Origin of the sequence: Eleftheria terrae, from assembly GCF_030419005.1 — a bacterium.
Taxonomy (GTDB): domain Bacteria; phylum Pseudomonadota; class Gammaproteobacteria; order Burkholderiales; family Burkholderiaceae_C; genus Caldimonas; species Caldimonas terrae.
Genome location: NZ_CP106951.1, coordinates 4,404,738 through 4,517,102, shown reverse-complemented (window position 1 = coordinate 4,517,102; position 112,365 = coordinate 4,404,738). Strand labels below are relative to the sequence as shown.

Annotated in this window: 100 protein-coding genes and 1 other RNA gene (2 of these 101 running past the window's edge); 36 read left to right on the top strand and 65 right to left on the bottom strand. The window is 69.7% G+C overall.

What is annotated here, in order from left to right; genetic code table 11:
• Together N7L95_RS20205 and N7L95_RS20200 are read right to left on the bottom strand one after the other, a co-directional pair.
• Positions 1-415: the beginning of a PepSY-associated TM helix domain-containing protein gene (locus tag N7L95_RS20205; RefSeq protein WP_301257044.1), read on the bottom strand. 677 nt of this gene lie to the left of the window's left edge; the window shows 415 of its 1,092 coding nt (coding positions 1-415); its start codon is at positions 413-415; the stop codon falls past the left edge of the window.
• A gap of 2 nt (positions 416-417) precedes the next feature.
• The gene (locus N7L95_RS20200; RefSeq protein WP_301257043.1) at positions 418-2,547 is read right to left on the bottom strand and encodes a TonB-dependent siderophore receptor; all 2,130 of its coding nucleotides are present in this window, start codon (positions 2,545-2,547) and stop codon (positions 418-420) included.
• Positions 2,548-2,693: 146 nt separating this feature from the next.
• Between N7L95_RS20200 and N7L95_RS20195 the strand changes: the two genes are divergently transcribed.
• The gene (locus tag N7L95_RS20195) at positions 2,694-3,782 is read left to right on the top strand and encodes a patatin-like phospholipase family protein (RefSeq protein WP_301257042.1); all 1,089 of its coding nucleotides are present in this window, start codon (positions 2,694-2,696) and stop codon (positions 3,780-3,782) included.
• Positions 3,783-3,787: 5 nt separating this feature from the next.
• Positions 3,788-5,500, top strand: coding sequence for a RecQ family ATP-dependent DNA helicase (locus N7L95_RS20190; RefSeq protein ID WP_301257041.1), 1,713 nt, complete (start codon positions 3,788-3,790; stop codon positions 5,498-5,500).
• Here N7L95_RS20190 and N7L95_RS20185 read toward each other — a convergent pair.
• The 11 genes from N7L95_RS20185 to N7L95_RS20135 form a co-directional block, all read right to left on the bottom strand.
• Positions 5,470-6,270, bottom strand: a complete 801-nt coding sequence (locus tag N7L95_RS20185; RefSeq protein WP_301257040.1) for an SIR2 family protein — start codon at positions 6,268-6,270, stop codon at positions 5,470-5,472. The genes N7L95_RS20190 and N7L95_RS20185 overlap by 31 nt on opposite strands.
• A gap of 95 nt (positions 6,271-6,365) precedes the next feature.
• On the bottom strand, positions 6,366-9,059 hold the full coding sequence (gene cphA, locus N7L95_RS20180; RefSeq protein WP_301257039.1) for a cyanophycin synthetase: 2,694 nt from the start codon (positions 9,057-9,059) through the stop codon (positions 6,366-6,368).
• Complete coding sequence (locus N7L95_RS20175; protein ID WP_301257038.1) at positions 9,056-10,006, bottom strand: cyanophycinase; 951 nt, start codon at positions 10,004-10,006, stop codon at positions 9,056-9,058. Before N7L95_RS20175 ends, cphA begins: the two co-directional genes overlap by 4 nt.
• 91 nt (positions 10,007-10,097) lie before the next feature.
• On the bottom strand, positions 10,098-11,018 hold the full coding sequence (locus N7L95_RS20170) for an isoaspartyl peptidase/L-asparaginase (protein ID WP_301257037.1): 921 nt from the start codon (positions 11,016-11,018) through the stop codon (positions 10,098-10,100).
• 231 nt (positions 11,019-11,249) lie between these two features.
• On the bottom strand, positions 11,250-11,747 hold the full coding sequence (locus tag N7L95_RS20165; protein ID WP_301257036.1) for a DUF421 domain-containing protein: 498 nt from the start codon (positions 11,745-11,747) through the stop codon (positions 11,250-11,252).
• A gap of 24 nt (positions 11,748-11,771) precedes the next feature.
• Positions 11,772-12,308: a hypothetical protein gene (locus tag N7L95_RS20160; protein WP_301257035.1), complete on the bottom strand. Its 537-nt coding sequence runs from the start codon at positions 12,306-12,308 to the stop codon at positions 11,772-11,774.
• Positions 12,305-14,320, bottom strand: a complete 2,016-nt coding sequence (locus N7L95_RS20155; protein ID WP_301257034.1) for a hypothetical protein — start codon at positions 14,318-14,320, stop codon at positions 12,305-12,307. Before N7L95_RS20155 ends, N7L95_RS20160 begins: the two co-directional genes overlap by 4 nt.
• Before the next feature lie 111 nt (positions 14,321-14,431).
• On the bottom strand, positions 14,432-16,327 hold the full coding sequence (locus tag N7L95_RS20150; RefSeq protein WP_301257033.1) for a sensor histidine kinase, YfiR-like protein-associated: 1,896 nt from the start codon (positions 16,325-16,327) through the stop codon (positions 14,432-14,434).
• 17 nt (positions 16,328-16,344) lie between these two features.
• A complete protein-coding gene (locus N7L95_RS20145; protein WP_301257032.1) occupies positions 16,345-16,938 on the bottom strand; it encodes a TOL_0243 family YfiR-like periplasmic protein in 594 nt (197 codons plus the stop codon).
• Positions 16,938-18,884: a TOL_0244 family TonB-dependent receptor gene (locus tag N7L95_RS20140; RefSeq protein WP_301257031.1), complete on the bottom strand. Its 1,947-nt coding sequence runs from the start codon at positions 18,882-18,884 to the stop codon at positions 16,938-16,940. Before N7L95_RS20140 ends, N7L95_RS20145 begins: the two co-directional genes overlap by 1 nt.
• A gap of 139 nt (positions 18,885-19,023) precedes the next feature.
• Entirely contained in the window at positions 19,024-19,554 is a 531-nt protein-coding gene (locus N7L95_RS20135) for a hypothetical protein (protein ID WP_301257030.1), read from the bottom strand.
• Between the two features lie 118 nt (positions 19,555-19,672).
• Here N7L95_RS20135 and N7L95_RS20130 point away from each other — a divergent pair, with 118 nt between their 5' ends.
• Together N7L95_RS20130 and N7L95_RS20125 are read left to right on the top strand one after the other, a co-directional pair.
• Complete coding sequence (locus tag N7L95_RS20130) at positions 19,673-20,962, top strand: SDR family oxidoreductase (RefSeq protein WP_301257029.1); 1,290 nt, start codon at positions 19,673-19,675, stop codon at positions 20,960-20,962.
• Positions 20,962-21,426: a DUF2269 family protein gene (locus N7L95_RS20125; protein WP_301257028.1), complete on the top strand. Its 465-nt coding sequence runs from the start codon at positions 20,962-20,964 to the stop codon at positions 21,424-21,426. The genes N7L95_RS20130 and N7L95_RS20125 overlap by 1 nt, the downstream gene beginning before the upstream one ends.
• A 126-nt stretch (positions 21,427-21,552) precedes the next feature.
• Here the strand turns inward: N7L95_RS20125 and N7L95_RS20120 are convergent, their stop codons facing one another.
• The 5 genes from N7L95_RS20120 to pyrC form a co-directional block, all read right to left on the bottom strand.
• Positions 21,553-24,042, bottom strand: a complete 2,490-nt coding sequence (locus tag N7L95_RS20120) for a sensor histidine kinase (protein WP_301257027.1) — start codon at positions 24,040-24,042, stop codon at positions 21,553-21,555.
• A 156-nt stretch (positions 24,043-24,198) separates the two neighbouring features.
• Positions 24,199-25,434 carry a multidrug effflux MFS transporter gene (locus tag N7L95_RS20115; protein WP_301257026.1) on the bottom strand — a complete coding sequence of 412 codons (1,236 nt, stop codon included), beginning with the start codon at positions 25,432-25,434 and terminating at the stop codon, positions 24,199-24,201.
• Positions 25,435-25,487: 53 nt separating this feature from the next.
• Positions 25,488-25,804, bottom strand: an RNA gene (rnpB, locus tag N7L95_RS20110) — RNase P RNA component class A.
• A gap of 13 nt (positions 25,805-25,817) precedes the next feature.
• Positions 25,818-26,585: a DUF3025 domain-containing protein gene (locus N7L95_RS20105; protein ID WP_301257025.1), complete on the bottom strand. Its 768-nt coding sequence runs from the start codon at positions 26,583-26,585 to the stop codon at positions 25,818-25,820.
• Between the two features lie 94 nt (positions 26,586-26,679).
• The gene (gene pyrC / locus N7L95_RS20100) at positions 26,680-27,711 is read right to left on the bottom strand and encodes a dihydroorotase (protein WP_301257024.1); all 1,032 of its coding nucleotides are present in this window, start codon (positions 27,709-27,711) and stop codon (positions 26,680-26,682) included.
• A 134-nt stretch (positions 27,712-27,845) separates the two neighbouring features.
• On the opposite strand from pyrC, the gene N7L95_RS20095 reads away from it, so the two are divergent.
• Complete coding sequence (locus N7L95_RS20095) at positions 27,846-28,289, top strand: VOC family protein (RefSeq protein WP_301257023.1); 444 nt, start codon at positions 27,846-27,848, stop codon at positions 28,287-28,289.
• 28 nt (positions 28,290-28,317) lie between these two features.
• On the opposite strand, the gene N7L95_RS20090 is transcribed toward N7L95_RS20095, so the two are convergent.
• The 4 genes from N7L95_RS20090 to N7L95_RS20075 all read right to left on the bottom strand — a co-directional run bounded on the left by N7L95_RS20090 (position 28,318) and on the right by N7L95_RS20075 (position 35,930).
• Entirely contained in the window at positions 28,318-31,497 is a 3,180-nt protein-coding gene (locus tag N7L95_RS20090; protein WP_301257022.1) for an error-prone DNA polymerase, read from the bottom strand.
• 112 nt (positions 31,498-31,609) lie between these two features.
• Positions 31,610-32,995: a Y-family DNA polymerase gene (locus tag N7L95_RS20085; RefSeq protein WP_301257021.1), complete on the bottom strand. Its 1,386-nt coding sequence runs from the start codon at positions 32,993-32,995 to the stop codon at positions 31,610-31,612.
• Entirely contained in the window at positions 32,946-33,842 is an 897-nt protein-coding gene (imuA, locus tag N7L95_RS20080; protein WP_301257020.1) for a translesion DNA synthesis-associated protein ImuA, read from the bottom strand. Before imuA ends, N7L95_RS20085 begins: the two co-directional genes overlap by 50 nt.
• A gap of 138 nt (positions 33,843-33,980) precedes the next feature.
• The gene (locus N7L95_RS20075) at positions 33,981-35,930 is read right to left on the bottom strand and encodes a M61 family metallopeptidase (protein WP_301257019.1); all 1,950 of its coding nucleotides are present in this window, start codon (positions 35,928-35,930) and stop codon (positions 33,981-33,983) included.
• 533 nt (positions 35,931-36,463) lie between these two features.
• On the opposite strand from N7L95_RS20075, the gene N7L95_RS20070 reads away from it, so the two are divergent.
• The 4 genes from N7L95_RS20070 (at position 36,464) to N7L95_RS20055 (ending at position 40,108) form a co-directional block, all read left to right on the top strand.
• Complete coding sequence (locus N7L95_RS20070; RefSeq protein WP_301257018.1) at positions 36,464-36,859, top strand: VOC family protein; 396 nt, start codon at positions 36,464-36,466, stop codon at positions 36,857-36,859.
• Positions 36,860-36,932: 73 nt separating this feature from the next.
• On the top strand, positions 36,933-37,691 hold the full coding sequence (locus N7L95_RS20065) for a helix-turn-helix transcriptional regulator (protein WP_301257017.1): 759 nt from the start codon (positions 36,933-36,935) through the stop codon (positions 37,689-37,691).
• 509 nt (positions 37,692-38,200) lie between these two features.
• Positions 38,201-39,142 (top strand): RNA polymerase sigma factor RpoH, encoded by a 942-nt coding sequence (gene rpoH / locus N7L95_RS20060; RefSeq protein ID WP_435870032.1) that lies wholly within the window; start codon positions 38,201-38,203, stop codon positions 39,140-39,142.
• Positions 39,143-39,301: 159 nt separating this feature from the next.
• Positions 39,302-40,108 carry a PEP-CTERM sorting domain-containing protein gene (locus N7L95_RS20055; protein ID WP_301257016.1) on the top strand — a complete coding sequence of 269 codons (807 nt, stop codon included), beginning with the start codon at positions 39,302-39,304 and terminating at the stop codon, positions 40,106-40,108.
• A 35-nt stretch (positions 40,109-40,143) separates the two neighbouring features.
• Here N7L95_RS20055 and N7L95_RS20050 read toward each other — a convergent pair whose 3' ends face one another.
• From N7L95_RS20050 to N7L95_RS20030, 5 genes are read right to left on the bottom strand one after another with little or no spacing between them, the layout of a single operon-like run.
• Positions 40,144-40,734, bottom strand: a complete 591-nt coding sequence (locus N7L95_RS20050) for an SCO family protein (protein ID WP_301257015.1) — start codon at positions 40,732-40,734, stop codon at positions 40,144-40,146.
• Positions 40,734-41,636: a heme o synthase gene (gene cyoE, locus N7L95_RS20045; protein WP_301260195.1), complete on the bottom strand. Its 903-nt coding sequence runs from the start codon at positions 41,634-41,636 to the stop codon at positions 40,734-40,736. The genes N7L95_RS20050 and cyoE overlap by 1 nt, the downstream gene beginning before the upstream one ends.
• A 25-nt stretch (positions 41,637-41,661) precedes the next feature.
• The gene (locus N7L95_RS20040; RefSeq protein ID WP_301257014.1) at positions 41,662-42,828 is read right to left on the bottom strand and encodes a COX15/CtaA family protein; all 1,167 of its coding nucleotides are present in this window, start codon (positions 42,826-42,828) and stop codon (positions 41,662-41,664) included.
• A gap of 2 nt (positions 42,829-42,830) precedes the next feature.
• Positions 42,831-43,547, bottom strand: coding sequence for an SCO family protein (locus N7L95_RS20035; protein ID WP_301257013.1), 717 nt, complete (start codon positions 43,545-43,547; stop codon positions 42,831-42,833).
• Complete coding sequence (locus N7L95_RS20030; protein ID WP_301257012.1) at positions 43,501-44,253, bottom strand: SURF1 family protein; 753 nt, start codon at positions 44,251-44,253, stop codon at positions 43,501-43,503. The genes N7L95_RS20035 and N7L95_RS20030 overlap by 47 nt, the downstream gene beginning before the upstream one ends.
• 39 nt (positions 44,254-44,292) lie before the next feature.
• Here N7L95_RS20030 and N7L95_RS20025 point away from each other — a divergent pair, with 39 nt between their 5' ends.
• The gene (locus N7L95_RS20025) at positions 44,293-44,514 is read left to right on the top strand and encodes a twin transmembrane helix small protein (protein ID WP_301257011.1); all 222 of its coding nucleotides are present in this window, start codon (positions 44,293-44,295) and stop codon (positions 44,512-44,514) included.
• A 97-nt stretch (positions 44,515-44,611) separates the two neighbouring features.
• Here the strand turns inward: N7L95_RS20025 and N7L95_RS20020 are convergent, their stop codons facing one another.
• The 8 genes from N7L95_RS20020 to N7L95_RS19985 all read right to left on the bottom strand — a co-directional run bounded on the left by N7L95_RS20020 (position 44,612) and on the right by N7L95_RS19985 (position 51,212).
• Positions 44,612-45,496: a cytochrome c oxidase subunit 3 gene (locus N7L95_RS20020; protein ID WP_301257010.1), complete on the bottom strand. Its 885-nt coding sequence runs from the start codon at positions 45,494-45,496 to the stop codon at positions 44,612-44,614.
• Positions 45,497-45,566: 70 nt separating this feature from the next.
• Complete coding sequence (locus N7L95_RS20015; RefSeq protein ID WP_301257009.1) at positions 45,567-45,815, bottom strand: DUF2970 domain-containing protein; 249 nt, start codon at positions 45,813-45,815, stop codon at positions 45,567-45,569.
• Positions 45,812-46,435, bottom strand: coding sequence for a cytochrome c oxidase assembly protein (locus N7L95_RS20010; protein ID WP_301257008.1), 624 nt, complete (start codon positions 46,433-46,435; stop codon positions 45,812-45,814). Before N7L95_RS20010 ends, N7L95_RS20015 begins: the two co-directional genes overlap by 4 nt.
• A 22-nt stretch (positions 46,436-46,457) precedes the next feature.
• A complete protein-coding gene (locus N7L95_RS20005; protein WP_301257007.1) occupies positions 46,458-46,571 on the bottom strand; it encodes a cytochrome oxidase small assembly protein in 114 nt (37 codons plus the stop codon).
• 22 nt (positions 46,572-46,593) lie between these two features.
• Positions 46,594-48,225 (bottom strand): cytochrome c oxidase subunit I, encoded by a 1,632-nt coding sequence (gene ctaD, locus N7L95_RS20000; RefSeq protein ID WP_301257006.1) that lies wholly within the window; start codon positions 48,223-48,225, stop codon positions 46,594-46,596.
• Between the two features lie 30 nt (positions 48,226-48,255).
• Positions 48,256-49,428, bottom strand: coding sequence for a cytochrome c oxidase subunit II (gene coxB, locus N7L95_RS19995; protein ID WP_301257005.1), 1,173 nt, complete (start codon positions 49,426-49,428; stop codon positions 48,256-48,258).
• Between the two features lie 5 nt (positions 49,429-49,433).
• Complete coding sequence (locus N7L95_RS19990) at positions 49,434-50,009, bottom strand: DUF2244 domain-containing protein (RefSeq protein WP_301257004.1); 576 nt, start codon at positions 50,007-50,009, stop codon at positions 49,434-49,436.
• A 288-nt stretch (positions 50,010-50,297) separates the two neighbouring features.
• A complete protein-coding gene (locus tag N7L95_RS19985; protein WP_301257003.1) occupies positions 50,298-51,212 on the bottom strand; it encodes a methyltransferase domain-containing protein in 915 nt (304 codons plus the stop codon).
• A 76-nt stretch (positions 51,213-51,288) separates the two neighbouring features.
• On the opposite strand from N7L95_RS19985, the gene N7L95_RS19980 reads away from it, so the two are divergent.
• Positions 51,289-51,939: a ComF family protein gene (locus N7L95_RS19980; protein ID WP_301257002.1), complete on the top strand. Its 651-nt coding sequence runs from the start codon at positions 51,289-51,291 to the stop codon at positions 51,937-51,939.
• A gap of 42 nt (positions 51,940-51,981) precedes the next feature.
• Positions 51,982-52,452, top strand: a complete 471-nt coding sequence (trmL, locus tag N7L95_RS19975; protein WP_301257001.1) for a tRNA (uridine(34)/cytosine(34)/5-carboxymethylaminomethyluridine(34)-2'-O)-methyltransferase TrmL — start codon at positions 51,982-51,984, stop codon at positions 52,450-52,452.
• Positions 52,453-52,512: 60 nt separating this feature from the next.
• Here trmL and N7L95_RS19970 read toward each other — a convergent pair whose 3' ends face one another.
• The 5 genes from N7L95_RS19970 to N7L95_RS19950 all read right to left on the bottom strand — a co-directional run bounded on the left by N7L95_RS19970 (position 52,513) and on the right by N7L95_RS19950 (position 55,875).
• Positions 52,513-53,439, bottom strand: coding sequence for a Bug family tripartite tricarboxylate transporter substrate binding protein (locus N7L95_RS19970; protein ID WP_301257000.1), 927 nt, complete (start codon positions 53,437-53,439; stop codon positions 52,513-52,515).
• A gap of 87 nt (positions 53,440-53,526) precedes the next feature.
• Positions 53,527-54,507 carry an NAD(P)H-dependent glycerol-3-phosphate dehydrogenase gene (locus N7L95_RS19965; protein WP_301256999.1) on the bottom strand — a complete coding sequence of 327 codons (981 nt, stop codon included), beginning with the start codon at positions 54,505-54,507 and terminating at the stop codon, positions 53,527-53,529.
• 16 nt (positions 54,508-54,523) lie between these two features.
• Entirely contained in the window at positions 54,524-55,012 is a 489-nt protein-coding gene (gene secB, locus N7L95_RS19960; RefSeq protein WP_301256998.1) for a protein-export chaperone SecB, read from the bottom strand.
• A 136-nt stretch (positions 55,013-55,148) separates the two neighbouring features.
• Positions 55,149-55,415 carry a glutaredoxin 3 gene (gene grxC, locus N7L95_RS19955; RefSeq protein ID WP_301256997.1) on the bottom strand — a complete coding sequence of 89 codons (267 nt, stop codon included), beginning with the start codon at positions 55,413-55,415 and terminating at the stop codon, positions 55,149-55,151.
• Between the two features lie 43 nt (positions 55,416-55,458).
• The gene (locus N7L95_RS19950; protein WP_301256996.1) at positions 55,459-55,875 is read right to left on the bottom strand and encodes a rhodanese-like domain-containing protein; all 417 of its coding nucleotides are present in this window, start codon (positions 55,873-55,875) and stop codon (positions 55,459-55,461) included.
• A 125-nt stretch (positions 55,876-56,000) separates the two neighbouring features.
• Here N7L95_RS19950 and gpmA point away from each other — a divergent pair, with 125 nt between their 5' ends.
• Positions 56,001-56,744 carry a 2,3-diphosphoglycerate-dependent phosphoglycerate mutase gene (gpmA, locus tag N7L95_RS19945; protein WP_301256995.1) on the top strand — a complete coding sequence of 248 codons (744 nt, stop codon included), beginning with the start codon at positions 56,001-56,003 and terminating at the stop codon, positions 56,742-56,744.
• A gap of 57 nt (positions 56,745-56,801) precedes the next feature.
• Here the strand turns inward: gpmA and N7L95_RS19940 are convergent, their stop codons facing one another.
• From N7L95_RS19940 to N7L95_RS19915, 6 genes are read right to left on the bottom strand one after another with little or no spacing between them, the layout of a single operon-like run.
• Positions 56,802-57,548, bottom strand: a complete 747-nt coding sequence (locus N7L95_RS19940; protein ID WP_301256994.1) for a lysophospholipid acyltransferase family protein — start codon at positions 57,546-57,548, stop codon at positions 56,802-56,804.
• A gap of 14 nt (positions 57,549-57,562) precedes the next feature.
• Positions 57,563-58,870, bottom strand: coding sequence for a dihydroorotase (locus N7L95_RS19935; RefSeq protein ID WP_301256993.1), 1,308 nt, complete (start codon positions 58,868-58,870; stop codon positions 57,563-57,565).
• An 8-nt stretch (positions 58,871-58,878) separates the two neighbouring features.
• On the bottom strand, positions 58,879-59,841 hold the full coding sequence (locus tag N7L95_RS19930) for an aspartate carbamoyltransferase catalytic subunit (RefSeq protein ID WP_301256992.1): 963 nt from the start codon (positions 59,839-59,841) through the stop codon (positions 58,879-58,881).
• Positions 59,842-59,874: 33 nt separating this feature from the next.
• Positions 59,875-60,381, bottom strand: a complete 507-nt coding sequence (gene pyrR, locus N7L95_RS19925; protein WP_301256991.1) for a bifunctional pyr operon transcriptional regulator/uracil phosphoribosyltransferase PyrR — start codon at positions 60,379-60,381, stop codon at positions 59,875-59,877.
• Entirely contained in the window at positions 60,378-60,794 is a 417-nt protein-coding gene (gene ruvX / locus N7L95_RS19920; RefSeq protein WP_301256990.1) for a Holliday junction resolvase RuvX, read from the bottom strand. The genes pyrR and ruvX overlap by 4 nt, the downstream gene beginning before the upstream one ends.
• Entirely contained in the window at positions 60,791-61,372 is a 582-nt protein-coding gene (locus N7L95_RS19915; RefSeq protein ID WP_301256989.1) for a YqgE/AlgH family protein, read from the bottom strand. The genes ruvX and N7L95_RS19915 overlap by 4 nt, the downstream gene beginning before the upstream one ends.
• A 114-nt stretch (positions 61,373-61,486) precedes the next feature.
• On the opposite strand from N7L95_RS19915, the gene N7L95_RS19910 reads away from it, so the two are divergent.
• Positions 61,487-62,974, top strand: coding sequence for a cryptochrome/photolyase family protein (locus N7L95_RS19910; protein WP_301256988.1), 1,488 nt, complete (start codon positions 61,487-61,489; stop codon positions 62,972-62,974).
• A gap of 54 nt (positions 62,975-63,028) precedes the next feature.
• Here N7L95_RS19910 and N7L95_RS19905 read toward each other — a convergent pair whose 3' ends face one another.
• The 7 genes from N7L95_RS19905 to N7L95_RS19875 form a co-directional block, all read right to left on the bottom strand.
• Complete coding sequence (locus tag N7L95_RS19905; RefSeq protein WP_301256987.1) at positions 63,029-64,057, bottom strand: GGDEF domain-containing protein; 1,029 nt, start codon at positions 64,055-64,057, stop codon at positions 63,029-63,031.
• A gap of 70 nt (positions 64,058-64,127) precedes the next feature.
• Positions 64,128-70,664, bottom strand: a complete 6,537-nt coding sequence (locus tag N7L95_RS19900) for a FimL-related protein (RefSeq protein ID WP_301256986.1) — start codon at positions 70,662-70,664, stop codon at positions 64,128-64,130.
• A gap of 103 nt (positions 70,665-70,767) precedes the next feature.
• On the bottom strand, positions 70,768-73,089 hold the full coding sequence (locus tag N7L95_RS19895; protein WP_301256985.1) for a methyl-accepting chemotaxis protein: 2,322 nt from the start codon (positions 73,087-73,089) through the stop codon (positions 70,768-70,770).
• 27 nt (positions 73,090-73,116) lie between these two features.
• Positions 73,117-73,656 (bottom strand): chemotaxis protein CheW, encoded by a 540-nt coding sequence (locus N7L95_RS19890; protein ID WP_301256984.1) that lies wholly within the window; start codon positions 73,654-73,656, stop codon positions 73,117-73,119.
• Positions 73,657-73,716: 60 nt separating this feature from the next.
• Positions 73,717-74,082: a response regulator transcription factor gene (locus tag N7L95_RS19885; protein ID WP_301256983.1), complete on the bottom strand. Its 366-nt coding sequence runs from the start codon at positions 74,080-74,082 to the stop codon at positions 73,717-73,719.
• A gap of 92 nt (positions 74,083-74,174) precedes the next feature.
• Complete coding sequence (locus N7L95_RS19880; protein ID WP_301256982.1) at positions 74,175-74,576, bottom strand: response regulator; 402 nt, start codon at positions 74,574-74,576, stop codon at positions 74,175-74,177.
• Between the two features lie 42 nt (positions 74,577-74,618).
• Positions 74,619-74,771 carry a rubredoxin gene (locus N7L95_RS19875; protein WP_301260194.1) on the bottom strand — a complete coding sequence of 51 codons (153 nt, stop codon included), beginning with the start codon at positions 74,769-74,771 and terminating at the stop codon, positions 74,619-74,621.
• 156 nt (positions 74,772-74,927) lie between these two features.
• Between N7L95_RS19875 and thiD the strand changes: the two genes are divergently transcribed.
• Both thiD and hemL read left to right on the top strand, forming a co-directional pair.
• A complete protein-coding gene (gene thiD, locus N7L95_RS19870) occupies positions 74,928-75,848 on the top strand; it encodes a bifunctional hydroxymethylpyrimidine kinase/phosphomethylpyrimidine kinase (RefSeq protein WP_301256981.1) in 921 nt (306 codons plus the stop codon).
• Positions 75,838-77,127, top strand: a complete 1,290-nt coding sequence (hemL, locus tag N7L95_RS19865; protein WP_301256980.1) for a glutamate-1-semialdehyde 2,1-aminomutase — start codon at positions 75,838-75,840, stop codon at positions 77,125-77,127. The genes thiD and hemL overlap by 11 nt, the downstream gene beginning before the upstream one ends.
• Before the next feature lie 80 nt (positions 77,128-77,207).
• Here hemL and N7L95_RS19860 read toward each other — a convergent pair whose 3' ends face one another.
• The gene (locus tag N7L95_RS19860) at positions 77,208-78,632 is read right to left on the bottom strand and encodes a GH1 family beta-glucosidase (RefSeq protein WP_301256979.1); all 1,425 of its coding nucleotides are present in this window, start codon (positions 78,630-78,632) and stop codon (positions 77,208-77,210) included.
• An 84-nt stretch (positions 78,633-78,716) separates the two neighbouring features.
• On the opposite strand from N7L95_RS19860, the gene N7L95_RS19855 reads away from it, so the two are divergent.
• Positions 78,717-79,037 carry a hypothetical protein gene (locus N7L95_RS19855; RefSeq protein ID WP_301256978.1) on the top strand — a complete coding sequence of 107 codons (321 nt, stop codon included), beginning with the start codon at positions 78,717-78,719 and terminating at the stop codon, positions 79,035-79,037.
• 182 nt (positions 79,038-79,219) lie between these two features.
• A complete protein-coding gene (mpl, locus tag N7L95_RS19850) occupies positions 79,220-80,572 on the top strand; it encodes a UDP-N-acetylmuramate:L-alanyl-gamma-D-glutamyl-meso-diaminopimelate ligase (RefSeq protein WP_301256977.1) in 1,353 nt (450 codons plus the stop codon).
• Between the two features lie 129 nt (positions 80,573-80,701).
• On the opposite strand, the gene N7L95_RS19845 is transcribed toward mpl, so the two are convergent.
• Positions 80,702-83,365 carry a zinc-dependent metalloprotease gene (locus tag N7L95_RS19845; RefSeq protein ID WP_301256976.1) on the bottom strand — a complete coding sequence of 888 codons (2,664 nt, stop codon included), beginning with the start codon at positions 83,363-83,365 and terminating at the stop codon, positions 80,702-80,704.
• A gap of 212 nt (positions 83,366-83,577) precedes the next feature.
• Between N7L95_RS19845 and N7L95_RS19840 the strand changes: the two genes are divergently transcribed.
• From N7L95_RS19840 to N7L95_RS19780, 13 genes are all read left to right on the top strand, one after another.
• Positions 83,578-84,189 carry a YqiA/YcfP family alpha/beta fold hydrolase gene (locus tag N7L95_RS19840; RefSeq protein WP_301256975.1) on the top strand — a complete coding sequence of 204 codons (612 nt, stop codon included), beginning with the start codon at positions 83,578-83,580 and terminating at the stop codon, positions 84,187-84,189.
• Positions 84,190-84,234: 45 nt separating this feature from the next.
• Entirely contained in the window at positions 84,235-86,289 is a 2,055-nt protein-coding gene (locus N7L95_RS19835) for a ribonuclease catalytic domain-containing protein (RefSeq protein WP_301256974.1), read from the top strand.
• 6 nt (positions 86,290-86,295) lie between these two features.
• On the top strand, positions 86,296-87,150 hold the full coding sequence (locus N7L95_RS19830; protein WP_301256973.1) for an energy transducer TonB: 855 nt from the start codon (positions 86,296-86,298) through the stop codon (positions 87,148-87,150).
• A 14-nt stretch (positions 87,151-87,164) separates the two neighbouring features.
• Positions 87,165-87,995 carry a shikimate dehydrogenase gene (gene aroE, locus N7L95_RS19825; protein ID WP_301260193.1) on the top strand — a complete coding sequence of 277 codons (831 nt, stop codon included), beginning with the start codon at positions 87,165-87,167 and terminating at the stop codon, positions 87,993-87,995.
• A 13-nt stretch (positions 87,996-88,008) separates the two neighbouring features.
• On the top strand, positions 88,009-88,782 hold the full coding sequence (locus N7L95_RS19820; protein WP_301256972.1) for a transglycosylase domain-containing protein: 774 nt from the start codon (positions 88,009-88,011) through the stop codon (positions 88,780-88,782).
• Positions 88,783-88,889: 107 nt separating this feature from the next.
• Positions 88,890-89,495, top strand: a complete 606-nt coding sequence (locus N7L95_RS19815; RefSeq protein WP_301256971.1) for a hypothetical protein — start codon at positions 88,890-88,892, stop codon at positions 89,493-89,495.
• Positions 89,492-90,010 (top strand): TlpA family protein disulfide reductase, encoded by a 519-nt coding sequence (locus tag N7L95_RS19810; RefSeq protein ID WP_301256970.1) that lies wholly within the window; start codon positions 89,492-89,494, stop codon positions 90,008-90,010. Before N7L95_RS19815 ends, N7L95_RS19810 begins: the two co-directional genes overlap by 4 nt.
• Before the next feature lie 123 nt (positions 90,011-90,133).
• Complete coding sequence (gene aroQ / locus N7L95_RS19805) at positions 90,134-90,571, top strand: type II 3-dehydroquinate dehydratase (RefSeq protein WP_301256969.1); 438 nt, start codon at positions 90,134-90,136, stop codon at positions 90,569-90,571.
• Positions 90,572-90,672: 101 nt separating this feature from the next.
• Entirely contained in the window at positions 90,673-91,143 is a 471-nt protein-coding gene (accB, locus tag N7L95_RS19800; protein ID WP_301256968.1) for an acetyl-CoA carboxylase biotin carboxyl carrier protein, read from the top strand.
• A gap of 142 nt (positions 91,144-91,285) precedes the next feature.
• Complete coding sequence (accC, locus tag N7L95_RS19795) at positions 91,286-92,635, top strand: acetyl-CoA carboxylase biotin carboxylase subunit (RefSeq protein WP_301256967.1); 1,350 nt, start codon at positions 91,286-91,288, stop codon at positions 92,633-92,635.
• 16 nt (positions 92,636-92,651) lie between these two features.
• Positions 92,652-93,557 (top strand): 50S ribosomal protein L11 methyltransferase, encoded by a 906-nt coding sequence (gene prmA / locus N7L95_RS19790; RefSeq protein ID WP_301256966.1) that lies wholly within the window; start codon positions 92,652-92,654, stop codon positions 93,555-93,557.
• 45 nt (positions 93,558-93,602) lie between these two features.
• Positions 93,603-94,748: a zinc-ribbon and DUF3426 domain-containing protein gene (locus tag N7L95_RS19785; protein ID WP_301256965.1), complete on the top strand. Its 1,146-nt coding sequence runs from the start codon at positions 93,603-93,605 to the stop codon at positions 94,746-94,748.
• 51 nt (positions 94,749-94,799) lie between these two features.
• On the top strand, positions 94,800-95,711 hold the full coding sequence (locus N7L95_RS19780; RefSeq protein WP_301256964.1) for a carbohydrate kinase family protein: 912 nt from the start codon (positions 94,800-94,802) through the stop codon (positions 95,709-95,711).
• 232 nt (positions 95,712-95,943) lie between these two features.
• Here N7L95_RS19780 and N7L95_RS19775 read toward each other — a convergent pair whose 3' ends face one another.
• The 9 genes from N7L95_RS19775 to N7L95_RS19735 form a co-directional block, all read right to left on the bottom strand.
• On the bottom strand, positions 95,944-96,273 hold the full coding sequence (locus N7L95_RS19775; protein ID WP_301256963.1) for a DUF167 domain-containing protein: 330 nt from the start codon (positions 96,271-96,273) through the stop codon (positions 95,944-95,946).
• Positions 96,274-96,333: 60 nt separating this feature from the next.
• Complete coding sequence (locus tag N7L95_RS19770; protein ID WP_301256962.1) at positions 96,334-96,855, bottom strand: histone H1-like DNA-binding protein; 522 nt, start codon at positions 96,853-96,855, stop codon at positions 96,334-96,336.
• Between the two features lie 207 nt (positions 96,856-97,062).
• Entirely contained in the window at positions 97,063-98,280 is a 1,218-nt protein-coding gene (locus N7L95_RS19765; protein WP_301256961.1) for a ribonucleotide-diphosphate reductase subunit beta, read from the bottom strand.
• A 221-nt stretch (positions 98,281-98,501) separates the two neighbouring features.
• Positions 98,502-101,420 carry a ribonucleoside-diphosphate reductase subunit alpha gene (locus N7L95_RS19760; protein WP_301256960.1) on the bottom strand — a complete coding sequence of 973 codons (2,919 nt, stop codon included), beginning with the start codon at positions 101,418-101,420 and terminating at the stop codon, positions 98,502-98,504.
• Positions 101,421-101,867: 447 nt separating this feature from the next.
• A complete protein-coding gene (gene ampD, locus N7L95_RS19755; RefSeq protein WP_301256959.1) occupies positions 101,868-102,500 on the bottom strand; it encodes a 1,6-anhydro-N-acetylmuramyl-L-alanine amidase AmpD in 633 nt (210 codons plus the stop codon).
• Positions 102,501-102,532: 32 nt separating this feature from the next.
• On the bottom strand, positions 102,533-104,101 hold the full coding sequence (locus N7L95_RS19750) for a sigma-54-dependent transcriptional regulator (RefSeq protein WP_301256958.1): 1,569 nt from the start codon (positions 104,099-104,101) through the stop codon (positions 102,533-102,535).
• Positions 104,098-106,050: a sensor histidine kinase gene (locus N7L95_RS19745; protein WP_301256957.1), complete on the bottom strand. Its 1,953-nt coding sequence runs from the start codon at positions 106,048-106,050 to the stop codon at positions 104,098-104,100. Before N7L95_RS19745 ends, N7L95_RS19750 begins: the two co-directional genes overlap by 4 nt.
• Positions 106,034-106,267: a PP0621 family protein gene (locus tag N7L95_RS19740; protein WP_301256956.1), complete on the bottom strand. Its 234-nt coding sequence runs from the start codon at positions 106,265-106,267 to the stop codon at positions 106,034-106,036. Before N7L95_RS19740 ends, N7L95_RS19745 begins: the two co-directional genes overlap by 17 nt.
• A gap of 15 nt (positions 106,268-106,282) precedes the next feature.
• Entirely contained in the window at positions 106,283-107,071 is a 789-nt protein-coding gene (locus tag N7L95_RS19735) for a cytochrome C assembly family protein (RefSeq protein WP_301256955.1), read from the bottom strand.
• A 97-nt stretch (positions 107,072-107,168) separates the two neighbouring features.
• Between N7L95_RS19735 and ffh the strand changes: the two genes are divergently transcribed.
• Positions 107,169-108,533: a signal recognition particle protein gene (ffh, locus tag N7L95_RS19730; RefSeq protein WP_301256954.1), complete on the top strand. Its 1,365-nt coding sequence runs from the start codon at positions 107,169-107,171 to the stop codon at positions 108,531-108,533.
• 75 nt (positions 108,534-108,608) lie between these two features.
• Positions 108,609-109,340: a DUF2726 domain-containing protein gene (locus tag N7L95_RS19725; RefSeq protein WP_301256953.1), complete on the top strand. Its 732-nt coding sequence runs from the start codon at positions 108,609-108,611 to the stop codon at positions 109,338-109,340.
• Positions 109,341-109,518: 178 nt separating this feature from the next.
• On the opposite strand, the gene ftsY is transcribed toward N7L95_RS19725, so the two are convergent.
• Positions 109,519-110,931, bottom strand: coding sequence for a signal recognition particle-docking protein FtsY (gene ftsY / locus N7L95_RS19720; RefSeq protein ID WP_301256952.1), 1,413 nt, complete (start codon positions 110,929-110,931; stop codon positions 109,519-109,521).
• Positions 110,932-111,049: 118 nt separating this feature from the next.
• Here ftsY and rsmD point away from each other — a divergent pair, with 118 nt between their 5' ends.
• The 3 genes in view from rsmD to N7L95_RS19705 are tightly spaced (at most 55 nt apart) and all read left to right on the top strand, a layout consistent with a single transcriptional unit that may run on beyond the window.
• Complete coding sequence (rsmD, locus tag N7L95_RS19715) at positions 111,050-111,640, top strand: 16S rRNA (guanine(966)-N(2))-methyltransferase RsmD (protein ID WP_301256951.1); 591 nt, start codon at positions 111,050-111,052, stop codon at positions 111,638-111,640.
• A 55-nt stretch (positions 111,641-111,695) separates the two neighbouring features.
• Positions 111,696-112,199: a pantetheine-phosphate adenylyltransferase gene (gene coaD / locus N7L95_RS19710; protein WP_301256950.1), complete on the top strand. Its 504-nt coding sequence runs from the start codon at positions 111,696-111,698 to the stop codon at positions 112,197-112,199.
• A 15-nt stretch (positions 112,200-112,214) separates the two neighbouring features.
• A protein-coding gene (locus N7L95_RS19705; protein ID WP_301256949.1) for a YfhL family 4Fe-4S dicluster ferredoxin crosses the window boundary here: on the top strand, positions 112,215-112,365 show its beginning. It continues 152 nt past the right edge of the window; the window shows 151 of its 303 coding nt (coding positions 1-151); it begins with the start codon at positions 112,215-112,217; its stop codon lies off the right edge, out of view.

The window sequence follows — 112,365 nt, the reverse complement described above, 5'->3', positions numbered from 1 at the left end:
CGGTGTCTTCCAGCAGCAAGGTGGCATGCAGCTCGAACAGGAAGTTGAAGACGCCCTCGTGCTCGCCACGGCGGCCCAGCTCGGCGCCGGTCGACGGGTCCAGGTGCAGGGTGCCGCTCCACGGCCCGCGCACATACACCAGCAATGCCTCGCCGGGAAGCCGGGGCGGGCGCAGGGTGTAGCCGGTGCCGGCCGGGAACTCGGCCGACAGCCGCTGGCGCACCGTGTCCAGGGAGACCGCGCCATGGCTGCCCGCCGGGGCCCGGTACAGCGCCTCATGCACGACCTCGTCGGCCGGCCGGGCCACCACCAGGGCGGCACCGGTCAGGCCGGCCAGCAGCAGCAACAGGCCCAGGCTCAGCCCGATCCAGCGGTGCGCCAGCAGCCAGAGCCGGCGGGCCGTGGGGCGGGCCATGCTCAGAAGTCGAAGCTGGCCGCCAGGCGCAGCGTGCGCGGCAGCCCCACGCCCATCAACCCGTTGCCGCCGGTGCTCCAGTAGGCGCGGTCGGCGGCATTGTCGAGGTTGGCCTGCAGGGTCACCGGCACCTGGTTCCAGCGGGTCTTGTAGCGGCTGCCGAAGGACAGGGTGGTGTAGCTGCCGAGCTGGTCGGAATTGCGGTTGTTCAGCGCGCGCTTGCCGACATGGAAGATCCCGCCATTGACCGCCAGCCCCGGCACGCCAGGCAGCTTGTATTCACCGAACAGGCTGAAGGTGTGCTTGGGCGTATTCTCGGGCGTCTTGCCCGTCTCGCCGACCACGCGGGACCGCTCGATCTCGGCACGCATCAGCTGGGCGGAAGCGATCATCGACCAGTTCGCGTTCAACTCGCCGCTGGCCGAGAGTTCCAGCCCGCGGTAGCGGGTGCGGCCTGTCAGCACCTGCTCGTTGGCGGGGGTCAAGGTGGTGCCCTGGCGCTCGATGTCGAAGAGCGCGGCCTGCAGCAACAGCTCGCGTGCCAGGCGCGCCTTCAGGCCGATCTCCTTCTGCCGGCTGACCGCGGGCTCCAGGTACTGGCCATAGTTGGCATGCCGCGCCTGCGGCTGCGCGGTCTCCTCCAGGCCCTTGAGGTAGCTGGCATAGAACGACAGGTTCTCGCTCGCCTTGTACAGCAGCGAGTAGTTGGGCGTGGTCTGCCGGGTGTCATAGCGATTCGGCGTGCGGGCGGCGCCGGCGCGCAGCAGCGAGTCGTAGCGGTAGTCGGTGTAGCGCAGGCCGGCCAGCAGCTGCCAGCGTTCGTTGAGGATCAGCCGGTCGGCCACATAGGCGCCCAGGTCGGTGATCCGGGTGTCGATGCGGCCCGTCTGTGCCGGCAACGGCAGCGACGACAGGGAAGCCGGCGCATAGCCGTTCTGGTTGCGCACGACCGAGGGCCCATAGGCCGGCAGACCGTCATCCCGGTGGTTGCGCGTCACGCCGACCGTCAGCTCGTGGGTGAGGCCGCTGGTGGCAAAGCGCCCGCCCAGCTCCACCCGCTGGTTGCTGTTGCGAAACACCTGGTCCTCGGCGAAATACTGGGTCAGCGTGCCGGCGCCGGTGGCCGGGTCGAGCAGCTTGAATTCCGACAGGCGGCGGTCCCGCTCGGTGCGGGCGCGGCCGGCCTCCAGCGTCAGCAGCCAGGCGTCATTGAGCGCAATGTCGGCATGCAGCAGCACATTGGTGGCGGCGGCGTCGTAGCGTTGCCATTCGCCACCGGCGTTGGTGGTGTTGCCCGGCAGGCGGGGCACCCGTCCGGTGGCGGTCCAGGCCGGCGGCTCGCTGACGTTCTTGCGGTAGTGCTCGACGTCCAGCTTGAGGTTGACGGTGGGGCTGACCTTCCAGTCCCAGGCGGCCGAGGCCAGCGAGCGTTCACCCTCGACACGCTGCACGCCGGTCTCGACCCGGCCCGCCGCCGCGTTGACCCGCAGCCCCATCGACTGCTCGGGCCCGAAGCGCCGGCCGATGTCGGCATGCACATCCACGCCGCCGTGGTTGTTGACCGAGGTGTTGAGCCGCGTCACCGGCGTCGCGGTGGCCCGCTTGGTGACGTAGTTCACCAGGCCCGACGGCGGCAGGAAGCCGTAGTACAGCGAGGACGCGCCCTTGAGCACCTCGACCCGCTCCTTGTTCTCGAGCGGCACATCGACCAGGTTGATGATGGGCAGCGAACCGTTGAGCCGATGGTTGCCACGGTTCTCGACCAGGATGCCGCGGATGGAAATGTTGTCGTAGACCGAGCCGTTGAGCTGCGAGCGGGTCACGCCGGCGGTGTTGCGCAGCGCCTCGTACAGGCTGCGAGCACCTTGCGCGTCGAGCACTTCCCGGGTGACGGCGTTGTTGGTCAGCGGGACGTCGAGCGGGTCCTGGTCCCGGAACGTGCCGACCTGCACCGTGCGCGAGGTGTAGCTCGGGCCACGCCGACCCGAGACGGTCACTTCCTCCAGCGTCTTCTCGGCCGGCGGCTGCTGGGCCTGTGCCAGGCCGGGCAGGCCGAGCGCGGCAGCACAACAAGCCAGGGCAACCAGCGACGGGGCGGGCAGGCGGGGGAGGAAGGCAGCAGGGGTGCGCATGCAGGAACCGATTTATGCAATTGAGAATCGTTTGCATTTTATGTGAACTGGCAGGCCTCGCCCGGCAAGGATCGCGGCTTGCTAGAGCCCCCTGGACGGCCCGCTTTCGGGGCCGCGGGACGGCCAGGGGCCGGGGAGAAGCACGAATGAAGGTACTGCTGCTGTTCCAGGGCGGTGGGTCTCTGGGCGCATTCGGTTGTGGCGCCTGGCTCGCGCTGTCCGAGCGCATGCGCGAGGCCGGCGCCGAACTGGTGGGGGTCGCAGGGGCCTCGATCGGGGCCATCAACTCGGCCCTCATCGCGCGGCACCATGGCACGCCGGACTGGGGTGCCGGCCTGCTGGAAGCGTTCTGGCGCGAGCGGCTGGCCACGCCCTCCTTCCCGTTCCTCGGGCCGGCCGATGTCTGGCCGCTGTCGGCCGCCGTGCCGGGCGGCAGCGTGCGCAGCTGGAACGGCGTGCTGACCGGGCTGTTGCTCGGCAACCGCGCCCTCTATCGCTCGATTCCGGCCCACTGGACGCCCTATGCCGCGCTGCACCGGGCCCGCATGCCGCTGCTCGACCGCAGCCGCATGCTGCAGACCCTGCAGGAGGCGTTTGGCCGCTACGGCGGCCCGGGGCACGACGGCCCCTGGCTGGCGGTGCCGGCGGTGGACCTGGAGGCCGGCGAACTGCGCCTGTTCGGCAGCGACCGCGAGTCGATCGAGCCACTGCACCTGGCAGCCAGCTCGGCGGTGCCGCTGCTGTTCGAGCCGGTCGAGATCGATGGCCGCCTCTACTGGGACGGCGACATGATTCGCCACTCCATGGTGCCACTCGCGCTCGAACAGCTGAAGGCCTCGGGCCGGCTGGACGACGATGCCGACCTGCTCATCATCAGCATCGAGCAGATGCCGCGGCGCAGCGCCGTCCCCCCGGTGGCCGGCCTGGAACTGGCTACCCGCATGCTGGAGCTGATGCAGCAGGACAAGTTCGCAGGGCCGAACCAGGACCCGGCGACACGGCCGCGGCTGCTGCAGATCCACCGCGAAGCGCTGCCTCACGACACCATCTCCAGCCATTACGACTACTCGCCGGAGCGCATCGACGAGCTGATCCACCAAGGCCGGCGCATGGCGGAACAAGCGTGGCAGGCAGGGCCGGCGACCCGGCCGGCCGACCCGGCGCAGCCACCGGCCGCCCGCGGCCGCGCGCCCGAGCGCAAGGCCGCGGCACGCGCCCCTGCCCCGCGGATGTGAAGACCATGCCATCCCAGCCCCTACCCGTGCCGCCGGCCCCCAAGGCCTGGCGCCGTGACGCCGAGTCGCTGCTGAAGAACACCTTTCGCCTGCCGCGCTTGCGCGAGGCGCAAGTGGCCGTGATCGACCGGGTGATGAAACAGCGCTCCACCCTGGCGGTGATGCCGACCGGCGCCGGCAAGTCCCTGTGCTACCAGTTGCCGGCGCTGCTGCTGCGCGGACGCACGGTGGTGGTCTCGCCGCTCATCGCGCTGATGAAGGACCAGTGCGACAAGCTGCGCAGCCGCCGGGTGCCGGCGGTCCAGCTGCACAGCGCCCTCAACGCCGCGCAGACCGCCGAGGCCGAAGCGGCCGTGGCCGACGGCTCGGCGCGCCTGGTGTTCACCACGCCGGAGCGGCTGGCCGACGCCGCCTTCGTCGAGTTGCTGCACCGCCAGCCGGTCTCCCTGCTGGTGATTGACGAGGCGCACTGCGTCTCGCAATGGGGTCACGACTTCCGCCCGGCCTTCCTCGAAATCGGCCAGGCCTGGCAGACGCTGGGCCGGCCGCCGGTCCTGGCGCTGACGGCCACCGCCACCCCGGCGGTGGCGGACGACATCGTCGCCCAGTTGCAGGTGCCGGGCATGGAGGTGCTCAATGCCGGGGCCTACCGGCCCAACCTGTATTTCAGCGTGGAGCAACTCACCAACGACGACGCCAAGCACCAGCGCCTGGTCGCCTTGGTGGCCGCGGCCGAGGGCTCGGGCATTGTCTATACCGCCACGGTGAAGGCGGTGGAGGCGGTGCACGAGGCGCTGCAGGCGGCCGGCGTGTCGGCCGCCCGCTACCACGGCCGCCTGGGCGCCCGCGAAAGGCACGAGCAGCAGGATGCCTTCATGCGCCGCGAGGCGCGGGTGATGGTAGCCACCAACGCCTTCGGCCTCGGCATCGACAAGCGCGACACCCGCTTCGTGGTGCACTACCAGATGCCCGGTGGCCTGGATGCCTATTACCAGGAAGCCGGCCGTGCCGGTCGCGACGGGCAGCCGGCCAGCTGCGTGCTGCTCTACTACCACCGTGACAAGGCGGTGCAGCAGTTCCTGATGGCCGGCCGCTATCCGGGCCTGGAGGAAGTGCAGTCCATCTGGCAGGCCCTGTCGGCCGCGCCGCCGGCCCGCACCCTGGCCGAGCTGCAGCAGCGCAGCGAGCTGCCACGCAACAAGCTGCAGGTGGCCCTCAAGATGCTGCGCGATGCCGGCGCGGTGAGCCAGAACCGCAAGCGCGAACTACAGCTGCGACCCGACCGGCTGGATGCCCGCAGCATCGACGAGCTGGTGGGCAACTATCGCGAGAAGGCCGAGCGTGACCGCGAGATGCTGGAGCGCATGGTGTTCTACGCCCGCACCGGCTACTGCCGCTGGAAGGTGCTGCTGGAACATTTCGAGGAAGAACTGCCCTTTGAAGCGGCCTGCGGCCATTGCGACAACTGCCTGCGGGCACAGCGCCAGGCCGAGCAGGCAGCGGCCGAGCCGGAGCCGGCCGAGGAGCAAGCAGCGCCGGCCGAAGCGGGCGAGTCGCCGCGTGCGGCCTTCCGCGCCGGTGACGCGGTGCGGGTGCCGCGCTACGGCGAGGGCGAGGTGGTGGCGGCGGATGCCGAGAGCGTCAGCATCGTCTTCCCCGACGGCCGCACGCGCAGCTTCGTCGCGGCCTACGTCGAGCCAGTGCCGGCCCCGGCCTGAGCGGAGCGGTCCGGCCGCGGCGGCACCACCGACTCGAGGAACTCCACCAGTCCCTGAGACGGATCCTCGTGCTCGCTGCTTACCATTTCGATGCCCCACTGCGCCAGCACGGCCGCCTGCACCGGGTTCGGCTGGGCCGAGAAGATATAGGAACGCGGCTGCGGCAGCCCCGGCACCGCGGCCTTCCACAACTGGGCCAGCTTGTAGAAGAGGTATCGGATGTTGATGTCCGCCAGGCTGTAGCCGATGAACAGCACCGAGCGCCCGAGCACATCGGCACGCAGCTTGATGTCCAGTGGCGACTCGAATTCCAGCCGGCGGAAGTAGCTGGTCTCGTCCAGCACGATGGAGTCGTCGTTCTCGAAATCGCCGTGGAACTTGACGATCTGCGTCGCGCCCGGGCGGATGCGCGCCAGGTCCGCCACGTTGACGATCTTCACGTAGTCGCGGCCCCAATGCTCGAAGGCATTCTCCAGCCAGCGGTCGTAGTTGGTCGTGTAGATGAGCTCGAAGCCGCCTTGCACGATGAGCTCGTGCACCCGTGACTGATGGACCTGGATGTGCTGGCCATGCCATTGCCGGTCCATCCAGCTGCGCAGGGGGCCGATGTTGCCGTGCTGCAGCCGGAAGTACTCGGCCAGGGCAAGGTAGCTGCCGTAGCTGCGGAAGGCCTCCGGCTCGTGGCCGAGCTCGCGCGCCATGTGGTCGATGAGCTCGCTCCACGGCGGCAGGCCGAGCGACAGCGACACGCCGGCGCCGACGAACAGCACCGCCCGCCCCTGCCGGCACGCCTCGCGCAAGGCCTCGCGGGCACCGCTTCCCGGGCCGCTCCCGGGGCCCCTCGCCAGACCGTCGCCCACCTCGCTCACATCACCATCGCCTCTCGCGAGCGCGGGCCCTCGGGCAGCCGCATGGGGCCATCGGGCAGGCGGTGCCAGTCCGGCAGCGCCACTTCTTCCACCGAGCGACCTTCGGCGGCGGCCTGCAGGTCGCCGAGCTCGACCGCGCAGCCATAGACCAGCACATCGCCCGGGCGACAGGCGCACAAGGCCTGCTGCAGCGCCTGCCGCACCGGCAGCACGGCCGTCATCGGCCGCCCGGGCGCCGCCGAGCGCGCGCCGCGCAGGATCACCGCGGCGGTGGCGCCGGGTGGGCGGCCGCGGTCTTCGTCGAGCTCGAACACCCACATCTCATCCAGGCCGCGGGCGCAGATGGCCCCCACCTCCTCCAGCTCGGCGTCGCGCCGGTCGCCCGGGGCGGACACCACGCCAATGCAGCGGCGCGGGCGGAATTGCCGCACGGTCTGCAGCAGCGCCTGGAAGGCCGCTGGATTGTGCGCATAGTCCACCACCACCCGCACCCCCTGCACGTCAAACACATTCATGCGCAGCGGATTGGTCTCGGCCGAGCAGCGGAAGGTGGCCAGCGCGCGAGCGATCTCGGAGGGGTGCAGCCGCAATGCCACCAGCGCCGCCGCCGCCGCCAGGGCGTTGGCCACGTTGAACGGCGCCTGCCCACCGAAGGTGAAGGGCAGGCTGGCCACCTCGGCCACCGGATGGCCCCAGCCGCGGCCCTGCAGCCAGATCACGCCCTGCCGCAGCACCACCGCACGGCCACCGCCACGCAGGTGGCGAGCGAGCACCAGCGAGTGAGGGTCCATCGAGAAGTACAGCAGCTCGGTGCCGGGCCGCAGCGCTTCGGCCATCGCTACGCAATGCGGGTCCTCGGCATTCAGCACGACCGCGCCGGTCGCCGCCTCGGCCACCACGCTCTTCACGTTGGCCAGGTCCTCCAGTGTGTCTATCCCGTCCTGCCCCAGGTGGTCGGCCGCGATATTGAGCACCACCGCCACCTCGCAGCGGTCGAAACCGAGCCCGCGGCGCAGGATGCCGCCACGGGCCGTCTCCAGCACCGCAACCTCCACATCGGGGTCGCTCAGCACCGCCTGCGCCGACCAGTACCCGGAGCAGTCGCCCGCCATGAGGGGCTGGCCGTCGATGAACACGCCTTCGGTGGTGGCGCAGCCGGTGCGCCGGCCGGTGCTGCGCAGCACATGCTCGATGGCCAGTACCGTGGTGGTCTTGCCGTTGGTCCCGGTCACCGCGACCACCGGGATGCGTCCGTCCTCCTGCGGGCCGAACAGAGAATCGACGATCGCCCGCCCCGCCCGGCGTGGCGCGCCGGCGCAAGGCCATTCGTGCATGCGGATGCCGGGCGCCGCGTTCACCTCGATCAGCGCGCCGCCCTGCGCCGCCAGGGGCTGGCCGATGTCGGCACACACCACGTCGATGCCGGCCACGTCCAGGCCGATGCGGCGGGCCGCCCGCACGCACAGCGCGGCGGTGTCCGGGTGCAGCTGGTCGGTAACGTCCTCGGCGATTCCGCCGGTGGACAGGTTGGCATTGCTGCGCAGGACCACCGCCCGCCCGGCCTCCGGCACGCTGTCCAGCGCCAGGCCCTGGGTGGCCAGCATGTCGTCGGCGCAGCCGTCGAGCGGCACCTGGGTCAGCGTGCTGCTGTGCCCCTCGCCACGGCGCGGGTCGGCATTCAGCTCGGCCACCAGCTGGCGCACCGTGCGCGTGCCGTCGCCGACCACGCTGGGCGGCAGGCGGCGTGCCGCGGCCACCACTTGCCGGCCGACCACCAGCACCCGGTGGTCGAAACCCGACACGGTGCGCTCGACGATGACTTCACTGTCATGCACGCGGGCACGCTCATACGCGGCCCGCAGCTGCTCGGGCGTGTCCACCCGGGTCGACACGCCCTTGCCCTGGTTGCCTCCCAGGGGCTTGAGGGTCACCGTGCCGCCGATCGCCTCGGCCGCCGCCCGGGCTTCCTCGAGGCTGTGCACCAGGCGCCCGTCGGGCACCGGAATGCCGGCAAGCGCCAGCAGCCGCTTGGTCTGCTCCTTGTCGCCCGCGATGTCGACGGCGATCTGCCGCGTCTCGCTGGTCAGGGTGGCATCGATGCGACGCTGGCGCGCCCCCCAGCCAAGCTGGTAGAGCGCTCCGTCCTCGCCGATGGGCAGCACCGGAATGCCGCGCTGCTCGGCCGCCTCGAGGACCGCCCGCGTGCTGGGGCCGGCCGCGTCCCGGTCATGCAGTGCCTTCAGTTCGCGCACCGCCGCGGCGCTGTCCCAGGGCGTGCCGGCCACCGCCGCCTCGACCAGGGCCACCGCCAGGTCCAGCGCACGCGAGGCCACCGACTCCACCCGCCAGGCGCACACCACGCGGTAGTGGCGCGGCCGCCCCGGGATCATGCGGGTGCGGCCGAAGCGCACCTCGGGGCCCGCCAGCGACTGCAACTCCAGCTGCACATGCTCGGTCACATGGCCCAGCCAGGTGCCTTCGCGCAGGCGCTCGACGAAGCCGCCGGGATGTCCCAGCGAGCAATGGTGCTCTTGCAGGCTGGGCAGGGCCTGAAGCAGGCGGTCGACAAAGCCCGGCAAGGTGTTGGAATCGACCTGGTCGAGCTCTTCGAGGTCCAGCACCGCCTCCAGGCAGGGCTTGCGGGCATGCACATTCGGGCCGCGCAGAACTTTGCATTCGATGATCTTCATGAGACTGTCTCGTTGCTGGAGAGGATGTCCACGATCTCGTGCAGCGTGGGCGTCAGTTCGCGGCAGACCTGCGCGTCGCTGCAGGCGCCTTCGCGATGGACATAGCTCGCGCCTGCGGGCAGCAGGTGCAGCCGGACATTGATGAGCTCGATCAACTCGCGGTCGCCGATCTCGAGGAAGTTGGAGGACATCTGGCGGCCGTCCACCAGCGTCACCGCACCGTCGCCGACCACCTCGAAGCCGGAGCCACGCTCCACCACCAGGGCGGTGTCCTCGTCGATGCCGATGCCCAGCAGCGTGGGGTTCTGCGCCACCACCGCCATCAGGCGGCCCAGGCGGCGCCGCTCGGAGAAATGCTGGTCGACCACCGCGTGCTGCAGGAAGCCCAGGCCCGCGGCAAAGCTGACCACGCCCTTCTCGGGGTGGATGTCGCCCTGCCCCTCGGCAATCATGTGGGCCGACATGGCCGAGGCACCGGCACTGGTGCCGGCGATGCAGGTGCCGTGCTCGGTGAAGGCGCGGTGCATCGCGGTGTAGGCGGCGGTGCCGCCGATCAGTGCCAGCAGGCGGCGCTGGTCGCCGCCGGTCATGAACACGCCGTCGGCCTGCAGGATGTCGTCCACCACCGAGGCATGGTTGGCGTCCTCGCGCGAGTGGATGGCGAGTGCCTTGCGGTGCGCCACGCCAAGCTCGCCGAACGCGCGGTCGTAGACCGCCCAGACCTCGTCGTGGTAGTTGCTCGCGGCGGTCAGCACGACGATGCGCGGGTGGCTGCTGCAGGTCAGCTCGACGAAACGGCGCAGCACCACCTTGTCATGCACCCGGTCCTCGTTGCCACCGATGATGACGAGGTGGCCGGTCGAGGACGCGGTGCGGCAGGCAGCGCCCGGCTCGGCATGGGCATGAGCATGGGCCGGGTGTTGAGCGTGAACGGGATGGTCCGACATGGCTCGGGCAAGTCAGGGGGGATGAAGATGGGGAAGGACGGCGCAGCGGCAGGCAGTCAGGCAGGCAGGCGTCAGGACGACGCGGCGGACCTCAGTCGATCTGGTGCACCGCCATGTCGCGGTTGCTGCAGCTGCCCGCGGCGTCGCGCGTGACGCCGATCAGGCCGACGCTGACGCTGTGGTCGAAGCAGGCAATGCCGCGCTTGAGCGCTTGTTGCAGCGGCATGCCATGGGCCACCCAGTCGTAGACGGTGCGGGCCAGCATCTGGCGCACGATGTACTCGCCCACGCCGGTGGCTGCGATGGCGCCGTGCTCGCCGGCATAGAAGCCGCAGCCCACCACCGGCGTGTCGCCCACCCGCCCGAGCAGCGTGGGCGCCGAGCCGCCGGTGGAGGTCGCCACCGCGAACTGCCCGTCCGCCCCGCGCACCACGGCACCCACGGTGCCGCTGCCGTGCGCCTTCATCGCGTCGTCCCAGGAGGTGGGGAAATTCCAGAAGCGCCGGTAGATGTCGGCGTTGGCCGCGCCTTCGCGGTCGTCGGGCTCGGCGCTGTCCGGATCGGCAAAGGCCTGCACGAGCTTGGCGTGGTATTCGCGCGCGCCCTCGCTGGGGGCCAGCAATTCCTCGAATCCCAGCACCTGGGCGAAGCGGGTCGCGCCCTCGCCGGCCAGCAGCCAGTGCGGCGTCTGCGCCACCGCCTGTGCCACCAGGACCGGGTTCTTGATGCTGCGCAGGCAGGCCACCGCGCCCAGCACCCCGCGGCTGTCCATCACCGCCGCATCGAGCTCCAGCGTGCGCCCGTCGAGGCGCAGGATGGAGCCGGTGCCCGCGTTGTAGCGGCCGTCGTCTTCCAGCGCCGTGACGGCCGCCACCGCGGCCTCCAGCGCCGAGCCACCGCTGGCGATGCGTTGCTGCGCCAGCTCGGCTGCATGCTGGCAGCCGTCGGACCACACCCGGGGGCTGCCCGAGCCACCGTGCGTGACGATGGCCGCTTCGCTGTTCACTTGCATTGCAAGGTCTCCACTGTTCTTGAAACAGGCCCTGGAGGTGCGGCAAGCTGCATGCCCGGCACCGGTCCCAGCCGGCCGGTGCCCCACCTCGCCGTCGGCCGTCGGCCGTCGGCCGTCGGCCATCGGCTGTCGGCTGTCGGCTGTCGGCTGTCGGCCGCCCGCGGTGGCGGTGGCGGTGGCGGTGGCGGAGGCGGAGGCGGAGGCGCCAGGATGCGCGGTCAGGATGCGCGGTCAGCCGATCAGGCTCTGTTGCTTGTCGTTCGGCACCAGGCCGGTCTTGGTGCGGGCCGCGTCGGTCGGCACGATGGCGATGCTGCCGTCGGTCTCGAGGATGGCCCACCGCACCTGCTCCAGCCGGTCGAGGCCGGACTTGTGCATTTCGCTGAACACCTCGTCCGGCGACACCCGGCTGATGTTGAGCGCCTGCTCGCGCAGGCGGCCGTGTGCCACCAGCACGGCCGGCTCGCCATTGACCGCCACCTCGAACCGCCGGAAGCGGTGCATCAGCACGGAGGTGATCAGCACCAGCGCCAGCAAGGTGGAGGCGCCGATCAGCGCATTGGTGAGCGAGTGGTCGTCGCCGGTGAGGGCCTGCGAGACGATTTCCGGAATCATCAGCAGCGTGACCAGCTCCAGCGGCGACAGCTGGCCGAACTCGCGCTTGCCGAGCAGGCGCAGGCCCACCAGCACGAAGAGGTAGATCAAGGCGACACGAACGACGGTTTCCATGGGCAGGTCCTCGTGCTGCGGTGCTCAGGGCAGCACCGTGGTGGAGAAGTCGACGGCCAGCGCCTCGGCACCGGCGGAAGCGGTCACCCGGCCAGGGTGGCGTCCCCATTCATCGGCTTCCAGGTGCACCACCAGCTTGCGGGTCTCGCCGGCCGCCAGGTCGCGCAGGTCGAGCTCGAAGTACTCGTCTGTCACCCGCTGCGGCAACGGCGTGAACTCGGCACGCGAGAAATGGGCGAAGTACGGCTCCGCAATGCGCAGCCGGGCCTGGGGCAGCGTCTGGCTGCCGGTGTTCTTGAGGGCCGCCTCCAGGGTCAGTGAGGTCTTGTGCCGCAGCCGCTCGGGATACTGCACGCTGAGCTCCAGGCCGGCGCCGGCGGCGCGGGCCTGGCCTTCGCCCGGGCCCAGCAGGCCGAGCACCGAGCACACCGGCAAGGCCAGCAGCAGCACCAGGCCCACCAGCTGCAGCCGGGCCATGCGGATGCGGCGCTGCAACCCGGGCGGAGCAGGTGGCTCGGCGGGTTCGGTGACGAGGGGCGGGGCAGTCGGTGGCGCGCTCATGGTGTGGCTCCTGTTTGTTGGGATGGTGGGTTCTCAAGGGCGGAACACGTGGCGCCGGAAGCGGGCGTGGCGGGCGCCTGCAGCGCCAGGAGGTAGTCGATGAGCTGGCGCTGCGCGTCGGGCCCCCAGCCGCTGCCGGCATCGACCCAGAACTCGTGGCCGCGGCCGGTCACATGCGCTGCCTGCAGCCGGGGATCGGCCTCGTTGGCCGCCACCACGCGGGCCCGCTGCTGCCGGTCCAGCAGGGCCCTCAGGCTGGCGGCGGCATCCGGGGCGACGCCGCCCCAGCGGGTGGCTGCCACCCCCAGCGCAGTGGCGTCGCCCGGTGGCCCCACCGCCACGCCGCCGTCGTGCAGGTAGGGGGCGCTCCAGGCCAGGCCCACCAGGCTCGGCGTCTTGTAGCCGCCGCCCGATGCGCCCCAGGCCAGGGCCAGTTGCGGCGGCGAGAGATGGAGCAAGGGCACGTCGAAGCGCCCGGCATCGGGCGGCAGGGGCACCGGTGTGTCAAAGCGCCACAGCACCGAGTTGCCGAGCAGCGGCCGGGCCGCATTGAAGGCGGCCGCCCGCGACGGCTCGGTGCCCAGGCGGCGGGCGGCGATGACCTGGTTGTGGGTCAGCCAGTCGCCGCCGTGGCAGGAGGCGCAGCCGGCCCGCTCGAAGACCTGCCGGCCGGCGACCAGCCGGGCTGCCACGGGGGCCGGGCCGGGCGGCGGCGGCCGCAGGCTGTTCTGCCATGCGGCCATGGCATGGTTCTGCTGGTTGAACAGGAAACCGGGGCTGCTCGCCACCAGGCCGTCCGGCGCCGCCGACGTGACGGCCGGGAAACCGGGCAGCGGCACCAGTTCGTTGACACCCGGCACGCCGGGGGTGGGGTCGAGCAACTCGAACCAGGCGGTGGCGCTGCGGCCGGCGGCTGGGTCGAAACGCCAGTCCTCGGCCGCGGCGTTCTGCAGCAGCGTCGCCAGGAAGATGTCGGCGTCGAGCCCGAACAGCGGCCCACTCACTTCGGCCTGGGCCAGCGCATCGGAATTCTGCGCATGCACGTTGTTCGACAGCGCCGCCAGCCCCTTGAAGGCGCCGCCCGCCGCGAAGCCGCTCCAGCCGTACGGATGGTCGCCCTCGGTGTAGCTGTCGGGCAGGTCGGTCGGGTTGGACACCAGGTCGGTGGTGGCATCGAAGCTGCCCGGCGGCCAGCTCAGGAAGACGGCGTCCACCGCCTCCTCCAGCGCGGCCGCATCGGGCAGCGGCTGGGGCCGCCCGTCGCGCCCGGCCAGCTGCTGTGTGGAAGCGCGCAGGGCCTCCTCCAGGGCCGCCCGGCTGGCATGCGGAAAGTAGGCGGCCGAATTCGGCGCCAGCGCCAGCAGGAGGCCGGCCGCCAGGTCACCGTTAGGCGCGCCCTGCACCACCTTGCCGCTGGCCGGGTCGACGGTGGCATGGCAGGCGGCGCAACTCAAGCCCACCTTGATGCTGCCGCGGCTCAGCTTGAGCGTGACGCCCAGTGGCATCCAGGCACCGCGCGGCACGTCGAGGCCGGTGTCGATCCATTCACCTTCACGGAACAGGCGGCCGCCGACCGTCGCATCGCGCACCGTCCGCACCCTCAGGTTGGTGCTGGCGCTGCCGCGCAGCGCCAGCATCGCCTTCATGTATTGCCACAAGGGCACCGGGCCGGCCAGCAGCCCGAGCACGTCGGTGAAGAAGACCTCGTTGCCAAAGGTCTCGCGATAGAAGCTCTTGCGACCCAGCGCCAGCAAGCCGCTGTCGATGCGCACCGCGCCGTGCGCCGGGCCCAGCCGGTCCGGCGGGCAGCGGGCCGCCTCGGCGGCTGGCAGCGAGCGCCCCAGCAGGTCGTAGGCCGGCACGGCTTCCTGGCGCTCGGGATTCACGACCTCGCTGCGGTCGGGCACCAGGGCGTATTCCGGCTGCAGGCCATGAAAGCTCGCCAGGTAGAGCCCGCCCAGCACCGCCGCGGTGACCAGCAGCAGGCCGCGGCTCAGCAGTCGGCGGCGCATCGGCTGGCCTGCCGGTTGCACCGGCTCGTGAAAGCAGGGACAGGAAAGCGGGGCCTCATGTCCCTGCCTTGGCAAGAAGCGTGCGCCAGCAGCGCCTGATCGGAGAGCCGGCTACTGGGCCTGCGGCAGCACCCGGGACGGTGGCACCAGCCGGGCGGCGGCCGCCTGCAGCACCGGCAGCACCTGGTTCAGCTCGATCGGCTTGACCAGGTGGTGGTCGAAGCCGGCGCGGCGCGCCTGCTCGCGGTCGCTGTCCTGGCCCCAGCCGGTGACGGCCACCATCACCATGCGGGCCGTGCGCGGCTCGCGCCGCAGGCGCTCGGCCAGGGCATAGCCGTTGAGGCCCGGCATGCCGATGTCGAAGAAGCCGATGTCAGGCGGCTCGGCAAGCGCCGCCTCCAGTGCGGCGCGGCCGTCATGCGCGACCCGCACCTGATGGCCCATCGGCTCCAGCATGCTGGCCAGGCTGCTGACGAAGTCGACGTTGTCGTCGGCCAGCAGGATGCGCAACGGCAGCAGGGCGGCCGCCGGCGGCAGCTCCTCGGGCAGCACCGCGGCGGGCGCCGCTGCACTGAGCGGCAAGCGCACGACGAACTCCGAGCCCTGCCCGACGCCCGCGCTGTGCACCTCCAGCGTGCCGCCGTGCAACTCCACCAGCTGGCGCGCCAGCGTGAGGCCCACCCCGAGGCCGGCCCGGCCACGCTCGAGCGACTTGTCCACCTGCATGAACATCTCGAAGATCGCCGCCTGCATCTCGGGCGCAATGCCGATGCCGTTGTCGCGCACCCGCACCGTGACGCCCGCCTCGCCAAGCTCCGCGCCGACCTCGATATGGCCGCCTGGGTCGGTGTACTTGACCGCGTTGTTCAGCAGGTTCGAGAACACCTGCGCCAGCCGGGTGGCGTCGCCGTCGACCCAGGCCGGCGCCTCGGGCAGGTGGGCTTCGAGCCGGTGCCCGCGCGCGCGCAGCGCCGGCTCGGCAATCTCGAGTGCGCTGCGCAGCACGCCCAGCACGTCGAGCGGCTCGCGCTTGAGGGCCAGCTTGCCGGTGGTGATGCGCGAGACCTCCAGCAGGTCGTCGATCAGCCGCACCATCTGCCGCAGCTGGCGCTCCATGATGCCCAGCACCCGGGTGCGCGCCTCTGCATCGGCCCGCGGCAGCTTCAGGATCTCGATGCCGTTGCTCAGCGGCGCCAGCGGGTTGCGCAGCTCGTGCGCCAGCGTGGCGAGGAATTCGTCCTTGCGGCGGTCGGCGGCGCGCAGCGCCTCTTCGGCTTTCTGGCGTTCCTCCATCTCGATGGACAGGTCGCGGTTGATGCGCTCCAGCGCCTCGGTGCGGCGGCCCACCTCGATCAGCATGTTGTTGAAGGCATCCACCAGGATGCCGACCTCGTCCTCGCTCTGCTTGGGCACCCGCAGCGAGTAGTTGCGCCGCTCCATCACCTCGCGGGCGACCTGGGCCACCGCGAGGATGGGCATGGTGACCGCATGCTGCAGCCGGTTGAAGATCAGCGCCGCGGCCAGCAGGCTGGCGACGGTGACGGCGGCCAGGATGGCCAGGTAGTCGAACAGCCGGGTGGTGACGTCGTAGCGGGCGCGCAGGTAGACGGTGCCCAGCAGCTCGCCGTTCTGCTCGATGCGCTGGAAGATCTCCATCTCGTCGCCGTTGATGCGGTGGCCCTCCGGGCCCGGCGCGGCCGGGAAGCTGGGCGGGATGTCGTCCACCGAGGCATAGGTGGCGAACAGGTCGCCGTCCGGGGCATAAACGGCCGCCGCGGTGATCTGCGGCCGGTGCCGCAACAGCGACAGGTTCTCGCTGGCCGCGCGCATGTCGTCGAAGGCCAGCGCGGCGGCGCTGGAGCGCGAGATGAGGTCGGCCTGGGTCGAGAGATCCTCGATCCAGGCGGCGCGGAAGCTGCGCAGCTCGTAGATCAGCAAGGCCGTCGCACTGAGCAACAAGGCCGCGAAGGTGGTGGCCATCACCACCAGCAGCATTTTCTGCCGCAAGGAAGCCTGCCCCGCCATCAGCGCACCCCGACCACCCGCTCGGCCACGCCGAGCATGCGCGAACTCAACTTCAGGCCGGAACGCTCGGCCGCCGGCAGCGAGACCTCGAAGCGCACCCGCCCGCCGACCAGCAGGAAGTTGATGGTGCCCACCGCGCCCAGTGCCTGGGGTGCGTCACTGACCACCAGCACCGGCCGCTCGCGCCAGCGTGCCAGCCACGGCTCCTGGGTGGGGCCAGGCAGGCGGCCCAGGAACAGCAGGTGCACGCCGTCGAGGCTGTCGCCCTCGGCGATGCGGCGGGCCTGCAAGGGCCGGCCCTGCGCCATGCGGCCGGTGATGAGGTCACGCAACTCGGTCAGTACCTCGTCGGAGCCGCAGACACCGATCACGATCGCCTGGTCGGACGTGCCGAAGGCCGCCGGTGGCCATTCCACGTAGCTGAGGAACTTGTACAGGTAGGCCGCCTTCACGCTGGCCGCCAGCGGCACATCGGCCGCACGGCCCTGCCGCGCGGGGCCGGTGCTCATCACCAGCGCTGCGAGCAGCAGCATGAGGCCGCGGCGCGAGCGAACGGCAACGGCCCGCAGGGACAGGCGCGACAGAGGTGCCATCACAGCTGCCACCGCAGTTGCAACGACGCCGTGCGTCCGAGCTCGGCCGCGGGCCGGCGCATCTGGCGCCATTCGGCATGGCCGCGGTCCAGCAGGTTGCGCAGCGACAGGCTCAGCTCCAGCTCGCGGCGGGGCCGCCAGGCCAGGTGCGAGTCGAGCGCGGTATAGGCCTCGAGGCGCGGCTGTGGCAGCGCGCCGGTGTGTCGCAACGCCAGGTCCCAGCTGAGGGCACGGCGCACTTCCAGCGAGGAACGCAGCGACCACCAGTGGCGCGGGTCGTTGCCCAGCGCCGCCAGGCCACCGGCATCCAGCCGTCCGGGCCGCACGCGCAGGTGCTGGCGCAGCAGCACGCCGCCGGCACTCAGCTTCCAGTGGCGTGCGGCCTGCCAGCTGCCCCAGGCCTCCAGGCCGCGCGTGCGGCCCTCGATGTTGTTGTCCATGACGGCGCCGCCCGCTTGCGGGCTGATGCTGCGCAGGCGCCGATGCTCATGGTGGAAGGCAGTGACCGAGTAGGACCAGGCCGCCGTGGGCTGGGCGCGCCGGCCGATTTCATAGACGTCCGACACCTCCGCCTCGAAGTCCGGCCCGCCGGCATACCGGTAGGGCGGCTCGGCCGGCACCCGGTAGTCGCGGTCGATGCGTGACGGCGCCCGTACTGCCCGCGAGATGCCGGCCCACCACAAGGCCTGCTCGCTGTCCCGCCAGGCCAGCCGGGCGCTGGGCAGGAACTCGGTGCCGGTATAGGGGTTGCGCTCGAGGCTGGCGCCCAGCGTCAGCTCGGTGGCCGGCCCCAGCGCGATCTGGTCTTCGGCGAACAGCCGGCTCCAGTTCATCGTGCGCTGGGCCGGCAGGAAGGCAAAGGCGCGCGGGTTGCGAACGTCGTCGCGCGTATGGCGGTGCCCGAAGCCCACCGTCGCATGGTGGGCCCGCGCCGGGCTGAACGTGTACTGCAGCACGGCATCGGCGTTGTCGAGCGTCTCGTCGAAGGTGTCGGTTTCGTCCTGGTAGGCCACCGGCTGCTCGCGCCGGTTCCGTTCCAGGTAGAGCCGCGCCATCAACGACGTGTCGCGGTCCAGGTTTTCACGCCAGCGGCCCAGCAGGTGAGCGCCGGAGACGTGGCGCAGGCCGGGCTGCTGGTCCAGCGTGCCGCGGTACACCTCGCCCTGCAGCGTGAGCTGCCGGCCCTCGCCATGCCAGCCGGCGCGCACACCCGCCTGCACGCGGTGGGCGCCGTCGCCGGAGGAACGGCCGTCGGTGCGGCGGGTGCTGGAGCGGTCGGAGCTCTTGGCGTAGAGCCGCCAGGCGCCGTCCCCGCTGCCGCGGCCGCCATGCCGCACGGCCAGGCCCCGCTCGCGGTTGCCGGCATGCGCGGCGACCAGGCTGCCCTGCGTCTCCTGCGGCCTGCGGGTGAGGATGTGGATCAAGCCGTTGACGGCGTTGGACCCCCACATCGCCGTGCTCGGGCCGGTGATCACCTCGATGCGGTCGATGTCCTCCAGCATCAGGTCCTGGGCGTCCCAGAACACGCCCGAAAACAGCGGCGTGTAGATGGTGCGGCCGTCGATCAACACCAGCATGCGGTTGGCCAGCAGGTTGTTGAAGCCACGGGCGCTGATGGCGTACTGGCTCATGTCGGCCCGCGCCACATTGAGGGCCGGTGCCAGGCGCAAGGCCTCGGGCAGGCTGGTGGCGCCGGAGCGGCGGATGTCGTCGGCACTGATGACGAATACCGAGGCCGCCACATCGGCCAGCGGCTCCTCGCGTCGCGACACCGAGGTGACGACCACCTCGCTCAACTGCTCGAGCGACAGCTCGGCCAAGTCGACGCCCCTCGCCACCGCCGCGCCGGCCGACCACAGGGCCAGCCCGACCCACAGCCACGCGGGCAGACGCCGACTCGGGCGACGGCCCAGGGCGTCGGGCAGCAAATCGGACGGTGGCAGCATCGCGTTTCCCGGCATCTCGCATACGGGCGCCTGCTCGCCCTCAACCATGCAAAGCCGCGAGTCTAGAGCGCCCCGGAGAAAACTGCGGGGTCCAGACCCCTGGCAGCCTTCTCAGGCTCCAACTTACCCGCGGTCTGCATCAAACGCTGACGGTATTGCCGGTTTTGTTTCCACTTGACACCAATTTGCATCGTCCGGCCGCCTGCCGCTCCAGCAGGTAGTGGCCTGCCACCAGGCCCAGTGCAAAGGCGCCATAGACGCAGAACACCGCTGGCGGCGACAGCCGCCGCTCGAAGCCGGGGGCGAGCCGGGGCGCCACCAGCTTGAGGTCGACGGCGGCAGCCAGTGTGGTGACCACGGCCGCATCGCGCAGCACCAGCCGGGCTGGCGCATCGCGCCGCTGGCGGCAGGGGGAGTAGCGCTCGTGCAGGCCGCCCCACAGCAGCGAGGCCAGGTGGTGAATGGCGAACCCGGTGGCGGTGTAGCGCGCGCTGGCGCCGTCCTGGCGCAGCGCGCGCTCACCCCACACCCAGTGGCTCGGTGCATTGACCGGCCCGAGCGGGCGGCCGTTTTCCCGCTCGCCCAGCAGCAGCAGCACCAGCGTGGACGTCAGGCTGGCGAGGCTGCCGCTGACAGCGGCCCGGGCGGTGACATGGCGCCAGGACTTCATTGGCCTTCCTCCTGCGGACTCGGTATTCGACACGCCATCGCCCCGAGGGGAACGACGTTTGCTTGAGCCGATGCACGGCAAGCGCCGTACCACATCCTGCCTCACATCGGAACACCGGATGATTGTTCTGCTGACCGGCGCGAGCGGCTTCCTGGGCCGCCGCCTTGGCCTTGCCTTGCTGAAGGCCGGGCACCATGTCATCTGCGCGATGCGGCAGCCGCCCTCGGCGCCCGAGCCCGGCCTGCCGATGCGCTATGTCCAGGCGGATTTCGAGCGCGACCTGGAGGTGGCCGACTGGATGCCCCGGCTCGCCGGGGTGGACGCGGTGGTCAATGCGGCCGGCATCCTGCGCGAGCAGGACGGCCAGAGCTTCGCCAACATCCATGTGCGCGGCCCATGCGCGCTGTTTGCCGCCTGCGCGGCAGCCGGCGTCTCCCGCGTGTTGCAGGTCTCGGCCCTGGGTGCCGACGAGCAGGCCCGCACCGGCTACCACCTCAGCAAGAAGGCGGCCGACGATTACCTCTGCAGCCTGCCGCTGGCGTCGGTGGCGGTGGTGCAGCCCTCGCTGATCTACGGACCCGGTGGCGGCAGCGCCCGCCTCTTCACCACCCTGGCCAGCCTGCCGCTCATCGCCCTGCCCGGCGGCGGCCGGCAGCAGGTGCAGCCGGTGCATGTGGACGATGTGGTGCAGGCCGTTGTCGCCCTGCTGGAGCAGGACGAGGTGCGCGGCCGCGTGCCGCTGGTGGGCCCGCGCCCGGTCTCGCTGCGCGACTACCTGGCGGCGCTGCGCCAGGGGCTGCGCCTGGGCCGTGCCCGCTTCCTGCCGGTGCCACAGGCGCTGGTCGGGCTGGCGGCCCGCCTCGGAAGCCGGTTGCCGAACAGCCTGCTGGACCGCGACAGCTGGTCGATGCTGCAGCGCGGCAACACCGCCGACCCGCTGCCGACCCAGCGCCTGCTCGGCCGCGCCCCCCGCGGCCCCGAGGACTTCATCGAGCCGGCCGAGCGGCCCGTGCTGCGGCAGACCGCCCGCCTGACCTGGCTGCTGCCCCTGTTGCGCCTCAGCGTGGCACTGGTTTGGATCGTCACCGGCATCGTCTCGCTGGGCCTCTACCCGGTGCAGGACAGCCTGGCCTTGCTGGCCCGCTCCGGCGTGCCGGCCGCCCTGGCGCCCACCCTGCTGTACGGCGCAGCCCTGCTCGACCTGGCCCTGGGCGTGGCGACGCTGCTGATGAAGCGCCGCCGCCGGCTGTGGCTGGTCCAGGCGGCACTGATGCTGTTCTACACCGCGATCATCACGTTGCGGCTGCCGGAATTCTGGCTGCATCCCTACGGGCCGATCCTGAAGAACCTGCCGCTGCTGGGCGTGTTGTGGCTGCTGTACGAACTCGAGGACGAGGAGGCGGGCTGATGGAGTACCTGGTCACCAAATGGCTGCACATCCTGTCGTCGACCTTCCTGTTCGGCACCGGCGTCGGCTCGGCCTTCTACCTGCTCTTCGCCAGCCTGGGCCGCGACACCCGGGCGGTGGCCGTGGTCAGTGCACTGGTGGTGCGGGCCGACTGGCTCTTCACCGCCACCACGGTGGTGGTACAGCCGCTCACCGGCTTCTACATGATGCACCTGGCCGGCCTGCCGTTCAGCACCGGCTGGATCCGCTGGTCGCTGGCGCTCTACGTGGTGGCGATCGCCTGCTGGCTGCCGGTGGTGGGGCTGCAGATCGCGATGCGCCGCATCGCGGCTGGCGCCGCGATGCGCGGTGAGCACCTGCCGGCGCGCTACTACCGCCTGCTCAAGGTGTGGGTGGTGCTCGGTTTTCCCGCGCTGTTCGCCTTCCTGGGGATCTTCTGGCTCATGGTGGCCAAGCCGGCCTGAGCCGGTCGTGACCGCCAGCCTGCGCCCCGGCGCGCCGGGCGCCGACCGCCCCGCTGTTTCGCGGCGGCGCTGGGACCAGCCAGGACGCGCCGCCTCGGCGCCGCCCCCCTACGGGCGCTCGCCGCTTCAGTGGCTCACCGGCGGGGTGTGGCCGCCATGGCCGGGGGCAGCGCGCAGCACTGCGGTGAAGGTGCTGCCCTGCTCCGGCACGCTGCTCACCTCGATGCGCCCGCCCATCATCTCGATCAGCTTCTTCGACAGCGACAGGCCGATGCCGGTGCCTTCGATGTCACTGTGCTCGCGGCCCAGCCGGCTGAAGGGCTTGAACAGGTCGTCGAGCTGCTCGGGGCTCATGCCGAAACCGGTGTCGCGCACCTCGATCGCCAGGTCCTCGCCGTCGTACTGGCTCACGCCCACCTCCACGCGGCCCTGCGGCCGGTTGTACTTGATGGCGTTGCTCAGCAGGTTGACCAGCACCTGGCGCAGCCGCCCCTCGTCGGCGATGACCAGCGGCGCCGCCTCCGGCGAGGGCGCGTCCACCTGCAGGGTGATGCCGGCCGTCTGCGCCTGCGGCGCCACCAGCTGCAGGCTGTGCTGCAGCGAGGCGCCGAGGTTCACCGCCCGCATCTGCAACTGCGTCTGGCCGGCCTCGATGCGGCTGAGGTCGAGCAGGTCGTTGATCATGGCCAGCAGGTGGTGGCCGGCCTGCAGGATGTAGCCGGCGTACTTGTGCTGGTTGGACTTGGGGTCGTTCTGTGGCGCGGTGGCGAGCAAGAGCTGGGAGAAGCCGATCACCGCGTTGAGCGGCGTGCGCAGCTCGTGGCTCAGGTGGGAGAGGAAGAGCGACTTGGCCCGGCTTGCTTCCTCGGCCGCAGCGCGCGCCCGGCGCTCGGCTTCGAGTGCGTGCACTTCGCTCATGTCGCGCAGCACCACGGTGAGCAACCGGACGCCGTCCGCCTCCACCCGCGACACCGACGCCTCGAGCGGAAACTCCTCGCCGTTGGCACGCTGGCCCACCAGCTCGGCCGGCGCCCCGGCCTCGCGCGCGGCTCGCCCGGCCTGCTCGAACAGCTCGATGGCGGCCTCCGGCGCGGCACGCAACCGCTCGGGCAGCAGCATGTCGAGCGTGCGGCTGAGCATGCGCTCCGCGGGCACCTGGAACATGCGCTCCGCGGCCGCGTTGAACAGCACGATGCGGTGGCTGGCGTCCAGCGAGATGATGGCGGCCGTGGCCGAATCGACGATGGACGCCAGCTGCTGGCGGCTGGCCTGCAGGGCCAGCGCGGTCGACTTGGCATCGTGGATGTCGGCGCCGGTGCCCACATAGCCGGCGAAGCGGCCCGCCCCCTCGAAGCGCGGCATGCCGGTGGCCACGATCCACCGATACTGGCCGTCGCTGCGCCGCAGCCGGTATTCCAGCTTGTAGGCCCGCCGGGCCTGCAGCGCCTGCCGGAAGGTCCGCGACACCCGTTCACGGTCGCCGGGGTGCACGCTGTCCTGCCAGCCGGCACCGAGCTCCTGCTCCAGCCGCCGCCCGGTGAACTTGAGCCAGCTGCGGTTGACGTAGTTGCAGCCCCCTTCGGCATCGGACACCCAGATCAGCGCTGGCGCTGCCTCGGCCATGAAGCGAAAGCGCTCCTCGCTCTCGCGCACCCGCTCCATCGCCTCGGCCAGCTGGGCGGTGCGCTCGAACACCCGTTGCTCCAGGGTGGCGTGGCTGGCCTTGAGGGCCGCTTCCAGGCCGGCGATCCAGCGCGCGCTGAGCAGCGCCACGCCGAGGAACAGCAGGGTCGAGGCGAGCACTGTCCAGACCAGGCCGGCCTCGCCGTCGTACCAGCCGGCGCGCTGGCCCATCAGCCGGAACCAACCGGTGGCGGCCGGGTACAGCAGCACGAGCGGAAGCATGGCCCTCAGGAAGCGACCCGCCGCACCGCCGCGGGCCCATCCCTGCCAGAGCCCTTCCAGCGGGGAATGCAGGGCGACTGCTGCCGTGCCCAGCATCAGGATGACGGTGGCCGAGGGCAGCGGCAAGCTGCCGAAGGCCGAGCCCAGCCGGCCCTGCCACTCGGCGTCGTACAGGAGACCGATGGAGGCGATGTAGCCCACCAGCACCGCCAGCAGTGCCGCCGACACCCCGCCCTGCCGCCAGACCGGGTGGCGCTGCACCGCTGCAGGGCCAGGGCTGGCCACGCTGGCGGCCAGCAGCAGCAGGCAGGTGGCGCTCAGCAGGGTCATGTCGGTGAAGCGCAGCAGCCCCAGCCAGCTCCCGGTCTCCACCGGCGCCACCGCGTAGTGCAGCAGGCTGCCCAGCCCGGGCAGTGCCGCGATGCCGGCCAGCCATGCCGCAGCGCGCAGCGGGACCGTGCCGGCGGCCTGCAGGAACAGCGCGATCGACAACAGGCCGAAGCCGATGGCACCGGCCGGCTTCATGCTCCAGAGCCCGGCGCGGCGGCCCGCCAGCCAGCCGCCGTCGATGCACCAGCCGATCAACACCGCCATGCACAGCGCCGCCGAGGCAGCACTGGCCGCACGCGCGTAGGCGCGCCAGCGTGCCGGGCGTGCGTCGGCAGGCGCCACAGGCGAGGCAGGGGCCACACTGGAGAGGGATGGGCTCATGGCAAGCGCAAGGCAAGTCTCGGCAGGCCACCGACCACTCCATCTTGGCCCACTTCACACGGCCGGTCTATGCCCGGCTTCGAACCTGGTCCATTTTGCGGGCTGCAGGGCATCTCGGCCAGGCCGGCGAGCCGCCCGGCTCCAACATTTTCACGTTCAGTGGCTGGCAGCCACCGCGGCAACGGCCGCCGGCCAGCGGCGGTTCAGCACCAGCCAGGCCACCAGGCCGACCGTCATCATCAGCATCGAACCGAGCGCGAGCGCCACGGTGGAATGCATCACCAGCGGCGCCACCACGCCGGCCACCACACCATTGGCCAGCGAGCCGATCACCGCTTGCAGCGAAGAAGCCAGGCCGCGCCGCTCGGGGAAGAGGTCCAGCACCATCAGCGTCACCACCGGCACCATCAGGGCCCAGCCAAAGCTGAACACCGCGATGGGCAGCAGCGCCCAGGACACGTGTGCCGGGAACGCCAGGTTGGCTGCCACGTTGACGACCGACATCGCCGCCATGATGACGAAGCCGTGGCGGATCTGCCGGCGCGGCTCGATCTTGCCGGCCAGCCGCCCGCTCAGCCAGGCGCCGGCCATGATGCCGCCGATGTTGAGCACGAAGAACCAGAAGAAGCTGGTCGGCGCCAGCCGCAAGTGCTCGCCCAGGAAGGCCGGGGCCGACAGCACATAAAGGAACAGGCCGTTGAACGGCACCCCGCTGGCCAGCGCCAGCAGCAGGAAGCGCGGATTGGCACCCAGCTGCCAGTAGCCGCGCAGCAGGTTGCGCGCGTTGAAGGGCTGGCGGTGCGTGCTGTGCAGTGTCTCGGGCAGCACGCGGAAGTTCGCCAGCCACAGCAGCACGCCCACGCCGGTCAGGAACCAGAAGATGCTGTGCCAGTCGGCATGCACGAACAGGAAGCCGCCAATGATGGGCGCGACGGCCGGCGCGATGCCGAAGTAGATCGTCACCTGCGCCATCACCCGCTGCGCTTCGGCCGGCGGGAACATGTCGCGGATCACCGCCCGCGAGACCACGATGCCGGCCCCCGCCGACAACCCCTGCAGGGCGCGGAAGAACACCAGCGCACCGATGCTGCCGGCCAGTGCGCAGCCCGCCGACGCCAGCGTGAACACCGCCACACCGGTCAGCACCACCGGGCGCCGGCCAAAGCTGTCGGCCAGCGCGCCGTGGAAGAGGTTCATGAAGGCGAAGCCGAACAGGTAGGCCGACAGCGTCTGCTGCATCTGCACCGGCGTCGCGTCGAGCGATTGCGCGATGCCGGCGAAGGCCGGCAGGTAGGTGTCGATCGAGAACGGCCCCAGCATGCCCAGCGCGGCCAGCAGCACCGCGAGCGCCCAGCGGGGGGCCAGCCAGATCTTGTGTGCGTCGGGGTTCATGCCGTCTCGCCTTGTTATTGTCGTGCACGGTGGTGCCCGGCACAGCGCAATAAGAGTGAAGCAAGCCGATAGGCCGGATTCTGTGCACCGGGTCGCCCCGGCGTGACCGCCATTCCTCTGGGCCGCCCCTCGCGGGAACGGCTCGATGCCACCTACCCGCACACTCCCCGGGCCGGATCGACGTGTGCCTATTTGGTGTTGCTGCGCGTAGAGATTGCCCGTTTCACCCGGACTCAACCGGCTCGTCTCTGTTGCTCTGATCCTCGCCTCACGGCGGACAGGTGTTACCTGCTACGCTGCCCTGCGCAGTCCGGACCTTCCTCCAGTGCACCCTTTCGGGTCTCGCACCAGCGGCGGTCTGGCTTGCTTCACATGGCAATTATCTAGCCTGGCGAGGAAAGCTGCTCGCGGGCCGGGCGAAAGACCTGCGCATCGTCATAGAAGCCGGCGGCCTGGTTGCCGGCCCACCAGCCCGGCACGCCCAGCACCGGCAGTGGCAGGAAGGGCTTGGCGGCGAACAGCTCGGCTTCCATGCCGACCCAGGCGCGCCCGATGTCGGCCACCACATGCACATGGGCGGTGATGGGCTTGCGCGGCTGCAGCAGCTTCTCCAGCAGCGCATGGCCGATCAGCCGCAGCTGCACCTCTCGCCAGGCCGGCCGCAGGTCGATGAAGAGGCGCTGCCATTGCCGGCGCCTGAGCGCGTCGAGCAGCTCGGGCGGGCCGCTCATCAGCGCGCCGTTCTCGTCGAACACCGTCAGCCCGTCGCGCACCGCGCCGCGGGTGGCACCGCCACCACCCGCGCGGGCCAGCTGCTCGGCCTGCAGCTCGTGCAGCCGGCGCTTGAGCTGCGGCTCGGTACACCACACCAGGCCGTTGAAGAAGTCGTGCAGGTTGTCGCGCGTCGGCACGCAGGCCGTGGCGGCGATATGGGTCTCGTAAGCCACGCCGGGCGGCAGCGCCGCCTGGGGCACGAAGCGCAGCGGGCCGGCCTGCAGTCGAGGCCGCCCGTTGGCGTCGATCTCGTCGTCCAAGGCTTGTGCGACGCTCGCACCGGCCTGCAGCCGCTCCACCAGCCGCAGGCCGTGCGCACGACAGCGGGCGAGCCAGGGGGGCGACCAGTCAATGCGGTCGAAGGGCGCGGCGGGCATGCTGCTGCGTCAGCGCCAGGGCGGGCTGGCGCTGACGCCCTGGCGGACGGCCCACGAGCGCGCAGCCGGCCTCATGCCGCCGCCATGCCGGGCCTCAGGCCAGGCGCCAGGCCAGCGCTTCGCCACCACGCAGCGGCTTGAGCTGGGCATCGCCGAACGGCATGGTTTCCGGCGGGGTCCAGCTTTCCTTGCGCAGCGTCACCTGCCCGGTGTTGCGGGGCAGGCCGTAGAAATCCGCACCATGGAAGCTGGCGAAGCCTTCCAGCCGGTCGAGTGCGCCGGCTGCCTCGAAGGCTTCGGCATACAGCTCCAGCGCCGCATGTGCGGTGTAGCAGCCGGCGCAGCCGCTGGCATGCTCTTTCAGGTGGGCCGGGTGCGGCGCGCTGTCGGTGCCCAGGAAGAACTTCGCGCTGCCGGAGGTGGCCGCCTGCACCAGCGCCAGGCGGTGTTCCTCGCGCTTGAGCACCGGCAGGCAGTAGTAGTGCGGGCGCACCCCCCCGGTGAAGATGGCGTTGCGGTTGTAGAGCAGGTGGTGGGCGGTGATGGTGGCGCCCAGTCGTGCGTCGGCCTCGTTCACGTACTGCGCCGCGTCGCGCGTGGTGATGTGCTCGAAGACGATCTTCAGCTCGGGAAAGTCGCGCCGCAGCGGAATCAGCTTGGTGTCGATGAAGGCCTTCTCGCGATCGAAGATGTCGATCTCGCTGTCGGTCACCTCGCCATGCACCAGCAGCGGCAGGCCCAGGCGCTGCATGGCCTCCAGCGTGGGATAGGTCTTGCGCAGGTCGGTCACGCCGGCATCGCTGTTGGTCGTGGCCCCGGCCGGATAGAGCTTGACAGCCACCACGCCGGCATCGCGCGCGCGCGTGATCTCGTCGGGCGGCAGCCTGTCGGTCAGGTACAGCGTCATCAGTGGCTCGAAGGACAGGCCGGCCGGCACCGCCGCGCGGATGCGGTCGCGGTAGGCCACCGCCTGCGCCGCGGTGGTGACCGGCGGCCGCAGATTGGGCATGATGATGGCGCGACCGAACTGGCGCGCCGTGTCCGGCACGACCGCCAGCATGGCGGCGCCGTCGCGCACATGCAGGTGCCAGTCGTCGGGACGGGTGAGGGTCAGCGTGGAGGTCATGACCGGCATTGTCCCACTCCGCCGGGGCGGGCCATCACTCTGCAACACATCGGCTGCCGCGCCGCGGACTGAACTTCTATGCTCGGTCCTTCGCTGTCGCGGCAGCGAAGCGCATCAACCTTGGGAAACTGCATATGAACGAGATCGCGAAGAACACCCGTGCCACCATCATCCCCTGCCTGCGCTATCGCAATGCGCCGGCCGCGATCGACTGGCTCTGCGAGGCGTTCGGCTTCGAGCGGCGGCTGGTGGTGCCCAATGACAACGGCGGCGTGCTGCATGCACAACTGGTCTTCGGCAACGGCATGATCATGCTGGCCTCGGCCGACAACGAGTCGGAGTACGGCGACCTGGTCAACCTGCCCGATCAGGTCGGCGGCGTCGAGACCCAGAGCCCTTACCTGGTGGTGGCCGATCCCGATGCGGTCTTCGCGCGGGTCAAGGCTGCCGGCGCACAGATCGTGGTGGAGATCAAGGACGAGGAGTACGGCGGCCGTGGCTTCACCTGCCGCGACATCGAAGGCCGGCTCTGGAGCATCGGCAGCTACGACCCCTGGGTCGAGACCACCCCCCGGTGAGCCCGCGGCCGGCCGCGCCAGCGGCCCTTCAGTGGAAGTCGCGGCTGTCGGTGCCCAGGCGGCCCAGCAGCGGCGTCAGGTCTTCCAGCCGGCGGGCGATCAGGTGGGCCACGCCCTGGCGGTGCTGCCACACACCGCGCACCGCCAGCAGCCGTGCATGCAGCAAGGCCTCGCGATACTGCTCCCGCACCTTGGGCCAGACGATGACGTTGACCGAGCCGGTCTCGTCTTCCAGCGAAACGAAGATGGTGCCGTTGGCCGTGCCCGGTTGCTGCCGCATCGTCACGATGCCGCAGGCGCCGGCGGCGCGCCCGTCCGGCCCTGCCTGCAGGGCCTCGGCCGTCGACAGGCCACGCGCCGCCAGCCGCGGCCGCAGCAAGGCCAGCGGATGGCGGCGCAGGCTCAGCTTCAGCGCCGCGTAGTCGAACACGATCTCCTCGCCTTCCGGCGCCTCGAAGAGGCTCAGCGGCGCCTCCTGCACCGGCGCGTCCTGCAGGAGGCCCGGCGCAGCCTGCCAGGCCGCCGCCTCCCAGACCTGCTGGCGGCGGTGCCCGGCCAGGCTGCGCAAGGCGTCCGCGCCAGCCAGCCGCTTGAGGTCGTGCGGCTCCAGCCCGGCGCGGCGGGCCAGGTCCTGCACGCTCTCGAAGGGCCGCACGGCCCGCGCTTGAAGGATGCGGGCGATGGCCGGGCCCGACAACCCGGCGATGCGCTCCAGCCCCAGGCGCACCGCCGGCTGCACCGGCGCGCCCACCTGCAGGTCTTCGAAGCTGCTGCCAGCTCCGCTGTACTGCACGTCGGGCGGGCGCACGTCCACCCCATGGCGGCGTGCGTCCTGCACCAGCTGGCTGGGTGAGTAGAAGCCCATCGGCTGTGAGTCGAGCAGCGCGGCCAGGAAGGCGGCCGGCTCATGGCACTTGATCCAGCTGCTGTCGTAGGCCAGCAGCGCGAAGGAAGCCGCATGGCTCTCGGGGAAGCCATATTCGCCGAAGCCCTTGATCTGCTCGAACAGCTGCTCGGCGAACTCGGCCCGGTAGCCGCGCTCGGTCATGCCCTTGAGGATCTTGTCGCGAAAGGGCAGCACGTCGCCATGGCGCTTCCAGGCCGCCATCGCGCGACGCAGCCGGTCGGCCTCACCCGGCGTGAAGCCCGCGCAAAGGATGCACAGCTGCATCACCTGCTCCTGGAAGATCGGCACCCCCAGCGTGCGGCCCAGCGCTTCTTCGAGCTGCGGTGTCTCCAGCTTCGGCCGCGGTTCGCCGGCCCGGCGGCGCGCCTCGTCCTTCTCGCGGCGCTTGAGATACGGGTGCACCATGCCGCCCTGGATGGGGCCGGGCCGCACGATCGCCACCTCCACCACCAGGTCGTAGAAGGTGCGTGGCCGCAGCCGCGGCAGCATGCTCTGCTGGGCCCGGCTCTCGATCTGGAAGACGCCGATGGTGTCGGCGCGGCAGATCATGTCGTAGGTCGGCTCGTCGCGGTCGGGGATGTCCTCCAGCCGGAACGGATGGCCGCGCCGCTGCGCGATGAACTCCATCGCCCGGCGCAGCACGCTCAGCATGCCCAGCGCCAGAACGTCCACCTTCATCAGGCCGAGCGCGTCCAGGTCGTCCTTGTCCCACTCGATCACCGAGCGGTCTTTCATCGCGGCGTTCTCGATCGGCACGATGCGGCTGAGCTTGCCGCGTGCGATCACGAAGCCGCCGGTGTGCTGGCTCAGGTGGCGAGGGAAGCCGCGCAGCTGCTGCGTCAGCTCGATCCACTGCAGGACCCGGCGGTCCTGCACGTCCAGCCCGTGGCCGGCCAGGCGCTCGGACATCACCGCCAGGCTGTCCCACCAGTGGTGGTCCTTGGCCAGCAGGTCGATGGCTGCCTCGTCGAAGCCGAGTGCCTTGCCAACATCCCGAATCGCGCTGCGCGAGCGGTAGCTGATGACGGTGGCGGTCAGCGCCGTGCGCTCGCGGCCGTACTTGGCATAGAGGTACTGGATCACTTCCTCGCGCCGCTGGTGCTCGAAGTCCACATCGATGTCGGGCGGCTCGTCGCGCTCCCTGCTGATGAAGCGCTCGAACAGCAGGTCGGCACGGGCCGGGTCGATCTCGGTGATGCGCAGGCAGAAGCAGACCGCCGAGTTGGCCGCCGAGCCGCGGCCCTGGCACACGATGTTCAGCGAGCGCGCGTGCCTGACGATGTCGTAGACGGTCAGGAAGTACTTCTCGTAGCCCTTCTCGGCAATGAGGGCCAGCTCCTTCTCAATCAGCGCCCTCACCTTCTCCGGCACACCGTTCGGGAAGCGCTCCAGCGCGCCCTGCTCGGTCACCTGGCGCAGGTAGGAGGCCGGGGTCTCGCCTGCCGGCACCACTTCCTCGGGATATTCGTAGCGCAGCTCCTGCAGGCTGAAGCTGCAACGTGCGGCCACCTCCAGCGTGGCCTGCAGCAGCTCCGGCGGATAGACCTGCGCCAGCCGCAAGCGCGATCGCAGGTGCTGCTCGGCATTGGGCTGCAGCGCCGTGCCGCACTCGGCCACCGGCCGCCCCAGGCGGATGGCGGTGAGCACGTCCTGCAGCGGCTTGCGCGAGCGCAGGTGCATGTGCACGTCGCCGGCCGCCACCAGCGGCGCCCCGCTCAGGCGGCTGGCCTCGCGCAGCTTGTGCAGCCAGGCCACGTCGTCGGCTTGTTGCAGCAGCTCCACCGCCAGCCAGCCGCGGCCGGCGAAGTGCCGCTGCAGCCACGAAGCCTGGGCCAGCACGGTCTCCAGCCCGGCACTGCGGTCAGGCACCAGCAGCACCACGCAGTCGGCCAGCGCCTCGGCCGACACCTGCCCGAGCTCCAGCCGGTACTGGCCCTTGGGGCTGGCACGCCGCAAGCCGGTGATGAACTCGCTGAGGTTGCCATAGCCGTCCCGCCGGCACGCCAGCACCACCAGCCGCAGCGGCGTCTCGGCCTGCACCAGGAATTCGCTGCCGATCAGCAGCCGCAGCGCAGGTGGCTCGCCGCCCTGCTCGGCGGCCTGCTGCTGCAGGTCCTTCAAGCCCTGCCAGGCGCGCACCACACCGGCCAGCGAACATTCGTCGGTCAAGGCCAGCGCGCTGTAGCCCAGCGCAGCGGCCCGCTCCACCAGCTCGGCGGGATGCGAGGCACCGCGCTGGAAACTGAAGTTGCTCAGGCAATGCAGCTCCGCATAGGACGGCAGCAGGGTCGCAGCGTTCATGGCGCCCCCCTGCTCGTGCATCGGGCAAGCCCTGCCCGGCGCCGGGCGCCAGGCGCTCGCCCGACCAGCCGCCGCCAGCGGTGCCGCCCTGACTGGAAGCCGGGCCAGCGCATCAGCCGAACACCCCGTGCAGGTACCAGCCGCTGCCGCTGCGACTGTCCATCGGCGTGCCGGACACCAGCTCCCGGTAGATCCACAGCAGCCCCGAGCGCGGGCTGAAGGCAATGAAGTAGTCGCGTGCCACCGACGGCAGGCCGTCGGTGTCCCACCAGCCGACCTCGATGCGGTGCGGCCCGGCCAGCAGCTGCAGCGGCAGGCCGGCATGCTGGGGCCGCTCGTGCCGCACCGCCAGTGGCAGCGGCGCGGCAAGCAGCCAGGCCGGCTGCGGCAGTGTGGGCGCGGCCGCAGCCGGCAGGGCCTGCCACTCGGTGGCCGGCACCCAGCGCTGCATGGCCTCTGGCCGGTGGTCCGAGCGCAGCTGCGGGCGCAGCACCTCGCCGGCCCCGAGCCGCGCCGACAGCCGCTCCATCAACTGCGCCAGCGACTCGCCGTCGCGGGGAGCCCCCGGGCCGGCCTGCAAGGGCAGCGCCTGGTTGCCGCAGACCAGTGGCTCCACCCGGTCGGCGCGCAGGCCCAGCTCGCCGACCGGCCCGGCCAGGGCCACCCGTCCCAGCCACTCGCCCAGCAGGCGGCAGAGGTGATCGGGGTCCCGCGTCAGTTCCGCGGTGCGCAGCGGCAGCTCGCCGGCATCGTCCACCCCCGGGCGGTGAAAGTCGTGGCGCCAGCGCAGCACGAACTGCCGCACGCCCGCCTGCCGGGCGGCCAGCCAGCCGCACAGCTGCAGCAGCAGGCGGCGTGCACCGAACATCAGCGCGCTGGCCTCCTCGACCCGGCCGGGCAGCTCCAGCCGGGCGTCGAACACCTCCGGCAGGGCCAGCCACGGGTGGCTTTCCGGCCGCTCGCCATAGGCCTGGTCGAGCGCCTCCAGCAAGCCGGCGCCGCAGCGCCGCGCCAGCCCCGGTCGCGGCAATGCACGCAGGTCGCCGAGGCGGCGGCAGCCCAGCCGGGCCAGCAAGGGTTCCTGTGCCGCGGCGGCGCTCAGGGCTGTCAGCGGCAAGGCGTCCAGCCGCGCACCCCAGCGGCGCGGCGCGTGTGCCGCTACGGCCGACGCTGCGGCGCCGCCGCCCCTTGCCGCACGAACGAAGGCGAGTGCCGCCAGCGCCGTCGGGCCACGGGCGACGGCGGTGCACCCCAGCTCGGCGGCCTCGCGGGTGATGCGCTCCCGCAGCGCCCGCGCGCCACCGAACAGCCGCAGGCTGGCCTGCACCTCCAGCAGCACCGCTTCGTCGAGCAGGCACACCCGCGGCGTGAACTGCAGCGCCCACCAGCCAATGGCTTGCTGCTGCGCAGCATCGCGGGCGCCCGGCGGGCTCCAGGCGCCACCAGCCTCAGGCGGGGACGGCGACGCGGGGCAGGCCAGTGCCAGCCAGTACAGCATCGGCAGGCTCCTGAGATCCGGGCAGCTCGGCAAGATCGGGCACCGCAGCCGGTGCCTGGCGCGCCAGCATCACCGCGCGCCACTTCACGGCGACCAGCGGCGCCACGCCGGGTGGCTGGGCGGTGAGCGCAAGCGGCTGTTGCCGCGGCGGCCCACGCCGCTTGAGCAGCGTCACCTGCAGCCCGCCGAGCTCCGCGGGCGCCAGCAGCAACCGCAGCGGCGCCGCCGACGCCGCATGGCGGGCCGCCTCCGGGCGGAACATGAACAAGGGCACGCCAGCCGCCTGTGCATGGGCGTGCAAGCGGCGCAGCGCCTCCGGCCGTGCCTGCGGCAACCAGCCCAGCACCGCGCCACTGTCGCGGCAGTGCAGCGCCTGCTCTATTGCCCACAGCGCCTGCGCGCCGGCCAGCCGAGGCAGCCACAACAACTGCCGCAGTTCCAGGCCGCTCGACAACAGGCCCGGCAACTGCGGCTGCAGCGCCGGCGCACCGGGCGCCAGGGCCGGTGCGCCAACCAGCACCAGGCTGCGGCCGCCGTCGCACAGGCGCGGCAGGCAGGGGCCCAGCAGCCGCCATTCGCAGGCGGCGCCGGCGGGCTGCAGGATGTCGATCAGCGAACGGCAGGGCCAGCCACCGCCCGGCAACTCGGCGTCGAGCGCCGCATGGCCGCTGGGCAGCACCGGCTCGCTGCTGTTGGCCAGCTGGTCGGCCCGCCACATGGCGGCCCCCAGCCGGCCCTGCAACTCGTCGACCGACAGCCGGCCGCCCGGCGCCGCCATGTCGGGCGGCGAGACCGGGCGGGCCGGTGAGGAAGGCGGCAGGTCCTGCCGCGTGCCAGGCGCATGCATCGGGGTGGGCAGAAAGAGGTGGCGGGAAGATACTGTATATATGAACAGTATACGGCCCGCAACCGGGCTGCGCGAGCAACCCTTTGGCAGGTCCCGCCCATTTGCTGCCGGCGCCCCGCCCAGGCAGCCAGCCGGGCCTCAGCGCGGCGCCTGGATGGCGCTGAGCCGGTCCGGCGTGCCGGCAATGCGCTCCAGCTTCGGGTAGCGCAGGCCGCCGCGGTAGTCGAGCTTGGCGATGCGGAAGCGGTCGCCCTCCTGCAGCAGCAGCTCGATCGGCGGTGCCCCCTCGGCACGCGCGGCCGTGATCGCCTGCTGCAGCACTTCGGGCTTGTAGGCGCGCAGGTTGACGCCCAACAGCTTCATGCCCGGCGCCAGCCCGGCCCGGAAGGCCGGGCTGTCCCAGGCGACCTCGGCCAGGCTGCCGTCCTCGTTGATCAGCAGGCCGACCGAGTACAGCAGGTGAGTGCTCTTGCGCTGCGCCTCGGCCGCCTTGAAGAACTCGCTCGGCTTGTCGTCATAGACCAGCTTCCAGCCGGCTCGAACCAGGCCGTCCAGCGGAGCGCGCGGCTCATGGCTGTCGAGCCGTTCACGCAGGAAGGCGGCCCAGTCGTGCGGCTGCACCTCGTTGAGCGTGCGCACCACGTCCTCGAAGGTGTAGGTCAGCGGCTCGACGCGGCCATCCTCCACGCCGAAGAAGCGGCGCGCGAAGTCGTCCAGCGAGCGCTTGCCCTGCGACCGTTCACGGATCAGGGTGTCCACGTCGAGCCAGATCAGGGTGGCTTCGTCGTAGTAGTCGCGCATGCGCTGCCAGTCCGGCCAGTCCTTGGGGCGGCGGGCGGTGAAGATGTTGTCGTCGTTGGTGTCCTGCAGGTTGCGCCAGAGGCGGCCGGTGCGGTGGTCGTAGGTGGCGGCCACCTGGGCCAGTGCGTCGCGGCCCTGCTCCGGGGTGGCCAGGCCGCTGCGCACGGTGAGCATGCGGCCCCAGTACTGCGTCTGGCCTTCGTAGACCCACAGCAGGGAGTTGCGCATCGGCACGTTGTAGGTGGGCGTCCAGAGATCCGCGGGCCGCCGGAACTTGCCGTTCCACGAATGCACGTACTCGTGCGGCAACAAGTCGCGCGACTCGATGCTCTTCGCCCAGTCCTTGAAGTAGCCCGGCTTCACCGCGTTCTCGCTCGACTGGTGGTGCTCCAGCCCGATGCGGCCGAAGCTGTCGCTCAGCGCCAGCAGGAAATCGTAGTGCGCGAAGTGGCGCGAGCCGAACAGCCGGTCGCTTTGCACCACCAGGTTGCGGTGGGCCTGCCATTGCGCCTCGGTGGCCTGCAGTTGCTCGGCCTCGTCGGCAACGACGTTGAGCACCACCGGCCGCGACTGGCCGGGCCCGTCCAGCGTCACCCGCTTCATGTGGCGCCCGGCGAACACCGGCGAATCCACCAGCGTTTCCAGGTTCACCTTGCCGTAGCGCACCCAGCCCTGTGCATCGGGCTGCGGCGGCTGGCCGTCGCCGCCGCGCAGCGCCGCCGCCTGCTGCCAGCCGGCCGGCAGCCGCAGGCTGGGCTGCACCTCGATGCGGCGGGTGTAGTGGCCGGCCGGGTACAGCACCACCGTCTGCCATTGCACGCCGAGGATGGCCTGGCTGACCGACACCCGGCCGCTGCGCTCGCTCAGCGGCGACAAATGCTGGAACTCCAGCGTCAGCGGGCTGCCGCCGGCCGGCACGACGAGATGGAAGGCAAACGAGTCGACCGGGTCGCGCGTCCAGGGCACCGTGCGCCCCTGGGCATCGGTGATCTTCAGCCCGGCCAGGTAATTCACGTCACCGGCCGGCCCGTGGTTGCCCGGCAGCCAGCGCGGGTACAGCAGGGTCAGCGCGCCCGCGGCGGCCGGCAGCGTCTGGCGCACCTGCAGCACGCGGTGCTGCAGGTCACTGGCATCCACCTGCAACTCGATCAGTCCAGGGTAAGGCACATCGCGCGGCTCGCCGATGGCCGGGACCGCGGCAGCGGGGGCCGCGCCTTCGGCAGCCAGCACCGGCCACGCCGACAGGCCGGCCACGCACATTGCGACGACAAGAGACAGTAGCTTCATGGCGGAAAGGCTCGAAATGAAGGAAGCGAGAAGATAGAGATGTTTCGCCACTGTGTGGAACCGTTCACGTCTGCAAATGTGTATAGCAGGTCGACACCGGCGAGTGCGCGAAACCAGCCGGCTGAGGCCGCCGCCAGGGCAAGCCGGAGGAGCCCTGCGTCCGATGTCCACCGCGGGTCTGAACCGCCCCGTTGTTCGCGCCGCAGCGCTCGGCACGGATCCCGCCGACCCCGTGGCAGCGGCTGCTCGCTGCCTGCGGCGCATGCCCTCACCGCATCCGGCGCCTTGCGCCTTCCATCCGCCCAAAGGCCGGCGCCCGCACCGGCGCGTCGGCCTGCCCCCAAGCTGCCGTGCCCGGCGCGTTTGCCCGCCTGGCAAGGGCTTGCCGAAGGCCGGGACGCCCACCCGGAAGGTAAGGTGAACCGCCAAACGATGAGCGATCGAGCACCAAACTTGATGGAAAACGGGCCGCTTCGCTTCCATTTCGGCGCCTACACTGCCCCGACTGCCAGCTTCGCAAGCAAGGAGACCGAATGCTCAATCACGTCATGGTGGGAAGCAATGACCTCGAACGATCGAAGCGGTTCTACGACGCTGTCCTGGGTGTTCTCGGCGCTGGCGAGCCCGTCCGGAACACGGCGGCGTCGGGCCATGTTCGGCTCTTCTACCGCCACAACGGCAGCACGCTGGGCGTGACCCAACCGATCGATGACGAGCCGGCGACCGCCGCAAACGGGAGCACCCTCGCGTTCAGGTGTGACTCGCCTGGGCAGGTGCACGCCTTCCACGATGCGGCAGTGGCACACGGCGGCACCTCCATAGAGGCCCCTCCGGGCGTGCGCGAGGACCCGCACGGCGCCTACTACCTCGCCTACGTCCGTGACCCGGATGGCCACAAGCTCTGTGCCATCCATCGGCTGCCGTCATAGCGCTCGTTCGACGATGGCCAGCGGAGTGAGGTGCCTTGCTGTCCGCCCGGGCGTCGGGCTGACGGCGAACGTCGTGCAGCGTACGACCCTCCGGTTCAGCCGGGTGGTGGTCGACAGCCCCGCGCTCATCGTCTTGCTGCACGGGACGAAGTCGCTCGAATCGGCGGGCCAGCGATGGACCCTTCACGGCGGTGACGCCATTGCCGTCGCAGGAGGGCAATCCTTCGACGTGTCGAACCGGCTGTCTGCTGCAGGCCTCTACGAAGCCCGCTGGCTTGTCTGGGACACCGCCATCATCGAAGGCTTCGAGCCGCCAGGCCCGGCCGGCCGGCCACTGTCGGGAGCCCGGGTCCTCCAGCAGGTCGGGACCGGGTTCGTCGCTGCCGTCGACCATGCCGTGGCCGGCGTGACCGACGTTTCCAGCTTTCCAGAGGAAGTGGCACGCCACCGGCTGGCCGAACTGCTGGTGTGGCTGTCTGTCGCCGGCGTTCGGTTCGCCACCCCGCACACCACCACAGCGTCACAGTTGCGCCGGCTGTTCGCCGCATCGCCTTCTGCGGCGTGGACGATGCCGGCGGTCGCCGCTCGACTGGCGATGAGCGAGGCCACGCTGCGAAGAAGGCTGGGGGTGGAAGGAACCGGCTTCGCAGACCTGCTTGCCGACGTCCGCATGTCCTGCGCGATGACGCTGCTTCAATCGACCGACCACCCGGTGGCCCACATCGCCTCGGCGGTGGGGTACGAATCGGCCTCCCGATTCGCCATCCGGTTCCGCCAGCGGTTCGGATTCGCCCCGACCGCGATCCGGGGCCACCGCCGAGCCGGCCCGTGAAACGGCCCAACCCGCGCCGGACGGCCCGGCTCGTGCGAGGGCCAGCGCCTGCCGGTGAACGAGCAGTGGCATCGCAGCTGCCTGGCCGCTGCGGCTGGCGCAGCGAGTCGCCCTGAACTTCCCGCTGCGAACGGGTTGCCGCGGAGCGCCTCCGCCGAGCCCGGGCAGCCGGGGCGCCTGGCCCAACACAGTACGGCCCTCGGAGAATCGCACGGCCCGGTTCGGCCCGGCCTTGCACCAGCCACGGGGGACCGGTCGACAGGAACGGGCGGCGCTGAGCCCGCATTCATGAGGCGCCAGCCGCCCCGGACCGGTTTGCAACTACCCACTTCATCCGGACGATGACGGGAATGCCCGCGAGCAGGCAACCCTGAGCGCAGGAGGGGCCTGCCAGCAGGGAACTTCGATAGTTTTTTCAGATCAATGTGAGAGATGCAATTCCAAACACCCTCTTTAGCACTTCATCTCATCGAGTGCTAATATTTGAAGGAACTAAAGGAGGTGCTGGCATGTCTACGCTTGCCATGAACGTCTCATCTGCCAACGCACTCGCTGTCCGTGACCCTTGGAGTCTGGTGCCCTCCCTCGGCAACCTGGACGCCTACATCTCGGCGGTCAACCGGCTGCCGATGCTGACGCAGGAAGAAGAGAAGACCTACGCCCGCCAGTTCCGCGAGCACAACGACCTGCACGCCGCCGGGAAGCTGGTGCTGTCGCACCTGCGCCTGGTGGTCTCGGTATCGCGGCAGTACCTCGGCTACGGCCTGCCGCACGGCGACCTGATCCAGGAAGGCAACGTGGGCCTGATGAAGGCCGTCAAGCGCTACGACCCTGAACAGGGCGTGCGGCTGGTCAGCTATGCCCTGCACTGGATCAAGGCCGAGATCCACGAATACATCCTGAAGAACTGGCGCATGGTCAAGGTCGCGACGACCAAGGCGCAGCGCAAGCTGTTCTTCAACCTGCGCTCGATGAAGCAGAGCCTGAAGGAGGAGGCGGCTGACGCCGAAGTCCACCGCAGCACGCTCACCGACCGCGAGATCGACACCGTGGCCCGCGAGCTGAACGTCAAGCGCGAGGAAGTCACGGAGATGGAAACCCGCCTGTCCGGCGGCGACGTGGCCCTCGAGCCGACGGTGGACGACGGTGAAGAGAGCTATGCACCGATCGCCTACCTCGCCGACGAGAGCAGCGAGCCGACCCGGGTGATGGAATCGCAGCGCCGCGATGTGCTGGCCACCGACGGCATCGCCAACGCGCTGGGCGCACTGGACGACCGCAGCCGCCGCATCGTCGAGGAACGCTGGCTGAAGGTCAACGACGACGGCTCCGGCGGCATGACGCTGCATGAGCTCGCGTCCGAATACGGCGTCAGCGCCGAGCGCATTCGCCAGATCGAGGTCGCGGCGATGAAGAAGATGCGCAAGTCACTGGGCGAATTCGCCTCCTGAGGCCTGGCGCCAAGTGCTGCAAAGCCGCCGCGAGGCGGCTTTTTTCATCCCGGTCGTTGCTCGCGCTGGCGATCATTTCACCTTGTTTCGCAGCCGCCCTCGGTGTGCCGGCCACAGCACGGCTACCCTTCGGTCCACCCAGCACCGCAGGGAATTTCGATGAATGTCACCTCTTGGGCCCGGCCGCCCGTGCCGCTGGCTGCTTTCCTTGTCGCCTTCGCTTGCTGCGCGGGCGCGGCCAGCGCGCGGGCCGCGACCTTCGAGACGCTGAGCCAGGCACGCTCGGCCAGCATCTACGGTCGTGTCGCCGCGGTCCACCTCGAGAGCGGAGCGACCCGCCACGACGAAGACCGCCAGTCGGCCGCCACCTCCGAGGCCGATGTCGGTCCCGCCCGCCTCAACGCCGGGCTGGCCCTGGAGCTGCCCGACGGCTGGGCCTACGCACAAGGCCGCGCCGAGCAGTTCTCCAGCCTCGGGCCCGACAGCATCCGCTTCAGCGGCCTTGCCGATGCGAATGTGAGCAGCGGCAGCGCCGACGTCCAGGCCGAAGGCAGTGCCGGCGCATCGGTCGATTTCACGCAGCGTTTCGAGCTCGATGCCGCGCAGGATGTCCGGCTGACGATGAACAGCGCCGTGCTGCGCGACCGCAGCGAGGACTTCCAGTTCCTGCTTGCCACCGATGACGGCCGGGTGATCTGGGCCGACACCCTGGTGGTCGGCGACGACGGTGTGGTGCGCCGCTCGTTCTCGCAGCTGCTCAACCTGCAGGCCGGGCGCTACACGCTGAGCGCCTCGCTGCGGGCCGGTGCCTTCCTGTCGGGCGACCTTGCCCAGGCGGGCCGCACGCAGGCCGAATTCACGCTGGCCCCGGTCCCCGAACCGGGCACCTGGGCGCTGGCTGGACTGGGCCTGGTGGCCCTGGTGTGGCGCATGCGGCCGGCACGCCGCAACGACGACCGGCTCTGAGCCTCACCGGGCGGCGCCAGCGGCCCGGGAACGCCTCACGACTGCGCCAGCAACTGCTTCATGTCGGCCGCCAGTGCAGCCGCACCCGCGGCATGGCGCGAGAACAGGCGCAGCTTGCCTTCGGTGTCGAAGACATAGACACCGGCGGTATGGTCCATCGTGTAGGTGTCGGGCGTCTTGCCCGGGACCTTGGCGTAGAACACCTTGAACTCGCGGGCCACCGCGGCGGTCTGCTCTGCCGAGCCGCGCAGCGCGACGAAGCTCGGGTCGAAGCCCTGCATGTAGGCCTTGAGGACCGGAGCCGTGTCGCGCTCCGGGTCGACCGTGATGAACACCGCCTGCAGCTTGTCCCCCTCGGCGCCGAGCAGGCGCTTCGTTTCCGCCAGCTCGGCCAGCGCCGTCGGGCAGACGTCGGGACACTGCGTGAAGCCGAAGAAGACCGCGACAAGCTTGCCCTTGAAGTCGGCCAGCGTGCGGGGCTGGCCGTTGTGGTCGGTCAGGCTGAAACCATGGCCGTAGTCGGCGCCGGTGAGGTCCACGCTGTTGAAGGCGGCTCGCTGCTGGCAACCGACCATGCCGGCCAGCGCCACCGTCGCCACGGACAGGATGAGGGATCGACGTTGCATCAGAGCCAGGGCCTCAGGTAGTGGTCAACCAGCAGCGCGGCAAACAGCAGCGCCAGGTGCAGGATCGAGAAGCGGAAGGTGCGGCGCGCCAGCTGGTCCGAGTAGTTGCGCCACAGCCGCCAGCCATAGGCGATGAACCAGCCGCCCAGCACCATGGCCGACGCCAGGTAGATCCAGCCGCTCATGCCGTAGACGAAGGGCAGCAGCGTGGCCGCGAACAGCACGAAGGTGTAGAGCAGCACGTTCAGCCGCGTGAATTCCGAGCCGTGGGTGACCGGCAGCATCGGCAGGCCCGACTTGCGGTAGTCCTCCGCCCGGTACAGTGCCAGGGCCCAGAAATGCGGCGGCGTCCACAAGAAGATGATGAGGAAGAGCATCAGCGCCTCGGGCCCGACCTCACCGCGCAGCGCGGCCCAGCCCAGCACCGGCGGCATCGCGCCCGAGGCGCCGCCGATCACGATGTTCTGTGGCGTCAGCGGCTTCAGCACCACCGTGTAGATGACGGCATAGCCGACAAAGGTGGCAAAGGTCAGCCACATCGTCAGCGGGTTCACCAGCAGGTACAGCAGCAACATGCCGGCGCCACACAGCACGCCGGAAAACAGCAGCGTCTGGCTGTTCGTCAGCTCGCCCTTGGCGGTGGGCCGCCAGGCGGTGCGCTGCATCTTGGCATCGATGTGCTGCTCCACCAGGCAGTTGAAGGCCGCCGCCGCCCCGGCCACCAGCCAGATGCCGACCGTGGCCGCCAGCGCCGGTTGCCAGTCGGGCAGGCCCGGCACGGCCAGGAACATGCCGATGACGGCGCAAAAGACGATGAGTTGCACCACCCGCGGCTTGGTCAGCGCATAGAACTGCGCGACGCGCGAGGGCGGCGAGTGGGTGCTGGCGATCGTTCCGGGCATGGCGATGGGGGTGGAGGCAGGCATTCTAGGGGTGGTGCGAAGAGGCCAGTCCGGCGACGGACGGGCGGCTCCGGGCGGCCGGCACGCCGGCCACCGCGATATGGGCGCGCGCCAACATCACGGTCAGCACCGCGATGAGCACCGCTGCGCCGCCGGTGTGCAGCACCGCGGCCAGCAGCGGCCAGCCGAGCACGATGTTGCTGATGCCGGTGGCGGCCTGCCACACGCCGCAGCCAAGCAGGGCCAGCGCATAGCGGCGCGCCTGCGGCTCGCTGCGGCTGGCGGCCCACAGCCGCCACGCCAGCAGCGCCAGCGCTGCAAACACCAGGTAGGCACTCAACCGGTGGGTGTAGTGGATGGCAGTGAGGGCGGCAAACGGCAGGAAGCCGCCGTCGCGGCCGGCACCCAGCTCACGGGCGATGGCAAAGCCATGCTCGAAGTCCATCTCCGGCCACCAGCCGCCGTGGCAGGTGGGGAAGTCGGTGCAGGCGAGCACGGCGTAGTTGGTGCTGACCCAGCCGCCCAGCGCCACCTGCAACCAGGCCAGCGCAAAGACGGCCCAGACACCGGCCCGCAAGCCGCTGCCCAGGCGCAGGCCGCGGCCGCGATAGAACTGGGCTTGCGCCGCCAGCAGCGCGAGCAGGACCAACCCGCCCAGCAGGTGGGCCGTGACAATGGCCGGATACAGCTTCCAGGTCACGGTCAATGCGCCGAACGCACCCTGCACGCAGACCCAGGCGAGCGTCGCGGTGGCCCACCAGGGCGACAGCGGCGCCCGCCGGCTGGCCAGCCAGCTCGACAGTGCCAGCACCGTGATGAGCACGCCAACGCCGGTGGCCAGGTAGCGGTGGATCATCTCGATCCAGGCCTTTCGGTGTGTCACCGGGCCGGTCGGCATGTCGGCCTGCGCGTCGCTGATCTGCCGGTGCGCGCCCACCGGGCTCGCTTCGCCGTAGCAGCCGGGCCAGTCGGGGCAGCCCAGGCCCGAGTCGGTCAGGCGGGTGAAGGCACCGAAGAGGATCAGGTCGAAGGTCAGGAACAGGGTCAGTAGCGTCAGCGCACTCAGGCGCTGCCCCGGCTGGCCACCGCGATGGCGCAGCCATACCCAGGCCAGCGGCCCCAGCGCGACGACGATGCCCAGCAGCGCCACGCGCAGCACCGGCGTGAGGTCATAGAGCGCCTGGCTGTCCATGCTCAACTCCCCCGGCCGGCCCGGTCCCAGTGCTGGGAAGCGCGCAGCAGCTTGCCGAGGTCGCGCTTGATCTTCTCGGGATCGGCGTCGGCCGGAAAGCGCATCATCCAGTTGCCGAGCGGATCGACGACATAAAGGTGGTCTTCCAGCGCATGGCCGGGCGCCGGTACCAGCCAGCGGGCCAGTTCGTCGCGCGGCACCCGCAGCACGTGGGCGCTGGCGACCTGCACGGCCTTCAGCACTTCCGGCCGCACCGGCGCCTGGTCGACCACGAACCACACCTTGTCGAGCCGGTCGCGGTCGCGGCCCAGCGTCTCGCGCAGCTGGCGCTGCAGGTAGAGGCGCCGCTCGCAGCCGGCGTCGCAGGCAGCCGGCGCTGCTGCCACCAGCAGCCACTGCTGCTTCAGTCCGGCGGCGTCGACCGCCTGGCCTTCGAGGTCGTGCAGCGTCAGGGCCGGCAGGGGCCGCTGGGGATCGATCAGCTCGCCGTAGTTGGTCCGGCCCTGCGGCCGGATCACGTAATAGGTGAAGTAGGAGGCGATCACCGGCGATGCGCAGACCAGCAGCACCAGCAGCATCTTCAGGCGGCCCAGGCGGGTGCGCCGGCCGCCCTCGACATCGAGCGCCGGCAGGCTGTGCACCGTGAAGCTCAGCGGCTCGGCCGCGCCGCGATCACCCGGCACGGCGGCGTCGCGGGCGGAGGAGTTGGAACCAGACATAGAGACCTGTCATCAGCGCACTCAAGGCCAGCCACTGGAAGGCATAGCCATAGTGCTTGTGAACGTCCACCGCGGGTTGCGGCCAGTCGCGCGACAGGCCGTCTGCGGCGCTGTCGCCGGCGGCAGGCGCCACCTGCACCAGCGAGACCGGCCACAGCGGCGTGCCGATCTCCTGCGCGAACGCGGAAACATCGAGATTTTGCCGGATGCGGCCGCCGCCGGCTGGCGCGAACTCATAGAGCTTGCTTGGCGGCGGTGCGATACGCCCGTCGATGCGCACCTCGCCAGCCGGCGTCGGCACCGCCGGCAGCCGCGTGCGGTCCCGCACGTCACGCGGCACCCAGCCGCGCTGCACCAGGACGGCATCGCGGCGACCGGCCATCTGCAGCGGCGTGAGGACATAGAAGCCGGGCTGGCCGTGCATCTGCCGGTTGTCGAGGAACACGGTGTGCTCGGCCAGCCAGCGGCCGCGCAGCGTCGCGGCCCGCCAATGCAGCGTGCTGTCGCCGGCAGCCGGTGTGCGCAGCTCGGCCAGCTCCAGCGGTGGCAGGCGGCCCTGCGCCTCCAGCGCCGCCTGCAGCGCCTCTTTCTGCGCGGCCCGGCCGAGCTGCCAACGCGCCAGGGACAGGGTCACGGCGACGCCGGCCAGCGTCGCCAGCAAGACCACCACCCGCCGCCAGGCCGGCCTCGTCGCCACTGTCGTCATCGGGGGAGCCGGCCGACGGCCGGTGGGATAATCGCTGCCATGAAACTCCTGATCGGCCTGGCCTTCCTGCTCATCATCGGCAGCCTTGCATCGGCCCTTGTCTTCATGATGCGCGACGGCCGCAACGGCAAGCCCAAGACCAACAACATGGTGCGGGCGCTCGCGTTCCGGGTCGGATTTTCCATCCTGCTGTTTGTCTGCATCCTGGTGAGCTACAAGTTGGGGTGGATACAGCCAACCGGGGTGCCCATCGTCAGGTGACTCGCTGCCCGCCAAAACAAAACGCCGCTTGATGCGGCGTTTTGTTTTTGGGGAATCGCCCTGCCCCGGCCCGCCACAGCGGGCCGGAGGCCGGAGATCACAGCCAGTAGACGACCACGTACAGGCCCAGCCACACCACGTCGACAAAGTGCCAGTACCAGGCGGCGCCTTCGAAACCGAAGTGGCGCTCGGCCGTGAAATGGCCCTTCTGCAGGCGCAGGGTGATGAACAGCAGCATCAGCATGCCGACGAACACATGGAAGCCGTGGAAGCCGGTCAGCATGTAGAAGGTCGAGCCGAAGATGCCGGAGCTGAGCTTGAGGTTCAGCTCATGGTAGGCATGCGCGTACTCGTAGCCCTGGAAGCCCAGGAACACGATGCCCAGGAGCACCGTCAGCCACATGAAGGCGATGGTCTTGGCACGGTGGCCCTCGCGCAGCGCATGGTGGGCGATGGTCAGCGTGACGCCCGAGGTCAGCAGCAGCGCGGTATTGATGGTCGGGATGGGCCAGGGGCCGACGCGCAGGAAGGGCTCGACGATGCCTGCCGGCGAGCCGGTGATGCCGTCCATCTGGCTCGGCCAGATGGCCTTGAAGTCCGGCCACAGGATCTGGTGTTCCAGGTTGCCCAGCGACGGCAACGTGAAGTTGCGGGCCCAGAACAGCGCGCCGAAGAAGGCACCGAAGAACATCACCTCGGAGAAGATGAACCAGGCCATGCTCCAGCGATAGGACACGTCGATGCGGTCGCTGTACATGCCGCCTTCGCTCTCGCGGATCGAGTCACCGAACCACTGGAACAGGATGAAGGCCCACCACAGCAGCCCGAACAGCAGGGAATAGGCCCCCCACTGGTGGCCGTTGATCCACTGGCCTGCGCCCAGGATCACGAAAAACAGGCCGAAGGCCGCCATGGCCGGGTGCCGCGAGGGGCCGGGCACAAAGTAGTAAGGCGTTGCGCCTTGGTGTGTCGCTGCCGACATGTTTTCTCCTAAAACCTGAACTGCTCTGTTCTGTAATGCTAAGGAAGCCTTGCCTCTGCCGATACGCCGCTCAAGCCGCCACGCCGCTGCCGATGACCCAGCGCACCAGCAGCACCAGCGCCACGACGAACACCGCAGCCGCCAGCAGCCCCGCGATGACAACGTGAAGCGGGTTGAGCTGCCCGACGTCCTTCTCGTAGTCGGACGACTTGCGCACGCCGAAGAACGACCACGCCACCGCCTTCAGCGTCTGCAGGAAGGAACCCTTGCGGCGCACGGCCGACTTCAGGTCCTCGCCATGGCCGTGCGGCTCGCTCATACCTTGGGCTCCACCGAGCGAATGGCGGCCGTCCCCTGCCCTGCCGGTGCCGCCGGCACCTTGCCGCCCACCTCGAAGAAGGTGTAGGACAGGGTGATGGTGGTCACGTCCTTCGGCAGCTTGTGGTCGATCACGAACACCACCGGCCAGTTTTTCTTCTCGCCGGGCTGCAGGGTGTACTCGTTGAAGCAGAAGCACTCCAGCTTGTTGAAGTGCGACATCGCCTGCTTCGGCGCATAGCTGGGAATGGCCTGGGCCGCCATGGTGCGGTTCTGCACGTTCTTGAACTCGTACATCACGGTGGTCATCTCGCCAGGATGCACGGTCAGCGAACGCACCGCCGGCTTGAACTCCCAGGGGCCGCGCACATTGGTGTCGAACTCGATCGTGATGCTGCGCGAAGTGTCGATCTGGGTGTTGACCGACCCGCCATGCGCCATGCCGGGCAACAGCCGCTCGCTGCGCGAGAGCACGTTGATGCCCAGCGCGGAGCAGATGGCGTTGTACATCGGCACCAGCGCGTAGGCGAAGCCGCCCATCAGCGCGACCACGACGGCGAGCTTGCCCAGCATGCGCAGGTTGTCGCTGCGCCGTGCTTCGTCGTGGTTCCGCTCGCTCATGTCAGCTCCGTGCCTGCCTGCGTCAACCGCCGAAAAACACCATGCGGGCGATGAAGCCGACGAAGAAAACCAGCACCACGGACGCCAGGATCAGGGCCAGGCGCAGGTTCTTCTTCTTTTGCTCGTCAGTCGTCATCGTCAGCTCCGGGCAGCGCGGCTCAGCCGATCACCTTGGTGGCGTTGGCGTTCAGCTTGGGCGGGTTCTCGAAGGTGTGGAAGGGGGCCGGCGACGGCACTTCCCATTCCAGGCCCTCGGCGCCTTCCCAGGGGCGGGTCACGGCCTTCTCACCCTTGCCGCGCATGGCCGGCAGCACGACGAACAGGAAGAAGTAGACCTGCATCAGTCCGAAGGCGAAGGCACCCACGGACGCCAGCGCGTTGAAGTCGGCGAACTGCATCGGGTAGTCGGCGTAGCGACGCGGCATGCCGGCCAGGCCCAGGAAGTGCATCGGGAAGAAGGTGACGTTGAAGGTGATCAACGAGCCCCAGAAGTGGATGCGGCCACGGGTTTCCGAATACATCACGCCGGTCCACTTCGGCGCCCAGTAGTAGAAGCCGGCGAACAGCGCGAACAGCGAGCCGGCCACCAGCACATAGTGGAAGTGCGCCACCACGTAGTAGGTGTCCTGCAGCTGGATGTCGATCGGTGCGACCGACAGGATCAGGCCGGTGAAGCCGCCCATCGTGAACACGAAGATGAAGCCGACCGCGAACAGCATCGGCGTCTCGAAGGTCATCGAGCCGCGCCACATGGTGGCCACCCAGTTGAAGATCTTCACGCCCGTGGGCACCGCGATCAGCATGGTCGCGTACATGAAGAACAGCTGGCCGGTCACCGGCATGCCGGTGGTGAACATGTGGTGCGCCCACACGATGAAGGACAGGATCGCGATCGAGCCGGTCGCATACACCATCGAGGTGTAGCCGAACAGGCGCTTGCGCGCGAAGGCCGGCACGATCTGGCTGATGATGCCGAAGGCCGGCAGGATCATGATGTACACCTCGGGGTGACCGAAGAACCAGAAGATGTGCTGGTACATGATCGGATCACCGCCGCCAGCCGGATTGAAGAAGCTGGTGTGGAAGTGGCGGTCGGTCAGCGTCATCGTGATGGCACCGGCCAGCACAGGCATCACCGCGATCAGAAGGTAGGCAGTGATGAGCCAGGTCCAGGCGAACATCGGCATCTTCATCAGCGTCATGCCGGGCGCGCGCATGTTGAGCACCGTCACGATGATGTTGATCGAGCCCATGATGGAGCTGGCGCCGAGGATGTGCATCGCGAAGATGCCGGCATCCATCGACGGGCCCATCTGCAGGGTCAGCGGCGCATAGAGCGTCCAGCCGGCTGCGGGCGCGCCGCCCGGCATGAAGAAGGACGCCACCAGCATGATGGCCGCCGGGATCATCAGCCAGAAGCTGAAGTTGTTCATCCGGGCGAAGGCCATGTCGGAGGCGCCGATCTGCAGCGGCAGCATCCAGTTCGCAAAGCCGACGAAGGCCGGCATGATCGCGCCGAACACCATGATCAGGCCGTGCATGGTGGTGAACTGGTTGAACAGCTCGGGGTTCACGATCTGCAGGCCGGGCTGGAACAGCTCGGCGCGAATCAGCAGCGCCAGGACGCCGCCGACCATCAGCATCGCGAAGCTGAACAGCATGTACAGCGTGCCGATGTCCTTGTGGTTGGTCGCGAACACCCAGCGGCGCCAGCCGTGCGGATGGTCGTGGGCATGGTCATGGCCGTGGTCGCCCGCAGCGTGACCGTGGGGGTCGAGAACTGCACTCATGTCGGTTCCTTTTTCAATACTGCCTAGGGCTTACTTGCGAGCCGCGACGACTTCGGCCGGCTGCACCAGCTGGCCCGTCTTGTTCGACCACGAGTTCTTGGTATACGTCACCACCGCGGCGATCTCCGTGTCGGACAGCTGCTTCCATGCCGGCATCGCGCCATTGGCCGCGCCGTGCAGCACGATGGCGAGCTGCTTGTTCTTGTCGGCATCGAGCACCACCGGCGAGCCAGCCAGCGCCTTGACCGGGCCGCCGCCGCTGCCGTCAGCCTTGTGGCAGGCCGCGCAGTTGGCGCTGTAGACCTGCTGGCCACGCGCCACCAGGTCGGGCAACTGCCACACCTTGTTCGGATCGTCTGCCTTGGCGGCCATTTCCTTCTGCTTGCCCTGCACCCAGGCGGTGTACTCGGCGTCGCTGACCACCTTCACGTGGATGGGCATGTAGGCGTGTTCCTTGCCACACAGCTCGGCGCACTGGCCGTAGTAGTCGCCGGTCTTCTCGGCACGGAACCAGGTGTCGCGCACGAAGCCGGGAATGGCATCCTGCTTGACGCCGAAGGCCGGCACCATCCAGGCGTGGATCACGTCGTTGGCGGTCGTGACGATGCGGATCTTCTTGTTGACCGGCACCACCAGCGGGTTGTCCACCCGCAGCAGGTAGTCGTCACCCGAGGGCTTGCCGGTGTCGGACATCTCGCGCTGGCTGTTGTCGAGCGTGGACAGGAAGGAAATGCCTTCGCCTTCGCCCTTCAGGTAGTCATAGCCCCACTTCCACTGGTAGCCGGTGGCCTTGATGGTGACGTCGGCATTGGTGGTGTCCTTCATGGCGACGACGGCCTTGGTGGCCGGCAGCGCCATCAGGATGACGATGATGAAGGGCACCACGGTCCAGGCGATCTCGACCTTGACGCTCTCGTGGAAGTTGGCCGACTTGGCGCCCTTGGACTTGCGGTGCTTGACCAGCGAGTAGAACAGGACGCCGAACACCGCGACGAAGATGATGATGCAGATCCACAGCATCATGTAGTGCAGGTGCTGCTGCTCTGCGGCGATCTTGGTGACCGGCGGATGCATGTCCAACTGGCGCACCGCGGGGCCGCCCGGCAGGTTGTTGACCGCCATCGCACACGTGGTGGCCAGGGCCGCCCCCAACCCGAGGCTCACCTGCCCCGCTTTGTGCCAAAGAGCTTTCAAGGTCTTCATCGTGGTCACTTCAGTTTCAAACTCTCTATCAACGACGTCCCGGCGGTCGCGCCCTGCCACTGCAGGGCCGGCTCGCCGCGCAACGCGCTGCGCAATTCTTCGGCCAGGCGGCTGCGCTGGTCCGGCCGCAGGTGTCGACCGATCTCGATGCGCTGGCCGCGGCCCCATACCGCGATCAGGTCGCCCGTGTGCTGCCGTGGCTCGATCCGCACCCAGGCGGGGATGAACTCGAAGCACTCGGTGCGGCGGCCGTCCTCACGCTCGATGCGCAGGCACCCGGCCTTCAGCGCGATCCGCTCGCGGTCGCCGGCATGGCGTGCATACACACGCAACGCGACCCCCAGCGCAATCACCTCGGCCCAGGCAAAAGGCATCACCCACCCGGCGCCTTGCGCCCAAAAGAAGGAAGCGATGCCGAGGGACACCGCGCACAGCGAACCGAACACCGCCAGCAGCTGTCGCGGCGACATGGAGCAGTTGCGTTTCAGGACCCATTCCACTTCCCAGGCATCGTCCTGACGGACGACACTCCCGAGCCGTGCGGGGCCTGGCAAGGGCACGGGTGAAGCCGCGGTCGCCATCTGTGCTGCTCCGGTCCTGTGCTGCTGCTCCAATCACCTGGGCCAGGAGATCCGAAGGCGGCCGTGCACGACGGCTGCAGAACCTGCCCAACCAAACCGCTGGATTTTAGCTCAGCGCAAAGAACGGTCACAACCTGCTTGACCCAGATCAGGACGCTGCGTGTGCAGTTCGGCTGCACTGAACACCGCCGCCGGCCAAGTGCCACAAGGCGTGGCGGGCCCGTCCGGGTGCCGGCGACGGCGTCGCGGCCGGGCCACGCCGGGGTGGCGCGCCGTCCTGGCACAGCCTCAGCGCGATGACTTCGGCGTGCGGACCATGGAGCGCATGTCGGCCAGCGACACGCGGGTCTCCTCGCTCACCGGGGCTCGCGGAGCCGCCTTGAAGGCATGGCCGTAGACGATCTCGAAACTCATCGAAATCCTGCCTCCTCCTTGCGCCAGTTCCTGTGTCAGCCGCTGCTTCCAGCGCGGCGTGCGCAGCCCTGCGAAGCGCTGCGGATGCGCATTGCACCCCAGGCTGCGCAGCTCGGCCAGCAGGGCCTCGGGCGTGTCCCAGGTGAGTGTCAGCCGCTCCATGTCCATCACCGGGTCGGCAAAACCGGCGTGCACCATCATGTCGCCGATGTCGTGCATGTCGACGAAGGGGATGGTGGCCGGGCCCCAGCCCTGGCGAGCGTAGAGCGCAGTCAACTCGCGCAGCGTGTCGGGACCCAGGCAGGAGAACATCACGAAACCGTCCACCGCGAGCGCACGCTGCCAGCGCGCCAGCAAGGCCGGTGGATCGGGCGCCCAGTGCAGCGCCATGTTGGCCCATAGCAGCTCGGTCACCTGTTCGCCCACCTCGGCCTCGCTCAAGCCGCCCGGGGCGGCCGCCCAGCGCGCTGGCGACCACCATGGGCGGCGAGCCACACGTGCCGCCTCGGCCGCGGCCTGCTCGGCAGGCTCCACCGCCTGCACCCGGGCACCGGGATACTGCTCGCGCAGCAGCGCCTGGCCACCGCCGGCGGTGCTCCACCAGTCCAGCACCTGGCGAGGCTGGCGCTTCACGATCTCGAGCCGGGCCGCCATGCGGCGGGCCACCTCGGTGTGCAGCCAGGGAGCGGTGGTGGCGGCACGGCGGCGCCAGGCCTGCAGTGCCGCGGCATCGAGAAGCAAGGGAGCGGACGGCGTGGCGGGCATGGGGCGCAGTATATTGAGCCCCATGCTTTCGCGCCTGTTGCGCCCCGCCCGCCTGCTCGCCGGCCTGCCCAGCCTGTGCGCGGTCTGCCATGCTTGGCAGATGCAAAGGGTCTGCCGCGACTGCCTGCTGCAGCATGCAACGCGACGGCCCCGGTGCAAGCGCTGCGCACTGGCCTTGCCGGCCGGCGCCACGACCGGCATCTGCGGCACTTGCCTGCAGCGGCCACCGGCCTTCGACCATGCGGTGGCGGCGCTCGATCATGCCTATCCATGGCACCGCCTGGTGGCGCGCCTGAAGTTCGAATCCGCACTCGACCTGGTTGCGCCGCTGGGCGCCTGCTTGCTCGATGCGCTGGCCGCAGGCGCCGACCACGCGCGGCCGACGCCGCAGCTGCTGTTGCCAGTGCCCTTGTCCCGCCGGCGGCTGGCAGAGCGTGGCTACAACCAGGCCTGGGAGCTGGCACGCTGGCTGTCACCCCGGCTTGGCGTGCGTGCCTGCGCCACCCTGTTGCAGCGCCAGCATGACACGCTGCCCCAGCTCGGCTTGCCGCCGGCGCGCCGTGCGGCGAACGTGCGTGGTGCCTTTCGGGTGGCCAGCCATGAAGCTGCCCTGCTTGCCGGCCGCCATGTCGCCGTGGTGGACGACGTGATGACCACCGGGGCCACCGGCGCCGAGCTGGCACGCGCGCTGAAGGCCGCCGGCGCCGCCAGCGTGCAGCTGTGGGTGCTGACACGCACGCCGGTGCACTGAGCGGCGGCGGCCGCACGGCGCACATCGCCAATAATGGCGCCGATGTTTCGCATCGTCCTTGTCGAACCCGAAATCCCGCCCAACACCGGCAACGTGATCCGGCTCGCCGCCAACACCGGCTGCGAGCTGCATTTGGTCGAGCCGCTCGGCTTCTCGATGGAAGACCGCCTGATGCGCCGCGCCGGCCTCGATTACCACGAATATGCCGACGTGAAGCGTCATGCCGACTGGGCCGCCTTCCTGCAGGCCGAGGCGCCCGACCCGCAGCGCTGCTTCGCCTTCACCACCCGCGGCAGCCGGCCCTTCGCGGAGGTGCGCTGGCAGCCGGGCGACTGGCTGGTCTTCGGTGCCGAAACGCGCGGCCTGGCACCGGCCCTGCGCGACAGCTTTCCCGAGGCGCAGCGCGTGCGGCTGCCGATGCGGCCGGGGCAGCGCAGCCTGAACCTGTCGAACACGGTGGCGGTGGCGGTCTTCGAGGCGTGGCGACAGAACGGCTACCTCGGGGGTGCGTGAAGCGCACGACGGGGCGGCCTGCAGGCGCCCCGGCGACGCCGGGACCGCCCGCGAAGGCGCTCACTCCGGCTTGACGCCGGCCGCCTGGATCACCCGCGCCCAACGCTCCCGCTCGGTTTTCATCAACTGGGCCAGTGCCTCGGGCGCGGTGCCAGCGGCGCTGAAGTACTGCGCCAGCATCCTGCTGCGCACCTCGGGGCTCTTGATGATGCGCACCAGCTCGGCGCTCAGCCGCTGGACGATGGGCCCCGGCGTGCCGGCCGGCGCCAGCACGGCCTGCCAGGACACTGCCTCGAAGCCGGGATAGCCCAGCTCGACGAAGGTGGGCAGCTCCGGCAGCGCGCTGCTGCGGCCGAGCGTCGTCACGCCCAATGCGGTGAGCTTGCCGGCACGCACCTGCCCCATCGCGATGCCGGGCACCATGAAGGCGGCCTGCACCTCCCCGGCCAGCATCGCGTTGACGATCTGCGGAAAGCCCTGGAACGGCACATGCGCGAGCGCCAGCCCGGCACGCGCCTTGAACGACTCCATCGCCAGGTGCGACGCGCTGCCGTTGCCCACCGAACCGTAGTTGAGCGCACCGCGCCGGGCACGGGCAATGCGCACGAAATCAGCCAGGCTCGCCGCACCCAGCTGGGGCGAGACCACCAGCACATTGGGGCTGGTGGCCACCAGGCTCACCGGCGCCAGCTCGCGCACCGGGTCGTAGGGCAGCTGGCGGTTCAGCAGCGGGGCCGTGACGAGCGGGCCCTGGATCGTGAAGAGCAGCGTGTGACCGTCCGGCGCCGCCTTGGCCACCAGGCCGGTACCGATGTTGCCGCCGGCACCGGCGCGGTTCTCCACCACCACCGGCTGGCCAAGCGCTGCGGCCAGCGGCTCGGCGATGACGCGGGCGACGAGGTCGGGCGAACTGCCGGCCGGGAACGGCACCACCAGGCGCAATGCCCGGGCCGGCCAGGCAGGCTCGGCCTGCGCCGGCAGGGTCATGGCCGCGGACCCGGCGGCAAGGGCGTGAAGGATCTGGCGACGTTGCATGGCAGGAGGAGGTGAAGACCGGGCCGACCGCTGCAGGGCTCACCACTCCGGGCGTGCGCCCCGGCCCATGAGTTGTTCGAGGGCCTGCGGCGGTGTCAGGCTGCCGTCGATCACCTGCACCACCGCCTCGGTGATGGGCATCTCGACACCACAGGCCCGGGCCCGCCGCAGCACGGTCGAGGCGCTGTAGACGCCCTCGGCCACATGCCCCAGCTCCTGCAGGATCTGCGGCAGCGCCTGGCCGCGGGCCAGCCGCAGCCCCACCTGCCGGTTGCGCGAGAGCTCGCCGGTGGCGGTCAACACCAGGTCGCCCAGGCCGCTCAGGCCCATGAAGGTCTCGGCACGCGCGTCCAGCGCCAGCCCCAGCCGGGTGATCTCGGCCAGCCCGCGGGTGATCAGCGCGGCGCGGGCGTTGAGCCCGGCGTTCATGCCGTCGGCAATGCCAGTGGCGATCGCGAGCACGTTCTTCACCGCGCCCCCCACCTCCACGCCGACCGGGTCGGCACTGGTGTAGATGCGCAGCGCGTCGCTGTGGAAGACCTCCACCGCGCGCTCGCGCAGGCCTTCGTCGGCGCTGGCGGCCACCAGCGCGGTCGGCTGCCCGCGTGCCACTTCCAGCGCGAAGCTGGGGCCCGACAGCACACCGGCGTGGGCCCGCGGCCGCACCTCCCGGGCCACTTCATGGCCGAGCTGGCCGGTGCCAGCCTCGAAGCCCTTGCACAGCCACCACACATGCGCCTCGGCTGGCAGCACCGCCAGCGTGCTGCGCAAGGCGGCCATCGGCGTGGCGACCACCAGCAGGCCCCCTTCGGCATGGCGAAGCGCGGCCTGCAGGTCGGCTTCGACCTGCAGTGCCTCGGGCAACTCAACTTCAGGGAGGTAGCGGCTGTTGCGGCGCTCGGCCTGCATCTGCCACGCCTGGGCCGCATCGCGGGCCCACAGCAGGGTCGGGTGGCGGGGCGCCGCGCTGATGGCCAGCGCCGTGCCCCAGGCACCGGCCCCCAGAACAGTGAGGTTCATCGGGGGCGTCGGGCGATCAGGCCTTGGCGATGGTGGGCGCGCCGCCACCGTTGGCTGCGGCCGCCTGGGCTTGCGCCTGTTGCTGCTGCTGGGCCTCGAACATGGCCTGGAAGTTCACTTCGGCCAGGTGCACCGGCGGGAAGCCGGCACGGCTGATCAGGTCGGCCACCACGGCGCGCAGGTAGGGGTAGACGATCTGCGGGCAGGCGATGCCGATGATCGGGCTCAGCTGTTCTTCGGGGATGTGGCGGATCTCGAAGATGCCGGCCTGCTTGGCCTCGACCAGGAACAGCGTCTTGTCCTTCAGCTTCGTGTGCACGGTGGCCACCACCGCGACTTCATAGATGCCGTCGGCCACCGGCTGGGCTTCCAGGCCCAGGTTGATGTCGACCTGCGGCTGCTCCTGCTCCAGCAGGATCTGCGGCGAGTTCGGCTGCTCGAGCGACAGGTCCTTGGTGTAGATGCGCTGGATCTGGAACACGGGGTTGGATTCTTGATCGGCCATGATGTGGTGTCGTCCTCAAACGAAAAGCCCGCAACCGAAAGTGGTGCGGGCTGCGTCGCGCATTATGGCCGAGCCCCACCGGGCCGGGCTGCAAGGTGTATCAAGCGCCGCGCGAGCCGCGGCCGGCCGCCGGCCCTCAGGCCGGGTCGCCGTTGAGCAGCGGCATCAGCCCGCCGCGCTGGTCCAGCGCGATCAGGTCGTCGCAGCCGCCGACATGGGTGTCGCCGATGAAGATCTGCGGCACGGTGCGGCGGCCGGTGAGCTGGATCATGTGGTCGCGCTCGCCCGGGTTGAGGTCGACGCGCACTTCCTCGATGTCGCCGACGCCGCGCTGCTTCAACAGCATCTTGGCGCGCTGGCAATACGGGCACACCAGGGTGGTGTACATCTTCACTGCTTGCATGCGGAGTCCTTCGGTGTTTGGCTCGCCGACAAGGCCGGCCGGCTCAGGCCGCCGACTTCTCGATCGGCAGGTTCGCTTCCCGCCAGGCTGCCAAGCCGCCGCCGAGCGGCTGCACGTTCTGGTAGCCCAGCTTCTTCAGGGTAGCGACGGCGCGCGAAGCGCGTGCACCGGTGGCGCAAACCAGGATGAGCGGCAGGGCCTTGTTGGACGGCAGCTCCTTGCCGGCTGATTCGAGGTTGGCCAGCGGCACGTTGCGCGAGCCGGCGACGTGGCCGGCGGCATATTCCCTGGGCTCGCTGACGTCCACCACCACCGCCTTCTCGCGGTTGATCATCATCACCGCCTGGGCGGGGGTGACGCCGCCGGCACGCGAGCCACGGGTCAGCGCAGGCCACACCAGCAGCCCCCCGGACACGAAGGCGGCAAGGACGAGGTACCAGTTGTCGATCAGGAATTTCACGTGAGGGCCCGGACGTAGTGGAAGGTGGCTTGAGGGCGTGGATTATAGAATTTCGGGCTTTGCCGCGACGGCACCCCCGGCGGCAAGGCGCCGACGAGATCCTTCATCCTGCCTGGAGACCCTGCATGTACAAGCTCGTACTCATCCGCCACGGTGAGTCCACCTGGAACCTGGAAAACCGCTTCACCGGCTGGACCGACGTGGAGCTCACCCCGACCGGCGTCGAGCAGGCCAAGGAAGCGGGCCGGCTGCTGAAGGCCGAAGGCTACGAGTTCGACCTGGCCTACACCTCGGTGCTCAAGCGCGCGGTGTGGACCCTGTGGCATGCGCTGGACCAGATGGACCGCACCTGGCTGCCGGTGGTGCATTCCTGGCGCCTCAACGAGCGCCACTACGGCGCCCTGCAGGGCCTGAACAAGGCCGAGACCGCCAAGCAGTACGGCGACGAGCAGGTGCTGGTCTGGCGCCGCAGCTACGACACGCCGCCGCCCGCCCTGGACGCCAAGGACCCGCGCAGCGAGCGCAGCGACATCCGCTACGCCCGCCTGAAGCCCGAGGACATCCCGCTGACCGAGTGCCTGAAGGACACGGTGGCCCGCGTGCTGCCGTTCTGGAACGAATCGATGGCGCCCGCCATCAAGGCCGGCAAGCGCGTGCTGGTGGCGGCGCACGGCAACAGCATCCGCGCGCTGGTGAAGTACCTGGACAACATCTCGGACGACGAGATCGTCGGCCTCAACATCCCCAACGGCATCCCGCTGGTCTACGAGCTGGACGCCGACCTCAAGCCCATCAAGCACTACTACCTGGGCGACGCCGAGGCCGCTGCCCGCGCCGCAGCCGCGGTGGCCAAGCAGGGCAAGGCCTGAGTCGCCGACCGCTGTGGAAGCAAGAAGGGGCCCGACGGGCCCCTTTCTTTTGGCGCGTCACGCGCCGTCGCCGGCCTCCAGCCGTTCGCGGATCTGCTCGCGCACCCGATCGGAGAGTGCGCGGCGGTCCAGGTGGCGGCTGCCTTCGGCCGTCAGCAGGCTCACCCGCACCTGCAGGTCGTCGGCGGTGAGCACCCGCCACAACGAGCTGACCAGGTTGATCTGCCCGATGTAGGCGGCGGCCGGGCTGACAGCGTGCCGCGCGTCGCTGTAGCGCAGCGCGATCGGCTGCACCGGCGTCTCGCTGGCGATGGCCGCCTGCAGCAGGTTGGCATGGAAAGGCAACAGGCCGTGGCCGTCGGAGGTGGTGCCTTCGGGGAAGACCGCCACCGTCTGGCCGGCCTGCAGCGCTTCGGCCACCTGGTGCACCACACGCAGCGCATCGCGCCGGCGTTCGCGCTCGATGTAGAGGGTGCCGCCGGCATCGACCAGCCGGTTCAGCAGCGGCCAGCGCCGCACCTCGGCCTTCGAGACGAACCGCGCCGGCGCCACCGCATTGATGGCCACGATGTCGAGCCAGGACACATGGTTGGCCACGAACAGCTTGGCGCCGGGGCGTGCCTGGCCGTCCACCACCAGCCGCACGCCGGCGGCCGCCAGCAGCTGCTGCGACCAGCGCAGGACCTGCTCGCGGCGCTGATGGGCATCGAGGCGCTCGAAGCGCAGCAGCACGAGGGCCAGGCCGCGCAGCACCTGCAGCAGCACCCGGGCGAAGCGCCAGGCCCCGCGAACGAAACGCGACATGGAGGCGGCTGCCTTCAGGCAGCGCGGTCGCGCGCTTCGAAGGCGACCTGGCCAGCCACCACCGTCCAGCGCACCCGGCCGGGCAACTCGTAGCCGGTGAAGGGCGTGTGGCGGCCCTGGCTCTGCAGCATGGCAGGCGTCACCTGCCAGCGAGCCTCGGCGTCGAACAGGCAGAGGTCGGCCAGGCCGCCCTCCACCAGGCGCCCGGTGCTGGAGGCGAGCGAGCCGAGCGCCTCGCCGATCACGCGCACCGGCTCGCAGGTGAGCACGGCCAGCGTGCGGCGCAGGTCGACCTGCGACTCCTGGCCCCACTTGAGCGCGAGGCTCAGCAGCAGTTCCAGCCCGGTGGCGCCCGGCTCGGCTTCGCCGAAGGGCAGGGTCTTTGCATCGTCATCGACCGGGGTGTGGTCGCTGACCAGCGCGTCGATGGTGCCGTCGGCCAGTCCGGCGCGGATGGCGTCCCGGTCGCGCTGCTGGCGCAGCGGCGGCGTGAGGCGCATGTCGGCGTTGAAGTAGCCGATGTCCAGGTCGGTCAGGTGCAGGTGGTTGATGCTGACGTCGCAGGTCACGGGCAGTCCCTCGGCCTTCGCCGAGCGCACCAGTTCGACCCCGGCGGCACTGCTCAGGCGGCACAGGTGCACGCGGGCACCGGTGACGCGCACCAGCTCGAAGAGGGTGTGCAGTGCGATGGTCTCGGCCGTCACCGGCACGCCGGACAGGCCCAGCCGGGTCGCCACGGCGCCACTGGCGGCGACACCCTTGCCCAGGTGCGGGTCCTGCGGGCGCAGCCACACCGTGTAGCCGAAGGTGGCCGCGTACTGCAGTGCACGCAGCAGCACCTGGGTGTTCTCCAGCGCCACCTCGGCCTGCGAGAAGCCGACGCAGCCGGCCTCGGTCAGCTCGGCCATCTCGGTCAGCACCTCGCCCTGCAGGCCGCGCGTCAACGCCCCCAGCGGGTAGAGGCGCGCCTGGTTAAGGTTGCGGGCGCGGAACTTCAGCATCTCGACCAGTCCGGGCTCGTCCAGCGCCGGATCGGTGTCGGGTGGGCAGACGAGGCTGGTGACACCACCGGCGACGGCGGCGGCCATCTCGCTCTCGAGCATGCCTTCATGCTCGTAGCCCGGCTCGCGCAGCCGTGCGGCCAGGTCCACCAGGCCAGGCGCCACCACCAGCCCGGAGGCGTCGATCTGGCGGTCGGCCTGGAAGTCGGGGCTCACCGAGCCGATGGCGACGATGCGGCCGCCGGCGATGGCGATGTCGCCGGGGGCGTCGCGGCCGCTGGCGGGGTCGATGAGGCGGCCGTTCTTGATCAGGAGTTTCATAGGGGTTCTCACGCCTCGTTGCCCGCGATGATGGACATCACCGCCATGCGCACCGCGATGCCGAAGGTCACCTGCGGCAGGATCACGCTCTGCTTGCCATCGGCCACCGCCGAGTCGATCTCGACGCCGCGGTTGATCGGGCCCGGGTGCATCACGATGGCATCGGGCTTGGCGAGCGCCAGCTTCTCGGGCGTGAGGCCGAAGTTCTTGAAGAACTCGCCGGCCGACGGCAGCAGCGCCCCGCTCATGCGCTCGTTCTGCAGGCGCAGCATGATGATGACGTCGGCGTCGCGGATGCCTTCCTTCATGTCGTGGCAGACACGCACGCCCATCTCCTTCAGGTCGCCAGGCACCAGGGTCTTGGGGCCGACCACCCGCACCTCGGGCACGCCCAGCGTGGTGAGGGCATGGATGTCCGAGCGCGCCACGCGCGAATGCACGATGTCGCCGACGATGGCCACCGTGAGCTGGGTGAAGTCCTTCTTGAAGTGCCGGATCGTGTACATGTCCAGCAGGCCCTGCGTCGGGTGGGCGTGCCGGCCGTCGCCGGCATTCACCACATGCACGTGCGGCGCGCAGTGCTGGGCGATCAGGTAGGGCGCGCCCGACTCGCCGTGGCGCACCACGAACATGTCGGCATGCATCGCGCTCAGGTTGGCGATGGTGTCGAGCAGGCTCTCGCCCTTGGCCGTGGACGAGCGCGCGATGTCGAGGTTGAGCACGTCGGCGCTCAGGCGCTTGGCCGCGATCTCGAACGTGGTGCGGGTGCGGGTGCTGTTTTCGAAGAACAGATTGAAGACGCTCTTGCCGCGCAGCAGCGGCACCTTCTTGACCTCGCGCTCGTTGACGCTCAGGAAGGTCTCGGCAGTGTCCAGGATGTGGTGGATCACCGGCCGGGGCAGCCCCTCGATGGACAGCAGGTGGATCAGCTCGCCGTTCTTGTTGAGCTGGGGGTTGCGCTTGTAGAGCATGGCGTCCTCTGTGGGATGTCCTCTTCGAGCGGCTTAGAGCTCGAGGGTCTTGATGTCGAAGCTGAAGCGGCCGTGCTCGTCACGGGCGAGCGAGAGCCGCTGGGTGCCGGGCAGCGAGACGCGCGCGGCCGAGAAGGCGGGCTGGATCGGCAGCTCGCGGCCGCCCCGGTCCACCAGCACCGCGAGCGTGACGCTGGCGGGCCGGCCGAAGTCGTACAGCTCGTTGATGACGGCGCGGGTGGTGCGGCCGGTGTAGAGCACGTCGTCGATCAGCAGCACATGGCGGTCGTTGACGTCGAAGGGCAGCCGGGTGTGGTCGGCGCCGGCGGCCAGGCCGCGGGAGCCGAAGTCGTCGCGGTGCAGGGCGCTGGAGATCACGCCGTGCTCGCCGTCCAGGTGCAGGTCGCGCTGCAGGCGCTCGGCCAGCCAGGCACCGCCCGACCAGATGCCCACCAACGCCACGCCGGGGCGCAGCAGCGGGCGCACGCCCGCCTGCAGGTCGAGGTACAGCGCCTCGGCGTCGAGAAGCAAAGTGCTCATGGTGCGGTCCGTTCGCGAAAGAACTGTTGCAGGATCAGGCAGGCCGAGGCAGCGTCGGCATCGCGCGCGCCGCCGGCCAGCGCCTCGGTGGTGGTGTAGCGCTCGTCGACCTCGTGCACCGGCAGCCGGAAGCGGCCGTGCAGCTGCCGCGCGAAGCGCCGGGCGCGGCGGGTGTTCTCGTGCTCGGCGCCGTCGGGGTGGAAGGGCACGCCCACCACCAGCGCGTCCGGCTGCCATTCGGCGACCAGCTTGCCGATGGCGGCGAAGCGCGCATCGCCCTCGGCGGCCACGGTGCGCAGCGGCTCGGCGCCGGCGGTCAGCGAATTGCCGGTCGCCACGCCGACCCGCCTGAGGCCGAAGTCGAAAGCGAGGAAAGTCTGGGGACGCTGGAAGGCCGGGGGCAGGTCGCTCATGCGTGCCCCACCTCCTGCGTCAACATGCCGGGGTGGATGCCGAGCAGCGCCAGGGCCCGCTCGTAGCGCCGCTCGACCGGCGTGTCGAAGATCACCTCGGGCACGGCCGACACGGTGAGCCAGCCGTTGCGGCCGATCTCGTCTTCCAGCTGGCCGGCGGTCCAGCCGCTGTAGCCGAGCGTGACCAGCACCTTGCTCGGGCCGCCGCCGCTGGCCAGCGCCTCCAGCACGTCCTTGCTGGTTGTCATGGCCAGGCCGCCGGGGATGGGCAGCGAGGAACTGTAGTGCAGCGCGCCGCCGGCTGATTCGTGCAGCACGAAGCCGCGCTCGGTCTGCACCGGGCCGCCGAAATAGACCGGCGCTTCCGCCAGGTCGGGACGGTCCAGGCTGAGATCGACCTTCTCGAACAGGTTGCGCAGGCGGATGTCGATCGGCTTGTTGATGACCAGGCCCAGCGCCCCCTTCTCGGTGTGCTCGCACAGGTAGACAACGGCACCGGCAAAGGTGTCGTCCGCCATGCCGGGCATGGCGATGAGGAACTGGTTGGTGAGGTTGATGCTGGCAGGGTCGGCGGCCATGGCCTCATTCTAGAGCCTGTTGGCGCGCGATCCTTCCCGCCGGCGCGGCATTGCGGCGCCGGCGCCTTGCGCGGGCAACGCCACGATGGGCCGACCTCTGCCAAGATGCGGCCGATGGAGAAATCACTCGATGCCGCCCTCGTCTGGTTCCGCCGCGACCTGCGGGTGCGCGACCATGCGGCGCTGTACCACGCGCTGAAGGCCGCCCGCCAGGTCTGGTGCGTGTTCGTCTTTGACACCGACATCCTGGACGAGCTGCCGCGTGCCGACCGGCGCGTGGAGTTCATCCGTGACAGCGTGGCCGAGCTCGACCAGGCCCTGCAGGCGCTGGCCGACGCCGCGGGCCGGCCTGGCGGCGGGCTGATCGTGCTGCACGGCCGCGCGGTGGAGGAGATCCCCCGGCTGGCCGATGCGCTGCACGTGCAGGCCGTGTATGCCAACCACGACTACGAGCCGGCCGCGCGCGAGCGCGATGCCAAGGTGCTGGGCCACCTGGCCGACCTGGGCATCATGCTGCACACCTCGAAGGACCAGGTGGTGTTCGAGACGAACGAGGTGCTGACCGCCGCCGGCACCTGCTACAGCGTGTTCACGCCCTACAAGACCGCCTGGCTGAAGCGGCTGGACGGCTTCTACCTGCGGCCCTACCCGGTGGCGCGCCATGCCGCGGCGCTGGCGCCGCGGCCGCAACCCTGGGGCCGCCCGCCCCCGACCCTGAAGGCGCTGGGCTTCGAGCCGACCAACCTGCACGAGCTGCAGATTCCCACCGGCATGAGCGGCGCCGAGCAGCTGATGGACGATTTCCTGGAGCGCATCGACCGCTACGAGGAAACGCGCAACTTCCCGGCGCTCAAGGGCCCGAGCTACCTGTCGGTGCACCTGCGCTTCGGCACGTTGTCGATCCGCGAGGCGGCCAGCCTGGCCTGGGACCGCATGCGCGCCGGCTCGCGGGGGGCGGAGGTGTGGCTGTCGGAGCTGATCTGGCGCGACTTCTACCACCAGGTGCTGCACCACCACCCACAAGTGGTGACCCACAGCTACAAGCCGGAATACGACGCGCTGCGCTTCGAGCACGGCAAGCATGCCGAGAAGCTGTTCGCCGCCTGGTGCGAGGGGCGGACCGGCTACCCGCTGGTGGACGCGGCCATGCACCAGCTGAACCAGACCGGCTACATGCACAACCGCCTGCGCATGGTGACGGCCAGCTTCCTCGTGAAGGACCTGGGCGTGGACTGGCGCTGGGGCGAGCGCTACTTCGCCCGCCAGCTCAACGACTACGACCTGGCCTCGAACAACGGCGGCTGGCAGTGGGCCGCCTCGACCGGCTGTGACGCGCAGCCCTACTTCCGCATCTTCAATCCGGTCAGCCAGAGCCAGAAGTTCGACGCGCAGGGCAAGTTCATTCGCCGCTACCTGCCGCAGCTGGCACGGCTGCCCGATGCGGCCCTCCACGCGCCCTGGCTGGCGCGCCCGGTGGAGCTGGCGGCTGCCGGCCTGCAGCTCGGGCAGAACTACCCGGAGCCCATCGTGTCGCACGAGGAGGCGCGCCAGCGCACGCTGCAGCGTTACGCGGCGGTGCGGCAGGTGAGCAAGACCGCCTGAAACGCCACAGCCCGGGCAGGCCGGGCTGTGCAAACGCAGGTGGGGGCGGCCGGCTCAGAACAGCTCGATGTCGCCGACCTTGGTGGCGTCCTTGAGCAGACCCCGGCGCACCAGGTCGCCGTGCCCGCAGACCTGGTTGCGGCCATGCTGCTTGGCGTAATAGACCGCCTGGTCGGCCCGCTCGAAGGCGGCACTGGGCGCATCACCCGCAAGCACCTCGGTGAAGCCGACGCTCGCCGTCACCTGGCCGACCTGCGGGAAGGCGTAGCTGGCCATGTTCTGGCGCAGCCGTTCGAAGGCAGCGGTGGCATCGTCTTCGCCACCGCAGCGCAGCAACACGACGAATTCCTCGCCGCCGAAGCGGTAGAGCCGGTCCTGGAAGCGGAAGGTGCTGCGCAGGATGCGCGCCACCAGCAGCAGCACTTCATCACCGATCAGGTGGCCATAGCGGTCGTTCACCTGCTTGAAATGGTCGATGTCGACCACGCCCAGCCAATGGCTGGTGGGCGTGTCGCTGCGCCGGCCGGCAGCCGCTGCGCCGGCGCTGGCGGCCTGGGCGTGGGCGGTCTTCAGGAAGGCTTCGTCGAAGGTCTTGCGGTTGAGCAGGCCGGTCAGCGTGTCGCGTTCGCTGTAGTCAAGCAAGCCGTTGAAGTTGCGGTAGATGCGCAGGATGCTGTTGACCATGCGCTGCGTCGCCTCGGCCACCGGCTCGGGCGTGCTGATTTCCACCGCCCCGATCGCGTCGGCTTCGGCGAACAGCGGGAACAGCAGCAGGTGCCGGTCGCCGCGCTGGCCGACCACCACCGCCTGGTTGTCCACACATTCGCTGAGCAGGGGCTCGCTGGCGCGGTCCGGCAGGTCCTCGAAGGCCACCCAGGGTGGGTCGGAGACCGCCGCCACCTGACCTTCGTCAAGCCGGGCACGCAGAAGCCATCGCTGCTGGCCGGCCTCGCCGACCAGCTTGTGCACCCGCACGCCGCAGGGATGAAGCAGGTCCATCAGGGCATGCGCAAGCGTGACGTCGAGAAGGTCGCGATCGCGATAGCCCGTCAGCGCGGCAAGGTGGTCGATGGCAGTGGTCATGGGCAGGCTTCAGCGAGGCGGGGATGGCGCCCGCCACCGCAGGGCGGCGGGCGCTGCAGACCGGTCCGTCTCAGGACACCACGTCCGCCGCCGTCATGTCGGCAGTGTAGCGACCGATCAAGGCCAGCAACTCTTCCTCACTATACGGTTTTCCGAGGTAGTGGTTGACCCCGAGTTCCGCGGCATAGTCCCGGTGCTTCTGGGCAATTCGCGAGGTAATCATGATGACCGGCAGGTGAGCCAGCCGTGCATCGCCGCGAATGTTGCGCACCAGGTCGAAACCGTCCATGCGCGGCATCTCGATGTCGCTCAGCACCACGGCCGGGCGTTCCTCGGCCAGCCGCTCCAGCGCTTCCAGGCCGTCCTTGGCCAGCGAGATGCGGTAGCCCTCGCGGGTCAGCAGGCGCTGGGTGACGCGGCGCACGGTGAGCGAATCGTCCACCACCAGCACCAGCGGCGCGATCGGGGCTTCCGGCTGCAGGGCCTGGGCCATCGCGGCGGCCTGGGCGGCGGCCTCGCCGGCCGGCAGGTGCAGGGACGCCTGCGTCATGGCCCGGGCTGCGTCGCCGTAGACCGTGGCCAACGCCACCGGGTTGTAGATCAGCGACACCGCACCGGACGCCAGCAGCGTCATGCCGGCCAGGCCGGGCAGGCGCGACAGCTGGGGACCGAGGTTCTTGACCACCACTTCCTGGTTGCCCAGCACTTCGTCGACGTGCAGTGCCACGCGCTGCTGCGCGCTGCGCACCACGACGATGGGCACCGAGCGGCCGATCTCGGTGCCACGGCCGCTGGACTGCAGCAAGGCACCCAGCCAGAAGAACGGCACCAGCTGCTCGCCCATGCTGTAGCTGCCCGACTCGTAGCAGCGCCCCAGCTCCTCGGCGGAGCCACGCCGCACGATCTCGACCAGGTGCGAGGGCACGCCCACCGTCAGCTGGCCGCAGCGCAGCATCACGATCTGCGTCACCGCGGTGGTCAGCGGCAGCACCAGCTTGAAACTGGTGCCCTGGCCGGCGCTGGTGGCCGTTTCGATGCGGCCGCCCATCGCGTTGACGTCGGAACGCACCACGTCCATGCCGACGCCGCGGCCGGCCAGCTCGGTGACCGTCTCGGCCGTCGAGAAGCCGGGCATGAAGATCAGGTTGGCCAGCTCGGCATCACTCGGCTCGGCGGCCGCGTCGAGCAGCCCCATGGCCAGTGCACGCTGGCGGATGCGGCCGAGGTTCAGGCCGGCACCGTCATCGCGGAACTCGATCGAGACTTCGTTGCCTTCCTGGTGCACCGCCACGACGATGGTGCCCACCGGGTCCTTGCCCGCCTCGGCGCGCAGCTGAGGTGCCTCGACGCCGTGCGTGACGCTGTTGCGCAGCAGGTGCTCGAAGGCGCCCGTCATCCGCTCCAGCACGCCGCGGTCGACTTCGATCGAGCCGCCGACGATGTCCAGCCGCACCTGCTTGCCGGTTTCCTTCGCAGCCAGCCGCACCACGCGGTACAGCCGCTCGGACAGGCCCTCGAACTCCACCATGCGGGTACGCAGCAGGTCGTCCTGCAGGTCGCGCGTCAGGCGGGCCTGGGCGGCCAGCTCGTCCTCGGCCGTCTCCAGCGTGCGCTGCAGCGTGCGCTGCACGGTGGCCACGTCGTTGACCGACTCCGCCATCATGCGGGTGAGTTCCTGGAAGCGGGTGAAGCGGTCGAACTCCAGCGGATCGAAGCTGTTGCCCTCGGCCTTGGCCGCCTCCATGCGGGAGGTCATCTGCGTCTCGGCCTGCAGCTCGATGTCACGCAGCTGCTGGCGCAGACGTTCCAGGTTGTCGGTCAGGTCGGACAGCGAACCCTTGATCTGGCCGACTTCCGATTCCAGGCGGGCGCGCGTGATGCTCACCTCGCCCGCCTGGTTGACCAGGCGATCGAGCAGCTGGGCACGCACCCGCACTGCGGCATGGCTGGCACCGCCGGTGCCCCGCACCGCGGGCGCCGTGCCCGCCATCGACCGACCGGCAAAGCGCGACCAGTCGATGGCCGTGCCCGGTGCAGCGCCGAGCGGCTGCGGCTGCGGCAGCGACGGCGCCAGCGCCGGCACGCCGGCGGCCGGCGGCAGCGCGGAGGCGCTGGGCAGCGGCTCGAACACCGGTGCCACCGGCGGCGCGGCCTCGGGGGCCGGCGCGGCCTGCGGCGTCATCGGGATGGCGGCGGTCGCATCGGCATAGGCCTGGGCGTCATTGGCGCGCAGCGCGTCGAACACCGCGGTCAGCGCATCCACGCGCGCCTGCAGCGGGTCGAGGTCGGGCGCAGTGACGTCGCCGCGCACGAGCAGGCGCTCGATCGCGGTTTCCAGCCGGTGGGCCATTTCACCCAAGCGCATGGCACCGGCCAGGCGGGCGCCACCCTTGAAGGTGTGCAGCGTGCGCATGCAGGCGTTGGCGTGCTTGAACTCCTGCGGCTCGCCCACCCAGTCGCGCATCTGGCTGCCGAGCTGCGGCAGCAGGTCCTGGCCCTCTTCCTCGAAGATCGGGAAGAGGTCGTCGTCGACCGCATCGATCTGGTCGATGTCGTCGTCGATGTCGATGCCGCCCGGCAGGCCCGTGACATGGGTCGGCAGCGAGGTCGGGGTTTCCAGCGCGGACAGCTGCTTGAGCTCGGTCCGGCCCAGCTCCGGCAGCACGGCCACCGGCTCCGGCGTTGCCGGGGCCTGGGGCAGCTCGATGGGCGGCAGCGGGCTGGCCTCGGCCAGTGCGTCGGCGGCCGGCTCGAAGGGCTCGACCGTCTCGGGCAGCAGCGGCTGTGCGTCGGCCTCGACCTCGGGCTCGGTGACTGCTGGCGGCGCCGCGGCTTCGATCGGCGCTTGCGTTTCTTCGGCGACCGGCTCGGCCTCGATGGGCAGCTCCAGGTCGGCGGCAGGCAGCGCCTCGACGTCCGGCAGCGGCGCGGCTTCGGACAGGGCCGGCTCGGCCGTTTCGTCCAGCGAGCCCTGCACGCTGTCGAAGCCACCGGTGGTGCTGGGCGTGTCGCCGTCGAGGCGGGCGTTCATCGCTTCCAGCAGGCGGGCCGATTCGATCTCGTGCGCGGCCAGGCGCTCCAGCAGGGCCGGCGACGGCTCCTTCAGGAAGCCGGCGGCGAACTGGTGCAGCAGGTGGCGGATTTCCTCGGCCACGTCCACGAACAGGCGGGCCTCGTCCGTGCTGCCGCTGCCCAGCGCTTGCGAGCGCATCAGTGCGTGCTCGAGCTGGCGGGCCAGCTGCGACAGGTCGGTGAAGCCCACGGTGGCGGAGCTGCCGGCCAGCGAATGTGCCAGCGCGACCGGCGTCTCGCCGACCGGGCGGTGCAGTTCCATCGCCCACTCGGCCACCTCGGTGGTGAGGCGGCGCGACAGTTCGTCGGCTTCGGTCAGGTAGATGTTGAACAGCGGGATGCTGATGCGCAGCGGCCCGACCACCTTGACCTGGTCGCTGATGGGCTCCGGCGTGGCCGGCAGTTCGGCCTCGGGCAGCTCGGCCTCCGGCTGCTCGGCTTCGGGCGGCTCGGCGCGGGACACCGGCAGCGGCACCACGTTGTCGGGCAACGGCGGCACCGGCTCGCCGGCGCCGCGCAGCGCGGCGACCAGCTCGGCACCGGCGTCGGCGGCGAAGTCGGCGCTGCTGGCTTCCAGGCCGGGCAGGTCGAGGTTGAAGTCGATGTCCAGGCTCGGCACGCCGGCAGCCGGCGTTTCGGCGACCGGGGCTTCCTCCGCCGGCCGGGTGGCCTCGAAGGCCTGCAGCAGCTCGGGCGGCAGCTCCTCCAGTTCGGCAGCGGGCACTTCGACCGGGGCCTCCGCCTCGTCGAGTTCGAGCGTGCCGGGCAGCTCCAGGGCCGGTTCGGCCGCCGGCTCCGGCGTGGCAGCGCCGCCCTCGAAGGCGGACAGGTCCAGTTCGAGGTCGGTGATTTCCGGCAGCGCCGGGGCTTCGGCCGGGGCAGGCGCCTCGACAGGCGGGAGCGCCTCGGCCACCACCGGCTCGACCGGCTCGGCCACCGGCGCGGCGGGCACCGGCGCCAGCACCGGGGCGACCACGGCGGGCGGCGGCGCAGCGTCCTGCAGCGACAGGCGGCGGCCTTCCAGCCGCAGCGCATCGGCCACGCGGCGCACCGGCGCGCTGTGGTGGGTCGGCGGCACACGGTCGGCGATCTCGCCGATCCAGGCGGCCATGTATTCCAGCACTTCAGCGGTCAGCTCGCGCAGCGTCTCGTCAGCCGGCCGCTGTTCGGCCAGCCAGCTGTTGTAGAGCTGCTCGCAGGCCCAGCCGGCCTCGCCGAAGTCATTCAGGCCCACCATCCGGGCGCTGCCCTTGAAGGTGTGGAAGGAGCGGCGCACCGCGGTCAGCTGCTCGATGTCGTCCGGCGTGCTGGCCAGGCGGTCGAGCGCCTCGCCGGCCGTGGCCATCACTTCCTGCGCTTCGATCAGGAAGATCTCGCGCATCTCGTCGTCTTCTTCCAGGCCCGAACTGGTGGCCGGGGCCGGCGACGGGCGTGGCACGGGAGCCGGCGCCGGGGCCGGCATCGCGAGCGGCTCCAGCGCCACCGCCTCGGAGGCGGTGGAGACGAAGTCGGCCATCGCCTGGGCGACCTGTTCGCGCGCTTCCTGCACGTCGACCTGGCCGGCTTCCACCTGGGCCACCACGTCTTGCGCGCTGGACAGGGAAGCAATCAGGGCCGGCTGATCGGCCACCACCACTTCCTGCGACAGCTTGGCCAGCTCGGCCGACACCGTCTCCAGCGGCACGTCCTCGCGCACCACCGCTTCCGCCAGGGTCTGCGCCTGCTCGATGAGGCGGGGTTCGACCAGGGTCACCGGGCCCGCTTCGGGCGCCGTGGCAGCGCCTTCGGCACGACCCATCACCGGCTTCAGCTCACCGCTCGCCGCATCGAAGACGAACAGCGACTTGGCCATCTGCGGCTGGTAGCTGAGCATGTCGATCAGGAAACCGAGCGCGCCCAGGTTGCCGGCCAGCCGGTCGAAGGTGCCGGTCTCGGCGGCACGCACCGGGTCGACTTCGGTGGCGATCATCTCGTCGACCACCTCGCGCATCTTCAGCACCGCCTGCGAGGCCTGGTCCAGGCCCAGCACCGACAGCACGCCGCGCATCGCCGTCAGCTGCTTCGGCACGGTCACCAGCACGCTGCGGTCGGCCGGGTTGCGGAAGAACAGGTCGATCTGCTTCTCGGCCTCGGTCAGGGAGCTGCGCAGCTCCTGCACCACGCTGCCCATGGTCTGGCGGTCGGAGACCCGGCGGTACAGGTCTTCCATCCAGGGCTCGAGCGGCTCGGGCGAGCGGCCCTTGCGCACCGACTCGATGCGCTGCGCCAGGCGGGTGGTGCGGGCTTCCTGCTCGGGATGGTCAAAGTCGACATCCTCCAGCGACGCTTCCAGGTAGAGCACGCTGGTGGCGACTTCCATTGCCAGCGGGGCCACCGGGCTGGCGTGGCTGTCCACCGTCTGCTGCACTGCGGCCTGCAGTGCGTCGGCCAGCGCTTCGCCGGCCGGATAGATCTTGCGCAGGGAATCGCCCACCAGGCTGAACTGCTCGTTCAGGCTGGGCAGGCGGTGCATTTCGCCACCGGCCACCGCCGACCAGGAGTCCTTCGCCGCGGCGACACGCTTGCGCGCCTGCACCAGCTGGCCCGGATCGAAGCGGCCGAGCTGCGACACCTCGTAGTTGACAGACGGATGCTCCACCAGGCCGTAAGCCTGGCGCACCGCGGACAGCCGCGGCGCGGAGCCGTCGGCGGGCAGCGGGCACTGCGCACAGAAGAACAGCAGGTCTTGCGCCAGGCGGTCCGACACGGCGGATTCGCCGCGCTCGAGCATGGTGAACTGGGCCAGGATGCGCGAGGCGACCCGCTTGCTGTAGACGTCGGTCTTCAGCAGCCCCTTGGCCTGGGCCTCGAAGAAGGCCGCCGCCAGCTTCCAGAAGGTGGCCACCTGAGGGTTGGCCGCACTGGCACCCAGGCCCGAGCAGACGTCGCTCATTCGATTGGCGGCCGCCGGCGAGGCACCGCGCATCAGCGTCAGCAGCAGGCGCTCCAGCTCGGAGCGGGTCGCTTCATCGGGTTGGCGCACCACCGCGTCGGACGCGGTGGGCAGCTCCACCCACTGCCAGTCCACGCTCCACAGGTCCGCCGGGTGGACACGGTCGGCACCGGCCAACTCCTGCACCGCGCGGTATTGCGGGAACAGCGCCACCGGCGAGATCTTGCGGCCGGCCAAGACCCGCTGCAGGAAATCGAGCAGGCCGAAGGAGGCCTTCTCGATCGCATCGACCGCCGCGGCATTGAGCTTCTGGGGTTTCTGCACGAAACGCTGCACTGCGGCCTCGGAGGCGCGCAGCACCGCGGCTGCCGACGGCATGCCGACCAGCTCCAGGGCGCCCACGCCCTGGTGCAATTGCTGGCGTGCCGTGCGCAGCACGGCCGGGTCGACATCGTCGACGTCGGAGCCGAGCACGCCCTCGGATTCCTTCAGAAATCGTCTGAGCGCCTTGTGCGCCGCCTCGAGCGACTTGCGCAGCTCCTCGTGCACCCAGGCCAGGGAGCTCAGGTCGTCGCTCTTGATCGTGTCGCGGTTACTGTCCATCCAGTGCCCCGTCGGGAATAGTGCCGGGAGGTCCTGCCTCCCGAAAATAGCTTGTCCAAATGCACGCAGGGGCGGCAGCGCCGCCCCTCGATCGCTAGCGGCCTCAGCCGATCTTGAAGCGTGACACCGACTGTTTGAGTTCTTCCGCACTCTTGGACAGCTCGCGCACCAGTTGTGCGGTGGAGCGAGTCCCTTCGCCGGTCTGCTCGGTCACGGCGAAGATGTGCTGGATGTTGCCGGCCACCACGTTGGCGGACTCGGCCTCTCGGGATGCTTGTGCGGAGATCTGCTCGATCAGCTCGGCCAGCTGGCGCGACACCTTGTCGATCTCGCCCAGTGCGGTACCGGCCGCGTCGGACAGTCGGGCCCCTTCGACCACACCCTGGGTGGAGCGCTCCATGGCGCCCACCGCGTCCTGGGTGTCGGTCTGAATGGTCTTCACCAGGGCCGCGATCTGGCGCGTCGCGTCGGCCGAGCGTTCGGCCAACCGCTGAACTTCCTCGGCCACCACCGAGAAGCCGCGACCCGCTTCACCGGCCGACGCGGCCTGGATGGCGGCGTTCAGGGCCAGCACGTTGGTCTGCTCGGTAATGTCGGAAATCAGCTCGGTGATTTCACCGATCTCCTGCGACGATTCGCCCAGCCGCTTGATCCGCTTGGAGGTTTCCTGGATCTGGTCGCGGATGGCGTTCATGCCGCCGATGGTGTTCTGCACCGCCGCCAGACCGGACTCGGCCGCTTCCAGCGACTGGCGCGCCACCTGGGCCGACTGCTGTGCCTGGGCAGACACTTCGTTGATTCGGCTCGCCATCTGCAGCACCGATTCACCGGTGTCGCGGATCTCGCGCAGCTGCTCGGTCGACGCCGCCAGCAGCTCGGTCGAGGTGGCCTCGACCTGCTGCGTGGTTTCCGTCACGCGCGACACCGTGCCTTGCACCTGCGACACCAGCGAGCGCAGCTCTTCCACCGTGTAGTTCACCGAGTCGGCGATGGCGCCGGTGATGTCTTCCGTCACCGTTGCTTGTTGCGTCAGGTCGCCCTCTGCCACCGTCTGCAGCTCGTTCATCAGCCGGAGAATGGCGGCCTGGTTGGCGTCGTTGACGCGCTTGGCTTCCTGCTCCTGGCGCTCGGCTTCCTGGCGCTGCTGTTCGGCGAAGATGGTCCGCTGGCGCTGGTCCTGCAGGTAGACATAGGCCAGGCCACCGATACCCAGCAACGCGAGCGCCACCGAGATCACCAGGAAGGCCACGTTCTGCGTGCCGAAGCCGGCCTCGCCGGACAGGCGTTCCTGCACCGTTTCCAGGCCCTTACGCAGCGGCTCGCTGTCGGCAATGATGGCCGCCTGTGCTTCACGTGCGGACACCAGGCCCTGCAGGTTGCCCAGGATGGCGCCGGCCTGCGTGCGGGTTTGCTCATAGAGCTGCAGCAGCGCGTCCAGTCGCTCCTTGGTCTGCTCGTCGCGGGTGCCGGGCAGGCGCAGTTCCGGGCTGCCTTCGGACAGGCCCTGCGCGATCTCGCGGAAGGAGTTCAAGTCCTTGCCCAGCAGGAACACGGCCTCGGGGCTCACGCCTTCCATCGTCAGGAATTCGTTGGCCGACTTGCCGATACGCTGGGTCAGCATCACCAGCTGGCCGGCGGCAGAAATTTCGGCCGGCGAGGCGTTTTGCTGCAGCTTCAGCGACGCCACCGTCTCGGCGATTTCCAGCAGGTCCGACGACTGGCGGTTGATGGCGCGCAGCGCCTGGCCCACCTGGGTCAGGATCTGCTGCTGCGACAACACGGTGTTGGCGTTCTTCTCGGCGCGGTCGACCAGCAGCACCAGCGGCTCCAGCGTGGTCTGCACCTCGGAGGACGCGGCCGCCAGGCCGCTGCCGGGGTCGCCGTTCTTCAGGCCGCGCACGTCGCGCGCCAGCACGGAGGTGCTTTCCTTCACTTCGGGGAAGGCCTGCGGGCTGCCGATCAGTGCCTGCGACACCGACTTCGCCAGCCGTTGCGACTGCATCAGCGCCTGACCGGAAGCCCGCACCTGCTCGGCGACCTTGTTCGCGGCGGTCTGGGACAACACCGTCACGAGCACCAGGCCCACCAGGCCGGCCACCGTCATGCCGCCCAGCAAACGCTGCTGTGTCGCCAGCGACAGGTGGCCGATCAGCGGCACCGCCACATGGTGGCCGCCTTCACGGCCGGCCTGCTGCATGCGGGTGTCGGCGAATTCGCCGGGCATCTCCGAAGGCGCCGCCTCGGAGATGATGGAGGAGTCCTGGCTCACCGTCGACGCGCCAGCGCGATCGAAGGCCAGCGTGCCGTCGGCCCCGGGCAGCGGGAGATCGTCCAGCCGTGGGGAGACCTCATCCTCCGGGGTATCCGGCGAGCCGCCCGCCAAGGACTTCTTGCCCGAACCTTTAAGCTTGTTGATGAAACCCATATATCCCTCTAGCTCACGTCCCGGGCCTCAGCCCACAATCTTCAAAAAGGCCTCGTCGGAGGCCAACGCGCCCAGGCTCAGTTCCTGCCACTTGCGACCCTGGCCGTCGCGGTAGAGCCCACCGACGAAGCCCGGCTTGTCGCGCGACTCGTCCGGCTCCAGCTGCAGTTGTTCCTTGCCGCGCAGTCCGGCCAGCCGCTCCACCAGCAGTGCGCAGTTGATTTCCAGCATCGGATTGAAAGCCACCAGGCGGGCCTGGTCGCGCACGTTCTCGGACGGCGCGACCGATGCCGCGGTGTTCCTGAATCCGAGGAAGCCCGCCAGGTCCACCACACCGTGCAGCCCCCCCCGCAAGTTCGCCACGCCCAGGAACCAGTGCGCCGTGTGCGGCACCGGCGCGTGGGCCGAAAAGGGGAAGATCTCGCCTGCGTCCGACAAGGGCAGCAGGAACCCATGGCCGGCCGACTCCACGGCCAGCCAGTTCGCGGTGCGGGCCTCGGTGCGGGCGGCCTGCAAACGTTCGGCCAGCCGGCTTTGCAACTCTCGCAGCGCTTCTTTTTTCGCCATTCGTCTTGCCTGTGTCCCTGTGTGGTCTGGCGCCTAGATAACCCGTGCCGAGCCTCAAGCTCAGTCGAAGGCGCGGATCTTGGCGATCAGCTCGTCGGCATCCACCGGCTTCACGACATAGTCGCGCGCGCCCTGGCGCATGCCCCAGACCTTGTCGGTTTCCTGGTTCTTGCTGGTGCACATGATCACCGGCACGTCGGCGAAGTTGGGGTCCCGCGTGATCGCGCGCGTGAGCTGGAAGCCGTTCTGGCCGGGCATCACGACGTCCATCAGGATCAGGTCGGGCTTTTCCTCGCCCAGGCGGCGCATCGCCTCTTCGCCGTTCTCGGCGGTGCGCACCGCATACCCTTTCTTGGTCAGCAGCTCCGACAGGTGGTGCAGTTCGGTCTTGGAGTCGTCGACCAACAGGATCTTCTTGACTGGCATGGCTCTTTCCTCGCTCCGTCCGCCACAGGCGGACTTCTACTACTTCAACGGTTTCGTGCAGAAGGGCGCCGCGGGCGCCCTGTACGTACTTCTCAAGCCACCCGGCTGTACTGCTCCACGGCCTGGAGCAGCTGGTCCTTGGTGAACGGCTTGGTCAGGTAATCCTCGGAGCCCACCATGCGGCCGCGGGCCTTATCGAACAGGCCGTCCTTCGAGGACAGCATGATGACCGGCACCTGCGCGAACTTGGGATTGCGCTTGATGATGGCGCAGGTCTGATACCCGTCGAGACGAGGCATCAGGATGTCGCAGAAGATCAGCTGCGGCTCATGGTCATTGACCTTGGCCAGCGCGTCGAAACCGTCTTCTGCAAGCACCACCTGATAGCCCCCTTGCTTCAGGAAGATCTCCGCACTGCGGCGGATGGTGTTGCTGTCATCGATGACCAGCACTTTGGTGGCTGTATCCACCGATGTAGCGTTGTCGCTGCTCACAGAGCCCTCTCCTCAACGACTTCCGTAGCGTGATTGTGGCAATCAGATCTGCACCATCTCGAAGTCCTCCTTGCGGGCGCCGCATTCAGGGCAGGTCCAATTCATGGGGACGGCAGCCCAAGGCGTTCCGGGCGCGATACCATGCTCCGGGTCGCCAGCGGCCTCGTCATAGATCCATCCGCAAATCAGGCACATCCAAGTTCGAGACTCGCTCACTTTGTATCAGTTTCACTACAATGATGCGAGTCATTGTAGCCTTACGAAGACACCAAACTACGTGGGTCTGTGCGAACTTACACGTGATTGTTCACGTAGACTTTGTAACCGACCCGCCCGCCGAACCGGCTGCTCATGACCACCGATCCCACCTCTCCCGAATTGACGCAAGACGACGCCCAGGACATGACCGGGCCGGCCTGCGTGATGACCTTCAATGCAAACGACCCGAGCGGCGCCGGTGGCCTGGGCGGTGACGTCGCCACCATTTCGGCGATGGGGGCGCATGCGCTGCCGGTCGTCACGGCCGTGCTGCTGCGCGACACCGCCGAGGTGTTCGACCACCATGCCATCGACGAGGACGCCATCGTCGAGCAGGCCCGCAGCATCCTGGAAGACGCCGCCATCTCGGCCTGGAAGGTCGGCTTCCTCGGCAGCGCCGAGGGAGTGAGCGCTACCGCCGAAGTGCTCAGCGACTACCCCGACGTGCCGCTGGTGGCCTACCTTCCCAATCTGTCGTGGATGGAGGAAGCCGACCATGAGGCCTATCACGAGGCCTTCCGCGAGCTGGTGCTGCCGCAGACCGAGGTGCTGGTCGGCAACCACAAGACCCTGACCGATTTCCTGCTGCCCGAGTGGGAGGCCGACCGCCCCGCCTCGCCGCGCGAGCTGGCCGGCGCCGCCAGCGAGCATGGCGCGCGCTTCGTGCTGGTGACCGGCGTGCAGCTGCCGGACCAGTACGTCGACAACGTGCTGGCCTCGGCCGAGGGCCCGATCACCGGCGAGAAATTCGAGCGCTTCGACACCTCCTTCGTCGGCGCGGGCGACACGCTGGCCGCCGCGCTGGCCGCCATGCTGGCCAACGGTGCGGAGCTGCACATGGCCTGCTCGGAAGCACTCGCCTTCCTCGACCAGACGCTGGATGCCGGCTTCCGCCCCGGCATGGGCTCGGTGGTGCCGGACCGCTTCTTCTGGGCCCAGCCGCCGGCCGAAGACGAGGAGCTGGCCGCCGGCAGCGAATTCGAGGCGCCCAACGATCCCCGCCATGTCCACTAATACCGCCTTGTTCGAACGCGCCCAGCGCGTCATCCCGGGCGGCGTCAACTCGCCGGTGCGCGCCTTCCGCTCAGTCGGCGGCACGCCGCGTTTCATCAGCCGGGCCCAGGGGGCCTACCTGTTTGACGCCGAAGGCAGGCGCTACATCGACTACATCGGCTCCTGGGGACCGATGATCCTTGGCCACGGCCACCCGGCGGTGCTCGAGGCCGTGCAGAAGGCCGTCACCGAGGGCTTCTCCTTCGGCGCGCCCACCGAGCGCGAGATCGAACTGGCCGAGGAAATCCTCAAGCTGGTGCCCTCGATGCAGCAGGTGCGCCTGGTCAGCTCCGGCACCGAGGCCGCGATGAGCGCCATCCGCCTGGCGCGTGGCGCCACCGGCCGGGCCAAGCTGATCAAGTTCGAAGGCTGCTACCACGGCCACGCGGACGCCCTGCTGGTCAAGGCCGGCTCGGGGCTGGCCACCTTCGGCAACCCCACCAGCGCCGGCGTGCCGCCGGAGGTGGTGCAGCACACGCTGGTGCTGGAGTACAACAACATCGCCCAGCTCGAGGAGAGCTTTGCGCTGCACGGCCAGGACATCGCCTGCGTGATGATCGAGCCGATCGCCGGCAACATGAACTTCGTGCGCGCCGCCCTGCCCTTCATGCAGCGCCTGCGGGAGCTGTGCACCGAGCATGGCGCGCTGCTGGTGTTCGACGAAGTGATGACCGGCTTCCGGGTCGGCCTGCACAGCGCGCAGGGCCTGTATGCCCGCCAGCTGCCCGGCTTCCGCCCGGACCTCAGCGTGTTCGGCAAGGTGATCGGTGGCGGCATGCCGCTGGCCGCCTTCGGTGGGCCGGCGGAGATCATGCAGCAGCTGGCGCCGGTGGGGCCGGTCTACCAGGCAGGCACGCTGTCCGGCAACCCGGTGGCCACCGCCTGCGGCCTGGCCACGCTGCGCGAGATCCAGAAGCCCGGCTTCTTCGACGCACTCGCCGACAGCACCCGGCGCCTGGTGGCCGGCCTGGAGCAGGCCGCGCGGCAGGCCGGCGTGGCCTTCTGCGGCGACAGCGAGGGCGGCATGTTCGGTTTCTTCTTCGGGCCCGAGCTGCCGCAGCACTACAGTCAAGTCATGGCCACCGACAAGGAGCGCTTCAACCGCTTCTTCCATGCCATGCTGGAACAAGGCATCTACCTGGCACCGGCGCTCTATGAAGCCGGCTTTGTCAGCGCGGCGCACAGCGCGGCCGACATCGACGCCACGGTGGCCGCGGCCGCAGCCGCACTGCGCAGCTGAGCGGCGGACGCTCCAGTTTCTCCATCCATTGACGGGCCCGCGGGGCCCGTTTTTTTCGGGCGGCCGGCCGCGCCCGGCGCTCAGAACGCCAGCCGGCCCGCTTCTCCCGGCTCCACCGCATTGCGCCGGATCACGCTGGCGAACCAGTGGAAGCTGTCCTTCGGCCGGCGCTCCAGCGTGGCGAAGTCCACATGCACGAGGCCGAAGCGCATCGTGTAGCCCCAGGCCCATTCGAAGTTGTCGAGCAGCGACCACAAGGTGTAGCCCCGCACATTGCAGCCCGAGCGGATGGCCCGGTGCATGGCGATCAGGTGGCGCTGGCAGTAGGCGATGCGCTTGTTGTCGCGCACCCGGCCGTCGCCATCCGGGCCGTTGTTGTAGCAGGCGCCGTTCTCGGTGATGTAGACCGGCGGGTTGCCGTAGCGGTCGCGCAGCCACAGCAGCACGCGATAGAAACCTTCCGGGTAGATGGCCCAGCCGATGTCGGTCAGCTCGAAGCCGGGCACGTCCACTGTCGACGCGCCGAGCAGGGCCGCCAGCTCGGCCTTGGCATCGCCGCTGCGCTTCAATTGCGGCGGGACGTCAGGCGCCAGCGTGTAGCTGCCGGTGTAGTAGTTGATGCCGAGGAAGTCGGTCGGGCTGGCGATGATCGCCATGTCGCCGTCCTGCACCGGGGGGCGGGCGCCCAGTTCGGCATAGCGCTCCAGCATCTCCTCGGGATAGTGTCCGAAGTAGATCGGGTCGAGGTACCAGTTGTTGAACCACTCCAGGCCGCGTCGGCACGCGTCGATGTCGGCCTGGCTTTGCGAATAGGGCTCGCGCCAGTCCACATTCGGTGCCATGCCGATCTCGCCGGGCAGCTTCAGTTCGCGGAAGCGCCGCACCGTCAGGCCGTGCGCCAGCAGCAGGTGGTGGGCCACCGCGAGGGTCGCCTGGTGGTTGCGCTGCCCAGGCGCGTGCTCGCCGATCTGGTTGGACAGGTTGGCCGAGCACCATGGTTCATTGAGCGTGATCCATTGGCGCACCCGATCGCCCAGCGCTTTGAACACCGCCTCGGCATAGGCCACGAAGGCGTGGGCCGTCTCGCGCACTTCCCAGCCGCCCTCGTCCTGCAGGCACTGCGGCAGGTCCCAGTGGTAGAGGGTCACCATGGGCTGGATGTCGGCGGCCAGCAGCGCGTCGACGAGGCGGCTGTAGTAGTCGAGGCCCTTGGCATTCACGGCCCCCCGCCCGCTGGGCACCACCCGCGGCCAGGCCACCGAGAAGCGATAGACCTTGGCGCCCATCTGCTTCAGCAGGGCGACGTCCTCCTCGATGCGGTGGTAGGAGTCGCACGCGACGTCCCCGGTGTGCCCTTCGAGCACCCGTCCGGGTTGCCGCGCGAACGTGTCCCAGATCGACGGGCTGCGACCGTCCTCGTCATGCGCGCCTTCAATTTGATAGGCGGATGTCGCCGCGCCCCATTGGAAGCCGGCCGGAAAGTGAAGCAGTGTGGATGCGGACATTTTGTTTGCATGGCGAATGAAAGGGCCAGCATACCAGTCATGAAAGCGCTTTCAAGATTGCCCCACCGAGGGAAAACCCGTACCTTGGAGAGGTCAGTCAGGGCCGGAGGCGGCAGCGCGCAGCCCACGGCGGAGCTGGAGCTGGAGCTGGAGCTGGAGCTGGAGCTGGAGCTGGAGCTGGAGCTGGAGCTGGAGCTGGAGCTGGAGCTGGAGCTGGAGCTGGAGCTGGAGCTGGAGCTGGGCACTGGCACTGGCACTGGCACTGGCACTGGCACTGGCACTGGCACTGGCACTGGCACTGGCACTGGCACTGGCACTGGCACTGGCACTGGCACTGGCCTTGGTGTGTGGCTCGCAGCTCGCAGCGCGTGGCGTGTGGCGGCCAGGGAGGCCCACGGCGCTTGAGACTCCCGCTGGCGGGCGCCAGCGCTGCCGAGGCCGCCGGGCGGCGCAACCGCGCAAGGAGGCGGCTCACTGCGGGCGACCGTGGGCGCATGGCCAGCGGCCCTCGCACGCCCCCTCACCGCCGCGCCACGCCCGGATGCAGGGCGGCGGGGCCCGCGCTTCTCCGCTTCTAGAATGGCCCGATGCACATTCACATCCTCGGCATCTGCGGCACCTTCATGGGGGGCCTTGCCGCGCTCGCCCGCGAGGCGGGCCACCACGTCACCGGCTGCGATGCGGGCGTCTACCCGCCGATGAGCGACCAGTTGCGCGCGCTGGGCATCGACCTGATCGAAGGCTGGGACCCCGCACAGCTCAGCCTGAAGCCCGACGTCTGGGTGGTCGGCAACGTGGTGTCGCGTGGCAACCCGCTGATGGAGGCACTGCTCGACCGCGGCGAGCGCTACACCAGCGGCCCGCAATGGCTGGCCGAACACGTGCTGCAAGGCCGCCACGTGCTGGCCGTGGCCGGCACGCACGGCAAGACCACCACCACCTCGATGCTCGCCTGGATCCTGGAGCATGCCGGCCGGGAGCCGGGGTTCCTGGTGGGCGGCGTGCCGCAGAACTTCGGCGTCTCGGCGCGCCTGGGCCGCGGGCCGGCCTTTGTCATCGAGGCCGACGAGTACGACACCGCCTTCTTCGACAAGCGCAGCAAGTTCGTGCACTACCGGCCGCGCACCGCGGTGCTCAACAACCTGGAATTCGACCACGCCGACATCTTCGAGGACCTGGCGGCCATCGAGAAACAGTTCCACCACCTGGTGCGCACGGTGCCGGGCCCCGGCCGGGTGGTCGTCAACGGCCGCGAGGAGAGCCTGCAGCGCGTGCTCGCGCGCGGCTGCTGGAGCGAGCAGGCGAGCTTCGGCGTCGCCTCGGGCTGGAGCGCCGACGGTGAGCCGGACCGCTTCGAGGTGCTGCAAGCCGGCCGCCGTGTCGCGCGAGTCGAGTGGGGGCTGCTGGGCGAGCACAACCAGCTCAACGCCCTGGCCGCCATCGCGGCGGCCGAGCACCTCGGCGTGGCACCGCAGGCGGCGGCCGAAGCGCTGTCCAGCTTCGGCAATGTGAAGCGGCGGCTGGAGCTGCGCGGCGAGGCCGGCGGCGTGCGGGTCTACGACGACTTCGCCCACCACCCGACGGCCATCCGCACCACCATCGACGGGCTGCGCCGCAAGGTCGGGGCCGAGCGCATCCTCGCCATCTTCGAGCCGCGCTCCAACACGATGAAGCTGGGCACGATGAAGGCGCAGCTGCCGTGGTCGCTGGAGCAGGCCGACCTGGCCTTCTGCCACAGTGGCGGCCTGGGCTGGGATGCCGCCGAGGCACTTGCGCCGATGGGCGCACGCGCGAGCGTGGACGACAACATCGACGCACTGGTGCGCCGGGTGGTCGCAGCCGCCCGGCCGGGCGACCACTTGCTGTGCATGAGCAACGGCAGCTTCGGCGGGGTGCACGACCGGCTGCTCCAGGCGCTTGCCACCACGCCGGCCACCTGACACGCGCGGGCGCTGCTGGCCCGCCGGCACGGCAGCGCGGGCGTCGATGGCGGCAGCGCCGCCTGCGTTGCCAAAGCAACCGGGCGGCCGCCGTTGCCGGCGCCGCCCCGTGCCACCCGCGTTGGGGCTTCAGCCGCGCGTCATCGTGGCGCGCAGGGCCTCGCTCAGCATGGCCAGGCTGTCCTGCAGATGGGCCTGTGCCTCGATCGACAGCTTATGGTTGCCCGCAGCGGCGCGCAGTTGCGCCTGCAGCTGGGTGGCGTTGAAGCGCATCAGGCTCAACGCGTCGGCCGGCAGGCTGGCCGAGCCCTGCGTCAGCAGGTTCACCACCCGCCTCAGGTGCTCGCGCTGCAGGTTGCGGCGCACGCGGTCGATGTCGCTGCCATTGCGGGTCTCGCTCCACACCGCGTCCTGCAGTGTGCGGTAGACCTCCTGCAGCGAGATCGCCTGGCGGGCTGCGCCACCGAGGTACTGCGGCAGGTCCAGCAGCCGGGTGGCGACACCGGGGCTCAGCAGCCGGTCAAGCGCGGCACCCTGCACGCTCAGGACCGCATTGGGCACGCTCACCGGCCCCATGCTCTCGCGGTCCAGGTAGTCAGGCGGCAGGCTGCTCAGGAACTCGGGCCGGAACTGGAAGCTGTCGGCGCTGAAGATGCCGCGGGCCAGCAGTTGCAGGGCCTGGCGCTGCTTGGCCGGCTCCACCGGGGTGTAAGTGCGGCGCTTGGTGGTGCCAGGCAGGTCGCGCACCTGCACCATGCCGCCGATGTACTTGCTGGCCAGCTCGGTGGTGCGGTTGAGCTGGCGGAAGCCGGTCAGCAGCAGGCGACGCTGCAGCAGCGGATCGCCTTCGCCCTGCGGTACCACGGTCTGGGTGCGCTGCCACAGTTCCTGCGACAGCTTCAGGCGCTTCTCGGCATAGGCCAGCGGATCGTCGCCCAGGTCGAAGCGGTTGGCCAGCGGGTCGATGCCCTCGAAGCCGGCGAAGCCACCGGCGTCGTAGTCGTCGGCATAGGCCAGCGCCGGCTCGGTGCTGCGGGCCGCGATGCGAGCCAGCTCCGCCGCCTCCTGCTCGGCGGCGATCGGCTTGTAGGCGTACTCGATGGCCCAGTAGTCGTAGGGCCCCAGCGTGTCATTGTTGTAGGCGCCCTGGCGCTCGCCCTTGAGGGCCAGGTTGAAGGCGTTGTAGTCCATCACCGAGCCGGACACGCCGTGCTCGCGGGTGTAGGCGCTGTCACCCAGCTGCGAACGCTTGACGGTGGTCGAGCCCTTGAAGTTGTGCTTGAGGCCCAGCGTGTGACCCACCTCGTGCATCACCGTGTCCTTGACGACCGACTGCACGAAGGCCTCGGCCTCGGGGCTGTCGGCGGTGAGTTCACCCCGTGCCTCGAGCGTGTCGAGCACGAAGTCCATCTCGGCGGCGTTCTCCAGCGCGTAGCTGCAGTCCTCGTGGCGCTCGTGGCTGCTGGCGGCGTGCGGTCGCTGCTCGGCCGGACGGCCCTTCTCCTCGACGAAGAAGCGCCGTGCACTGCGGCTGAACACATCGGCCATCGCGATGTCGGCGTCCAGGATCTCGCCGGTACGCGGGTCGGAATGGTGAGGACCGCGGGCATAGCCGGCGTCGGCACCGACATACCAACGGATGGAGGCGTGGCGCGCGTCGAGCGTGTCCCACTCGGCATCGTCGGGCTGCTGGCGCACCACGATGGCGTCCTTGAAGCCGATGCGCTCGAAGGCCTTGTTCCACTCCAGCACGCCGGCCTCGACCGCCGCCCGGTAGCGCGCCGGGATGTTGCGGTCCAGCCAGTAGACGATGGGCGCCTTCGGCTCGGAGAGTGCTGCCGCCGGGTCCTTCTTCTCGAGGCGCCAGCGGTTGATGTAGTGCACCCGCGGGTTGGACTTCAGGTCGGAGGAAACGTCGGTGTGGGCGTCGGTGAAATGGCCCAGCCGCGGATCGGCACGGCGCGGCGTCATCGCCACCTCGGGCAGGCGGGCGAAGTTGTAGACGAAGCCGACGAAGAAGCTGCGCGCATCCGGCGTGGTGACGGGCGCCGCGCTGCCGGCCGGCATGCGGGAGGTGGCGAAATGCATGCGCACGTTCAGCGAGGTCAGCTCGCTGGTGGCCGAGCTCATCTCGAAGAAGGAATTGCTGCGGTCGAAGCTGAAGGGTGCACGAAAGGCGGCTTCGATCTGGCTCGAATAACCGGCGATGTCACCCAGCAGGAAGCTGGCGTCGATCAGCACCGAATGGCGCTCCGCATGCGTGGCGCTCACGACTGGCGTGGCGCCCAGCAGGCTGTCGGAGAAGGCCTGCGCCAGGGCCTGCTGCAGCGGCCCGTTGCCGTCGGCCCGGAATCCGGTGTTGCGCGCCAGCAGCTGCATCTGGTTGCCGATGCGGCGGAAGCTGGCGACCCAGCTGCTGCCCATCTGGCTGGCATACAGGCCACGCTCGCCGACCGAGCTGTGCACGTTGGCCGACAGCAGGAAGGGCTGGCCCAGCCGGGCCTCGGGGATCTCGATCCAGACCTTGTCGTCCTTGCGCCAGAGCGGGAAGTAGCCGTCGCTGAGGGTGGCGCCGCGCACCACCTCGGAGAAGGCGCGCAGCCCCGAGTTGTCGTTGCGCATCGGCGAGGGCGCCACCGGCCGCGTGGCGCCGGCAGCCAGCTCGGTCGGCGCGACGGGATGCACCGCCGGCGTCACCGCGGCGGTGGGCGCCAGCGCGGTGGCGCAGCCCCCCAGGCCCAGCAGTGCCGACAGCACCCAGGTCGTCGGCCAGCGTGTCAAATACTCGTTCACGGAAAGATCCCTCTCGCTTGCGGCAGCTCGATGCACCACCATCGCGGGGCAGTATAGAAATGCAACTGCGCCCCAACACGCCTCCCGGAGCCCGTCCGGCACGTGGCTGGCGACCCCGTGCGGAACACCACGGATCACAAGCCCGCTAGACTGCCGCTTTCCCCCCTTTGTTCCGGCCTTTCGCGCCGCCTCCCTAGAACGGGGGACGGGACGTGAGAAAACCCACAATCGTGACGACGACCCACCTGCTCTACCTGCATGGCTTCCGTTCCTCGCCGCAGTCCACCAAGGCCCGCCTGACCGCCGCCCGCGTCGACAGCCTGCGCGCCGCTGGACACGAGATCCACTGGTGGTGTCCCCAGTTGCCGCCCTCGCCCGCCGAGGCGGTGGCGGGGCTGCTCGCGGGGGTGTCCGGCTGGCCCGCCGGGCAGGCCGCGGTCATCGGCAGCTCGCTCGGCGGCTTCTATGCCACGGTGCTGGCCGAGCGCCTGGGCTGGCGCGCGGTGCTGTTGAACCCGGCGGTCGATCCGGCCCGCGACCTGAGCCGCCACATCGGCGAACAGAAGGCCTGGCACAGCGAGGAGCGCTTCTATTTCCGGCCGGAGTTTGTCGACGAGCTGCGCACGCTGTCGCCGCCCCGCCTGAGCCGGCCGGAACGCTACTTCGCCGTCATCGCCAAGGGCGACGAGCTGCTCGACTGGCGCGAGATGGCGGCGCGCTACGCGGGCAGCCAGCAGCAGGTGCTGGAAGCCGGCGACCATGCGCTGTCCGACTATCCGGAGCAGCTGGATGCGGTCTTCCGCTTCCTCGGCCTGTCAGCCTGAACCGGCGGCTGAGAAGCCGGCCGCAACTCCGGCGACAATGCCGCCATGTTCGCCCTCTTCGAAGACGCCGGAAAATTCCTCGCCGGCCGCGTGATGTCCGAGGCCGACAGCTCGATGCAGATCGAGCTGGACTCCGGCAAGCGCGTCAAAGCCAAGACCGCCAACGTGCTGCTGAAGTTCGAGCAGCCGCCCCCGGCCCAGCTGCTGGCGCAGGCCCAGGCCCTGGCGGCCGAGATCGACCTCGACCTGGCCTGGGAGTTCGCGCCCGCCGAGGAATTCGGCTTCGCCGACATCGCCCGCGACTATTTCGATGCCAGCGCCGGGCCGGTGCAGCAGGCCGCCACGCTGCTGCGGCTGTTCGAGGCACCGCACTATTTCCGCCGCGTCGGCAAGGGCCGCTTCAAGAAGGCGCCCGAAGAGATCGTCAAGGCCGCGCTGCTGGGCATCGAGCGCAAGAAGCAGCAGCAGGCCCAGGTCGAGGCCTGGGCCGCCGAGCTGGCCGGTGGCAGCTGCCCGGCGCCCATCCGCGAGCAGCTCTTCCGCATCCTGTTCAAGCCGGACAAGAACGCGCTCGAATACAAGGCGGTGGTGGAGGCGGCGCGGCAGTCGCATGCCGCGCCGCTGGAGCTGCTGACGCGCGCCGGCGCGATCGACAGTCCCTACCAGTTCCACTGGCGGCGTTTCCTGTTCGAGCATTTCCCCAAGGGCTACGGCTTCCCGGAACTCAGCGCACCGGCCATCAAGGAAGAGTTGCCGACCGCCGCCGTGCGCGCTTTCAGCATCGACGACTCGGCCACCACCGAAATCGATGACGCGCTCTCGGTCACCGGCCTGGGCAGCGGCACGGTGGTGTTCGGCATCCACATCGCCGCGCCGGGGCTGGCCATTGCGCCGGGCTCGCCGCTGGACCAGGTGGCCCGTTCGCGCTACTCCACCGTCTACATGCCGGGCTACAAGCTGACCATGCTGCCCGACGAGGTGGTGCAGGCCTACACGCTGCAAGAAGGCCGCGACTGCCCGGCGGTCTCGCTCTACGTCACGCTGGACGAGGCGACGCTGGCCGTCACCGCCACCGAGACCCGCCTGGAGCGGGTGCCGATCGCCGCCAACCTGCGGCATGACCGGCTCGACGGCATCGTCACCGAGGCGGCCCTCAATGGCGAGGGCCCGGCCGACTTCCCCTTTGCCGAGGAGCTGCGCTTTGCCTGGCGCCTGGCCCGCCACCTGAAGGCCGAGCGCGAGGTGGTGCGCGGCAAGCCGGAGAACTTCACCCGCCCGGACTACAACTTCCGCCTGGAAGGCAACGGCGACCGCGAGCCCGACGGCAGCGAGACGGTACTGATCGGCGTGCGCAAGCGCGGCGAGCCGCTCGACCTGATCGTCGCCGAGGCGATGATCCTGGCCAACAGCACCTGGGGCGGCTGGCTGGGCGAGCTGGGCGTGCCGGGCATCTACCGCGGCCAGGCCAGCCTGCTGCCCGGCGTGAAGGTGCGCATGGGCACCAAGCCGATGCCGCATGCCGGCATGGGCGTGAAGCAGTACACCTGGGCCACCTCGCCGCTGCGGCGCTATGTGGACCTGGTGAACCAGTGGCAGATCATCGCCTGCGCCCGCCACGGCCGCACGGCGGCGCTGGCCGCGCCCTTCAAGCCGAAGGACGCGGAGCTGTTCTCGGTCATCTCCGGCTTCGACGCCGCCTACTCGGCCTACAACGACTACCAGTCCGGCATCGAGCGCTACTGGACGCTGCGCTGGCTGGAGCAGAACGAGGTGCATGAACTCGACGCGGCCGTGTTGAAGGAGGGCCTGGTGCGGGCCGACACGCTGCCGCTGGTGTTCCGCGCCAACGGTGCCGAGCGGCTGGCACGCGGAGCCCGGGTGCGGGTGCGCATCGCCTCCATCGACAAGCTGACGCTTGACGTCTTCGCCAGCGTCACCGCCCACCTCGACGATGCCGCGCTGGCACCGACCGGCACCGAAGAAGAGGCCGACGAGCTGGAGCCGGCTGCCGGCCCGCTGTCGCTGGCCATCGACCTCAACGAGAGCGAGGCCCAACAAGGCGACAATACCGCCGGCGCCCCGCCCACCTCCGCTGCCTGACCCAGCATGCTGAAGAATTTCTCGACCCTGCACATCGCGCTGGCCTTCTCGGTCGGCGTGCATGCCGTCCTCGGCACGCTGCGCTTCGTCGACCCCCAGGGTTTCGACCGGCTGTTCGAGGACACCCCGCTTGAAGTGGTGCTGGTCAATGCCCGCTCGAACGAGGCGCCACTGAAGGCCCAGGCCATCGCGCAGGCGAGCCTGGCGGGCGGCGGTGAAGCGGCCGCCGGCCGCGCCACCTCGCCGCTGCCGCCCTCCGAGCTCCAGGCGGTGGGCGACGCGATGGAGGACACCGACAAGCGCATCGAGGCGCTGCAGGAGCAGCAGAACCGCTTGCTCAGCCAGGTCAAGCGCGACCTGGCGGCGCTGCCGCCGCCCGACCCGCAGCAGGACCCGGGCCGGCCCGAGAACAAGGCGCAGGAAGAACGGCGCCGCCAGTTGCTGCGCATGCTGGCCGAGATCGAGAAGCGCATCAACGAAGAAAATGCCCGCCCCAAGCGCCGCTACATCAGCCCGAGCACGCGCGAGGAGGTCTACGCCGTCTACTACGATCAGCTGCGCCGCAAGATCGAGGAACGCGGTACCCGCAACTTCCCCGAACACCAGGGCCGCAAGCTCTATGGCGAGCTGACGATGATCGTCACCGTCGACGCTGCCGGCCGGGTGGTCGACACCGAGATCGTGCAGCACTCGGACTCGCCCATCCTCGACCGCCGTGCGGTCGCCATCGTCGAGGCGGCATCTCCCTTCGGCGCCTTCACGCCTGGCATGCGCGGCAAGGCCGACCAGATCGTGGTGGTCTCGCGCTTTCGCTTCACCCGCGACGAAGCGCTCGAAACCACGCTCACCACCCCGCAGTGACACCCCCCTCACGCATGGACCGCTACGCCGTCGTCGGCCACCCCGTCGAGCACAGCAAGTCACCCTACATCCACGCGCGCTTCGCCGAGCAGTGCCACCAGCCGGTCACCTACGGCCGGCTGCTGGCGCCGCTGGACGCCTTCCTGCCCACTGTGCGCGAGTTCGCCGGCAGCGGCGCGCGAGGCTGCAACGTCACCGTACCGTTCAAGTTCGAGGCCTTCGCGGCCGCGGCGCAGGCCAGCGAACGGGCGCAGCTGGCCCAGGCAGCCAACCTGCTGCGCTTCGATGCCGACGGCCGCTGGTTCGCGGACAACACCGACGGCGCCGGCCTGGTCCATGACCTCCAGCACAACGCCGGCCTCGAGTTGGCCGGGCGCGACCTGCTGCTGATCGGCGCCGGCGGGGCCGCGGCCGGTGTGCTGGGACCGCTGCTGCAGGCGCGTCCGCGCCGGCTGGTGGTCACCAACCGCACGCTCGACAAGGCCCGTGAGCTGGTGCAGCGGCATGCCGCCCTCGCGCTGGCGCAGTCGGTCGAGCTACAGGCGGCGCCGCTGGACGACTGTGGCCGCGGCCACCACCTGGTCATCAACGCGACGGCCAGCAGCCTGCAGGGCGGCGCGGTGCCGGTGGCCGGCCAGGTACTGGCCCCCGGGGCGCTGGCCTACGACATGATGTACGGCCCGCCGGCCGCCGCCTTCCTGGCCTGGGCCGCCGAGCATGGTGCCAGCGGCCGCGACGGCCTGGGCATGCTGGTGGAGCAGGCGGCGGAGGCGTTCGCCGTCTGGCGCGGTGTGCGTCCGCAAACGCAGCAGGTGCTGGCCGACTTGCGCGCCGGCCGGGGTTGAGGAGTCTGCGAGCATGAAGTCCGTGCTGGCCACAGCGGGCCGTTTCCTCGGATTGCTGGTGCTGTGCGGCCTGGCCCTGCAGTTGTATTTCCTCGGCCGCATCGCGCTGATGGCCGCCATCGACCCGCAGTCCACCACTTTCCAGCGCGCCGAGGCCTGGCGCATCCTCACCGAGCAGGGCGAGCTGCCGTGGCGGCAGGAGTGGCGCGCCTACGAGGAAATGTCCGACCACCTCAAGCGCGCAGTGATCGCCTCCGAGGACAGCGGTTTCCTGGAGCACGAGGGCATCGAGTGGGAAGCGCTGGAAAAAGCCTACGAGCGCAACCTGAAGGCGCAGGAAAAGGCCGACCGCTACAACGAGCGGATGGCCAAGCTGGCCGAGCGCCGCCCCAACCGGCCGGTGAAGATGCGCCTGGCCAAGGTGGTGGGCGGCTCCACCATCACGCAGCAGCTGGCCAAGAACCTGTTCCTGTCGGGCGAGCGAAACCTGCTGCGCAAGGCGGAAGAGTTTGCCCTGACTTTCATGCTGGAAGCGCTGTTGAGCAAGGAACGCATCCTGGAGATCTACCTGAACAACGTCGAATGGGGTGAAGGAGTGTTCGGCGCGGAAGCTGCCGCCCAGCACTATTTCCGCCTCGGTGCCGACCGGCTTTCGGCGCCCCAGGCCGCCCGGCTGGCGGCGATGCTCCCGGCCCCGAAACAGTTCGAGAAGCGCCCGAATTCGGGCCGCCTCGGCGCCCGCAGCGCCCGCGTGCTGCGCGACATGCGGGCCGTGGAACTGCCCTGAAGCGCGCGGGTGCGCAGAGCGCCCGCTTCGGGCCTTGCGCTTGCACGCGGGCAATGGCCCCTGTGCCGGCCCCTCCTAGAATGCCTGCTGCTCCTGCCGAGTCGCCCATGCCCTCCAATCCCGTCATCGCCGCCGAAATCGCTGCCACCGCAGCCCGCCTCATCGTCGAGGAAGGCATGGAATACGGCCCCGCCAAGCGCAAGGCCGCCAAGATGCTCGGCAAGCGCGGGCTTGGCAACGTGGACCTTCCGGGCAACGACGCGGTGGAAGAGGAAGTGCGGGCCTACATCGAGTTGTTCTGTGCCGACACCCAGCCTGGGGAGCTGGTGGCACTGCGCCGCATCGCCCTGCGCTGGATGGAGCGGCTGGCCGAATTCCAGCCGCATCTGGCCGGCGCCGTGTGGAACGGCACCGCCACCCGGCTCAACGACATCTGGCTCAATCTGTTCTGCGACGACCCGAAGTCGGCGGAAATCCTGCTGATTGGCAAGCGGGTGGACTACGACGTCGGCAGCGTCACCGGCCTGCGTGGCGACACGGTCGACGTGCTCACCTTGTCGGAACGCGATGCCGCACTGGGCGGCGAAGTGCTGGTCCACCTCGTCATCTATGACCGTGACGACCTGCGTGGCGCGGTGAAGGCCGACAGCCGCGGCCGCACCGAGCGCGGGCCGATCGAGGCGGTGCGCGCCCTGGTGGAGGCCTCGGCGTGAAGCGGCGCGACTGGCTCACGATGTCGGCCGGGCTGGCGGCAGCGGCCGTCGGCGGCAGCCTGGGCTGGTGGCACTGGCGCAAGCCGGCCGAGGTCGCCGACGACCCCCTGTGGTCGCTGGTGCTCGACACGCCCGACGGCCGCCCCCTGAAGCTCGCGGACTACCGGGGACGGCCGCTGCTGGTCAACTTCTGGGCCACCTGGTGCGCCCCCTGCGTGCGCGAGATGCCGCAGATCGACCGCTTTGCCCGCGAGTTCGGCCCGCGGGGCTGGCAGGTGCTCGGCATCGCGGTGGACAACGGCCCGAAGGTCGCCAGCTTCCTGAAAGACCTGAAGATCGGCTTTCCAAGCGGCATCGCCGGCTTCGCCGGGGTGGAGCTGTCACGCGCGCTGGGCAACGCGCAGGGGGGCCTGCCGTTCACCGTGGCTTTCGACAGCAAGGGCCGGCTGGCCCATCGCAAGATCGGAGAAACCAGCTTCGACGAGCTCGCCGGCTGGGCCCGCAGCACCGCTTGACCTGCCGCATGGCCCGAAAAGACAGCAGGCCCGGGTAGTGAAACAATTTCTCGACATTTGCTCCGATTTGCGCGTAAAGTCACGGCTTCTCAACTTGAGGGCTGCCCTTGTCCCTCGTTCGCGATGTCCATTCTTGTCCTGCACGGTCCGAACCTGAACCTCCTCGGCACGCGAGAGCCGGGAGTGTACGGCTCGACCACGCTGGCCCAGATCAATGAAGATCTGGTCAAGAAAGCGGCAGATCGCGGGATCAAGCTGGCACACTTCCAAAACAATCACGAAGGCGCATTGATCGACCGGGTGCACGCCGCTCGCGAGGACGGCACCCGCTTCATCATCATCAACCCGGCCGGCTACACGCACACCAGCGTGGCGCTGCGAGATGCCCTGGCAGCCGTCGCGCTGCCCTTTGTCGAGGTGCATCTCTCGAATGTGCACCGGCGCGAGCCCTTCCGCCACCACTCCTACTTCTCGGATCTCGCCGAAGGCGTGATCTGCGGGCTGGGGGCGAGCGGCTACCGGCTGGCGCTGGAGTTCGCGCTGGAGCGGCTGGACGTCTAGGCGCGGACGACCGCGCCCACTCAAAAATCACGAAGGATTGCCGCGCCGCTGCGTGCCGGCATCCGCCTGAATCAGCGGCACGAGCCGCGTTGGAGAGCACCATGGACCTACGCAAGCTGAAAACACTGATCGATCTGGTGTCCGAGTCGAACATCTCGGAGCTGGAGATCACCGAAGCCGACGGCAAGGTGCGCATCGTCAAGTCAGATGGCCAGGTCGCCAGTGCGGCGCCCTACATGCCGGCCCCCGTGATGCAGCAGGCGCCGCAACAGGCGGCTGCCGCCGCGCCGGCACCGGCGGCCGCGGCCCCCGTGCCGGCCGCGCCGGCCGAGATCAGCGGCCACGTCGTGAAGTCGCCGATGGTCGGCACCTTCTACCGCGCTTCCAGCCCCGGCGCCAAGCCCTTCGCCGAGCTGGGCCAGCAGGTCAAGGAAGGCGAGGCCATCTGCATCATCGAAGCCATGAAGATCATGAACGAGATCGAGGCCGACAAGTCCGGCACGGTCACCAAGATCCTGTGCGAGAACGGCCAGGCCGTCGAATACGGCCAGCCGCTGTTCATCATCGAGTGAGCTGGCCCGGTGCCCGAACCGACGCACCGCCCTGCCGCAAGCTGCGGCGTGAGACTCGACGCACGACCCTGCCTCCCGGCGGGGTTGTTGCCGACAGCGTATCGTGCTGCGCGCTCCGCGCGCGGCCATCGAGCCGATCAAGATGTTTAAGAAGATCCTCATTGCCAACCGCGGCGAGATCGCGCTCCGCATTCAGCGCGCCTGCCGTGAGATGGGCATCAAGTCCGTGGTGGTCTATTCCGAGGCCGACCGCGACGCCAAGTACGTGAAGCTGGCCGACGAGGCGGTGTGCATCGGCCCCGCCCCCTCGGCACAGAGCTACCTCAACATGCCGGCCATCATCTCGGCGGCCGAGGTGACCGACGCCGAGGCGATCCACCCCGGCTACGGCTTCCTGTCCGAGAACGCCGACTTCGCCGAACGGGTCGAGAAGAGCGGCTTCGCCTTCATCGGGCCGACCCCCGAGTCGATCCGCCTGATGGGCGACAAGGTCTCGGCCAAGAACGCCATGATCAAGGCCGGCGTGCCCTGCGTGCCCGGCTCCGAAGGCGCCCTGCCCGAAGACCCGAAGGAGATCATCAAGATCGCCCGCAGCGTCGGCTACCCGGTCATCATCAAGGCCGCCGGCGGTGGCGGCGGGCGCGGCATGCGGGTGGTGCACACCGAGGCCGCCCTGATCCATGCGGTGCAGACCACGCGCAGCGAGGCCGGTGCGGCCTTCGGCAACCCGTCGGTCTACATGGAGAAGTTCCTCGAGAACCCGCGCCACGTCGAGATCCAGGTGCTGGCCGACCAGCACCGCAATGCGGTCTACCTGGGCGAGCGCGACTGCTCGATGCAGCGGCGCCACCAGAAGATCATCGAGGAAGCACCCGCGCCCGGCATCCCGCGCCGCATCATCGAGAAGATCGGCGCCCGCTGCGCCGACGCCTGCAAGAAGATCGGCTACCGCGGCGCCGGCACCTTCGAGTTCCTGTACGAGAACGGGGAGTTCTACTTCATCGAGATGAACACCCGCGTGCAGGTGGAGCACCCGGTGACGGAGCTGGTGACCGGCATCGACATCGTGCAGATGCAGATCCGCGTCGCCGCCGGCGAGAAGCTGCCCTTCGCCCAGCGCCACATCGCGATGCGCGGGCATGCCATCGAATGCCGCATCAACGCCGAGGACCCGTACAAGTTCACGCCCTCGCCCGGCCGCATCACGATGTGGCACGCGCCCGGCGGCCCTGGCGTGCGGGTGGACTCGCACATCTACACCAACTACTTCGTGCCGCCCAACTACGACTCGATGATCGGCAAGGTCATCGTGCACGGCGACACCCGCGAGCAGGCCCTGGCCCGCATGAGCATCGCGCTGTCCGAGACCCTGGTGGAAGGCATCCAGACCAACATCCCGCTGCACCGCGAGCTGATGGTGGACGCCAAGTTCATCGAGGGCGGCACCAGCATCCACTACCTCGAAGGCTGGCTTGGCCAGCACAAGCGCTGAAGCGACGGGCGCCACCATGTACGAGCTTGTCCTGCTGGCCCGCGAGGCCGACGTCGAGACGGTGTCCGACGCACTGATGGAGCTGGAGGCGCTGTCGGTCTCGGTGGAGGACGCCGATGCCGACACCGAGGCCGAGCACGCCCTCTTCGGCGAGCCCGGCATGCCGGCGCCGCGCGAAGGTTGGGACCGCTCGACACTGAGGGCCCTGTTCCAGACCGAGCCCGAAGCCACCGAAGCCGCCACCCTGCTGCTGGCGCAGGACTGGGCCGAGGACGTCCACGTGGTGGCCATCCAGGCGGTCGAGGCGCAGGACTGGGTGCGCCTCACCCAGTCGCAGTTCGCGCCGGTGGAAATCACGCCGGCCTTTTGGATCGTGCCCAGCTGGCACCAGCCACCGGCCCAGGCGAGCCGCCACATCCGGCTCGACCCGGGCCTGGCCTTCGGCACCGGCACCCATCCGACCACCCGCATGTGCCTGCGCTGGATCGCCCGCGAGGCGGAGGCCGGACGTGGCGCTTGGGCACGGGTGCTCGACTACGGCTGCGGCTCCGGCATCCTGGCCATCGGTGCCGCGCTGCACGGCGCCACGGCCATCGACGCGGTGGACATCGACCCTGCCGCCGTCGAGTCGACCCGGGCCAATGCCGAAGCCAACGGTGTCACGCTCCATGCCGGGCTGCCCGAGCTGGCCCAGGGGCAGTACCCATTGGTGCTGGCCAACATCCTGGCGACGCCGTTGAAGCTGCTGGCACCGCTGCTGGCCGGCCATGTCGAGGCCGGTGGCCACCTGGTGCTCGCCGGCATCCTGCAGCGCCAGGAGCAGGAGCTGAAGGACGCCTATGCCTCCTGGTGCTCGCTCGAGGTGAGCGACAGCGAGGATGGCTGGATCCTGATGACGGCCCGCGTCGGTGCTGCCGCTTGAGCCAGGCCACCGCCTGCGCCTGCGCCTGATGAGAGTGCCTGCCCGATGAGCCTGGCCACCCGCTGCCCTGCCTGCCACACCACCTTCCGGGTGGTGCAGGACCAATTGAAGGTCTCGGAAGGCTGGGTGCGCTGCGGGCGCTGCAATGAGGTGTTCAACGCGATCGAGGGCCTGTTCGACCTCGACCGCGACCCCTTGCCGCCGGCCGAGGTCATCAGCCCCGATTACAAGCGCCCGTCCGCGGGCACCGAGGCGCCGGTGATGGCCGAGCCACCGCCGGCCGCTCCTGAAGCCCGGCCGGAGCCGCCACCTCCGCCACCTCCGCCACCACCACTTCCTCCTCCTCCGCCTCCCCCCCCACCACCTGCGGCGCCGGTGGCGCCCGCCCCGCTGGCCGAGCCGCATGCAGCCAGGGCGGCCCAGGAAGAGCAAGAAGACGAGGCGCCAACCGCCTACGAGGTGCTGGACTCGCGCTTTCTCGACCAGAGCACCTACGGCCCCGAGCAGGAACGCGACGCCGACGACGGCTTCGCCAATGCCCGCTACGACAGCGACCTGCAGGAAGAAGAGCTGGAGGCGGCGCCGCCCGCCACCGGTGCGCCCGCCTGGCAACCCCGGCCGGCCGCCGAGCCGCGCAAGCGGGGGCGCAAGCCGGCCAAGCGCAAGGACGAGGCCCGCCACGCACCCGAATTCCTGCGCCAGGCCGAAAGCCAGGCCCGCTGGCGCACGCCGGGAATGCGGCTGGCCCTTTCCCTGCTTGCCCTGCTGCTGGCCGCAGCCCTCACGCTGCAGGCGGCGCTGCACTGGCGCGACTGGCTCGCGGTGTACCGGCCCGGCCTGCGCCCCCTGCTGACGCAGCTCTGCCAGGCGGCGGGTTGCCGCATCGGCCCGCTGCGCCGCATCGATGACGTCGTGCTCGACAGCAGCAGCCTGACCCGCGGCACCGGCAGCGATGCCTACCGCCTCACGGTGCTGCTGCGCAATCGCGGCGCGGTGCCGCTGGCGCTGCCCTCCATCGACCTGAGCCTCACCGACACCAACGGAGACCTGGTGGCACGCCGCGCCCTGTCGCCCGCCGATTTCGGCACGGCCGACACCATCGGCGCCCGCAGCGAAGTCTCGCTGTCGCTGGAACTCAGCACGCCGGGACAACGTGTTGCCGGTTTCACGGTCGAAGCCTTCTATCCTTAGCCGGGCCGCGCAGCGGCCATCCGCCACCGCCATCCTCCACAGGAGTCTTTCATGTCTGCCTTGATCTGCGGTTCCCTCGCGTTCGACACCATCACCAACTTCCACGGACGCTTCAAGGAGCAGATCCTGCCGGAGCAGATCCACATCCTGAACGTCTCCTTCCTGGTGCCCACGCTCAGGCGCGAGTTCGGCGGCTGTGCCGGCAACATCGCCTACACGCACAAGCTGCTGGGCGGCGAGCCGCTGGTGGTGGCAGCCCTGGGCGCCGACGGCCAGGACTACCTGGACCGCCTGCGCAGCTGGGGCGTGGCCACCGACTATGTACGGGCCGTGCCGCACAGCTATACCGCGCAGGCCATCATCATGACCGACGCGGACAACAACCAGATCACCGCCTTCCACCCCGGCGCCATGCAGTTCGCGCACGAGACCGAGCTGCAGCGCCGCGACGACGTGAAGCTGGCCATCATCGCGCCGGACGGCCGCGAGGCCATGCTGAGCCATGCCGAGCAGCTGGCGGCCGCCGGCATTCCCTTCATCTTCGATCCGGGCCAGGGCCTGCCCATGTTCAACGGCGAGGAACTGCGGCGCTTCGTTTCGCTGGCCACCTGGGTCGCCGTCAACGACTACGAAGCCAAGCTGCTGACCGAGCGCACCGGCCAGAGCCTCGCGGAGCTGTCGAGCTCGCACCTGCAGGGCGTGGTCGTGACGCTGGGCGCCGAGGGCTGCGAAGTCTGGACACAAGGCCGGGCCGAGCGGGTGCCCGGCATCAAGGCCACCAGCGTGGTCGACCCCACGGGCTGCGGCGACGCCTTCCGCGGCGCCCTGCTCTACGGCCTGGAGCGCGGCTGGAGCCTCAAGCGCTGCGCCGAGCTGGGCAACCGGGTGGGCGCCATCAAGATCGCCTGCAACGGACCGCAGAACCACACGCTGGATCGTGCGGCGCTGGCCCTGGACGACTGACGCTGCCGCGGAACAAAAAGGCCCCGGAGGCGCCGCAGGCAGAGCGACCGGCGTGCCGCCGGCCGGGCGCCGCGCCGTGATGCGCGGCTGAGGCTGCAGCGCGGGTGGCCGTGGCAGAGGCCGGCTCGCCGCCACCTGCCAGCCAGCCCAGGGGTCGCACCGGCCCCGGCGGGCCCGCTCGCGCTGCTGCGCAGCACGGCATGGCCGCTGTCGCCCTTGGCGGGCACGGCTGTCAGGCCGGCGGCTGCAGCTGCTCGATCAACACCGTCGCATCGCCCTCATACGCCACCAGCACGGTCTTGCGGCGGTGGCTGTGCCCGCGCAGCAGTTCCAGCCGCTGGCGCGGCAGCTGCAGGCGCTCAGCCAGCCACCGCAGCACCGCTTCGTTGGCCTTGCCGTCGACCGGTGGAGCCTGCAGGCGAAGGCGCAAGGCACCGTCGTGCAGGCCGACCAGCTCGGTGCGCCGGGCATTCGGAATCACGCTGAGGTCGATCTCCAGCCCCTGCCTGCTGCGTCGCAGATAACTCGGCCATTCCGCCACCGGGGAACCTCCGCTCGGCATGCTGTGAGCCGCCATGAAAAAACCCGGCCGGAGCCGGGCTTGAGAGTGCGCTGGGACGACTCAGGGCTTCGCGCCGGTCGGGAAGGGCCAGGCCGCCTGAGGGCTGAGCGTGGTCTTCGCAGCCGGAGCAGCGGCCGGTTTCGTCGCAGGAGCCGCAGCAGGCGCAGCAGCAGCCTTCTTCGCAGCGGGCTTCTTCGCAGCCTTCTTGGCAGCGGCCTTCTTGGCAGCCGGCTTCTTGGCAGCGGCGGTCTTGGTCGCGACCTTCTTCGCAGCAGCCTTCTTGGCCGGTGCGGCCTTCTTCGCCGGAGCAGCGGCCTTCTTGGCAACGACCTTCTTGGCCGCGACCTTCTTCGCCGGTGCTGCCTTCTTGGCGGCGACCTTCTTGGCCGGCGCTGCCTTCTTCGCAGCAACCTTCTTCGCCGGTGCTGCCTTCTTCGCAGCGACCTTCTTCACAGCGGCCTTCTTCGCCGGTGCAGCGGCCTTCTTCGCCGGTGCTGCCTTCTTGGCGGCGACCTTCTTGGCCGGTGCGGCCTTCTTCGCGGGAGCAGCCTTCTTCGCGGCCGCTTTCTTTGCAGTTGCCATATCGATTCTCCTTGATCAAGTTGCAAAGATCACTGCGCCGCTCGATACAGCGCAGCGATTCACCGCCCGTTGGACTGTCTTGGAGAGACGCCCTGGTACGGTGAATGGGGTGGCAGACAGTGCCTGCGGTTTCTGAGTCCGCTGGTCACTGGCTGCAAATCTTGATCTCTTCATCATGACCTGGAGAGCAGCGTTCGTGCCCGCGCTTCAATCCCAAGACAGCGCGCCACCGGACTGGTACTCGATGACGCGGGTCTCGAAGAAATTGCGCTCTTTCTTCAGGTCGATCATTTCGCTCATCCACGGGAACGGGTTTTCCTCGTTCGGGAAGAGCTCCTCCAGGCCGATCTGCGTGGCGCGCCGGTTCGCGATATAGCGCAGATAGCCCTTGAACATCGAAGCGTTGAGGCCCAGCACGCCACGCGGCATGGTGTCCTCGGCATAGCGGTACTCCAGCTCCACCGCCTTCAGGAACAGCGCCTTGATCTCGGCCTTGAACTCCGGCGTCCACAGGTGCGGGTTCTCCAGCTTGATCTGGTTGATCAGGTCGATGCCGAAGTTGCAGTGCATGGACTCGTCGCGCAGGATGTACTGGTACTGCTCGGCAGCGCCGGTCATCTTGTTCTGGCGGCCCAGCGCCAGGATCTGCGTGAAGCCGACGTAGAAGAACAGGCCTTCCATCAGGCAGGCGAACACGATGAGCGACTTCAGCAGCTGCTGGTCGTTCTCGGGCGTGCCGGTGTGGAAGTTGAGGTCCATGATCTTGTCGATGAACGGGATCAGGAACTCGTCCTTGTCGCGGATCGACGCCACCTCGTGGTAGGCGTTGAAGATCTCGCTCTCGTCCAGGCCCAGCGACTCGACGATGTACTGGTAGGCGTGCGTGTGGATCGCCTCCTCGAACGCCTGGCGCAGCAGGAACTGCCGGCACTCGGGCGCCGTGATGTGGCGGTAGGTGCCCAGCACGATGTTGTTGGCGGCCAGCGAGTCGGCAGTGACGAAGAAGCCGAGGTTGCGCTTGATGATGCGGCGCTCGTCGTCGGTCAGGCCGTTGGGGTCCTTCCATGTCGCAATGTCGCGCGACATGTTCACCTCTTGCGGCATCCAGTGGTTCGCGCAGGTCGCGAGGTACTTCTCCCAGGCCCACTTGTACTTGAAGGGCACCAGCTGGTTGACGTCCGTCTGGCCGTTGATGATGCGCTTGTCGGCGACGTTCACGCGACGCTCGCTGCTCGCGCGCACCTGGCTCGATGCAGCCGATGCGGCATGTGCAGCTTGCGTTGCCGCCGTGGAGGAAGAGGTGGGGAAGGAAGACACCGGATGTTGGGGCGACGGGGACATGGCCCGCGCTTCACTGGTGAGGTTGTGCGCGGTGCTCGTCGATTGATGATTCGAGGGAGTGACTTCTTCTTCCCAGGCCAACATGGTGGACATCCTGTAGCGGTGAATTATGAGAGTGTTGTGTTCAAACACCAAGCACTTCTTGACATTCGCACGACGAACTTGTTGCGGTCGTGCATCGCTTCAAGCGCCTGATGAGACACGCGAATCGACATCGCAATCGATGTACTGCCCGAGGTGTGTGATCGCCCTCGGGCAGTGAGCGATGCAAGCCCGTGCGGCTCGCATCGCTCACGGGCCTTGCCTTACTGGCAAGCCTCGCAAGTGGGGTCGTCGATGGCGCAGAACTTCACGTCGGTGGCCGGCTCGCTGGCCACGGCCGCAGCGATCTGCGCCTGCGCTGCAGCAGCGGCTGCATCCACTGCCGAGTAGCCACCGACGGAGCCGCCTTGCGTCGGCACCGCATTGAGCTGGCCCGCCTTGATGGTGGACTTCTCGGCATGCGTCGCGCCGATGGTGCGCAGGTAGTAGGTGGTCTTCAGGCCGCGCGTCCAGGCCAGCTTGTAGGTGTCGTCGAGCTTCTTGCCCGACGCACCGGCCATGTAGATGTTGAGCGACTGCGCCTGGTCGATCCACTTCTGACGACGTGCGGCCGCTTCCACCAGCCAGGCGGGTTCGATTTCGAACGCGGTCGCGTACAGCTGCTTCAGGTCCTCGGGCACCCGGTCGATGCGGCGCAGCGAACCGTCGAAGTGCTTGAGGTCCATCACCATCACGTCGTCCCACAGGCCGAGCTGCTTCAGGTCGCGCACGAGGAACTCGTTGATGACGGTGAATTCGCCCGACAGGTTGGACTTGACCGACAAGTTGCCGAAGCAGGGCTCGATCGACGCATCCACGCCGACGATGTTCGAGATGGTCGCGGTCGGCGCGATCGCCACGCAGTTGGAGTTGCGCATGCCGTACTGCTGGATGCGGGCGCGCAGCGCGTCCCAGTCCATCGTGCGGCTGCGGTCGACCTCGACATAGCCGCCGCGCTGCTCGGCCAGCAGGTCGAGCGAGTCGATCGGCAGGATGCCGCGGTCCCACAGCGAGCCGCGGTAGCTGGAGTAGCGCCCGCGCTCGGCTGCCAGCTCGGTCGAGGCCCAGTAGGCGTAGTAGCACAGCGCTTCCATCGAGCGGTCGGCGAACTCCACCGCCGCCTGGCTGGCGTAGGGGATGCGCAGCTCGTACAGGCTGTCCTGGAAGGCCATCACACCCAGGCCCACCGGACGGTGGCGCATGTTGGAGTCGCGCGCCTTCTTCACGGCGTAGTAGTTGATGTCGATGACGTTGTCGAGCATGCGCATCGCCGTCGCCACCGTCTTCTTCAGCTTGTCGTGATCGATGCCGCCGTCCTTGATGTGACGCGACAGGTTCACCGAGCCCAGGTTGCAGACCGCGATTTCGCCGTCATTGGTGTTCAGGGTGATCTCGGTGCACAGGTTGGAGGAGTGCACGACACCGACGTGCTGCTGCGGCGAGCGCACGTTGCAGGCGTCCTTGAACGTGATCCAGGGGTGGCCGGTCTCGAACAGCATCGACAGCATGCGGCGCCACAGGTCGACCGCGCGCACCTTCTTGAACAGCTTGATCTCGCCGCGTGCCACCTTGTCCTCGTAGCGCGTGTAGGCTTCCTCGAAGTCGCGGCCGAACTTGTCGTGCAGGTCCGGGCAGGTGGCGGGCGAGAACAGCGTCCATTCGCCGTTCTCCATCACGCGGCGCATGAACAGGTCGGGAATCCAGTTCGCCGTGTTCATGTCGTGGGTGCGGCGGCGGTCGTCGCCGGTGTTCTTGCGCAGCTCCAAGAATTCCTCGACGTCCAGGTGCCAGCTCTCCAGGTAGGCGCAGACCGCGCCCTTGCGCTTGCCGCCCTGGTTGACCGCCACCGCGGTGTCGTTGACCACCTTCAGGAAGGGCACGACACCCTGGCTCTTGCCGTTGGTGCCCTTGATGTGCGAGCCCAGCGCGCGCACCCGGGTCCAGTCGTTGCCCAGGCCGCCGGCGAACTTCGACAGCAGCGCGTTTTCCTTGATGGCCTCGTAGATGCCGTCCAGGTCGTCAGGCACCGTGGTCAGGTAGCAGCTCGACAGCTGCGAACGGCGGGTGCCGGCGTTGAAGAGGGTCGGGGTGCTCGACATGAAGTCGAAGCTCGACAGCACTTCGTAGAACTCGATCGCGCGCGCCTCGCGGTCGATCTCGTTGAGCGCCAGGCCCATGGCCACGCGCATGAAAAATGCCTGCGGCAGTTCGATGCGCTGGCTGTCGATGTGCAGGAAATAGCGGTCGTACAGCGTCTGCAGGCCGAGGTAGTCGAACTGCAGGTCGCGATCGGCCTTGAGGGCCTCGCCCAGGCGCTTCAGGTCGTACTGCAGCAGCTTCTCGTCCAGCAGCTCCGCGTCCACCCCCTTCTTCACGAAGGTCGGGAAGTACTCGGCATAGCGCTCGTGCATCTGCTCGTGGGTGGTTTCCTCGCCCAGCGTCTCCTTGCGGATGGTGTGCAGCAACAGGCGCGCGGTGGCGTTGGTGTAGCCGGGGTCCTTCTCGATCAGCGTGCGGGCCGCCAGGATGGAGGCCTTGAACACCTCTTCCATCGGCACGCCGTCGTACAGGTTGCGCTTGGTCTCGGCAAAGATCGGCTCCGGCTTGACGTCGGCGCCCAGGCCGGCGCAGGCCGACTCGATCAGCGCCTGCAGCTTGCCCAGGTCCAGCGGCACGCGCTGGCCACCGTCCAGCACCGTCAGCGTCGGCTCGGCAGCGGCGGCGGGCAGCTCGCCCTGGCGCGCGCGCTCCTGCGAGCGGCGCTCGCGGTACAGCACGTAGGCACGCGCGATCTCGTGGTGGCCGCCGCGCATCAGCGCCAGCTCGACGTGATCCTGCACATCTTCAATATGGAAGGTGCCGCCGCTCGGGCGGGAGCGCAGCAGCGCCCGCACCACGTTCTCGGTCAGGCCGTCGACCGTCTCGCGCACGCTGGCGGACGCGGCACCCTGGGTGCCGTGCACCGCGAGGAAGGCCTTCATCATCGCGACGGCGATCTTGTTCGGCTCGAAGGACACCACCGCACCGTTGCGACGAATGATCTGGTAGGCGGCATAGGCCGAGGCGCCGGGCGCGACGGGGCGCGTGGCGCCCGGCGCGTGGCCGGCCGCTTGAGCTTCGGTGCTGGTGCTGACGGTCTGCATGAATACCCCTTCTATGTGCTTCACTCAACGAATATCGAAAGCATCCAGGCGATGCGCCGCCGAGACGGCGGCTGGTGGCGTGAATGCGGGTGTTGGTCTTCGACGCCCGGCTGCGACAGGACCCCTGCATGGCAGCGGTTTCGTGCCTGTCGGCCCGCATGCGGGCTGTTGTCTGGGCTGATTTTTTGCGAGGGCGCGAGGATAACACGAACACTATAGCTAGGGGGCGAGCAGGCTTCAACACACTAGCCATAGCGTCCGCGTCAGGAATGCAGGGGCTTGACGAAGAGGCCGTTTTTTGCCTTCGGCGGCCACCGCAATACTCACTTCCGCGCCAGGCCGCACCAGGCTTGGCGTGCCGCAGCGAGGCCCGCGCCAATGCTTGCGATGCGAAGCAAAACGCGGTGCGTGCCGCGTCCTTGCTGCAAGGCGATGAAGAGGGCCGCCTCAGCGGCGATGGAAGTCGCCGGGTGCGGGAGCGGCGGCAGTGACGTCACTGCCGGCAGGGGCGAAGGGAAAGCAGGTGGCCGGCCAGCCGAGCGAGAGCACCAGCGCCTGCCAGTCGAAGGCCGCACCGGGGTCGCGCTTGCGCCCTGGCGCCACATGCTCGTGCCCCGCGACATGCGCCACCGGGTAGCGCTGCCGCAGGGCCTGCAGCAGCGGCACCAGGCAGGCGTACTGCGGGCCGGTGAAGGGCTCGTCCTCGAGACCTTCGAGTTCGACGCCGATGGAGTAGTCGTTGCAGTTTTCACGCCCCTGAAACGAGGAGCGGCCGGCATGCCAGGCGCGCTGCTCGCACGACACGAACTGCAGCAGCTCGCCGTCGCGGCGAATCACGAAGTGCGCCGACACCTCCATGCCGCGGATCTGGTCGAAGTAGGGATGCGCGTCCCAGTCGAGGCGGTTCGTGAACAGCTGCTCGATCTCGGGGCCGCCGTAGCGTCCGGGCGGCAGGCTGATGGAATGCAGCACCACCAGGTCGATGCTGGCGCCTGCCGGGCGCGGGCCGAAGTTGGGCGAGGGCAGCCGGCGTGCGGGGCCGAACCAGCCGTCCTGCCACAGCATGTCGCCGGCCTGCATCACGCCCATTGCCACAGGAGGCCGCTGGCCTCTCAGCCCTCGTCCGACTCGACCGCCACGCCGTGCTCCGCCACCAGCACGCCGAGGCGGGCCATGCGGTAGCGCATCTGCCGCAGCGACAGGCCCAGGCTTGCGCCGGCCGCGGTACGGTTGAAGCGATGGCGCTCCAGCGCACGGATCAGGATGTCGCGCTCCACCGCGTCGAGGTAGGCGGCCAGGTCGTTCGGCAGCGGAACCGCCGGCGCCTCCACCGGCGCGGCGGCCGGCACGGGCATGGCCGGCTCCACCGGCGTCGGCGCGATGGGGGCCAGTGCGGCGACCGGTTCGGGTTCGGGCGGCGGCACCTCGTTGAAGACGGCGTGCGGCAGCGCCAGGTCAACCACGTCGATCCACTCGCCGCCCGACAGGGCGACCGCACGATGCAACAGGTTCTCCAGCTCCCGCACATTCCCCGGGAAGGGATAGCGGCCGAGGTGGGCCAGCGCGGCCTGGGTCAGGCGTGGCGGCGGCCAGACGTCGGCGTCCTGCGCGATGCGGGCGAGCAGGCGGTCGCAGATCTGCGGCAGGTCTTCCAGCCGCTCGCGCAGGGCCGGCACACGGATCTGGATGACGTTGAGGCGATAGAACAAGTCCTGCCGGAAGCGGCCGCCCTGCACCTCGCTGCCGAGGTCCTTGTGCGTGGCACTGACGATGCGCACGTCCACCGGCGTCTCCGCAACGGCCCCGACCGGGCGCACCGCGCGCTCCTGGATCACTCGCAGCAGCTTGGACTGCATCGACAACGGCAGGTCGCCGATCTCGTCGAGGAACAGCGTGCCGCCGCGGGCCGCCTGGAAGAAGCCCTCGCGGTCCTCGGCGGCGCCGGTGAAGGCGCCCTTGCGGTAGCCGAAGAACTCGGCTTCCAGCAGCTGCTCGGGGATGGCGCCGCAGTTCACCGCGATGAAGGGCTGCGCGCGCCGTCCGCTCAACTCGTGGATGGAGCGCGCGACCAGCTCCTTGCCGGTGCCCGACTCGCCCTGCACCAGCACCGGCGCCATGCTGCGGCCGACCTTCTCGATCATGCTGCGCACATGCTGCATGGTGGCCGACGTGCCGGCCATGCGGTCGATGGTGCCGCTGCTGTTGGTGACCACCACCGCCGGCGCGGCGGTGCGCACGCTGCCGCGCGTGCTGGCCGGCGCCGGCACCGCCGAGCTGGCCGCCACGCCGGGCGGCGGTGCGGCGCTGGGACGGCCCAGCGCCGAGGCCACCACCGCGCGGAACTGCTTCAGGTCCACCGGCTTGGTGAGGTAGTCGTAGGCGCCGGCCTTCAGCGCCTCGACCGCGTTCTCGGGCGAGCCGAACGCGGTGATCATGATGGCCTTCTCACGCCGGCCGCTGTCCTCCAGGCGGCGCAGCAGGTCCAGGCCGGTGCCGTCGGGCAGGCGCATGTCGGTGATCACCGCGCTGTAGGTGCGGTCGCGCAGGCGCGACCATGCATCCTCGACGGTGGCCGCGGTCTCGACGTCATAGCCTTCGCGCAGCAGCGTCAGCTCGTAGAGGGTTCGCAGGTCTGGTTCGTCGTCGACGACCAGCAGGCTGTAGTGGGAGGCAGGAGTCATCTGGCGAGGTCAGGGCTGGCAACGGCGGCTTCGATGGCCCCGGGGGCTTCCAGGCGCATCACGACGAAGAACTCATTGCGAGCAACATGCTGGGGGCCACGCAGTCGGTAGTCGATGGTGGCGCCATAGCGCTCGCACAGCTCCTTGCAAATATACAAGCCCAGCCCGGTGCCCCTGCTGCGTGTGGAAAAGAAGGGCTCGAACAGGTAACGCTCCACATCTGCAGGAATCGGAGGGCCGTCGCTGGCCACGCTGAGCGTGACCACCTGGCTCTCGACCACCAGGCGCAGCTCGACGCTGCCCGGCGTGCCGGAAGCATGGCGGTAGGCGTTGTCGAGCAGGTTGATCAGCACGCGCCGCAGGTGCTCCGGATCGAAGGCCGCACCGCAGGGCTGCGCGGGCATGCCGACCCGCAGCGGGCTGCGCTCGCCCAGCGGCAGCCGCGCCGTGCGGGCCCACTCGCGGCAGGCGGCGTCCACCAGCGCACGCACGTCGATGACGTCGGCCTGCTTGGGCGCGCCGCCGGGCGCCACTTCCATCACGTCGTCGACGATGCGCTTGAGGCGCTCGACGTTGTCGGCCACCATCTGCGTGAGCTGGCGGTGCGCCGGCAGGGTCACGTCCTCGTCGAGCAGCGCATTGGCCTGCGCGATGGCCGATAGCGGGTTGCGGATTTCATGCGCGATGCCGGCCGAGATGCGACCCATGGCGGCCAGCTTTTCCTGCCGGATGCGGGCCTGCACGTCGCGCAGGTCTTCGAGGAAAAGCACGCACAGCTCCTCGGAGAGCTCCCGCTGCCGGCGCCGCGTGAAGCGCATGCGCACGCGCAATGCACGCGACTGGCCCGAGGCGAACTGCAGCGTCACCTCGGTGCCGGACTCGGGCGACTTGCCCTCGGTGAAGGCCGCGCGCGCCACGGCGGCCAGCGGCTGCCACACCGGGTGGCTGTTGAGGTGGAAGGGCGCGGGCCGCACCAGGCCCTCGTCGGTGATGAGCCGCCGCGCCGCGGGGTTGGCGGCGCGCACGCGGCCGCGCCGGTCGACCACCAGCACGCCGTCCTGCATCTCCTCGATCACCAGGCGGTTCAGCTGCGCCTGCTGGCGCGCCAGCTCCATGCTGCCGCGGGCCGCCAGCTCCTCGCGGGCGAGCCGGCCGGCCAGCTCGCCGGCGAGGATGGTGACGACAAAAAAGCCGGTGCCCACCAGGGCCGCCTGTGTCATCAGCGGCGCCAGCTGCCCGCCCTGCAAGACCAGCAGCCAGGCTTCGCCGAGCAGCAGCAAGGTCACGGCTGCCGCGACCGCAAGTGCCGACAGCCGCGGCGTCAGCACCCCCGCCATCAGCACCGGCAGGACCAGCAGGGGCACGAAATTGATGTTGGCGACCGAGGTCAGCAGGTGCAGCGTGCCGAACACCGCCAGGTCCACGCCGATGCTGGCCGCCCACTGGCGTCGCAGCAGCCGGCTGGAGGACAGCTGCTCGCTGGCCTCGGCCCGCGAGCGGGCCAGCCACCAGGTGACCACCGCAGTGATCGCATAGCCCATGTACACGGCCTGCGGCCAGCGCCACGCACCGGTGCCGCCGACCAGCAGCGACGGCAGCTGCGCGAACAGCAGCAGCAGCCCTACCGCCGCACGCGCCCCCAGGAAGGTGCGGTAGATGCGCTGGAACGACGGCAGCGTGGTGCCGAGCAGGCGCTTGGCCTGGCGCGACAGGAAGCGCGAGTCGTTGCCCTGCGGTGGCGTCCAGCCGGTGTAGCGTGACTCGCGGGCCTCGCCGCGCTCCTCGCCGAATTCGGTGTCCTGGGCGACGCCCAGGGCGGCGAACCATGACTCCTCGCCCTGCAGCGACAGGTCGGACGACGGCGTGCCTTGACGGCTGCCGGCGGCTTTCTGGCGCGCCTTGTCCTGCCGGCGGCCGGCGGTGGCCTGGCGTTCAGTCTTGCGCGGCACGGCGATGCGCCTCGCTGCAATAGGGCCCGCCGGGGCCCGGCAGGGCCTCGTCGCGAGGAAGGTGGACGCCGCAATGGCGGCAGGCCACCATCTCGCGCGGGAGCGAGGGGGCCGGCCCGGCGGGGCGACGCTTGTCGCTGTCCGGCCGCGCCGGGCGCTGTGCCCGCATGAAGCCGAGCACGAGCACGATCACGAGGATCAGGACCAGGTATTTCATGGGGACTCCCGGGGCTCAGGCCGCGGCGCTGGGGCGCATCAGCAGCACTTCGATCACGAAGCGCGAGCCAACGTAGGCCAGCAGCAGCAGCACCGCACCGGTGTAGAGCCAGCGCGCGGCCATGCGCCCGCGCCAGCCAAAGGCCTGGCGGCCGGCCAGCAAGGCCGCGATGACCACCCAGGCCAGCACCGAGAACACGCTCTTGTGGTCCCAGCGCCAGGGCTCGGCGAACCACCAGCCCAGCAGCAGTGCCGCCGACAGCACGACGAACCCCGCCGCCACGAAGCGGAAGGTCAGCTTCTCCAGCCGCAGCAGCGGCATGCCGAGGGGGGTCGGCTGCACCACGCCGCGCTTGCCACGCATCTGGCGCTCGGCATTCGAGAGCAGCGCGGCATGCAGCACGGCGGCGCCGAACAGGCCGTAGGAGGCAATGCCCAGCACCCAGTGCAGCGGCATCCACGGCGAGCTGAGGTGCGGCCGCACCTCGCCCGGAAAGCCGAGCGCGAGGGCCACCGCGGTGAGCCCCAGCGAAGCGAGGATGCGGCGCACGCCCGGCACCGGCAGCACGCGACTCTCCACCGCATACACCGCCAGCACCAGCCAGACCGTGGTAGACAGTGCCGGCGCGAAGCCGAAGCGGGCGCCGGCTTGCGACAGGCCCAGGCCCGAAGTGTCGAACATGATGGCCGCGCCGTGCGCCAGCCAGCCGAGCAGCAAGGCCGGGCGCAAGGCGCCCTCGCGCCCGCCCTGCGCCGCCGCGACGAGGTAGGCGAGCAAGGCCAGCACGCTGGCTGCGATGGTCATCGGAGAGGGGGCCGAAGCACCTCCCCAGGGCCCGGAAGCTAGAATCATCCTTACAGTGTACTTTCGCGGCGCTTCGTCCTGCAGCCCGCAGCACCCCATGGCCTCTACCCTTTCCGATCGCCTGTCACGGCTGGTCAAGCAGATGCGCGGCCAGGCCCGCATCACCGAAAGCAACGTGCAAGACATGCTGCGTGAGGTGCGCATGGCGCTCCTGGAGGCAGACGTGGCCTTGCCGGTCGTGCGCGACTTCATCGCGCGCGTGAAGGAGAAGGCGCTGGGCCAGGAAGTGGTGGGCTCGCTGTCGCCAGGCCAGGCACTGGTTGGCGTGGTGCATCGCGAGCTGGCCGCGACGATGGGCGAAGGCATCAGCGACCTCGACCTCGCCACCCAGCCACCCGCCGTGATCCTGATGGCCGGCCTGCAGGGCGCCGGCAAGACCACCACCACGGCGAAGCTGGCCAAGTACCTGATCGAGAAGCGCAAGAAGAAGGTGCTGACGGTCTCGGCCGACGTCTACCGGCCGGCCGCCATCGACCAGCTCAAGACGGTGACCAAGGCCGCCGGCGGCGAGTGGTTCCCCTCGGCGCCGACCGACAAGCCGCTGGACATCGCGCGTGCCGCGGTCGACCACGCCCGCCGCCACTATATGGATGTGCTGCTGGTCGACACCGCCGGCCGCCTGGCCATCGACGAAGCCATGATGGCCGAGATCCGCGAGCTGCACGCGGCACTCAAGCCGATCGAGACGCTCTTCGTGGTCGATGCGATGCAGGGCCAGGATGCGGTGAACACCGCCAAGGCCTTCAAGGAGGCGCTGCCCCTGACCGGCATCGTGCTGACCAAGCTCGACGGTGACTCACGCGGCGGCGCGGCCCTGTCGGTCAAGCAGATCACCGGCGCACCGATCAAGTTCGCCGGCGTGTCCGAGAAGATCGACGGCCTGGAGGTCTTCGATGCCGACCGCCATGCCGGCCGGGTGCTGGGCATGGGCGACATCGTCGCGCTGGTCGAGGAAGTGCAGAAGGGCGTCGACCTGCAGGCGGCCGAGAAGCTGGCGCAGAAGGTCAAGTCCGGCGAGGGGTTCGACCTGAACGACTTCCTGTCGCAGATCTCGCAGATGAAGAAGATGGGCGGCCTGTCGGGCCTGCTCGACAAGCTGCCGACCGAGCTGGCCGCCAAGGCCGGCCAGGCCGACATGGACCGTGCCGAGCGCGACGTGCGCCGCATGGAAGGCATCATCAACTCCATGACCGCGCTGGAGCGGCGCAAGCCCGAGCTGATCAAGGCCAGCCGCAAGCGCCGCATTGCCGCTGGCGCCGGCGTGCAGGTGCAGGAGGTCAACCGCCTGCTGAACCAGTTCGAGCAGATGCAGGGCATGATGAAAAAGATGAAGGGAGGCGGCCTGATGAAGATGATGAAGCGCATGGGCGGCATGAAGGGCCTGCCCGGCATGGGGCGCTGACCCCCCTGCTTCCTCGATTGACCCCGGCGCTTCGCGCCGCTATGGTCCTGCCGCAACTTTTCTCGACGAACGACGATGCAACAAGCAGTCCTGGTGGTCCTCGCGCTCGCGGCGGTCGCACTGTTCACCTGGTGGTGGACCCGCCGGCCCAAGCCGGCCGCGCCACGCCCGAAGGCCCGCGGCGTGGAAGCGCTGGACACCTTGCAGGCCTGGGCGCCCCAGCCCACCCGCATCCTCACCGTGGCCGAGCGCGATGCCTACCTCGCGCTGCACAAGGCCCTGCCCGAGCACATGCTGTTCGCGCAAGTGCCGCTGGCCCGCTTCCTCAAGGTGCCGACCCGCCACTCCTATGCCGAATGGCTGCGCCGCGTGGGCCAGCTGTGCGCCGACCTGGTGGTGTGCGACATGAACTCGCAGGTGGTGGCGGTGGTGGAAGTGCGCCAGCCCGAAGCGCAGGAAAGCCCCCGCACCCGCAAGCGCCATGCGCGCATGGACCGGGTGCTGCTGGCCGCCGGCATTCCGCTGCATGTCTGGATGGAAGACGACATTCCCACCCCCGCGGTCGCCCGTGAGGCCCTGATGCAGGCACCGCCGGCGGCAATACCGGGCTCGCCGGGTGCAGACGGCTTGCCCTCGCCGCGTCGGCCGGCCCCGGCCCTCGGCCAGGAGTCGGAGCAATGGGAAGCCACCGAACTGGAGGAACCGCCCTCCTCCACCTGGTTCGACGACTTCGACTCCTCGGCGATGCCGCTCAACCCGACATCGCCCGAGGCGCCGGCACGGCCCACCCCGCGGCCGCGCCACTGACACCGCCATTGCCAGCCCCGGCAGGGCCCGCGGCTGGCAGCAAGGCCGGCTGACCGCCCGCAAGCTGGGGGACGGAAGCGCCGGCGCTGCAACCCGCGTCAGGCCGGCAGCCACGCGGCAGTCCGCCTGCCGGGCGGCCTGACAGCTTCAAGCCAGGCCGGCGTACCGGCCCGCCACCTCAGGCCAGCAGCGCCTGCGCGAATTCGCGGGCGTCGAAGGTCTGCAGGTCTTCGAGCTTCTCGCCGACACCGATGAAATACACCGGCACCGGCCGCTCGCGTGCGATGGCGGCCAGCACGCCGCCCTTGGCGGTGCCGTCGAGCTTGGTCACGACCAGCCCGGTGAGCTTGAGCGCCTCGTCGAAGGCCTTCACCTGGGCCAGCGCGTTCTGGCCGGTGTTGCCGTCCACCACCAGCAGCACCTCGTGCGGCGAGCTGGGGTCGGCCTTGGCGATGACGCGGCGGATCTTGCGCAGCTCCTCCATCAGGTGCAGCTGCGTCGGCAGCCGGCCGGCGGTATCGGCGATCACCACGTCGCAGCCGCGGGCCTTGCCGGCGCTCACCGCGTCGAACGTCACGGCGGCAGGGTCGCCGCCCTCCTGGCTGACGATCTCCACCTGGTTGCGCCCCGCCCAGACCGCGAGCTGCTCCCGGGCAGCTGCGCGGAAGGTGTCGGCGGCCGCCAGCAACACCTTCTGGTCGGCCTCCGCCAGGTGGCGGGTGAGCTTGCCGATGCTGGTGGTCTTGCCCGCGCCGTTGACGCCCACCACCATCATCACGGTGGGCGTGTGCTGGCCCACCACCAGCGAGCGCTCGAGCGGCTTGAGCAGGTCGGTGATGGCGTCGGCCAGCAAGGTCTTCACCACCGCCGGGTCCGTGGCCTTGCGCTCCTTGACGCGGCGCTTCAGGTCCTCGAGCAGGAACTCGGTGGCCTTCACACCCGTGTCCGCCATCAGCAAGGCCTCCTCGAGTTCCTCGTACAGCGCGTCGTCGATCTGCGTGCCGGTGAAGACCTGGGTGATGCTGCTGCCGGTCTTGCGCAGCCCGGCCTTCAGCTTGTCCAGCCACGAACGCCGTTCCTCGGCTGGTGCGGGCTCGGCCGCGACGGGAGCGGGCGGCGGCTCAGCCGCAGACGGCACGGGCGCGGCCAGTGGCACGGCCACCCGCGCCGGCGAGGCCTGGGGCGACGGCACAGCGGCGGGCGGCGCCGGGGCGGGCGTCGTCGGAGCGGGAGCCAGGACGGGCGCCGGCGCCGGCGCAGGTACAGGCGTCGGCACCGGCACGGGGGTCGGCGCGGGCTTGGGCACAGGTGCGGGCGTCGGCACCGGCACTGCCGCAGGAGGCGTGCTCGGCCGCGGCGCCGTCACCTCCGCAGCTGACGGCACCGGCGCGGCGGGTGGCAGGGGGGCCGCCACCGGCTCGGCCACCGGAGCCGGTGCAGCAGGCGAGCGGCGGAAGAAGCTGAAGAAGGAAGATTCGGGAGCGGGAGCGGGGGCGGGGGCCGGCACCGGCGCCGCGCCGCTTTCCGCGGCAGACGGGGACGCGGGCTCGGGGGCGGGAGCAGGCGGCTTTTTCTTGAAGAAGCTGAACATAAAGGCGTGGTGATGAGCCATCGATTCTAAAGACCTCGGCCATGCCCCCCGGGCGCCCGAGGTCAGGCTGGCATCGCAGCCACACGCCTACAATCCGGGCGCTTCGACGCCTTGCACCATGCCCCCACCTTCCAACCGCCCGGCCCCGCCCCATGAAGTCCGCATCATCGGCGGCAGCTGGAAGCGCACCAAGCTCGCGGTGCTCGACAAGCCGGGCCTGCGGCCCACCCTCGACCGCGTGCGCGAGACGCTCTTCAACTGGCTGGGCCAGGACCTGACCGGCTGGCATTGCCTGGACGCCTTCGCCGGCACCGGCGCGCTCGGCTTCGAGGCGGCCTCGCGCGGTGCGGCCCAGGTGGTGATGCTGGAGACCGATGCGCAGCTGGTGCGCCAGCTCAAGGCCCTGCAGGCCCGCCTGCAGGCAGGCATGCTGCGCATCGACAACAGCGACGCCTTGCGCTGGATGCGCAAGGCCGCGCCAGCGCAGTTCGACCTGGTGCTGCTGGACCCGCCCTTCGAGGCGGGCCTCTTCGATGCCGCCCTGCAGGCGGCGGCGCCGCTGCTGCGCCCGGGTGGCTGGATCTACCTGGAAGCCAATGCGCCGACCTCCGACGCGCAGCTGCAGAGCCTGCGGCTGCAGGTGTGGCGGCAGGGGCGTGCCGGCGCCGTGCATTTCTGCCTGCTGCAGCAGGCCGGCCCGCCCGCCTGAGGGCAGGCCGGCGGCAACCCAACACGTACACTGGCGCCCAAGGAGGAGTTGAACCATGCCTGACAGCCAGCGCATCACCGCCGTCTATCCCGGCACTTTCGATCCGATGACCCTCGGTCATGAAGACCTGATGCGACGCGGCAGCGCCTTGTTCGACCGCTTGATCATCGCGGTCGCCGCCGGTCATCACAAGCGCACCATGTTCTCGCACGAGGAGCGCCTGGACATCGCCCGGGAAGAGGCGCGGCCTTACGCCAACGTCGAGGTGATGGCCTTCGAAGGCCTGCTGCGCGACTTCGTCGTCAGCCATGGCGGCCGGGTCGTGATGCGGGGCCTGCGGGCCGTCAGCGACTTCGAATACGAATTCCAGATGGCCGGGATGAACCGCCAGCTGATGCCCGAGGTGGAGACCGTCTTCCTGACGCCGTCCGACCAGTACCAGTTTGTCTCGGGCACCTTCGTGCGCGAGATTGCCATGCTCGGCGGTGATGTCTCCAAGTTCGTGGCACCCTCGGTGCTGAGGCGCCTGCACGACCGCGTGAAGGCGCAAGGCCGCTGAAGAGGACCCGCCGCCATGGCCCTGATGATCACCGACGAATGCATCAACTGTGATGTGTGCGAGCCCGAGTGCCCGAACCAGGCGATCTCGATGGGCGTCGAGTTCTACGTGATCGACCCCCATCGCTGCACCGAATGCGTGGGCCACTTCGACGAGCCGCAATGCG

What these genes read in the sequence shown, in the direction of transcription:
- N7L95_RS20200 (WP_301257043.1), bottom strand. Translation starts at nt 2,547, where the DNA reads ATGCGCACCCCTGCTGCCTTCCTCCCCCGCCTGCCCGCCCCGTCGCTG.
- N7L95_RS20195 (WP_301257042.1), top strand. Translation starts at nt 2,694, where the DNA reads ATGAAGGTACTGCTGCTGTTCCAGGGCGGTGGGTCTCTGGGCGCATTC.
- N7L95_RS20190 (WP_301257041.1), top strand. Translation starts at nt 3,788, where the DNA reads ATGCCATCCCAGCCCCTACCCGTGCCGCCGGCCCCCAAGGCCTGGCGC.
- cphA (WP_301257039.1), bottom strand. Translation starts at nt 9,059, where the DNA reads ATGAAGATCATCGAATGCAAAGTTCTGCGCGGCCCGAATGTGCATGCC.
- N7L95_RS20175 (WP_301257038.1), bottom strand. Translation starts at nt 10,006, where the DNA reads ATGTCGGACCATCCCGTTCACGCTCAACACCCGGCCCATGCTCATGCC.
- N7L95_RS20170 (WP_301257037.1), bottom strand. Translation starts at nt 11,018, where the DNA reads ATGCAAGTGAACAGCGAAGCGGCCATCGTCACGCACGGTGGCTCGGGC.
- N7L95_RS20165 (WP_301257036.1), bottom strand. Translation starts at nt 11,747, where the DNA reads ATGGAAACCGTCGTTCGTGTCGCCTTGATCTACCTCTTCGTGCTGGTG.
- N7L95_RS20160 (WP_301257035.1), bottom strand. Translation starts at nt 12,308, where the DNA reads ATGAGCGCGCCACCGACTGCCCCGCCCCTCGTCACCGAACCCGCCGAG.
- N7L95_RS20155 (WP_301257034.1), bottom strand. Translation starts at nt 14,320, where the DNA reads ATGCGCCGCCGACTGCTGAGCCGCGGCCTGCTGCTGGTCACCGCGGCG.
- N7L95_RS20145 (WP_301257032.1), bottom strand. Translation starts at nt 16,938, where the DNA reads ATGGCACCTCTGTCGCGCCTGTCCCTGCGGGCCGTTGCCGTTCGCTCG.
- N7L95_RS20140 (WP_301257031.1), bottom strand. Translation starts at nt 18,884, where the DNA reads ATGCTGCCACCGTCCGATTTGCTGCCCGACGCCCTGGGCCGTCGCCCG.
- N7L95_RS20135 (WP_301257030.1), bottom strand. Translation starts at nt 19,554, where the DNA reads ATGAAGTCCTGGCGCCATGTCACCGCCCGGGCCGCTGTCAGCGGCAGC.
- N7L95_RS20130 (WP_301257029.1), top strand. Translation starts at nt 19,673, where the DNA reads ATGATTGTTCTGCTGACCGGCGCGAGCGGCTTCCTGGGCCGCCGCCTT.
- N7L95_RS20125 (WP_301257028.1), top strand. Translation starts at nt 20,962, where the DNA reads ATGGAGTACCTGGTCACCAAATGGCTGCACATCCTGTCGTCGACCTTC.
- N7L95_RS20120 (WP_301257027.1), bottom strand. Translation starts at nt 24,042, where the DNA reads ATGAGCCCATCCCTCTCCAGTGTGGCCCCTGCCTCGCCTGTGGCGCCT.
- N7L95_RS20115 (WP_301257026.1), bottom strand. Translation starts at nt 25,434, where the DNA reads ATGAACCCCGACGCACACAAGATCTGGCTGGCCCCCCGCTGGGCGCTC.
- N7L95_RS20105 (WP_301257025.1), bottom strand. Translation starts at nt 26,585, where the DNA reads ATGCCCGCCGCGCCCTTCGACCGCATTGACTGGTCGCCCCCCTGGCTC.
- pyrC (WP_301257024.1), bottom strand. Translation starts at nt 27,711, where the DNA reads ATGACCTCCACGCTGACCCTCACCCGTCCCGACGACTGGCACCTGCAT.
- N7L95_RS20095 (WP_301257023.1), top strand. Translation starts at nt 27,846, where the DNA reads ATGAACGAGATCGCGAAGAACACCCGTGCCACCATCATCCCCTGCCTG.
- N7L95_RS20090 (WP_301257022.1), bottom strand. Translation starts at nt 31,497, where the DNA reads ATGAACGCTGCGACCCTGCTGCCGTCCTATGCGGAGCTGCATTGCCTG.
- N7L95_RS20085 (WP_301257021.1), bottom strand. Translation starts at nt 32,995, where the DNA reads ATGCTGTACTGGCTGGCACTGGCCTGCCCCGCGTCGCCGTCCCCGCCT.
- imuA (WP_301257020.1), bottom strand. Translation starts at nt 33,842, where the DNA reads ATGCATGCGCCTGGCACGCGGCAGGACCTGCCGCCTTCCTCACCGGCC.
- N7L95_RS20075 (WP_301257019.1), bottom strand. Translation starts at nt 35,930, where the DNA reads ATGAAGCTACTGTCTCTTGTCGTCGCAATGTGCGTGGCCGGCCTGTCG.
- N7L95_RS20070 (WP_301257018.1), top strand. Translation starts at nt 36,464, where the DNA reads ATGCTCAATCACGTCATGGTGGGAAGCAATGACCTCGAACGATCGAAG.
- rpoH (WP_435870032.1), top strand. Translation starts at nt 38,201, where the DNA reads ATGTCTACGCTTGCCATGAACGTCTCATCTGCCAACGCACTCGCTGTC.
- N7L95_RS20055 (WP_301257016.1), top strand. Translation starts at nt 39,302, where the DNA reads ATGAATGTCACCTCTTGGGCCCGGCCGCCCGTGCCGCTGGCTGCTTTC.
- N7L95_RS20050 (WP_301257015.1), bottom strand. Translation starts at nt 40,734, where the DNA reads ATGCAACGTCGATCCCTCATCCTGTCCGTGGCGACGGTGGCGCTGGCC.
- cyoE (WP_301260195.1), bottom strand. Translation starts at nt 41,636, where the DNA reads ATGCCCGGAACGATCGCCAGCACCCACTCGCCGCCCTCGCGCGTCGCG.
- N7L95_RS20040 (WP_301257014.1), bottom strand. Translation starts at nt 42,828, where the DNA reads ATGGACAGCCAGGCGCTCTATGACCTCACGCCGGTGCTGCGCGTGGCG.
- N7L95_RS20035 (WP_301257013.1), bottom strand. Translation starts at nt 43,547, where the DNA reads ATGTCTGGTTCCAACTCCTCCGCCCGCGACGCCGCCGTGCCGGGTGAT.
- N7L95_RS20030 (WP_301257012.1), bottom strand. Translation starts at nt 44,253, where the DNA reads ATGACGACAGTGGCGACGAGGCCGGCCTGGCGGCGGGTGGTGGTCTTG.
- N7L95_RS20025 (WP_301257011.1), top strand. Translation starts at nt 44,293, where the DNA reads ATGAAACTCCTGATCGGCCTGGCCTTCCTGCTCATCATCGGCAGCCTT.
- N7L95_RS20020 (WP_301257010.1), bottom strand. Translation starts at nt 45,496, where the DNA reads ATGTCGGCAGCGACACACCAAGGCGCAACGCCTTACTACTTTGTGCCC.
- N7L95_RS20015 (WP_301257009.1), bottom strand. Translation starts at nt 45,815, where the DNA reads ATGAGCGAGCCGCACGGCCATGGCGAGGACCTGAAGTCGGCCGTGCGC.
- N7L95_RS20010 (WP_301257008.1), bottom strand. Translation starts at nt 46,435, where the DNA reads ATGAGCGAGCGGAACCACGACGAAGCACGGCGCAGCGACAACCTGCGC.
- N7L95_RS20005 (WP_301257007.1), bottom strand. Translation starts at nt 46,571, where the DNA reads ATGACGACTGACGAGCAAAAGAAGAAGAACCTGCGCCTGGCCCTGATC.
- ctaD (WP_301257006.1), bottom strand. Translation starts at nt 48,225, where the DNA reads ATGAGTGCAGTTCTCGACCCCCACGGTCACGCTGCGGGCGACCACGGC.
- coxB (WP_301257005.1), bottom strand. Translation starts at nt 49,428, where the DNA reads ATGAAGACCTTGAAAGCTCTTTGGCACAAAGCGGGGCAGGTGAGCCTC.
- N7L95_RS19990 (WP_301257004.1), bottom strand. Translation starts at nt 50,009, where the DNA reads ATGGCGACCGCGGCTTCACCCGTGCCCTTGCCAGGCCCCGCACGGCTC.
- N7L95_RS19985 (WP_301257003.1), bottom strand. Translation starts at nt 51,212, where the DNA reads ATGGGGCTCAATATACTGCGCCCCATGCCCGCCACGCCGTCCGCTCCC.
- N7L95_RS19980 (WP_301257002.1), top strand. Translation starts at nt 51,289, where the DNA reads ATGCAAAGGGTCTGCCGCGACTGCCTGCTGCAGCATGCAACGCGACGG.
- trmL (WP_301257001.1), top strand. Translation starts at nt 51,982, where the DNA reads ATGTTTCGCATCGTCCTTGTCGAACCCGAAATCCCGCCCAACACCGGC.
- N7L95_RS19970 (WP_301257000.1), bottom strand. Translation starts at nt 53,439, where the DNA reads ATGACCCTGCCGGCGCAGGCCGAGCCTGCCTGGCCGGCCCGGGCATTG.
- N7L95_RS19965 (WP_301256999.1), bottom strand. Translation starts at nt 54,507, where the DNA reads ATGAACCTCACTGTTCTGGGGGCCGGTGCCTGGGGCACGGCGCTGGCC.
- secB (WP_301256998.1), bottom strand. Translation starts at nt 55,012, where the DNA reads ATGGCCGATCAAGAATCCAACCCCGTGTTCCAGATCCAGCGCATCTAC.
- grxC (WP_301256997.1), bottom strand. Translation starts at nt 55,415, where the DNA reads ATGCAAGCAGTGAAGATGTACACCACCCTGGTGTGCCCGTATTGCCAG.
- gpmA (WP_301256995.1), top strand. Translation starts at nt 56,001, where the DNA reads ATGTACAAGCTCGTACTCATCCGCCACGGTGAGTCCACCTGGAACCTG.
- N7L95_RS19940 (WP_301256994.1), bottom strand. Translation starts at nt 57,548, where the DNA reads ATGTCGCGTTTCGTTCGCGGGGCCTGGCGCTTCGCCCGGGTGCTGCTG.
- N7L95_RS19935 (WP_301256993.1), bottom strand. Translation starts at nt 58,870, where the DNA reads ATGAAACTCCTGATCAAGAACGGCCGCCTCATCGACCCCGCCAGCGGC.
- N7L95_RS19930 (WP_301256992.1), bottom strand. Translation starts at nt 59,841, where the DNA reads ATGCTCTACAAGCGCAACCCCCAGCTCAACAAGAACGGCGAGCTGATC.
- pyrR (WP_301256991.1), bottom strand. Translation starts at nt 60,381, where the DNA reads ATGAGCACTTTGCTTCTCGACGCCGAGGCGCTGTACCTCGACCTGCAG.
- ruvX (WP_301256990.1), bottom strand. Translation starts at nt 60,794, where the DNA reads ATGAGCGACCTGCCCCCGGCCTTCCAGCGTCCCCAGACTTTCCTCGCT.
- N7L95_RS19915 (WP_301256989.1), bottom strand. Translation starts at nt 61,372, where the DNA reads ATGGCCGCCGACCCTGCCAGCATCAACCTCACCAACCAGTTCCTCATC.
- N7L95_RS19910 (WP_301256988.1), top strand. Translation starts at nt 61,487, where the DNA reads ATGGAGAAATCACTCGATGCCGCCCTCGTCTGGTTCCGCCGCGACCTG.
- N7L95_RS19905 (WP_301256987.1), bottom strand. Translation starts at nt 64,057, where the DNA reads ATGACCACTGCCATCGACCACCTTGCCGCGCTGACGGGCTATCGCGAT.
- N7L95_RS19900 (WP_301256986.1), bottom strand. Translation starts at nt 70,664, where the DNA reads ATGGACAGTAACCGCGACACGATCAAGAGCGACGACCTGAGCTCCCTG.
- N7L95_RS19895 (WP_301256985.1), bottom strand. Translation starts at nt 73,089, where the DNA reads ATGGGTTTCATCAACAAGCTTAAAGGTTCGGGCAAGAAGTCCTTGGCG.
- N7L95_RS19890 (WP_301256984.1), bottom strand. Translation starts at nt 73,656, where the DNA reads ATGGCGAAAAAAGAAGCGCTGCGAGAGTTGCAAAGCCGGCTGGCCGAA.
- N7L95_RS19885 (WP_301256983.1), bottom strand. Translation starts at nt 74,082, where the DNA reads ATGCCAGTCAAGAAGATCCTGTTGGTCGACGACTCCAAGACCGAACTG.
- N7L95_RS19875 (WP_301260194.1), bottom strand. Translation starts at nt 74,771, where the DNA reads ATGTGCCTGATTTGCGGATGGATCTATGACGAGGCCGCTGGCGACCCG.
- thiD (WP_301256981.1), top strand. Translation starts at nt 74,928, where the DNA reads ATGACCACCGATCCCACCTCTCCCGAATTGACGCAAGACGACGCCCAG.
- hemL (WP_301256980.1), top strand. Translation starts at nt 75,838, where the DNA reads ATGTCCACTAATACCGCCTTGTTCGAACGCGCCCAGCGCGTCATCCCG.
- N7L95_RS19860 (WP_301256979.1), bottom strand. Translation starts at nt 78,632, where the DNA reads ATGTCCGCATCCACACTGCTTCACTTTCCGGCCGGCTTCCAATGGGGC.
- mpl (WP_301256977.1), top strand. Translation starts at nt 79,220, where the DNA reads ATGCACATTCACATCCTCGGCATCTGCGGCACCTTCATGGGGGGCCTT.
- N7L95_RS19835 (WP_301256974.1), top strand. Translation starts at nt 84,235, where the DNA reads ATGTTCGCCCTCTTCGAAGACGCCGGAAAATTCCTCGCCGGCCGCGTG.
- N7L95_RS19830 (WP_301256973.1), top strand. Translation starts at nt 86,296, where the DNA reads ATGCTGAAGAATTTCTCGACCCTGCACATCGCGCTGGCCTTCTCGGTC.
- aroE (WP_301260193.1), top strand. Translation starts at nt 87,165, where the DNA reads ATGGACCGCTACGCCGTCGTCGGCCACCCCGTCGAGCACAGCAAGTCA.
- N7L95_RS19820 (WP_301256972.1), top strand. Translation starts at nt 88,009, where the DNA reads ATGAAGTCCGTGCTGGCCACAGCGGGCCGTTTCCTCGGATTGCTGGTG.
- N7L95_RS19815 (WP_301256971.1), top strand. Translation starts at nt 88,890, where the DNA reads ATGCCCTCCAATCCCGTCATCGCCGCCGAAATCGCTGCCACCGCAGCC.
- aroQ (WP_301256969.1), top strand. Translation starts at nt 90,134, where the DNA reads ATGTCCATTCTTGTCCTGCACGGTCCGAACCTGAACCTCCTCGGCACG.
- accB (WP_301256968.1), top strand. Translation starts at nt 90,673, where the DNA reads ATGGACCTACGCAAGCTGAAAACACTGATCGATCTGGTGTCCGAGTCG.
- accC (WP_301256967.1), top strand. Translation starts at nt 91,286, where the DNA reads ATGTTTAAGAAGATCCTCATTGCCAACCGCGGCGAGATCGCGCTCCGC.
- prmA (WP_301256966.1), top strand. Translation starts at nt 92,652, where the DNA reads ATGTACGAGCTTGTCCTGCTGGCCCGCGAGGCCGACGTCGAGACGGTG.
- N7L95_RS19785 (WP_301256965.1), top strand. Translation starts at nt 93,603, where the DNA reads ATGAGCCTGGCCACCCGCTGCCCTGCCTGCCACACCACCTTCCGGGTG.
- N7L95_RS19780 (WP_301256964.1), top strand. Translation starts at nt 94,800, where the DNA reads ATGTCTGCCTTGATCTGCGGTTCCCTCGCGTTCGACACCATCACCAAC.
- N7L95_RS19775 (WP_301256963.1), bottom strand. Translation starts at nt 96,273, where the DNA reads ATGCCGAGCGGAGGTTCCCCGGTGGCGGAATGGCCGAGTTATCTGCGA.
- N7L95_RS19770 (WP_301256962.1), bottom strand. Translation starts at nt 96,855, where the DNA reads ATGGCAACTGCAAAGAAAGCGGCCGCGAAGAAGGCTGCTCCCGCGAAG.
- N7L95_RS19765 (WP_301256961.1), bottom strand. Translation starts at nt 98,280, where the DNA reads ATGTTGGCCTGGGAAGAAGAAGTCACTCCCTCGAATCATCAATCGACG.
- N7L95_RS19760 (WP_301256960.1), bottom strand. Translation starts at nt 101,420, where the DNA reads ATGCAGACCGTCAGCACCAGCACCGAAGCTCAAGCGGCCGGCCACGCG.
- ampD (WP_301256959.1), bottom strand. Translation starts at nt 102,500, where the DNA reads ATGCAGGCCGGCGACATGCTGTGGCAGGACGGCTGGTTCGGCCCCGCA.
- N7L95_RS19750 (WP_301256958.1), bottom strand. Translation starts at nt 104,101, where the DNA reads ATGACTCCTGCCTCCCACTACAGCCTGCTGGTCGTCGACGACGAACCA.
- N7L95_RS19740 (WP_301256956.1), bottom strand. Translation starts at nt 106,267, where the DNA reads ATGAAATACCTGGTCCTGATCCTCGTGATCGTGCTCGTGCTCGGCTTC.
- N7L95_RS19735 (WP_301256955.1), bottom strand. Translation starts at nt 107,071, where the DNA reads ATGACCATCGCAGCCAGCGTGCTGGCCTTGCTCGCCTACCTCGTCGCG.
- ffh (WP_301256954.1), top strand. Translation starts at nt 107,169, where the DNA reads ATGGCCTCTACCCTTTCCGATCGCCTGTCACGGCTGGTCAAGCAGATG.
- N7L95_RS19725 (WP_301256953.1), top strand. Translation starts at nt 108,609, where the DNA reads ATGCAACAAGCAGTCCTGGTGGTCCTCGCGCTCGCGGCGGTCGCACTG.
- ftsY (WP_301256952.1), bottom strand. Translation starts at nt 110,931, where the DNA reads ATGTTCAGCTTCTTCAAGAAAAAGCCGCCTGCTCCCGCCCCCGAGCCC.
- rsmD (WP_301256951.1), top strand. Translation starts at nt 111,050, where the DNA reads ATGCCCCCACCTTCCAACCGCCCGGCCCCGCCCCATGAAGTCCGCATC.
- coaD (WP_301256950.1), top strand. Translation starts at nt 111,696, where the DNA reads ATGCCTGACAGCCAGCGCATCACCGCCGTCTATCCCGGCACTTTCGAT.